Genomic DNA, 111,478 nt, shown 5'->3' with positions numbered 1-111,478 from the left:
CCGATCGTTGTGTCTTCAACTTTCATCGAGCGGCTGAACGCGCTATCGGCCTTGCCCATGACGAACGGGGCCCGGCTCATGCTTTCGACGCCGCCCGCGATGACGAGGCTCGTCTCGCCGGTCTTGATCGCGCGTGCCGCGGTGCCGAGCGCATCGAGCCCCGAGCCGCAGAGCCGGTTCACGGTGCTGCCCGGAACCTCGACCGGCAGGCCGGCGAGCAGCGCGGCCATGCGGGCAACGTTGCGGTTGTCCTCGCCGGCCTGGTTCGCACAGCCGTAGATGACGTCGTCGACCGCCTGCCAGTCCACGCCGGCATTGCGTTCGACGAGTGCCTTGATCGGCAATGCGGCGAGATCGTCGGCGCGAACCGTGGCCAATGCGCCGCCGTAGCGGCCGAATGGGGTGCGCACGGCGTCGCAGATATAAGCGTCGTTCATGGGTGTCTGTCCTTTGGCGTTCGTTCGGATGCTTTCGTCAGGCAGCGCGCGGTGCGTGGATGAGCGGTACGGGCGTCACGTTCTGCAGCGCTTCGAACGAAAGGCCTTCGACGATCTCGATCACTTCGAGGCCGCGAGGCGTGATGTCGATGACGGCCAGATCGGTATAGATGCGATCGACGCAGCCGATGCCGGTCAGGGGATACGTGCAGCGCTCGACGATCTTGCACTCGCCCGTCTTCGTCAGATGATCGGTCATGACGAAGACTTGCTTGGCGCCGATCGCGAGATCCATGGCGCCGCCGACGGCCGGAATCGCGTCCGGTGCGCCGGTATGCCAGTTCGCGAGGTCGCCCGAGGCCGAGACCTGGAACGCGCCGAGCACGCAGACGTCGAGATGCCCGCCGCGCATCATCGCGAACGAGTCGCCGTGATGAAAGAACGCGCCGCCTTCGAGCAACGTGACGGGCTCCTTGCCCGCGTTGATCAGTTCGGGGTCCTCATGACCGGGAGCCGGAGCCGGCCCCATGCCGAGCAGGCCGTTCTCGCTATGAAGAAAGATCTCGCGGTCTTTCGGCAGATAGTTCGCGACCTTCGTAGGCAGACCGATGCCGAGATTGACGTAAGCGCCTTCGGGGATGTCTTGCGCAACGCGCCGGGCGATGTCGTCGCGGGTCCATTTGTTCATGCTGAGCTCCTTACGCGGCGAGCGCCGCGCTGCCGGCCACGGCAACCACGCGCTTGACGAAAATACCCGGGGTGACGATGGCTTCGGGGTCCAGGGCGCCGAGCGGCACGATCTCGCTGACTTGCGCGATCGTCGTCGTCGCGGCCATCGCCATGATCGGGCCGAAATTGCGAGCGCTTTTTCGATAGACGAGGTTGCCCCAGCGATCGCCGCGGTGAGCCTTGATGAGCGCGAAGTCCGCCTTGATCGGATATTCGAGCACGTAGTGGCGGCCGTCGATTTCGCGCGTTTCCTTGCCTTCGGCCAAAAGGGTGCCGTAGCCGGTCGGCGTGAACACGGCGCCAAGACCGGCACCGGCCGCCTGGATGCGGACCGCGAGGTTGCCTTGTGGGACCAGCTCGAGCTCGATCTCGCCGGCGCGGTAGAGCGCATCGAACACTTGCGAATCCGCCTGACGCGGGAACGAGCAGACGATCTTGCGCACGCGCCGCGCTTTGAGCAGCGCGGCCAAGCCCAGTTCTCCGTTGCCGGCGTTGTTGTTGACGATGGTGAGGTCTTTCGCGCCCTGCGCGATGAGCGCGTCGATCAGCTCGGCCGGCTGTCCGGCCGTGCCGAAGCCGCCGATCATCACGGTCGCGCCGTCGAAGATGCCGGCTACGGCCGCTTCGAGCGAAGTAACGGTTTTGTCGATCATGGTTGCCTGCCCGGTGAGTCAGAGCATGTGCTCTGGCGGAGTTGACGGGTGTCAATGTAGGGCGGCAGGTCGCCTGGCGTCAATGGCGATTATCGGAAAATTGTTCGGTGATCGAACAAATGGCGGTTTGGAGCCGTGAAAAACCCTATCTGCGGCGCACCGACGTTCGATTGCCGCACATATAGGCTAGAATTCGGCCATTGAAACAGGGGGTAGCGATGTCTGCGCATTCAGAAACCGGCTCGCGGCCGGCCGATCCGGAAACCGTGGCGAGCGCCGAGCCCGAAGCGGGCGCTGCAGCGGTAGTCGAGTCCGACCCGGATTTCATGACATCGCTGGCACGGGGGCTCTCGGTCATCCAGGCCTTCTCGGCTCAGCGCCGCGTATTGACGACTTCGCAGATCAGTCAGCGCACGGGCATTCCGCGCGCGGCCGTCAGGCGGTGTCTGCATACGCTCGGTAAGCTGGGCTTCGTCAGTGCCGAAGACGGCCGCAACTTTTCCTTGCGGCCGCGCATCCTCGCGCTCGGTCATGCGTATCTGGCGTCGACGCCGCTCGCCAACGCGGCGCAGCCCGTATTGCGGCACATGAGCAATACGCTCAACGAATCGAGCTCGGTCGCCATTCTCGATGGCGATGAAATTCTTTATATCGCGCGAGCTTTTACTTCGCGAATCATGACGATCGACCTGCACGTCGGCAGCCGGTTACCGGCGTACTGCACGTCGATGGGCCGGGTACTGCTTTCGCATCTGGGTGTCGATGCGCTCGACGCGTATTTCGAGCGCGTCAAGCTGATTCAATACACACCGCGCACGATCGTGACGCGCGAGGGCTTGCGCGAGGCGCTCGATTCAGTCCGGCGCAACGGTTATGCGATCAACGATCAGGAGCTCGAAATCGGACTGCGCTCGATCGCCGTGCCGATCCAGGCGCCCGACGGTCGCGTGGTTGCGGCGCTCAATGTCGGCGTTCAGGCCGCGCGCATCTCCGTGGCCGAAATGGAGAGTCGTTTCCTGCCGGTGTTGAGGGAAGGCGCGCGCGAGCTGGGGCTGTTGCTCGTTTGAGGTGGCTGCCGGAGCGGCCCGTCAGCTCCGCGCGCCCACGGTTCACTGTCCTGGCGCGTACAGATCGAGCAGCTTGAGCGTCACGCCATTGGTCCAACCGAAGCCGTCCTGCAGCGGATACTCACCGCCACCTCCGCCCCCTGCGTTCGGCCCCTCGACGACGTATTTCTCGACGAGTTTTTGCTGCGCCGCATAGACCTGTTTGACGTCGGCCAAAAAGCGCGTGCCGACGTCTTTGGCGAGGTCGTCACGCCCGTAGCGGCGAGCGCCTTCGATCGTCAGCCAATGCAAGGGCGCCCAACCGTTCGGCGCATCCCATTGCTGGCCGGTTTCGAATGTCGTCGTCGCGAGACCGCGCTCTTTCAGCAGGTTCTGGTTGACGGCCGACAGCGTGCGCTGCGCACGCTCGGGCCATGCGACACCGGCAAACAGCGGATAAAGCGCGGCGGCGGAAAGGTTGTCGCGCGGCTTGCCGAGCCGCCAATCGTAGTCGCCGTAGTAGCCGTTGCGATTCCACAGATAGTGATTGATGCCTTCGGCCCTCCGCTTGGCCCGGCCGATGAACTCGGCGACACAGCGAAAATCGCGCGCCACGCCGCAGCCTTTGACGATGGTGATCTCGAGCCCGAACATCAGGCTGTTCAAGTCGACCGGAACGATCGACGTCGTGCGAATCGTCGTGAGGTTGCGGTTATCGCCGAACCAGCGCGAGCTGAAATCCCAGCCCGACTCGGCAGCGGCACGCAGATCGCGATAGACCTCGTTGGCGGGACGCGACGTGACCTGCTGCGCGGTCTTCACATCTTCCAGATACGATTCGTCACGCGGCGTATCGCGTTCGTCCCAATAGCGATTGAGCACCGTCCCGTCCTGCATCACCACGACGTTGCGCGTCGCCTGCCCACGCTGCGTCGCGTTTTCGCCGGTCATCCAGTAGGCGTACTCCTTGCGCAACTGCGGCAGATATTTCTGATAGACGCGTGGGCCCTCGTTGTTGGCGGCGAGCGTGACCATCTGCGCGAAGAACGGCGGCTGCGAGCGGCTCAGGTAGTAAGTGCGATTGCCGTTGGGAATATGGCCGAAGCGGTCGATCTCATAGGCGAAATCGTCGAGCATGTCGTCGACGAGCTCTTCGTGCCCCGACTCCTGCAGGCCGAGCATCGTGAAGTAGGTGTCCCAGTAGTACCCCTCTCTAAACCGGCCGCCCGGCACCACATACGGCTTGGGCAGCGCAATGAGCGAGCTGAAGGGCGGGGCGCTCGTCGTCGTGCGCGTCAGTTTCGGCCACAGCCAGTTGATATGCTCGCGCAATGACTGTCCGCTTGGCGGTGTGATGGGCGGTTCGGAAGGCAGTGTGAAATTGGCGAGGACAAAACTTTTTAAATCGAAATTCGGTTGATTCTTTTGCTGTGCGTAAAGCTGCAGGATAGTGGCGGGATCGCTGTTGGGCGTGGCATCGACGAATGTTTTCTGGTCGTCGAAGATTTGCTGCGTCTGCACGGCGACGAATAAATCGCCATAGAGTTCGGACGGGGGCGGCGGCAGCGTAGCCAGCGCATCGGCGCGGGCCAGGCCGGCGCCGGCGAGCCCGGCCAGCAACAGCAGGGCGGCGAGCTTCGAAACGGTACGCTGCGGGAATGGTTTGGCTTGGGAAAAACGCGGACGAGAACAACGGAATTCGGACGATGCGAACATTGCTCCTCCTGATCGATGACGATTGGTCGCGTCTGGTCTCCTCTTTTTCGTAGTCGTGCCCGGAATCGGGGCAACGCGATTTTGCCAGATCGCGCATAAAAGAAAATCGCCGCCTGATTTTTAAAAAACAGGCGGCGATTTCGAATGCGGGAAAACTGCCGGATCGAATCAGGTTGTCTCGATGCCGGTTTCGTCGGAGGAGGCGGATGGGCTCTCCGATTCCAGGCCCTCGCCGAACCACGGGACGTCTTCGCGCAGCGTGCGCAAATAGGCTTCCCAACCGCGGGGATTACCGTCGAAGAGATGGTGGCGCACGGAGAGCGCGAGCGCGTCGCGATCGAGCGGATCGTCGAGCAGCAGTTGGGGCCACAGACAGAAGGCATGCAGCACGTTGGCACCGAATTCACGCACCGTCATGCGTTCGAAGACGTATTCGACGAACGGAACATCGGCGAGCAGTTGTTGCGTTGCGATCAACTCGCCGATCGTTTCGTCGCCGCGCTCGTACTCGAGAATGTGGCTCAACGTCTGCAAAGCCGCGCCGAGATGCAGCAGCAGGGCCCGGCGTTCGAACGCATCGTTCATTCCAGTTTCCTCCCGCGGTAGTGACTCGCCGTGAGCGCACAGGCGAGGCACGGACAGTTCCGTCATTGTAGGCGTATCGGCCATCGACCTGGATCGAATCTTGAATGTCGAAAGCGGGTTCGCCGCGCTCGATGCAACTTGCCTCCCGCCAGCGAGTCCCAAGCAGAGTTTTCGGATATGGGCGGCGGGCACAAGTCATATGAATGGAGCTTTGAGACTGGAGCAGGTCAGCATCGTCGTCGTGGACGATGATCTCGCCAGCAGGGAATCGCTGGCACTCCTGCTCGAATCGGAGGGCGCGCGCGTAGTGACCGCCCACGATGCGGAGGAAGGTGTCGATGCCATCTTGCGCACGCGGCCCGATGCGGTGGTGTGCGACATCGATTTGCCCGGTATGGACGGGTTTTATCTGATCCAGCGCATGCGCGACGACGAAATCCGCAGCGATCGGGCACCCGCCGTCGCGGTGGCGGTCACCGGCCATTCCGGCGACGCCTACCGCTTGCGCAGTATCGGCGAGGGATTTCAATATTTCATGACGAAGCCGATACAGCCCGCGCAATTCGTCGCATGGTTGGCCGATGCGATAGGGGAGCGCACCACGGACTAGCGCCAACCGCCATACGGACGCCGGGCAGACCTTTATGCGTCCGAGGTAGTTTTTGCAAATTTTCCTGTCAAAGTTGCGTTTCGATTGGACGCCGCGCACTGGGCGAGTGCGAACGGCGCGAGGCGAGCGCGCTGCGGCCGTATTTTTTCGAGCAGCAGTTGGCCTGCGGCAGTGCCATCAACTGCGGCGACCGGCGGATATCGCATAGGCATACATCATGCTTGAAGGGTCATCCAATACGCTACCGTGCGCCCGCCCTCAACGAATTCTCATCGTCGTCGCTTATGCATTCGGATCTCCCCGCCTGGGACGCTCGGCCAACGTCGTCGGTGCCGTCTGCGCTCGAAGCGCCCTTCGAGGAGCGTTTCCGGATTCTTATCGAATCGGTCCAGGACTACGCGATTTTCATGCTGGACGCCGACGGATATGTCATCAGCTGGAATCCTGGCGCGCAAAAGATCAAGGGTTATGCGGCCGACGAGATCATTGGCCGGCACTTCTCGACGTTTTATCCCCCTGAGGACGTAGCCTGCGGCAAGCCGGCGGCCGAGCTCGCGGCGGCAGCCGCCGATGGTTCGGTGGAAGACGAAGGCTGGCGCGTGCGAAAAGACGGCTCGATGTTCTGGGCCAATGTCGTCATCACCGCGGTCTACAAGAACGAGGATGGGGTGCGCAAGCTGTGCGGGTACGCGAAAGTCACGCGCGACATGACGGAGCGCAAGCGGCTGCGCGACCTCGAAGCGGCGAGTCAGCACATGAACGAGTTCCTCGCGACGCTCGCTCACGAACTGCGTAACCCGCTTGCGCCCGTGACGAACGCGTTGAGCGTCATGATGCTCGAGCCGCTCATCAGTCCGACACTGAGGCAGTGCCGCGATCTCATCGACCGGCAGATCGCGCATTTGACGCGACTCGTCGACGATCTGCTCGACGCCGGGCGGATCACCACGGGCAAGATCGCGCTGCGGCTCGCACCGGTCGATCTGCGCGAGGTCGTGTCGCGCTCGGTCGAAATGATCCGGCCGCATGTCGCCTTGCGCCAGCAACGCGTGGACGTTCATGTGCCCGAGGAGCGCGTCGTCGTCAACGGCGACATGGCGCGGCTCGTGCAGATTGCGCAGAACGTGCTCAACAATGCGTCGAAATTCTCCGAACACGGCGGCCGCATCGTCGTGTCGGTTACCGAGGAGAGACAGACGTTCGCCGTTCTTCGCGTCTCCGACAACGGATGCGGCATCGAAGCCGGAGCGCTCGAATCGATTTTCGATCTGTTCGTGCAGGCGGACCACCGGCTCGAACGCACGGAAAGCGGGCTCGGCATCGGTCTTACGTTGTGCCGGTGGCTCGTTCAGATGCATGGCGGTGCCATCAGTGCCTCGAGCGATGGCCCCGGTTGCGGCGCGACTTTCACGATTCGCTTGCCGCTTTACGGGGCGCAGTTTGCGGCGAACGACGACGCGCGCATGGGCGCCGCGGCCCCCAAGGACCTCGAGCCGGCGCTGACCATTCTCATCGTCGACGATAACCACGATTCGGCCGACAGCATGGCCATGTTGCTGCGAATGAGGGGCCATAGCGTCGATGTGGCCTACAGCGGTGCCCAAGCGCTCACGTTCGCGCACGAGAACGCCCGCATCGACGTGGCGCTGGTCGATATCGCGATGCCCGGGGCGGACGGCTTCACCGTGATGCGCCGCCTGAAGGAGACGCCGGGGCTGCAGCGCGCGCTATTTGCCGCCATGACGGGGTTCGGCCAAGCCAGCGATATTGCCCGCTCGCTCGACGAAGGCTTCGATGTCCATCTTACGAAGCCGGTGCAGTTGCCGCTCGTCGACGCCTTGCTGCAGCGTGCGATCGAACGGCGTTCCGCGCCCGGGCAAGCCGGTGTGTCGGCTTGATCGCGCCTACCTGGGGCGCTGCGCAGGCTTACGTGAGCGGTCGATCGATATGTTTTTTGAACGGCGCGCGCTGCGCGAGCCTCTGATACCAGCGCTGGAGGCTCGGCATGGGCGGGCGTTCGATGCCTTCGAGGCCGAACCAGCGCTTCGCAAAGGCGCCAAGGACGATATCGGCGATCGTGAATTTGTCGCCTTCGATGTGAAAGCGGCCTTGGAGATGCTCGTCCAGCAGTTTCCATCGCTTCGTGAGCGTTTGCAGATTCGCCGCGAGTGCGGCCATATCGCGGTTTTCCGGCGGCGTGCGCACCAGGGTGGCGAAAACCGGGCGCTCCGCCGGCTGTAGCATCGAGAGCGACCAGTCGAGCCACCGGTCGATGCTGGCGCGCAACTTCGGTTCGCTCGGATAGAGCGAGCTCGACGCGCCGTATTGCATGGCCAGATAACGCAGAATCGAGTTCGATTCCCACAGCGAGAACGTTCCGTCGACGAGTGTCGGAATCTGTCCGTTCGGGTTGAGCGCGAGGTAATCGGCATCGTCGACGTGGCCGAACTGCATGCCGGCATCGATGCGCTCGAACGACAGACCGAGTTCGTCGCAGCACCAGAGCACCTTTTGCACGTTGACCGAGTTCGCACGTCCCCAAATCTTCAGCATCTTCAAAAGCCTCCCAGTGAAAAAATGCGGCGCCCGCAAAGGAGCCGGCGCGCGCGGTTTGTACAATACGCCGAATTCGAACCCTGACGCGAGAACCCGTTCCCCATGGCCCGCCTGATTCCCGACGATTGGAAGAACGTTGCCGCAACCGGCGCGGCCGAGCGCGAGCGCGAGACGCTTGCGCTGCTCGAAGCGATGCTGCCGGCGAGCTACACCGTTTATCACGGCGTGCATTGGACGCGATTGAATCGGAGTTTCTCCGTCTTCGGCGAGGCCGACTTCGCGATCGTGAGTCCGGCCGGCCGCGTGTTGCTCGTCGAGCAAAAGGCCGGTTTTCTGCGCGAGACGCCGAAAGGCCTCGTGAAGGTCTATCTGCAGACGGAACGCAACGTCTCGGTCGAACTGGCTCGCACGCTCGAAACGATGCATCGCCGCTTTACCGCGGCCTTCGGCACCGGTACCTATGGCATCGAGGGCTTGCTTTATTGTCCGGACTATATCGTGAAGGACACCGCGATTGCCGGACTCGCCCCCGAGCGGATCGTCGACGCCCCGCGCAGGGAAAGACTCGTGTCGGTCATCCTCGACGCGTTGCCCGCCGACGAGCCGCGTTTGCCCTGCGCGCCGAAGATCCACCACTATCTTGCCGACGAGCTCTCGCTGACACCCGATGCGAGCGCGCTGGTCGGACAGGCCGGCACGCTCGTCACGCGGCTTTCGGGCGGGTTGGCGACGTGGGCGCGCCGCCTTCAATTCGAGCCGTTCCGGCTGCGCGTAATCGGCACGGCCGGTTCCGGCAAGACGCAGCTCGCGGTGCAAGTGATGCGCGACGCCGCGGCGAGCGGCAAGCGCGCGCTTTACGTCTGTTTCAATCGCCCGCTCGCGGACCATATCGTGCGCGTTGCCCCGGAGGGGGCGAAGGTCGCGAACTACCACCAGCTTTGCGATTGGATCGCGCGCGACGTGGGCCGTGCTCCGGACTTCCAGTCCGCCGACGTCTTCGCGCGTCTGGAAGCCGTTTTCGCGCAAGCGCCGATCGGTGAGCATTGGCGCTTCGACGTGCTGATCGTCGACGAGGGCCAGGACTTCCAGGAGCCGTGGGTCGAGGCGCTCGCCCGTCTCGTGCGGCCCGGCGGTGCATGGTGGTGGCTCGAGGACCCGCTCCAGAACCTCTATATGCGCGAGCCGGTGGCGCTACCCGGCTGGACGGTACTGACGGAAACGACGAACTACCGCAGCCCGCGCGACGTGCTCGATTACGTGCGCGACAAGGTTGGCGACGCGGCCCCGCGCGCGGCGGGGCTCGGTTCGGGCAGCCCCTTCGACGGTTCGCAGATCGTTTTGACGTCTTACGAGGATTCGACCCCGTCGGCCGTCGTCGAAGCGACCAAGCGTGCGATTACGCAGGCGCTCGCGCTGGGCTTCCGGAAGCAGGACATCGCAGTGCTTTCCTACCGGGGCCGCGAAGGCTCGGTATTCACGGCGCTCGATCAGCTCGGGCCCCATCGCCTGAAGAGTTTCACCGGCAAGTACGACCTGTTCGGCAGCCCTGAATACCGCGACGGCGACGTCCTGCTCGAATCCATATACCGCTTCAAAGGGCAGTCCGCCCCCTGCGTGATCCTGACCGAGGTCGATTTTGACGCGCTCGACGAGCGAGCGGCTCGCAAGCTCTTCGTCGGCGCCACACGGGCGACGATGAAATTGATCGTCGTTGCATCGCAGCGTGCCTCGGCATCGCTCGCAGTACCGCAGTGATCGGACCGGGACTTCCCGGTTTCGGACGGAAACGGGTTTCCATTGCTCGCGCGTAAATCGAGCGTTCATCTATGAAACTTGAGGCGATCATTTGATCCGTTCGAAATCAAATGCAACGCATGCTCGATTGATTTAGATCAAACCGGTAACCCCGGCTCCAAAAAACGATTATTGGCTTCCACGTATATTGTCCCTCGTCGTACATGCGATAAGCTGAAAAACGGGCGCGTATAAAATAGTATTGTTTCAGTGGTGCGACCGTCCGCGGCCCGTTCCAAGCCCTACGGACCGGCGCGGCGGGCGGAAGCGAAGCCGCGGCGGATAGGAACTCGAGGGTAATCGCCAGCATCAGGATTACCCTAAATCCGCTTGTAGAATAAAAATTCTATGGGTAACCTTTGTCTACCCCTTGCGTTAATCGATGAGGGGGCAAACAGCAGGTTGTTTCGATAATTCGCTTTTCCGTTCGCCCGCGAACATTCCGGCATTATCGATTCGGATCGATAACTTTTGACGGGGCGCAAATCTATGTATACAGGATCATTCGATCGGCAGGAGCAATTTTGCTCCGGCGATGTCGTGACGCTGAAGGCGGGCGGTGCACGTATGACGGTCACGCATGTCGGCTCCACCGACGATGGCGGCAGTTGGTTGTTGTGTCAATGGTTCGACGAGCACGGCGAACTGCGCCAGGAAAAGTTTCTGCAGGATGCACTGTCGCTCGAACCGCGCTCCATCTCTCCGGGACTCGTTCGGCTTCGCGCACACGCGGGCCCGGCCCGCTCCCAAGCGTAGCCTCAAGTCCGCTTGAACCGCGCGCGCCGCACTGACGGCGTGCCCGGTCCGTACCTCACCGATCCTCAGCTGTTCTGTCGCGAGCCTCTCTGCGCGCCACGCGCGCAGCGAGCGCTTGAGAGAATGCGACCATCGTGTGCATGCGGCGTTTGCGCACCACCTCGTGTTCGACACCGGGAGGGGGATTCGGCAACGTCGCCCAATAGAGCGCGATCAGCCAGCCGAAGCCGGTCCAGCCAAGGCATGCGTTGAAAAGGGCAATCGTCAGAACATCGCGGCGGCGCCGGCGATCGGCGGTGATCGCCGGCAGGAAGTACAGCGCGAGCGCCGCGAAAACTTCGATGCCTTCGATGATCTCATCGAGCATGGTTCGCGCTAATCGACGGTAGTGAGCCGATTGTCGCGCGTTCCCGGCGTTCGTGCACGACGCGGCGGCAGGCACTATCATGTGCGCTTTGACCGATTGCGACGGTGCACTGAGCCATGACAGCAGCCGATGCCACGCAACCGCCGCTCGATCGCGGCGCCCTGAGCACATTCGTCGAGCGCAAGTGGGACGACGAGATCGTTCCCGCCTTGACCGATTACATTGCCATTCCGGCAAAGAGTCCCGCATTCGACGCGAACTGGGCCGAGCACGGCTATCTCGAGCGCGTGGTAGCCGATGCGGCGGCCTGGGCCGAGGCGCAGCGCGTGCACGGATTGACGCTCGAGATCGTGAGGCTGCCGGGGCGCACGCCGGTGATTTTTTTCGAGGCGCCTGCCACGCGTTCGGGTAGCGGCGAGTCGATCGTCCTTTACGGGCATCTCGACAAGCAGCCCGAGTTCGAGGGCTGGCGCAGCGATCTCGGGCCCTGGACGCCGAAATACGAGGACGGCAAGCTCTACGGGCGCGGCGGCGCCGACGACGGTTACGCCATCTATGCGAGTATCTGCGCGCTCGCGGCACTCGATGCGCAGGGCGTGGGTCGCCCGCGTTGCGTCGGCCTCATCGAGACTTGCGAGGAGTCGGGCAGCTACGACCTGTTGCCCTATGTCGATGCGCTGCGCGATCGGCTTGGCGACGTCGGTCTAGTGGTCTGCCTCGATTCCGGTGCCGGCAATTACGATCAACTGTGGCTGACTACATCGCTGCGCGGCCTCGTCGGCGGATCGCTCGAAGTCGAAGTGCTCGACGAAGGCGTGCATTCGGGATCGTACGGCGGTATCGTCCCGTCGAGCTTTCGCGTCATGCGCCAGCTTTTCGAGCGGCTCGAAGATGCCTCGACGGGCAGGTTGCTGCCGCAGGCGTTTCATTGCGCCATCCCCGAGAACCGGCTGCGAGAGGCCGAGGAGACGGCGCGGATCCTGGGCGACGAAGTCTGGAAACCGGCGCCCTGGGCGTGCGGGCAGGACGGCAAGCCTGTCTTGCCGGTCACGACGGACGCGCGCGAAGCGCTGCTCAATGTCACCTGGCGTCCGTCGCTTTCCGTCACCGGAGCGGCCGGGCTCCCGGCGCTCGCCAGTGCCGGCAACGTCCTGCGCCCGCGCACGGCGTTCAAGCTGTCGTTGCGCGTACCGCCGCTCGTCGACGCGGCGCGGGCGGTTGCCGATCTCAAGGCACTGCTCGAACTGGATCCGCCTTACAACGCGCGAGTGACATTCAAGCCCGAGGCCAGTGCCGCAAACGGCTGGGATGCGCCGGAACTCGTTCCCTGGCTGGCCGATGCGCTCCAGCATGCGTCGCAGGCTCACTTCGGCGCGCCGTGCGCGTTCATCGGGCAGGGCGGAACGATCCCGCTCATGAATATCCTGCAGGCGGGATTTCCGCGCTCGCAGTTCGTCGTATGCGGGGTGCTGGGCCCGAAATCCAATGCGCACGGACCGAATGAGTTCCTTCATGTCCCCTTTGCCAAGCGGCTGACCGCGGCGATGGCCGAGATCGTCGCCGCGGCACCCTGATCCCGATCGAGCGCCTTCCCGCGCTACCGTATGCTCGACCCGTTCGTCGGGCGAGCCGAAACACGAACGAAACAATAAATAGTGGAGAGTTCGACGTGGGGACGTTGATTCTTGGCTTGATCGTCTTTCTTGGGATGCACTCGTTACGTCTCGTCGCGGAGCCCTGGCGCAACGCGAACTTCGCCCGGCTGGGCGAGACCCGTTGGAAGGGCCTTTATTCGATCGTTTCGATCGCCGGTTTCGTGCTCATCGTCGTGGGATACGGCATGGCCAGGCGCGCGCCCGTCGTGCTATGGGCGCCGCCTTCCGGTGTCCGTCATCTGACGGCGCTCATCGTCGCCGTGGCGTTCGTGCTCATTGCCGCCGCCTATGTGCCCGGCAGCCGCATCAAGCGCATCGTCGGGCACCCCATGTACGCCGGGATCGCGCTATGGGCGGTCGGCCATTTGCTCGCGAATGGAACGCTTCAGGCACTCGTGCTGTTCGGTGCGTTCTTCGTCTGGGCCACCGCCGGATTGCTGGTGTGGCGCCACCGGGATCGGCTCGCGCACGTGCGCTATGCCGCAGGCTCCGCGGCCGGCGACTTGCGGGCGGGGGCGGTCGGCCTCGTCGCGTGGGCGCTTTTTGCATTCCTTCTGCATGGCTGGCTGATCGGCGTTCGTCCGCTCGCCTAAGCCCGGGCGCTCTCTTTCCTCGTGCGCCCGGCGTTGCGTCGGGCGCTTCGCCCGCTCCGTCCACCGCTTCGCGCCGCGCTCCGGCGCCTCCCTGCCTTCGCTCCCACTCGAATCGGTAAAAATACCCAAATCTGTCGGTAATGTCGGACTAGTCCTACGGCAGTTCGGTATATCCTACGCGACTCTCCGTCCTGCGCCGATTGTTACGTCAGTTACATTAAGTAACAATCACGCTCATAACAAAGGGTGACTGCCCTCTGTTGCAAGGATTACCGGCTCGCGTCCGCTTCACACCCGCACGATCCCCGGATTCAACGCAACGGCAGATCGATAAGAGCGCAAACGTTTGGCACTCCTAACTAAAAACGGGGCGCCATTTCGCGGGGAAGACCATGCAAGAAATGATTCGCGAGGCGCGGCCCTCGCGCGGGGATGCTTTTGTCAAAACAGTGCGGCGCGTCTGCGTTCCACTGGCGATACTTTCGGCGCTCGTGCCGGTGGCCGCCTCGGCGCAGACCGCGCTGAGCTATACCACTTCCTGGATCGGCAACACGTTCGGCTATGGCGATGGCAAATGGGTCCAGCTCGATGTCGAAGCGATGGCGGTCGGCACCGACGGAACCGTTTATACCGATGCGCCGTGGGACGAGAGCGGCAGTGAGATCAGTGCCTACAAGGCCGGTACGAAGGTGGCCTATGCCGGGCAGACGCACGGTTGGGGCAATGGGGGCGGCGACGCCGTCGCCGTCAACGGTACTTATCTTTATGCGGCAGCGTCGATCGGCAACCAGAACGGGACGCTCGTCGGCAGCGGTTATCCGTCGAGCGGGTCGCAATGGTTCGGCATTACGCGCCGCACGCTTTCGAATATCGCGCAGGGCGCACCGTTCGCAAGCGGCGTCGGCAACCTGGCCAATCCCGCCAAGAACAGCTTTCTCATTCTGAATACCGTAGCGAACGGCACCGACGCCGGCATTCGCGGCCTGGCCGCGACCAGCGCCGCGCTCTACGTAGCGAATACCTACAAGAACCAGATTCAGGTGTTCGATGCGAACACGATGGCGCCCGTGCGCTCATGGAGCGTGCCGTCGCCGGGCAATATCCTCATCGATACCGATGGATCGCTCTGGGTCATCCAGGGGCTCGCGACGAATCGCACGGTGAATCACTACTCGTCGACCGGCGGTGCGTTGGGCGCCGTGACGTTGCCGACCGGTACGGTGCCAGTCGGTCTCGCCTTGTCGCCGTCGAACCAGATATTGATTGCCGATGGCGGCGCGTCGCAGCAGATCCTCGTCTATGGCAAGACATCGACGGGCGGCCTGCAGGCGGTGACGGGGATCGGTACGCGCTACGGCATTTTTGCGTCGACGCCGGGTGCGCCGGGCGACTGGCGCCTGAATGGCGTCACGGGCATCGGCTTCGATGCGAACGGCAACCTTTATGTTGCGCAGAACGGATTCGGTCCGCGCACGCTGGGCTCGACGCAAAACGGCGAGGGCACGGTGCTCGAAAGCTACAACTGGTGGACCAAGGCGCTGAACTGGCGTCTGCAGGGTCTGCTTTTCGTCGATGGCGCCGCGATCGATCCGGCTTCGCCGAACGACGTGTTCAGCGGCTCGAAGCATTTCAAGCTCAACTATGCGGCCAGCGCGGGGCAGGAATGGTCTTATGCGGGTTTCACGCTCAACCGGTTCCGTTATCCCGACGACCCCGCGTTTCATACGACGCGCGGTGTGCGCGGCGAGCCGCTCGTGCGCCGCATCAACGGCGTGCGCTATCTGTATACGCAAGATATGTATTCGCATTACCTGAGCGTCTATCGATTCGATGCCGCGACGAGCGGCGAGGTGGCGATTCCTTCGGGATTGTTGTCGCAGAATCCGATTCCGGGTGGTTGGCCGGCAGGCCAGCCGACCTACGGCGAATGGATGTGGCGCGATCAAAACGGCGACGCAACCGTGCAGGCGAGCGAAATCCAGACGAACCCGGCAACGGGCAACAGCGTCTACAACGGCTACTGGTGGGTCGACGATGCGGCCAACGTGTGGCTCGCGACGGGGGGCAGCGGAATTCGCGAGATGCCGCTGCAAGGTGTCGATTCCGTCGGCAATCCGATCTACAGCTACAGCACCGCGAAGACGTTCCCGATGCCGCAGCCGTTCACGAGGATCTCCCGCATCGTCTACGACTCCTCGAGCGATACGATGTACATCTCGGGCTACACGAGCACGGCGCCCTACGACTCGGCGAATTGGAAATCGATCGGCCGGGTGCTGGCCCGCTACAACAACTGGAGTTCGGGTTCGCCGCAACTGCAATATGTGATCGCCCTTGCTTACAGCCCGACGCTGAGCCCGCCTGTGATCCCCGTCAGTCTCGCGCATGCCGGCAACTATGTATTCGTCGCGGAGGATACGACGGCGAAACTCGATGTCTACGATGCACGCACGGGCCAGCAAGTCGGCTCGCTGGCGCCGGGTGCAACGGTGGGCGGCATCAGCGGCTGGATCGACACCGAAATGGGTATCAGCGCCGCCGTGCTTTCGACCGGCGAGTACATCATCCTCGCCGAGGAAGACGCTCGTGCCAAGGTACTCATGTACCGGTGGAAGCCTTGATTGCGGCGCGCAAGCCCGTGGTGGGCCGCGGAAACAGCGTGTAGACCGAAAGGGCGACGATGCCGGCAACGAGCCAGACGATCGTCCATGACGTCCCCGACAGCAGGTGCGCGATGACGAGCGGTGTGACGAACAGGCCCGCATAGACGACCGTGTTCGCCATGCCGAGCGCCGTTCCGGCACGCGTCGCGCCGGCCAGCGTCGCGAGCTCGGTATAGGCCACGCCGTGCCAGGCCGACACGCAGATTCCGGCCGCCACGAGCAGCATCACGAGCATGCCGACCGGGACATCATGGCCTGCGCCGGTGGCGGCCGCGAGGATTGCGAACGATGCAGCCGCCACGAGCGTCGAGCCGCGCAGATAAGCACGCCGATTGCCGTGGCGGTCGGTATGGCGCCCGCTCCAGACGCGCATAACCATTGCGCCGAGCTGAACGGCGGCCATCGTTACACTGATGCCCGCTGTACCCAGTCGACCGAAGTCGTGCAGGAACACGCTGCCGAACGTGATGACCGCGAATTGCGGCGCGCACAGAATGCCGATGGCGAGCGCCACACGCCAGATCTGCCAATCGGCGAGCGGACCTAGCGTCGATGTCGGCGCCGGTGCCGACGAACTGCCCGCATCGTCCATCGGGGGGCGATGCAGCCAGCGCCACGTAAGCACCGCGGCCATCGCGCACATCAGCGCGAGCGTACCGTACACGGCGGCAAAGCCGTACGAGGAAGCCAACCACGGCAGCAGCGATGCGCCGATTCCGCCGCCGAGCGGCACGGCCGTCTGGCGGATGCTCATGGCCAATCCGCGCTCGCGCTCGCCGAACCATCTCATGACGGCCCGACCGCTCGAGCCGTTCACGCTGCCGCCGAAGACGCCCACGATGCACATGCCGACCGCGATCAACGCGAGCGGGGGAACCGAGGTACCGGAAGGCACGCCGGCGAGCAGCAGCATAAAAAGAGCGAGGGCGAATCCGGCCAAGCCGATGAGCAGCACAGGCCGGTCGCCGAAGCGATCGGTTGCGACGCCCCACGGCAACTCCGAAACGGCGAGCCCCAATCCGATCGAGCCCAGTACGAGACCGAGGCCGGCGTTATCGAGGTGATAATCGGTCCGCATCCACACGCCCGTCGTCGGGATGCCGGCCGCTGCCGCGGAGAAGGCTGCGTTGGCCACGACGCCCGCCGCCAGAACTTTCCATCGATGCGAGGCGCCGAAGGTTTTCGGCTTCCGTGCTGCATGGCCCATCCAGTGCAGGTTCATTCCAATGGCTCCCAATCGTTCGACATTCGATGTTTGACGGGCGCAGTGTCGCACTCTATGATCGTCCCGAAAATCGCAAAATTTTGAAGCCGTAGTTCGAAAAACCAGGACGATCGAGCGAGAGCCGCCATGAGTCATATCAACTTCGATGTCGCCATGCTCCGCAGCTTCATCATCGGCATGGACCTCGGCAGTTTCGCCAAGGCAGCCGAGCGCGTGGGGCGATCGACCTCGGCGGTCAGCGCGCAGATTCGCAAGCTCGAGGAGCAGACCGGCACACCGCTCTTTCTCAAAGCGGGGCGCGGCCTTGCGCTGACCGAGGCCGGAGAGGTTTTCCTGCGTTACGCCCGGCGGCTCGTCGAGCTCAACGACGAAGCTCTCGCCGCTACGCGCGGGACCGACTTGCAAGGGTGGGTGCGCTTGGGGCTTCAGGAGGATTTCGGCGAGACTTTGCTGCCGGCCGTGCTCGGCCGTTTCGCGCGCGCGCATCCGAAAGTGCGCATCGAGGCGCGCGTGGCGCGCAATACCGATTTGCTCGCCCGGCTCGACGCCGGAGAGCTCGACCTCGCCCTCGTCTGGGACGACAGCGATCTGTCCGCCCAGGCTCGGCGAGTGACCGGCAGGTGCGTCGAAGTCGCGAAGCCCGCGGTGCAATGGATCGCGTCCGATGCGTTGCAATGGACGGCCGAGCGCGGCGAGCCGCTGCCGCTCGTGCTGTTCGACGGTCCGTGCACGATCTGCGGGATGGCCACCGCGGCACTCGATCGTGCCGGAATCGCATGGCGCGTCGCGCTGACGAGTCCGAGCCTTGCCGGACTATGGGCGGCCACGGCGGCGGGGCTCGGCGTCACGATGCGTACGCACTATGGCTTGCCCCAGGGATTGCGGCCGCTCGACGCCGATGCATGCGGGTTGCCGCGCCTGCCAGCCTTGTCGCTCGTGCTCGTGCGGGCGTCCAAGGCGTCGAGCGCGCCGGTCGAGCAGCTTGCTTCGATCATGTTCGATGCTGTGCGCGGTTACGTCAGCCCGCTCGCCATTGCGGCGTGATGCGGGCCGAACATCGTTGGTAACAGCGGGCTTCGAGGGGGCATCCGAAAGCGGCTCACGCGCGCTGGGGTGCAGTGGCGGGCGGCGTGCCTTCGTGGAAGAGGCTGACGAGTTGCGCCCGCAGCTCAGGGGAGTCGACATGGTGATGGATTGCAACGGCGTGCTGCACGGCGGCTTCGACCAGCTCTTCATCGGAGTCCGCCGCCAATGCGACGGTACAGTTCATCTCGCTTGGAAACTCACGGCAATCGATATATTTACGCGTCATGGCATTGCTCCTTGTGCGAGTGTGCGTGGGGAGGGCGGTGTGCGCCATCGCTGGCGCCCGCCGGTTCGAGCGGCCGGCCTTTCTTCAGTGTTTTGAAGGGAATATGAAAGCTTGCGCTCGGCCTCTATGTGATAGGCCTTGCCGCGGCAAACTGGAAGAACGTAAACCCGGAGCGGCGCTCAGCCGCGCGAGCCGCGCGCGATTTCGTCGCCCGCGTTGGGCTCCAGACGGCGTGTGATCGGAATCGAGCCGAACGAGAAAAGACCGACGACGAGGAATGCCGGCCAGAAGTCCGACCACGTCGCGTGGGGATGGCCGTGCGCCGAGCGTGCAATCTGCACGACGATGCCGCCGATCGTCACGCCGAGACCGAGCGACATTTGCTGGACGACGCTGCCGAGGCTCGTCGCTCGCCCGACGTCGCGGCTCGCAATATCGGCATAAATCATCGAATTGAGGCTCGTGAATTGCAGCGCGGGGAAAAACCCGCCGAACAGCACGATGATCCAGATGAGCCAGACGGGCGTGCCCGGAAAGAACGAGCCATACGCGGCGATCGCAACGCCTGCAAAGACTGCGTTATACATGAGCACGGTGCGAAAGCCGAACGTTCGCAGTACGAACGAAGTCAGCGAGCGCATGAACATGCTGCCGAACGCCGATGCGCAGGTGATGAGGCCCGATTCGAAGGCGGACATGCCGAGCCCTTCTTGCAGCGCGAGCGGCAGCAGAAACGGCACCGCACCGAGCCCGATGCGGAACATCGAACCGCCGAGCACGCTGGCGCGGTAGGTCGGAATCCTCAGGAAGCTCAGATCGAGCACGGGTCGGGCGGCGCGTTGCGCGTACAACACATAAAAGGCGAGCAGCAGCACACCCGTCAGGCACATTTCGTAAGCGGTCCGGTCTTCGATCAGTTCGGCGCCGATGAACGACATGCCGAGCAGCAGCAAGGAAGCGCCAATGGCCGAGAGCAGGAAGCCGAACCAATCGAGCGGGCCCGGATGCGGTTCGTGCGTGTTGGCGATGTGGCGGTTCGTGAGATAGATGCCGAGTATGCCGATCGGCACATTGATGAAGAAAATGAGGCGCCAGTGCAAATACGTGGTGATGAAACCGCCGAGCAGCGGCGCCGCGGCCGGCGCAAACATTGCCGGCAGGCTCAGGTAGTTCATCGCGCGCACGAATTCGCTTTTCGGCACCGAGCGGAAAATGATGATGCGCCCGACCGGCACCATCATCGCGCCACCGATACCCTGTAAAAAGCGTGCAAGCGTGAAGAGGGGCAGCGAACGCGAGGCGGCGCACAGCAGCGAGCCCGCAATGAAAACGCCGATGGCAGTCCGAAACACGGTGCGCGCGCCGAAGCGGTCCGCAAGCCAGCCGCATATCGGGATGAACACGCCCAGACCCACGACGTAGCTCGTGATCGCCACTTTCAGCGCCACTGGGTCGGTTCCGAAATCGCGTGCCATCGAGGGCAGCGCCGTGACGATGATGTTGGCATCCGCGCTTTCCATGAACAGCGCACAGGCAACGATCAAAGGCGAGATGAATGCTTGGATGGCAAGCGGCATGAAAAAGCGGCGTTGCGGCGGCGGGCACAAAGCACGAATTATGCGCCGAGTTTGCCGCATGCGCGCGCAACCGCGCACCCCAACATCAAAATATCGGTTGCGCGCGCAACGAGCTCAATGCCGAGCCATGGGCCCGATGTGGTTGGGCTACCGTGCGAAAGGATGCCGCTCGATGTAGGCGGCAAGGCGGGCCATGTCGAAACTGCCCCAGCCGGTCGGGTAGTCCCAACCGCTGCCTGCGACATAGCCGTTGCCGTTATACCCATTGTTGCCCGCGGTGACATCGTGCACGAGCGATGGCGTCGCGCCGACCGAGGCATAGATGCTCGACGCCGGGAAGCCGAGCCCGTTGTCGCGAGCCGATTGCAGCCGCGCCCAGAATCCGACGAAGAGCGGCGACGAGAGACTCGTTCCCCCGACCTGCATGACCTCGCCGCCGACGCGGATCAACGCTCCCGTGCTTTGCGCGGCATCGAACGCGATGTCCGGCACGGCGCGGTTCGTGGGTCGGGGGCTGACGGCCAGCGAGCGCTGCCACGATGGCGCTGGCAGATAGGCGCTCAAGCCGCCGGTCGATGCCCAGAGCTTGCCGTTCTGATCGAGGCCTTCGTTCCAGACCGTCTCGCTCGCGTAGCCGCCGTTGCCGCCGGTGAAGAGCGTCGTGCCGCCGACGGCGATGACGTGAGGCGACGAGGCCGGCCATGACAGCGAATAGGTGCTGCCGTCCGGGTATCCGCGGTTGTTGCATTCGTAGGCACCTTCGTCGCCCGACGAGACGGAGAAAGTCTGGCCCTGCGCCACGGCGGCCGTGAAGATCTGTTCTTCGGTTGCGAGCGTTCCGTCCGCGTTGGCATCGGCTTCGCACCAACCCAGCGAGACATTGATGACTTTCGCCTGGTTGTCCGTGACGGCCTGGTTGAACGCCTGCGTGAGGCCGGCGTTGCCGGCGTCGAGATCGGCTTCGTAAAAGACGAGCCCGCCGAGCGCACCGCCGGCCGCGCCGACGATGCTCTGGCTGTCGAGGTCCCATTCGACCTGGCCGTCCGGATCGTCCGCGTAATTGCCGTCCGGGTTGCCTGACCGGACGGCCGAGACGTTCACCGGGGGCAGATTGTTGGCGCTCGTGAACTGGCTCAGATCGGATGCGGCTTGATTGGCACCGCCGATCGTGATGATGCCCACGGTGGTGTTTTCAGCGCTTGGCAGCATCGCCGCGTTGTAAATGCCGGGGAATTCGAGCGGATCGTGACCGATCGCCGTGCCGCCGCCGGCATTGGCTGGCGGCGTGCGCGGGCCAATGCGCGCCATCGTGTGTGCGCGTGTGATGTTTTGCAGGCCGAGCACGGCCATGACCGATTCGCCGAGGGCTTGCGGCACCTGCGCCGCCGCGGCATTGGCATACGCCGCCCGCCCGTTTCGGCGAAAGTGCACGAGCGGGGTACGGAATGCGGTTTTCACGGTGCCTGCGGTGCCGTCGGCGGAAATCAGCATGCGGTTTTTCGACACCTGGATGTTGATGAATCCGTTTTGCCGCAAATGGGCGACCACGCGCTCTATTTGCCGGGGCGTCGGAGCGAAGCGCTCGAGGAACGTCTCGGGTGTCAGGAACTTGTGATAGTTGGGATCGGCGGGACGGGTGACCGCGGCGGCCAGGTCGCGCAACTGTCCGAAGTCCCGCGCTTTCATGGCCACGACGATGTGTGCGGCCTCGCCCGCCTTCGCTTCCCGCGTGGGCTCGACGGCGAAAGTGCGCAGTTGGCGCGGGTTGAGAAAGCCGCGTGTGGCGGTGGCAACCCATTGGGGGTTCTCGTGCAAGGCGGCGGTGCGCGCAGCGGGATTCGCATCGGGCGCTGCCTCGACAACGGCCGCCGTCGCCTCGACCGACACTGACGCGGCGGCAAGTGCCGCTCCGAGGCACAACGGCGATATCGACCGCATTAATTTTGCTCTCGATTTCAATTCGACCTCCTAAGGGATTGCGCTTTGCCAGGAAAAAGCCGGCATTCGTTTCAAGCTGCTCGATCGATTCTGATGAGCGCATCCAACGTAAGAGACAAAAGGTTTGCCGTACAGCTGTCAGATGTGTGAGGGAGCGTCCTGCGCGCCGCGCAGAGGGCTATGGGGACTGCGGCGACCGTATCTTATCGATAAACGCGTATGCGAATTTCGTCGTTTTTATCGCCGATATGAACCGTATATCCGATTTGAATCGCCGTTCCAGTGATCGGGAATATCGCTTGATACATGCTAAACCCGTGTTCTGAATATCGAGTGCTTAGCGTTGGCGAGCCGAGGGCGGCCATGCTACCGATATGAGGCCGCATTGCCGATCGCGGGTGCGCTCGTCATTCCCCGCGTTCCAACCTGCTCGCTCGGACTGGCTGGCGACCGTCCCGATTCCAATTCCGCCTTGGCGTGCGTACGCGCCATCAACGTCAACACGTTGACGAACTGATCGCGGGCCTCGCGCAGAAACTCACTGGTCAACCGCATGGTCCTGCGCGACTCGTCGTGCGAGAGCGCGCCGCGCGCTTCCGCGCCATTGAGCACGTTGCGCACGTGCGACTTCGACAGTCCCAGCATGTTGGCCACAGCCGCGCCGCTGATCGCGAGGTCCAACGCCTCGTCAACCGGCGTGCGCGCGGCGAGACACGCCTGATAGTGCGCGCGCAGCAGCGCATAGGCAATGCGTTGCCCGCATTCGTGATCCTCGAACCATTGCCACTGCGTAAAGCGCTTGCCTGCTTCGGCCACGCCGTCGATGACGATGATCGATGCCCTGACGAAGCGCTCGAAGTATGCGTTGTCTTCATCCAGCCGGTTCGCGCATTCGGCCGGCATGATGCCGATGGCATGCGCGAGTTCGAGATGATGCCGCAGCCAAGTCCTCAGTCCCTCGACGACCCGCGGGCCGGGGACGAGGAACTTCTGCCTCCGGTCCGTCGGGTCCGGCTCGACCGACACGAGTCGTGCCACCTTCGCGATGCCGATGAAAGCGGCCAGGGTGCGACCGCTGCCCGTTTGCGCCTGCAAGGTGGCCAGGGTGGGACGCGGCCCCACGCCGGCTTTCCAGTCGAAATGCGCAATGACGAGTCGTCCCATGGCGTGGGACTGGAACACGCGCGCAAAGATCTTGTTGATCAGCCGCTCGCCCACGAACAGTTCGAGCACATGCTCGGTATGGCGCAGCACGGCGCGGGCATAACGATCGTCGTCGATCATGAGGTCCTCAGGTTTTCATGAGCGTAGCGCAATAGATGCAAAGTTTGGACTTGTTGCGCGCTTGCCCGTCGTCCGATCATTGACACGCTTCAACCCACAACGAAATCACTGACGAGGGGCCAGCCATGTCAAGCCATGACGTTACCGACGCACCTGCCGATACCGACGATCTCGGCGCACCGTATAGACCGGTTCGTTTTCGCATTCGCTCTGCACTCGCGGGGGGCCGTCCAGTGGGCACCCGCTTTTTCGACAGCGCTGAACATTGGTCCGTCGTCGACGGCATGTCGCTGCCGATGGCGGATGGCTCATTCGCCGATGCCGCCACCTATGAATTCAAATTGAGCAACGGTGCCAAACTCAAGTTCGGGCAGATTCTCGCATTGGCCGGCGACTTCTACGCCATTCCCACCAAGCCGATTTCGGACCAATCCGACACGGAGCGCGCATTCAAGGATGCGTTCGATACCCTCGACCATGGCGACACCGGCGAGATCGGCCGGATTCTCGCCATCATGCAGGAAGAGTTCCAGGCGTTGACAGAAGCGATTCTGTCGGGCGATCCGGCCCACGTCGCCTACGAAAAGTTCGGCGATAAATGGAATGCCCAATACAACCAGGCGACGGGCGGCTCCGGCAAATCGAACTACTACCAGTCCATCGGCGACTGGGGCCGCTTTATGTGGCTGGTCTCCTACAACTGGGATCATTTCGGCGAGCATGCCCGTGTCGTCTATTCCGCAGGGCTCTCGCTCGCGATGAAGACGGCGGCCGAAGGCCACGGCCAGTCCGGTCCCGCTGCCAACACGGCGCTGTTGCGAGCTTACGTGTACCTCGCTTTCGCGTGCCACTATCTGACCGACAGCTATTCCGCCGGTCATCTGCGTACGCCGCGCCGGCATATGCATGATTTCAACGCGGCGCATACTTCGACCGTTCACTTCGCGCCCGATGCATGCTCGAACCTGATGCACAACGAGGACAGCTATAACGGCCTTTGGGTGCGCAACGAGGCGGGCGACCACTGGATCGCCTTTGGCGACGGCCGGTACTTCGACGAAGCCAACCGGGCGAACCGAAACGTCATGCGCGCGGCCCTGCGTGAAGCGATTCGCGACGTCTACGAGGCATTCAAGCGCGGCGCATTGCCGGCCAGCGCCCGGTCGCACCGCTTGCTCCCAGATTTGCCGCTCAGCGCCGATGACAAGAACAATTACTCGCCGCTCTTCACCGTCGTGAAACCGGGGGAGATGGCTTATCGGCGGGAATTTCCGACCGACCCCAAGGCCTACCGATGGCTGAAAGTGGGCGACGGTTATCGGCGCTGGGTGGGTACATTGCTCGACTTTCACAGCATCTTCAAAATCGCGATGCGAGGCGCGCCGCCGAAAACTGGAGAAAGCAGCGGCCCGAACGTGCACGACCGCGATGACGTGGCCGCCTGGCTCGCGCAGGGAGGCCTGCTGCAATCGCAAGGCGTTCCATTACTGACCGACGCGACGCCGTCGTTGCTGGAACACGGCGGCCGACTGTGGGTCTGCGTGAAGCAGGGCAGCCAGTTGCTCGTCGGGACTCATACCGGTCAGTGGAGCGAGTTCGAGCCGATCGGTGTTGCCGATGCGTCGACGGGCGGTTGTCTCGTCGCTCATCAAGGCGTGCTCAACTGCTTTTATGCCGATACGGGCGGAGCAATTCAATGGTTGCAGCATCGAGATGGCGCATGGTCGTCCCAGGGGCCGGTGACCGCGCAGGGACAGGTTGCGCTGACCGATGCGATGCCGGCCTCGGTTTCGCTCGCGCTCAGCAATCAGTTATGGCTGGTCTGGAAAGCACGCGGCGATAGTTTGCTTCACCGCGCCTGGCGTCAGGGACCGGACTCGCACTGGTCGCCGTTCGACAACATGTACGGTGTGGGGCAACCTCCCTACGCCGCGCGAACCGACGATCAACCGGTTGCGGTGTACACGCCCGGCCAGGCGTACTTCTACTACCGGTCGCACAACGGCTATTCGTTGTACTGGCTGACACTCGTGGACTATACCGACGGCGCGCTGTCGACTTTCGGCAATCAACCCGTCGCAACGGCCGATGGGTGGCAGCCCACGACTACCGGTGCGGTGGCGGCGGCCTCGGCGGGCGCAGCGAACCGCTCGCTGATGGTCTTTCCCGCGCACTCGGACGGGCGCCTTTCTTCCGTGGCCCAGTATCAGGGCAAGCAGTCGAATGTTCCGCAATTCCTGGTCGACAGCGTCGTCACTTCGGACGGCCATCCTCTAAGGAGTCGCTTCACGCCTGCGCTGACGCACTTCGCCGGCAAATATTGGCTGCTCACCGTCGACCCCGATTCGCGGCAAGTCATGCTGGCTTTTGGCTTGCAATAGACAACGCAAGGAAAAATGCCCGCCGGTGCCGGTCATCGGCGGGCATCGCGCCTTGTCGCGGTATCGTAAAAACGCGCCAGGTCTCGTTTGAGCTCGTGCAGCGCCGCATCGTCGAGGTAGATCATGTGGCCGCTCGCATAGTGCGTAATTTCTATGTGCGAGCGCAGCGAGGGCTCCAGGCCCAGATGGGCCAGGTCGTATTCGGTCGAGAAAAAGGGCGTCGCGAGATCGAAGTAGCCGTTGGCGGACAGCACGCGCAAGCCGGGATCCTGTCGCATCGCTTCGGCGAGGTCGCCCGCGGCATAGGGCACTTGGAGCGTTTCGCCCCACCACATGCGATGTTTCGAGTTCCAGGCGCTGAGTACCTTGCTGTTGAAGACCAGGTAGGGGAGCGGCGACTGGTAGTCGAGGTCGCGCGCGAGGTGCTCGTGGAAAGCCGCATCGAACGCGCTCACAATGTATTTTTCCGATGGATCGAAGTCAGGCGAATCCAATGTCGAATCCGCTTCGATTCCCTTGAAACGCCCATCGTAGCGGCCGACGCTGCGCGCCTCGTCGCGCAACAGTACCTGGCGGAACTGAGATGGCCGTACACGCAGGTGGGCGGCGATCACATATTGCACGTCGAGTCCGGTGTAGTGCGCGAGCTGCGCCGCGACGGCATCGCGTTCGCTGTCAGGCAGTGCGTCTCCCTTGGCCAGTGCCGCCGAATAGGGCCCCGCCGCGAATGCGCGCACCTCGTCGAGAAATGCGGGCAGATCGGCGGCGCCCGTATCGCGGATTTTGCCGTGGTACCACGCGACGGCTGCATACGATGGCAGATAGCGCACACTGGCGAGATCGTAACCGGGCGCATGCACGTTCGCATTCAGCACCGACGAAAGCAGTACGACGCCGTTGACTGCGATTTGATGCTGGCCCAGACGGTAGGCGAGCATGGCGGCCCGCGTCGCGCCGTACGATTCGCCCATTAGAAATTTGGGCGAGTTCCACCGCTGGTTGACGGTCAAATACCGGTCGATAAAGCGGACGAACGCGTCGAGATCGCCGTCGACGCCATAAAACTCCTTGCCGCTTCCGTGGCCGATCGGGCGCGAGAAACCCGTCCCCACCGCATCGATGAACACGAGATCGCTCTTGTCGAGCAGGGAATCGGGATTGTCGGCGAGCGGGTAGGGCGCGGCCGGCGTGGGCGCCGGGCTTTGCGTATGCACCCGTTTCGGCCCGAGCGAGCCGATGAGCAGAAAGATGCTGCTCGCGCCCGGGCCGCCGTTGAAGAGAAACGTCACCGGTCGATGTGCGGCGTTGCCGCCGCGCGCCGTGTAGGCGACATAGAACATGCTGGCGTCAGGCTCGCCTTTTGCATCGCGTATCAGCAGCGTGCCCGCGGTTGCGCGATAAGCGATCCGGTGGCCGTCGATGCCGATCGTGTGCTCCGTGACCTTCGATGTTTCGTTCGGCGCCGGCAATGCGGTCGATGCCGCCACGGCGGCGGAGGCCCCGGAAGCGGTCGACACGGCCGCTGCCGGCGCCGCATGCGCACTGACGGGCGTGTCGGGCGGAGCGGCCTCGTCGTCGGCCGCGTGCGCGAGCGGACTAGCGAGGCAAAGCGCCGTCGACAGGCAGGCAAGGATGGCGCTCACCGGGCGCGCATGGCGGCTCGGAAACGCGGTGCGCAGGGCCGGGCGATGCGGTAGGCCAATGCAGCGAGGACGCATGGAGACTCCCGACAAAAAGTGGGTCCCGTCGGGCGTCGCGCTCGTAGGCAAACGCTGACGGAGTCAATGCAGCATAGATCGTGGAATCGATCCTATAACATGTGGTCCCATCGTCCCCCAGATGCGAGCGTTTCCGATGTCATCCAATCATCCTCTCCTTTCCCCGATGCGCGACACCCGCAAGGCGCAGCGGATCGCATGGCTCGTGCTCAACGTAGTGCTCATCGGGCTTGCGCTCTGGGTGATACGCGATTTCATCGGGCCTGTCGTCTGGGCTGCTGTCGTCACCATCGCCCTGTGGCCGCTGCTGTTGCGGATATCCGGTCCGCAGCACGAGCCGCGCAAGGCCAGCGCGATCGCGCTGTTGCTGACGATCGCCGTCGGCTTGTTCGTCGTCGTGCCGGTGGTTGTCGTCTTTGCCCAGACCGTGAGCGAGATGCATGACCTTGCCGCATGGTTCAAGGACGCCATCGCCAACGGCATTCCCGTGCCAGCCCTTCTGTCGAAGCTGCCGTTCGGTAGCCAGGTCGCCGACTGGTGGAGCGCCAATCTCGCTCGCCCGTTGATCGGCTCGCCGGCCATGGAGCAGTTGCACGGCACGGCGACGGTCGTCACGGTCGGCCGGCACGTCGGCTTTCTCGCGCTGCGCGGCATCGTGCACCTGGGCTTCATGCTGCTGGTGTTGTTCGTTCTTTTGAGGACCGGCCCCCAGCTCGCCGATCAGTCGGTCAGGGCGGTGCGGCGTCTTTTCGGCATGGCGGGCGCGCGCCTTGCCGTGCGGATGGCCGCGGCGGTCCGCGGTACGGTGACGGGACTCGTCGTCGTGGGCTTCGGCGAAGGTGCCTTGATCGGCATCGCTTACGTACTCGCCGGTTTGCCGCACGCCGCTGCGCTGAGCCTTTTGACGGCCATCGCCGCGATGTTGCCGTTTTGCGCGCCGATCGTCTTTTGCGTTGCCGCGCTGTGGCTTTTCTCGCATGGTTCGGCGACGGGCGCGTTCGCCGTGCTGGCGACGGGCGCCGTCGTCGTATTCGTGGCCGAGCACTTCGTGCGCCCGGTGATGATCGGCAATACGGCGCGATTACCGTTTTTACTCGTGCTGTTCGGAATTCTCGGTGGCGCGCAGACTTTCGGGCTCGTCGGCCTCTTCATCGGCCCCGCATTGATGACTGCGCTTGCTGTGGTGTGGCGCGATTCGGCGCAATAGGGCGGGGCGTCGCGACGCACACGGCGGGCTCCGGCACGGCCGGCGCGCCCGTGCCTGTCCCAGCGCGCATTTTCTTTTCGGCCGCCCAAAAGAGATCCGCGATCGCTCAGGCGGCACGCCAGAAAACGCGAAGCGTCCGCCCTTCGGTCAGACCGTTTGCGGCACTGGAACGCGCAAGCTCACGTTGAGGCGATTCCATGCGTTGATGGCTGCGATCACGAATCCGAGCTCCGCGATTTCCTCGTCGCTGAAGTGCTCGCGCAACCTCGCGAAGGCTTCGTCGCTTGCATCGCTCGTCGCGATCGTGGTGACGATTTCCGCCCACTCGAACGCGGCACGCTCGCGTGCGTCGAAGAACGGTGCCTCGCGCCAGCCCGCTACGGCGTTCAGGTGACGCGGCTCGACGCCGAGCTCGATCAGATCGCGCCAATGCATGTCGATGCAAAATGCGCAACCGTTGATCTGCGAGACCCGCAGGAATACGAGATCGATGAGCCGTTGGCCCAGCAGGTCGCGCCGCAAGCCGGTCGAGAGCTGATACAGGGTCTGAAATGCCTTCGGTGCAAGTTTGCGGTAGTCGATACGAGGTGAAGCGGTCATGACGTTACCCTTTTCGATGAAAGCGGAGTGCCGCACCGTGCGGCCTCCATACCTTCAAGACGGTAGCGCCCGCGCGTTTGTGACAGTGCGATTCGCCCGCTTGCTCGCCCAACGAGCCGCTCCGGGCGGTCATCGCTGGAGCGGGGGAATGTGGGCAAGCTTGTCGGGGTTGCGCACGAGATACGCCGCGACGATCCGCTCGCCGTCGACGACGAACGTCTGTGCCGATTCGAGCTGGCCGTCGACATAACGTAAAAGGCCTGCCTCGCCGTTGATGCGTGCCATGCGATAGACGATTTGCGGGTAGCGCCGGTAGGTCGCCCAATAAAGATTGGCGATGCGATAGGCACCGCGCAAAATCTTGAGCGTCGACGGCACCTTGCCGCCGCCATCCCCGATGAGCTCGACATCGTCCGCGAGCAGCGCCTGGATGGCATTGCGATCTCCGGTTTCCGCGGCTTTCTTGAACTTCGCCACGACGCGCCGGTGCGCTTCTTCGGAGACATCGAACCTCACACGCTGTTGCCGGACCCGTTCCACCGCACGATGCACCATCTGCCGGCAGGCCGTTTCGCTCTTGCCGAGCAGCGCGGCGATCTCTTCGTAGTCCTGATCGAATGCCTGACGCAACAAGAACGCGGCCCGCTCTTCGGGAGCGAGTCGCTCGAGCACCCAGAGCAGGGCGACAGAAAGCTCGCTTGCGAGCTCCGCAGCCGTTTCCGGCGTGCGCTCGTCGATTTCGACCAGCGGTTCAGGTAGCCAGGATCCCACGTAATGATCGCGTTCAGCCTTGGCGGCTCGCAGCCGGTCGATGGCCAGGCGCGTGACGATCGTGACGAGCCAGGCCTCGGGTGACTGGATTACGGCGCGATCCGTCTGATGCCAGCGCAACCAGGCGTCCTGAAGTACGTCGTCCGCGTCGGCACGTGTACCCAGCATGCGGTAGGCAATGGCGAAAAGACGCGGACGCAACGCGTCGAACGGATCGGGGGCTGAACTGAGATGTGGCGTATCCATGCTGATGAGCGGCGTTGCCGCCGGTGACGACGAGGGGACACTCTCAAGACGAGGGCGGCCCCGGTTTTGTGACAGCTGGGCCGCTCCACCCGTCCGCCGTCCGCGTCATCCGCGCGTTCCGTGTCGTCCGTGCCGCTAACGTGGCGCGATGATCCCGAATTCACTGAGCAAGACGGCATCGCGTTCGTGCGGCGCAACGCTGCGTGACTCCATTTGGCCCCGTGCGATGATCTTGAACGTATTGTCGAGGAGAATTATGCGCCCTTCGTCCGTCTGCCGGACGGCAACCAGGTGCTGGACGAAGATCGAATCGGGATGCTTCGAATTCAGAAAATTGGCCGGCACGAAGTCCACCCATTCCTGGGGAGAAAGATCGAACTCGTATTGATCGGCCCATTTCCCTTCCACGACGGTTCGTAACAGATACCGATCGTCGCCGATTTTCTCGAGCCGATAGGTATCGAAGTCCTGCACGACGTCAGTGTCGGGGCGATCGAGCGATAGGGGCGCACGGATACCGTGGCTGCCGAAGCCGAGGTCGAAAAGCCACCGCTCGCCCTCGAACGTGAGAATGAGCGCCATATGCGTCTTCGGCCGGCGGCTCGCATAGGTGCGCGGACGAGCGCCCACCATACGATAGGGCACGCCAAGCGCCTGCACCGCCATGGCGAACAGCCCGTTGACCTCATAGCAGTAGCCGCCTCGCCCGTTGTCGAGAATCTTCTCGACGATGTCTTCAGGCACGAGCGAGACGACCTTGCCCGCCTGCACGTCGAGGTTTTCGAACGGCACAGCGCGCAGCTGGTGCCGCATGATTGCCGTCAGTGTTTGCCGATCGGTCGCTTCCGGACCCCGGTAGCCGATCCGCTCGAAGTACGCGCGCAAGGAAAAATTCGTGGCTTCCATGATCCGCTGCCTGCTCAATCAGGTCTGCATCGAAAAGAATTCCGTCGCGACGGCGAGCGCATGCTCGACCGCTTCGCGATCCACATCGAGATGGGTCACCCAACGCTGGCGCGTCGCGCCATATGCGGACGTGATGCCGATGCCGTGATCGGCGAGATACGCGGCGAATGCGCTTGCGTACCGCGGCGCGATCTCGACGAATACGATGTTCGTATCGGGCTCGGCAACCGTCACGCCGGGCAGCTTGCCCAGCTCCAGCGCCAGCGTTTTCGCGTTCGCGTGATCGGCGGCCAGCCGGTCGACGTTATGCTCGAGCGCGTAAAGGCCCGCGGCGGCCAGAATGCCGACTTGTCTTAGGCCGCCGCCCAACATCTTGCGCAGGCGGCGCGCCTTCGCGATCAGCGCGGCGGAGCCGACGAGCACCGACCCAACAGGGGCACCGAGCCCTTTCGACAGGCAGACCGAGACGGTATCGAACGGTCGCGCAAGCCTGGCGACCGGTTCGCCGAGCGCGACGGCCGCATTGAACACGCGCGCCCCGTCGAGGTGGCAGGCGAGCCCGTGGCGGCGCGCCAAGGCCGCCGCTTCTTCCATATAGGCGATCGGCAATACCTTACCGCCGATGGTGTTCTCGAGAGCCAGAAGCCGCGAGCGGGCGAAGTGCGGATCGTCGGGCTTGATCGCGGCTTCGATGTCGGCCAGACGCAGCGTGCCGTCGGCCTGATTTTCGATCGGTTGAGGCTGGATGCTGCCCAGCACCGCCGCGCCGCCCGCTTCCCAGCGGTAGCAGTGAGCCTGCTGCCCGACGAGATACTCGTCGCCGCGTTCGCAATGCGCCATCAGCGCGATGAGGTTCGATTGCGTTCCCGACGGAACGAAAAGCGCGGCTTCCTTGCCGAGCCGCCCGGCGAGTTCCGCTTCGAGGCGCTTGACGGTGGGGTCGTCGCCGAATACGTCGTCGCCGACGAGGGCTTCCGCCATCGCGGCGCGCATGCCCGCGTCGGGCCGGGTCACGGTGTCGCTGCGAAAATCGTACTGCGGTACTGCGGTCATCGTTTGTTCTCCGAATACGCTCGCGCTATTTGATCGAGGACCGGACCGCCTGCAAGAACCGGTCGATATCGCCGGCCTCGATCGCGCCCATCGTCGAAATACGAAAGACGCTGTCGTACAGCGCACGCTGACCTGGATAGATCACGAACCCGTGCGCCTTGAGCCCGTCGTGGAACGGCTCGAACGGCACGCCTTGCGGCAGCCGATAGGCGCGCAGCACGACGGACGAACGTTCGGGCGGCAGCACGGCCTCGATTCCGAGCGCGGCCAGCCCGGCGCGGGCTTGCTCGGCGAGGGCCGCGTAACGCGCATGACGCGCCTGCCAGCCGCCTTCGTCGCGGAATTCGCGCAACGCTTCGACGAGCGCATAGTAAGCGTGCACGGCCGGCGTGAACGGCGTGTTGCGCTCGGCTTGCAAGCGCGCCAGGCGGCTCAGATCGAGGTAGTAGGTCCGGCTCACCGCGTGTTCGAGCGCATCGTGCCGGGCAATGACGAATGCCGCTCCGGGCACGCCGTGGAGACACTTGTTGGCGCCGGCCGCAACCGCCGCAATCGCGCCGCTCGCGAAATCGATTGCCTCGGCGCCGAAGCTGCTCACCGCGTCGACGAGCAGACGCACGCCTCGCTCGTTGCAGAGCTGGCCGATTGCGTCGATGTCATTGAGGCGCCCGCTCGTCGTCTCGTGATGGATCACGGCAACGTGCGTGATCGCGCGATCGGCCTCGAGCTGCGCCGCGATGCGGCCGAGATCGGGCGCGGCCGTCCACTCATGGACGAGTGCGTCGTGCGCAATGCCGTACTGCCGCGCGATATCGACGATCCGCTCGCCGTAGACGCCGTTTTGCACGACGAGCAGCTTGCCCTCGCGCGGTACGAGCGAGGCAACCATGCTTTCGACGGCGGCCGTGCCCGACCCGGTCAGCACGGTGGCGGACCAGGTCGCGGCGTCAAGACCGTAGACGTCGAGCAAACGCGCGCGCGCTTCGTCCTGCAAGTCGTAGAACTCGCTTTCGCGATGGCATAGATCGGTTCGGAGCAGGCTTTGGCGGACGCGCTCCGTCAACGTTACGGGGCCAGGGTTGAGCAGCAGCATCGATCACACTCCGGTAGGGGCGCCGAGATGGCGCATGAGCCGCGTCTTGACGTCGACCGGGGAGACGGTGGGCCGCGGTAGTCCCTCGGGCGTACCGCGGCGCACGGTCAGTCGCGCGAAGCGAGGCGCGTCGGGCAAGCTCGGGCCGGCATCGTCGAAGAGCGCATCGATCACGCTCGCATCGTCGCCCTCGATGGCCGACGCGTAACCGCAGGCGGCGGCAATCGCGGCGAAGGAGACGTGCGGCGAGACCGTGGCCTGGCCGCCCGTCGAATCGTGCACGCCGTTATCGACGAGCAGATGCAGCAGATTGCCCCGGCCGTAAGCGCCGAGCGTTGCGAATGCGCTCATGCGCATCAGCGCGGCTCCGTCGCCGTCGAGCGCGACGACGCGCAAATCGGGCCGCGCGAGCGACAAGCCGAGCGCCAACAACGTCACGCAACCCATCGAACCTACCATATAGAGCTGATTCGGGCGGTCGTCGATCGCGTAGAGTTCGCGTCCCGAGAAACCTGTCGATGCGAGAACGACGGTCGAATCGGGCGGCGTGAGCTCGATGACGCGCTGTAACGCCTCGTGCCGCGTAGGCAGCGAATCGACCGGCAGCCCCCGCCACTGTGCGCGAGGTTGGCAATGGGTCGCACGCGCGACGGGCTGCCCGCTCAGCGGATACGGCGCGACGCTGCCTTTTTGCATCACTAGAGCATACGGGCGGCCCGTCTCGTTCATATGGGCGACGGCGCGCCCGAGCGCGGGCTCGATCTCGTGCACTTCGCAAGGAAAGCGTTCCCATGGTATTTCCATCGTCTCGAGCAGTTTCGGCGTGATCGGACCCATCAACGCGTGCTGCGGCTCGTCCGACACGCCGGGCTCTCCGCGCCAGGTGACGATCAGCAGTTGCGGCAGCCGGAACGTCCAGGTCAGCGAAGTCAGCGGACTCACCGCATTGCCGAGCCCGGAGTTCTGCATCATCGTGACGGCCCGCACGCCGTTGCGCGCGCCGAGTGCGATGCCTGCCGCGAATGCCACGGCGTCCCCTTCATTGGCCGCGCTGACATAGTGCAGTCCGGGGTCTTGCAGCACATAGTTGATGAACGGCGTCAGAAACGAACAGGGCACGCCGCCGTACCAGTGGAACCCATGCCGGCGCGCCGCCTCGACGAACTGTTGCGCTTCGATCACCGCGGGCCTCCGTTGGCCCCGCCGTTGCGCGCGGCGCCCAGCGGCGCTTGTGCGTGCGCGAAATCGCCGGCGCGGCGGAAATCTTCGAGATCGTTGACGCCGCACCAATGCCCGTGAACGTACTGCACTTCGATGCGCTCGCCCGCGTCGATCAGCGCATTGATCAGCGCCGGCATATCGAGCGCGTCGAAATCGGGCTGCAGCCGCATTTCGTCCAGCATGGCCGTCAGCCGGGCGCATCCGGCGCCCCGCACGCCCAGCAGACCGATCCATCGGCCATGGGCAGCGGCATCCGCATGCGAGCCGGAGCGGATGCGCTCGAGATAGGTTTTCTGTCCGAACAGTGCGCGGTCGTCGGCCGCCGAGCAGTACGCGAAATCGCGCACACTGCGGTTCGACGGTTGCGTTTGCGACGAGTCGACGACGACCGTGAACGGCGCATCGCTTTCGACGAGATCGCGCAGGATGTAATGGCGAAAGAGCAGATCGCCGTACGAGATAACGGTGTCGCCGGCGAGCGCATCGCGTGCGCAGGCGAGCGATGCGAGTTCGCCCGTTTGAGCGTGCTGCTCGTTGACGACGAGCCGGATGCCGGTCGGCTCGATCGCATCGGCGCGATAGCCTCCGACTACGGTGATCTCGTTGACCCGTTGCTGCTTGAACGCGTCGACGAGCCAGCGCAAAAGCGGTTTGCCTGCGACGGGAAGCATGACTTTCGGTCGGTCTTCCGTGACGGCTTCCAGCCCGCGGCCGCGGCTGGCGGCCAGCACCACGGCGCCGCCGGCGCGCCGTGTGCTGGACAGATAAAGGCGCTCGGCGCTCGAGTATTCGTCGGCGTCTTGCAGGCGGAAGATCTCGTCGACGGTCGCGATGCGTTCTTCCACGTTCACGAGCGTTTCGCTGTCGCGAATCTCTCTTGCTACCGCCTGCATCGACGACGCGGCGGCACGGATCAAATGATTGGCCCAGATGACGAGGCTGATGCCGGCCTTGCGAAACACCTCGGTAGGCGTGCTGTAGTACTTCGTCGGCACGATGACGAGCGGCGCACGGCCCGCCCATTCGCGCGCGAAGGTCAGGATTTCGTCGGGACGCGACAGTTTGCTGTGGATGAGGATCGCATCGGCACCGGCGGCGCGATAAGCTTCGGCACGCTTGAGCGCCTCGTCCATGCCCCACCCGGCGATGAGCGCTTCGACGCGCGCGACGATCGAGAAATCCGCTTCGCACTGCGAATCCTTGCCGGCCTTGATCTTGCCGCAGAATTCGTCGATATCGGCCAGCGGCTGGCGCTCGCCGCCGATGAAGCTGTTCGTCTTCGGAAACTGCTTGTCTTCGATGCACACGCCCGCAATGCCGCGCTGCTCGAGCTTGCGCACCAGCCGGCGCACGTTGTTGAAGTTGCCATAGCCGGTATCGCCGTCGAGCAGGATCGGCAGATCGCTCGCATCGGCCATGAACTCGAGTGTGTCGACCACCTGCGTCCAACTGGCTTCGTTGTTGTCGCGCACGCCGAACTGCGCGGAAATGGCGAGGCCCGAGGCCCAGATGCCTTTGAAGCCAGCCTCGCGCACGATGCGCGCGGACAAGCCGTTATGTGCCTCCATGATGAATTCGAGTTCCTGGCTCGCGATCATCTCGCGCAGCCGCGCAAAACGGGAGCGTGCCGGGGCGGAGTTCATCGGTTCGCGTGCATTCATTGAATGGCTCCTGCAATCGGTGCGAGGCGCGGCAGCACTTCCTGCTCGGCCCGCTTCACATCGTTGGGAAAGTCGATTTCGACCCAAGGCATGCCGGTGACATCGGCCACCTCGAAACGGTTGCCGCTTTCGAGCAGCAGATCGCGTACGGCTTCCTCGTGCGGCATGTTGCTTCGGCCGTCGTCGACGTATTGCGCGACGATCTGCGCGAGTCGCCGCGCCGTGTCTTCGCGAAAGCGAAAAAAGCCTACCGATTCGCCGATCGTGTCGTAGTCGAGCCCTACCGCGAGCTGCTTGCGAAGCTCGATGGGCACGCCGTTCTTGAGACAGAGTTTGACCGGCTCGTCTCCCGCCTCGAAGTCGCGATCGAGCAGCACGCGGTTCGCGCTGGCACCGGCCGTCAGGGCCCGCAGGATCGCTTCGTCGTAGAGGACATCGGCATCCATCAGCAAGACGTCGCCGCCGCGCGTGAGCGCATTCGCAACGGTGTGAACGGTCAGGACGCTGCCGAGCTCATAGCGCGGGTTGAGCACGATTTCGGGCGCCGGCTGCCACTCGATGCGCGCCAGTTCGGCGCGCACCTGTTGCGGCTCGAAACCGAGCGCAAGGACCACTTCGGTGACGCCCGCGCTGCGCAGTGCACGCAGGTGGCGCTCGAGCAACGTGATGCCCTGAAAGCGCAGCAGGCATTTCGGATGCTGCTCGCCGGCCGGCATCTGCAGACGCAGGCCGAGCCCGGCCGCGAGAATGATCGCTCGCATAGCGATTGTCTCCTTGCAAGGGGCCGGCTGAAGTGACCGGCTCGTGAAGTCGAAGCTATAAAATCGATGCCCCGGGCCGCGGCCCGTCGTCATCGACCGGGCCCGTTGCGGCTGCGCGGCGTTGCCGCCATCTGCGTTCGCTCCAATGCAGATAAACGAGGCCGGGCAAGCCCAGCGCGAGCTCGCGCGCCCGTTTGGCCAGCGAGAGCGCCAGCGCGGTTTCGGGCGGCAGCCCCACGAGCGGTGCGAGCAGCAGGTAGCCGCCTTCCTGAGCGCCGAGCGAACCCGGAATAGCAAATGCGGCGCCTCGGATGGCCTGCCCCACGCTTTCGAGCAGCAACGCATCGAGCCAGCCGACCGGATGACCGAGAAAGCGCAGCGCAAGCCAGACTTCGCCCGTGCCGACGACCCAGCCGGCCAGGCTGAAGGCAAACGTGGCCGCCACGCGGCCCCGGCGAAGGTAGAGCGCGCGTACGTGTTCGTCGATGGTATCGGCCCGCGCGGCGAGCGCGCCGCCATCGCGCTTGCCGAACACCTTCGACGCCGCACGCACGAGGCGGCCGAATACGCCGCGCTGCTGGGCGATGAAAAATGCCGCGACGCAGACGCCGAGCGCAACGCCCGCGATCAGCATCGCCATGCGCACGACCGGTGTGGCCAAGCGGGCCGGAACCGCCGCGACGGCCGCGAACGCGGCGAGTCCGAGGCAGGCGAAGACGATTTGCGCCACGGCCTGCATCGTGGTGCTGACCGTGACGGCCGCGGCGGCGCTCGGCATCGGCATGCCGCGTTGCGCCAGATGACGGGCCATCAGCACCGGGCCGCCCAGCTGGCCGGCCGGCAACAAGCTGTTGACCGATTCGCCGGCCCAGCGCGCGAAAACCGTATCGGTCAATGTCGTATGCCGCGTCGCGAGCACGCGAATCGCACCCGCATCGATGACGAGCGGCAGCAAATGAAAGAGCGCGACGAGCGCGAGCCCCCATCCGGCCGCGGCGAGCGTACCGGCCACCGCGCCGAATCCCTGCCATGCAATGAGCGCAACGAAGACAGCGGTGCCCAGCGAGAGCAACGCCAAGGCCGCCCGGGTCATGCGGAGTCCCCCGGTCCGCCGCCCGCGCTCGCGCGCAGCGATGGCTTGCTGAACACCTGCCGAAAGCCGAAGTAGGCAACGGCGTCTTTCATGTTCGAAATGAAGCGCCGCCAGGGGCGCATGCGCGCATCGGTGACGTATTCGAACGTGAGCGAAACACGCATCTCGTTGGCACCCGCGGGCGTGATCCGGTGTCGCAGCTTGTCGCCGTCGAACAGGACGAGCGCTCCTGGGGGATATTGAATCGAGCCGGCGACGGGTGAGACGTTCGGCGTGCGAGTATGCAGCTCGTAGTCGAGCCGGCACGACGAATCGTCGACGACGCCGAGCAACACCGTATAGCGCGTGCCTTCGTAGTAGGAGGTGTCGTAGTGCCAACCGATGTGATCGCCGGCGCGCGTGTAGTAATAGAGGGCGTAAGCGTGGGGGTCGTCCCCGGGCGATGGCAGCAGGCGGGCGCCGGTGATCGATTCGAGCCATGCCATCAGTTCGCGCGAGCGGTAGAGCTCGGCGATGAACGGCGCGAGCCGGTCGATCGTATGACGGCTGACGCTGCCGCCTTGCTTGTGTCCGGGCAGATAGTTGCGATTGACGGCCGGCAACAGCGCGTGTGCGAGCGCGGCCAGTCTTGCGGTCACCTCGGCCGGCAAGAAATCCTCGAGATAGAGGAATGCGCCCTGTCGCGCGAACTCGCGCTGCAATCCAGCGGGAGCAAGCCGATCGAGTCGCGCGGCCAACTGCCGATCGAGCGAGCCGGCATCGGCGTGATTTTGCGGCATCGCGGGCGCTTCGCGCGTGGCCAGCGCGTTATCTTCGGAGGCGGGCCCGCTCATCGCGACATCCGCAGCTCGGCCGCTTGCCGCGCAGGGCGCCCCCGCCGCACGACTCGCCAATAATCGAACGTGACCCAGACGGCGAAGAGCGGCGCGCCGATCGCGGCCGCATCGATGAACGGTTCGATCCCATGCGCGAGCGTGACGAGCGGCAGCAGGTACAGCACGTCTTCGGTCTCGAAGCCGACGGCGAATGCCTGGCGCGTCCCCGCCTTGCCCGCGATCGATTCGATGCGCATGCGCAGATAGAAAATCAGCGCGACGGCAACGCCCGCGATCGCCCCCAGCGCAATGGGCAACGCGAATGCCGATTCGCCCGGTTTCGCGATCCCGACGCCCATCGACACGAACAGCGCGACGGTGACGAGCGCATCGCTCGCGAGATCGTAGAGATGCCCGAACCGGCTCGACTTGCCGCTGATGCGCGCGAGCTCGCCGTCGGTGTGATCGATGAAATTGGACAGCACGATCAGCAACGCGCCCGCATTGGTCCACGCAAAATCGCCCATGGCGAGACCGGCCGCCCCGGCCAGGCCTGTGACGAGCCGCAGCGTCGTGAGGTGGTTGGGCACGATGCGCGTGTCCTTGAGCGGCGTGACGAGCCAGCGTGCGAGTCGAGCGTCCCAGGTACGCGGCGGCGGGACTTGCGGGGCGGCTTGAGCGTTCGTATCGGCGCAATTATCCATCCGTGCAAATATATACGGTTTTCACTTTTAGTGCGTTCATCCTTGCATCGCGCGATTACGGACTGTTGCAGCGAGAGATCGATAAAAACGGTAAAGTGCGTGCCTTCAGGCGCCTTCGAGTGCGTCAATGTCGGCTTCGTCGCGTTGCCGGGAACGGCGGATCGCTCGTTGTCCATCTGCGCAATCCGCCTCATCGCGCGTTTCGCCGGACGGTTCGATCGACTCCATCCACTTGCATGAACAAGTACCTCGTCACTGCCACCGCCGTCGCTATTGCCGCAGCGCTGCCCCAGGCGGGCGCATGCGCGCCGCTCGACGACGCGCTCCATTGCAATGTGTCCGCCCATACGTTTATCCACAGCCTGATCGACGCCGGACAGATCGACGGCGAGCCGACGCGCGTGGAATCGAATTCCATCAACGCTTTCAACCTCGTCAAAGGGGTGGACTTGCGCGCGTTCGGCTACCCGGTGTTCGCGATAGTCGGCTACGAGGAGGGCGATCCGATTTTTCGCAAGGGCAGCGGCACGCGTCTTTCGCGTTCCGCGTACGGCGCCGTGGTATGGGGCTCGACGCCCAAGGTCAAGGCCTCGGTCGACGCGGCGCACAGCAATGCGATCGTGCACCACGTCGCGCCGTTCATCACCGCCATTTTTTGCGATCGGGATTGAGGCCCGCGTTTACCGCGCACGCAGCGTCGTGTCAAACGGTCGTTTGATGGGCGAGTGGCGATTGGGCAACGACTGCGCGAGCGGGGCTCGTCTCCCGATAGACGCAACGGATCAGTCATGCCACCATCGCTCCATGAGTGACTGACGGCGTCATGCCGGCCAAACAACAAAAACGCAACAAAAATGACCCAAGCGGACGGTTGGGAGGCTTCATGAAAAAGCATATCGTGGCGCTGGCGGTGCTGACGGCATTCGCCGGGCCTGCGGTCGCGCAGAACAGCGTGACGCTTTACGGTCTGATCGACGAAGGCTTCGACTTCACGAACAACGTGCTCGGTCATCACGACTACGAGTTGCAAAGCGGGTTTGTGCAGGGCAGCCGATGGGGGCTCAAGGGCACCGAGTCGCTGGGTAACGGTCTCAAAGCGGTGTTTCAGCTCGAAAACGGTTTCAATCTGAGCAATGGACGTCTGGGCCAGGGCGGCCTGATGTTCGGCCGGCAGGCTTATGTGGGGCTGGCCAGCGATTCATACGGCACGCTGACGGTAGGCCGCCAATACGACTCGGTGGTGGACTTCCTCGCGCCGACGACGGCCAACGGCAGTTGGGGCGGTCTGCTGTTCTCGCATCCTTTCGATAACGACAACACCGACAACACCTTCCGCGTCAACAATACCGTCAAGTATTTGAGCCCTGATTTCGCGGGCGCGCAATTCGGCGGTACTTATAGCTTCAGCAATAGTACGAACTTCGCCAATAATCGCCAATACAGCATTGGCGGGCAATACGCGAATGCCGGATTGCTCTTTGCCGCGGCTTACTTGCAGGCGAACAATCCGTCCGCCAATGCAACGGGCGCGATCGGCAATGGCGGCGATACCAATTTCGTGGCAAGCCGGCTGCGTATTTTCGGCGCGGGCGTCAACTATACATTTGGCCCGGCGACCGCGGGCTTCGCCTATACGAATGCGGACGTGCGCGATCCGACTGCCAATGGCTATCTCAATCAGATGACGACGGGCGAGACGCTGGCGCCGGTCACCGGGCCGCTGGCCGGTGCGGCCGTGACCTCGATCCGGTTCCAGAACTTCGAGATCAACGGCAAGTATCAGCTCACGCCCACGCTCTATGTTGGCGCGCAATATGTTTACACGCTGGAGACGTACAACACCGCGCTCGGCAGCGCAAGGCCGAAGATTCATTCGTTCGGTTTGATGGCCGATTACAACCTTTCCAGCCGGACCGATGTCTACATCCAGGGCGCGTTCCAAAAAGTCGGAGGCGACGCGACCGGCTCGAGCCTCGATAATGCCTACGTGCCGGGTGCGGCCGACTTGTCGGGCAGTTCCCGGCAGGTGGTCGGCCGTGTCGGCCTTCGCCATAAGTTCTGATCCTCCGACGCAGTTCGGGGCGGGTGGCCCGTTGTTTGCGAGCGCGCTGACGAGACGCTGGTCCGATGCCATCGCAGGCCATTCGAATTGAGGAGACGCGAATCATGACCCCGACACAAACGCTTGCCGCTCAACTGATCGAGGCGCACCGCACGCATCGGTTGATCGATGCGGGATCGATCGCTGCGTTGACGCCCGCGGATGCCGAGGAAGCCTACGTCGTCCAGCAATCGGTGCTCGCCGAGTTGGGCGGATGCGCCGGTTACAAGATCGGAGCGGCCTCGCCCACCGCCGAGCCGTCCTATGCGCCATTGCCGGCGCGCCGCGTTTTCGGCGCGGCGAAGGGCGTGCGCCTGGCCGACTACACGCGGCTCGGGCTCGAACTCGAGATCGCGTTCAGCTTTGCCGAGGATATCGACCGGACGTTCGCCGAGCGGGCCGAAGACACGCTGGACGCGATCGATACGATGTCGGTGGTCGTCGAGGTGGTCGATAGCCGCTATGAGGGGTGGCCCAAGATCGATCCGCTGCTGCAATTGGCGGATTTGCAGAACAACGGTGCGCTCGTGATCGGGGATTCGCGGCCCTACGACAAGAATTTCGATTTCGCTTCGCCGCAGGTCTCGTTTCGCTGCGGGGAGCACGAGATTTTCAGCGGCCGCGCGAAGCATCCCGCGGGCGATCCGCGCCGCCTCGTCGCATGGCTCGTCGCGCAGACGCTGCGAAACGGTCATTCGATTCCCGCGCGTACCGTGCTGACAACGGGCTCGTACACGCCGCTTTATATGGCGAAAGAGCCCGCTCGCGTGCACGGCACGATCGAAGGGTTCGGGAAAATCGAGTTCGAGATCGCATAGCACGCCAGCGTGCAGCGGTTCGGGAAGCCGCGCCGGCCGCTTCCCGACATCAAAAACGCTGCGGCTGCGCGCCTCTCAGTTCGCCGTGGCGGCCTCGCCCGGCAGCACCTTGTTGCGGCCTGCGGCCTTCGCGTGATAGAGCGCCTCGTCGGCGGCCTTGATCACTTTGGCCGCATCGGTTTGCTCGTCGGCATCCCGTTCCGGGTCCCAGGTCGCAAAACCGATGCTCGCCGTCACGCGGCCGAACTCGCTACTCGCATGGACGATGTCGAGGTTCGCAATTGCGTTGCGAATCCGCTCGGCGATTTGAGCCGCCTCGGTCGCCGGCGTGTCGGGCAGCACGATCAGGAACTCCTCGCCGCCGTAGCGTGCCGCACTGTCGTTCGGCAAACGGATGTTCGCGCTGATGCAGCGCGCGACCTCGAGCAGCGCATTGTCGCCGGCCTGATGCCCGTAGGTATCGTTGTAGGCTTTGAAGTGATCGATATCGACGAAGAGCAGCGAAAGGGCGCGCCGTGCGCGGCGCGTCTCACGCCATTCGTGCTCGAGGATTTCACCGAGCATGAGGCGATTGTTCAACCCGGTAAGGCCGTCCACGCGGGCGAGCAGCTGCAATTCGGATTCGGCGAGCAGGCGCCGCCGCAGCTGTACGCTCAGCATGATGGCGAGTGCGACGAACGCGAGCGCGAGCACCACCATCAGTCCGAGGACCGGCAGCGCCCGATGCTGCCAGCTCGCGTAGATATCGTCCTCGCCCTGGGCCGTCATGATGATGAGCGGCAATCCTTTCAGGTGCTTGAAGTAGTAGAGCCGGCGCACGCCGTCGATCGAAGCGACGTCCGTAAAGGTGCCTTCGGACGCCGACATGAAGCGGCGAAACGTGCTGGCAGACCGGATACTGCGACCGATGATCTTGGGATCGAACGGTTGGCGCATCACCATGACGCCGTCTTCGCCGATCAGCGACATCGAGCCGTGCGGCCCGAGAGCCAGCCCGGCGAACAGGTCGTGAAAGTACTCGAGATTGATCGCCATGAGCGCGATGCCGGCGAACGAGCCATCGGGGCGCGAAATCCTGCGGCTCAACGCAATGCTCGGCGAGCCGGCTCGCAACTGGGACTGGAACGGGTCGCTGATGTAAAGACCGGCATCCGGGCGATCCCGGTGGACCTGAAAATACTCACGGTGGTAAAAATTGCCATGCCGGGGCACGGGACCGACCGCATCGAGGACGATATTACCTTTCTCGTCGAGCACCAGCACCGACCCGAGGTATTGGGCCGTCGTCGCGCGATCGAAAAGCACGTCCTGGCGCACCTTCGGCGGCAATGCCATCGTCACCGGACTGCTTACACCGTCGACGACGGCTTGCAGCGAGAGCGCGTAAATCTCGAAATTGCGCGTAATGTCTCGCTCGGCAATCAGCGCGAGGCTTTTGGAAATATCTTCGGCGCGCTCGAATGCGCTGAGCCGCCCCTGATAGAGCGAGACCACGGACAGTGCAACCATGATCGCGGCGATGACGATTGCGCCGAGTACAACCCCGCTCGGCCCGCCCCAGCGCGAAAAGACGCTTCTTATTCGTCTGATTCGCGCGCGCATCGTTTTACCGCCATGTGTCTCCACCATTCGGGTGCATTCTCGGACTTCGCTGAGATTCGATCGGATTGACCCTACGATATGGATATATGCGCTCTTGCGTCAAGCGGTCCGTTCGATCCAAACGCGTAGGGCCGCGCATTTTCGCACACTCGAGAATGCGCATCGCCGATGCGTCTATCTGGTTTCCTGGGTGATGCGTTTGCGCAACACCGGAATGAGCCGCTCGTCGGGCATCGCGCACGCCGAGAACGCGGGGACCTCCGGAAAAGCGATCTGTGCGATGGATGTCAACACCTGGCCCGGGGGCGCTTCGACGAGCACCGATGCCCCCAGTTCGACGATCGATGTCAGGGCGTCGAACCAGCGCACGGTATAGCGCATATTGGTAGCCAGATCTTCGCGGATCGCGTCCGGGGCGCGCAGCGGCCGCGCCCGACGATTGCCGATGTAGAGCGCGCGAGGCGCATGAAACGGAATCTGGGCCGCATACGACGACAATTCGTCCGATTGAGCCGCAAGCAGCTCGCAATGCGACGGGACGCTGACCGCGAGTCGCTTGGCACGATGCGCACCCGCTTCGAGCGCACGCGCATTGAATGCTTCAAGTGCCTCATCGGAGCCCGCGACGACGACCTGCCGGGGAGCGTTGACGTTGCCGACGTAGACGCGCACTGCATGCTCCCGTGCCACCTGATCGGCCAGTGCCTCGACTTCGTGCTCGGTCAGCCCATCGATGGCGGCAAGGCCGTAGCCGCCCGGGTAGGCGGCTTCCATCAGTTCGGCGCGCCGCTTCACGAGCGCGAGCGCGTCTTCGAACCCGAGCGCGCCGCAGGTCACCGCCGCTGCGTAGGCGCCGACGGACAAGCCGGCGCACATTGCGATGTCGAACCCCTCATCGGCGAGACGGCGCGCCGATGCCACACCGGCCACGACGAGGCCGATCTGCACCGCCACGCTCGAGCGCAGCGCATCTGACGTATCGAGCGAGAGGACATCGATCGAAAGCGCCGCCGATGCCTGATCGACGGTCTCCCGGATGACCCGATGTTCGGGCAGCCGGTGGAGGAAGCCGGGGCTTTGCGCGCCCTGGCCCGGAAAAAGACAGGCGAGCATCATGCGCCTCGCACGGGCGATGGGTCGACCGGCTGTGCCGACCAGGGATTGTCGACCAGGCACGGGCCGTTCGGAGTCCTGAGCATCGTGCGCGGCTTGGCCGCGGCCCACTCCGAAAGCGCGATGGCGCCCGCCGGCGTTTCGAGTTGAACGTCGATCCGTGCGCCGGCCATGGCCCCTGCCGCCTGGATGTCCGCGAGGAGGGCGGCCGCCTCGCCCGGCGCCACTTCGTCCGGTGCGCGCACGAGTAAATCGAGGTCGCTCGATGCGCTGACGGTCGGTAGGCGCGTGGCGAGCTCGAAACCCGCGCTGCCCGTCGGCCCCCACTGATAGCGCGCGAGGCGGCGCACTGCGCGCAGCCCGGCGAGCGCGACGAACGCGCCGAGGCCGCGGCGGTCGGCGGACGGGGCGGCGGCCAACAACTGCTCAGGGCCGACGATTGCTTCGATCTCCTCACGCCTCGCGTAAGCCGCATAGCGTTGCGTGCGCACGTCGCCGCGGATGCCGATGGGAATCGCGGCGTTGGCGTAGACCGCCCGGCGCACCACGGCAAAAGGTATGCGGCTCAGCGCCGCGTGCGCCCAAGCGGGCGCGTCGCTCGCCAGTGGTGAGCGATTCAGTTTCAGCAGGTCGTGAGGGCGTCCCATCGTGAATGCGGCTCCCGTGCTCAGGCCGCGTCCCATTGCGCTGCGAGCCGTCGTCGTACCTCGATGGAAGCCGCGCGCGTCGATCGGGCCGCTTCGTTGTCGAGCCGGCGGGACAGGTCGCGCTCGCTGCCGTCTATGCCGGCGATGGCTTCCACGAGCGCGTCGCGCACGCGTTCGATCTGTGCGGCGGTGGGCGCATCCGCATCGACATCCGTGATGAGTCGATCGAGCAGGCCGAGTTTGGCGAAGGCCGATAACGCGTACGACATCGGCGTGACGGTCTCGCCGAGCGCGTCGAGCGCTTCGACCGAGCGGCGCGTGACGCGCGCCGCCGCATCCTTGCCCATCGCGTGGACCATCGTGCCGGGCGCGTCGAGCGCGAGAATCCGGTTGGCTTGATACCCGTGCGCGAGGAACGCGCCCGACATCGCCGGGCCCACGATCAGCGCGACGACACGATGCCCTGCGAGCCGCGCGCTGGCATAGGCATCCACGGCTGCTGCGCAGGCGAGATGAATGCCGAGCATTTCCTCGCGATAGCCGTAGGCTTGGCTCTTGACGTCGACGATCGCGACGATCGGACGCGGCCGTGCGCTCGCGGCATCTTCGTCGATGGCCTGCCGCACTGCGCGTGCGAGCAGCCATCCCTGCTCCAGTCCGACCACGTTCTCGCGCGCGCGCACGAAGCGGTTCCGTTCGTCAGGCACGACGGCGATGAAGCGCGTGCGCGTGCCGCCAAGCGGTGCATCGGCACACCAGACGGGGGCCGGTGTCGCCGGCTCGCCCGCGAGTGCCCGCATCCAGCGCTCGCCGCGGGTCAGGGGGGCTTCGTTCATTGGGACTCCTCACGATTCGCTTGCGGCGCGGCGTGCTGCTCGCAAGCCGGGTCATCGCATGCGTCTTGCTGGCCGCAGGGGCGGAACACGGCGCGCATCGCCTCGGGTGCGACCGTCGCCGGATCGATGCGCGCGAGGCTGTTCAGATAGCGCTGGACCGCCTCGCTGCGGTGCGGACTCGCCACCCCTTGCGAAAAGGCGACGTGCACGGCCGTTGCGATCGCGCTGGCGTCGTCCTCGACGAGCATGTCCGCAAAACCCGAAGCGACCCGTTGGGCACCGCCGATCAATTGCCAAATGCGCAGACGATCGGTGGCGTCGAGTTCGTCGATGCCCGCTTCCTGTTCGATGACCTCCGGGCCATTCATGCCGAGGCGCCCCTGCCGCGTCATGACGAGCCGCGTGCAGAGCGCGGCGGCGAGCGACATGCCGCCGAAGCACCCCACCATGCCGGCGATCACGCCGACGACAGGGACGTGGCGGCGCAACGAGACGATGGCCGACTGGATCTCCGCGATGACGGCCAAGCCGAGGTTGGCTTCCTGCAGACGCACGCCGCCTGTTTCGAAGACGATGACGGGGCGCACGGGCCGCCCGTTTTCGCAATCGCGCAGCGCCAGCTCGAGGGCCCCGGCGATCTTGCTGCCCGCCACCTCCCCGATGCTGCCGCCCTGAAACGCCGATTCGATCGCCGCCACGACGGCCGGTGCGCCGTCGATGGTGCCGCGCGCGATGACGACGCCGTCATCGGCCTGGCAGACGATGCCTTGCAACGGCAGCCAGGGGGAAGTGAGCCGATCGAACGGTCCCAGGAGTTCGCGGAAGGTGCCCGGATCGAGCAAGGCACGAGCGCGTTCGCGCGCACCCAGTTCGATGAAGCTCTCGCGCGCGATGAAGGGCGCGGCCGTGATTGCCTGATCGGTCATCGCGGGGCTCCCGGGTCAGGCGCGCCGCCAGCGTCCCGCGCGGCTTGCACGGCCTCTACCGCTTCGGCCAGGCGCAGCGAAACGACACCCGGCGTCGCGCCGAAATCGTTGATTTCGACGCGCACGGCGCCATCGAAGCGCGAGAAGAAGCGATCGAGCACGCTCTTCCAGATATGGCCGTAACCGTCGACGCTCGTTTGAACGGCGACCTGCGTGCGCATTGCGTCGTTCGGCCACAACAGCACTTCGAGATCGCCCGAACCGACCACGCCAACATGCGCGCGCGATGTCACGACATGTTGCGCGGGATACTCGAACGTTAAATGCTCCATTCGTCTGGGCTCCTGCCGGTGCCGTACCGCACCAGCTTGTCGATGAAGAGGGTGGCTGCGAGAAGATCGGCCGCACCGCCCGGCGATGCGTTCATCGCGACGAGGCGGCGGTCCAGCCGGTAAAGCGCCGCCCGGCCCGCCAGGCTCGCGCTGCCGCCGCAGGCGAGCACTTCGCGTGCGCCGCGTTGAGCGGCCTCGAGTGCCGGCGGGCCTGCGCGATGCAGCAGACAGGTGTCGTCGAGCGAGACCATGATGGCGAGCAGGGTGTCGATGCGCGCGGCGTTTTCGCCGTGACCGCGTCGCCGCGCCGCCTCGAGCGCGGGCAGTCCATGCTCGATGACGTGCGGAAAGCCGTCTTGTGCCTCGCGGCGCGCGCCGCCCACGCCATACCGTTGGCGAACGCGTGCACCGTTGCTGTCGGCCGGCAGCAGCGGCGCCGCGTAATCGGGGAAGCAGGCGATTCGCGCACCGTAGGCGCAGATGCTGCGAGGCTGCCAGGCGCGTTCGGTGTCGTGCGCGATCGTTGCGCCCGCAACGAGCAGCCCGATGATCCAGATTGCACCGCGATGTGCATTGCTGCCGTTGGTGGCCGCCATCATCGCTATTTCGCCCGCGCGGCCCAGTGCGGCGAGCTCGCTGCGCAGCGTGGCCGACGGCCGCTGCCCTCGGCTTGCGCGCGCCAGTGCGGCGAACGTGGGTTCGAGCGCGTGCGCCGAGCGCAACATGCGCGCGAGATCGAGATCGCGATGAGCGCCGCTGCCGCGCCGGTCGACGAGCGCGGGTTTCGGCGTCAACTGCGCTTCCTCGATCAGCGCCTGCACCGCCAACGCGGCGAGCAGCGACGTCGGATCGGACGCGCTGTCGCTAAGCTCGCGGGCGGTGTGCGCCGGGACGCGCATCGGGGCGGGGGACACGGGTTACCAGCTCCTGAAGCGGGCAGGGGGCGCATACAGACCGCCCGACCATGCCACGAGATCGTCGATGCTGCGTGCCGCGAGCAGCGAGCGTTTCGCTTGCGCGCGGCGGATGCCGAGGTCTTCCGGATAGGCGACGATACCGCGCCGCCGCAACTCGGCCGTGCGCTCGGGCTTCGCGCGCAGGCCGATCGGCGTCACGCCGGCTACGGCCGCGAGCGCGGCGCGCCGCTCCTCGATACCTTGGGCCTTGTGCAGATAGGCGATGCCTTCCTCCGTGACCACGTGGCTGACGTCGTCACCGTAAATCATGACGGGCGCGATCGCCATGCCGCTCTTGGCCCCCACGGCCACCGCGTCGAGTTCGTCGACGAAAGTCGGCTCCCCGCCTTTTTTGTACGTCTCGGCCAGCTGGACGACGAGCTTGTGGCCACGCGCGATCTCCGCGCGTTCGGCGCCCGCCGCTGGCGCCTGCGCCGTCAGGAGCTTGAGCCACGGCTCCGTCGCATGACGGCGCCCGCGCGGATCGTGGCCCATGTTCGGCGCGCCGCCGAACCCCGCCAGCCGCCCGCGCGTGACCGTCGACGAATTGGCATCGGCGTCGATCTGCAGCGTCGAGCCGATGAAAAGATCGACGCCGTATTGCCCCGCCAGTTGGCACAGCACGCGGTTCGAGCGCAAGCTGCCGTCGCTGCCGGTGAAGAATACGTCGGGCCGCGCGGCGATATAGGCTTCCATGCCGACTTCGCTGCCGAAGCAATGAATGCTCTCGACCCAGCCCGATTCGATCGCCGGTATCAACGTGGGATGGGGGTTCAGCGTCCAGTTGCGGCAGATCTTGCCCTTCAGGCCCAGCTCGGCGCCATAGGTCGGCAAGATCAATTCGATCGCGGCCGTGTCGAACCCGATGCCATGATTCAGCGACGTGACGCCGTAGGCTTCGTAGATGCCGCGTATCGTCATCATCGCGGTGAGCACCTGCAGATCGCCGATATGACGCGGATCGCGCGTGAAAAGCGGTTCGACGGCAAACGGCCGGTCCGCGACGACTACGACATCGACCCACGATCCGGGAATGTCGACGCGCGGCAAGACGTCGACTATTTCGTTGACCTGAACGATCACGATGCCGTGCCGGAATGCGGCCGCTTCGGCAATCGTCGGCGTGTCCTCGGTGTTCGGTCCCGTATAGAGGTTGCCGTGACGGTCGGCCTTTTCGGCGCACAGCAGCGCTACATGCGGCGTCAAATCGACGAACATGCGCGCGTAGAGCTCGACATAAGTATTGATGGCGCCGATTTCGAGCTGACCGTCTTCGAGCAGTTGCGCGACGCGCAGGCTCTGCGGCCCTGCGAACGAGAAGTCGACCTTGTGCGCGATGCCGCGCTCGAACAGCGTCAGATGCTCGGGGCGGCTGATGCTCGAAATGAGCAGGTGCACCCCGCTGACCGTCGCCGGATCCACTTGCGCGAACGAGCGCGAGAGAAAGTCCGCCTGCTTCTGGTTGTCCCCTTCGAGGGCCACGCGGTCGCCGGGGCGAATCAGCGCTTCGAGCGCATCGACGATGCGCTCGCGAGGTAGCACCCCGTCGGCGAGCCACGGCGAGACGACGGCCATGCGCCGCGCCTTTTCGTCCCGCAAGGTGGTCCATGAGCGTTTGGCGGTCGTGTCGGCAACGGAATTCATCGGCAAGTCGGCTCGGGTTGGCTCGAAATGGGTGGCTCGGTGAGGGAGCGCACGGCGATCAGTCTTTCAGCAATTTTGGCGCTGCCGCGCGGCGCTTATGTGCCGCGTTGGCATTCGTTGCTGAGCCGGACGCATTCATGTTCTCGTTCCCGCTTTCGCGCAGGAGGCGGTAGAGCAATTCTCCGGTACCAAGCAAATGCGCGCTCAACAATTTCTGCGCCGTGGGGATGTCGCGCTTGCGAATCGCCCGCATCAACGCCGCATGCTCGCGATCGGACACGCTTTTGTGATCGGGCAGGCCGAACTTCACGCGCAGGTAGCGCTCGCCGCGGCGATGCAGGGTGGTGATCAGTTCGATGAGCTGGGGGCGCCGTGACGGCGCATAGAGGCTCATATGAAACGCCTCGTTGCGCGCGACGTAAAGCGCCGGATCGGGCTCCAGGCGTGCCGCCTCGCAAAGCGCTTGAGCGTCGTGCAGTGTCGCGTCGGTGTGCGCCGGAATCGCGCACGCGATGGCGAGGCTTTCCAGCGAGGCCCGGATCTCGTAGATCTCGCGTGCTTCGTCCGCGCTCAACGGAGCCACCGTCGCGCCCTTGTTCATTTCGACTTTTGCCCAGCCCTCGGTTTCGAGCTGGCGCAGCGCCTCGCGAACCGGAATCGCGCTGACGGAGAAGTGACGCGCGAGCGCGTCTTGCCGGAGCGGCGCACCGGGTGCGAGCGTGCCGTCGACGATGGCCGCGCGCAACGCGTCGGCCACCATTTTCGCCGCACTCGTGCGCGGCGCGATCGAGAGGGTGCCCCGCGGCAGCGCGTCGCCGGTGCCCAAGGGTAAACGATCCGTTGCTTCGTTCATCATGGTCGATATTATATACAAAATATTCGATATAGAAATGGGACAAACCCTGGGCGGCATGCACGGGGAGTTCCGCGGGGCTGAACCGTCGAACGGTACCTTAGGAGGAGTCTGATGAATTCGATAACCGATAGCGCGCGCGCCGCGCGACGTCGCACGCCGCTCAATCGTTCGCAGATTGCGGGCTTCTGGGGCGCGTGGGCCGGATGGACGTTGGACGGGATGGATTCGTTCATCTATGCGTTGGTGCTGACGCCCGCGCTGACGGAATTGCTGCCGCGTTCCGGCTACGCGGCAACGCCGGCCAACATCGGGCTCGCGGGCTCGATTCTTTTTGCTCTGTTCCTCGTGGGCTGGGGGTTGTCCTTCATCTGGGGGCCGCTCGCCGACCGCTTCGGGCGTACCAAGGTGCTGGCCGGGACGATCTTCACGTTCGCAATTTTCACGGGTCTTTCCGCCACCGCCCACGATGTCTGGCAACTGGGCTTCTTTCGATTCCTGGCGGGGGTCGGGATCGGCGGCGAATGGGCGCTTGCGGGCACGTACGTCGCCGAAGCATGGCCGGAGGACCGCCGCAAGATGGGCGCGGGCTACCTGCAGACCGGATACTACGCGGGCTTTTTCCTCGCGGCCGCACTCAACTACACCATTGGCGTGCATTTCGGCTGGCGCGCGATGTTTTTGACGGGCGCCGTCCCCGTCGTCGTCGCCATCCTCATTCTGCTGCGCGTGAAAGAGCCGGAGAAGTGGCAGAAGGTCGAAGCGCGCGTCGTGCATTCGCACCCGCTGCGTGAGATTCTGGGCGCCGGCTATCGGCGCCGAACCTGGGTAGCGTGCGCATTGCTGACCATTGCCATCGTCGGGCTCTGGGCCGGTGCCGTTTATGAGCCGTCGGCCGTCATCCAGCTCGCCGTGAAGGCCGGGATGGGCAAGGCCGATGCGATGAAGACGGCATCGCTCGCAACGGGTCTGCTGTCGATCGGCACGATTCTCGGCTGCCTCGCGTTGCCGCCGCTCGCCGAGCGCATCGGCCGCAAAAAGACGCTCGCCTTCTACTTTGCCGGCATGGCGGTTTCGATCGTCGGAAGCTTCGGCTGGGCCTTCTACTTGCCGAACGGCCTTGCGCCGTTCATTGCATGGCTTTTCGCGCTGGGCTTTTTTGGCGGAAATTTCGCGCTGTTCAGCCTGTGGTTGCCCGAGCAGTTCGAAACGCGCGTCCGGGCAACGGCGTTCGCCTTTTGTACTTCGTTCGGCCGTTTCGTCGGCGCCGGGGTCAATTTTCTGCTCGGCGCCGCCGTCGTGCAGACACATACGCTGGGCGTGCCCGTCGCGTTGACGGCGATCGCGTTCGTCGTCGGCCTTTTCATCATTCCCTTCGCACCGGAGACGCGCGGCGAGACGTTGCCCCAATAGGGGCGGGGGCGGGCCCGTCAGCCCGCCGCGTTGTCCTCGTCCGGGGCGGGTGTCGCGCCTCTCGGCTCGCCGAGGATGCTGATTTGGAACACCGGGGTGGCGGCAAGCGATTGCAAAAGGGGGTCTTCCGGAATGCTCAGTAAAAGCGGAAAAATCACCGAGCCGCCGATCACGGCGCGCCGGCTGTTATCGGCCGGCCGCAGGCCCCAGATGTCCTGATAGACGAGCGGGACGGTCTGGCCGTCCCGAACCGTATTGCCCAGGTAGAGCATGACGTGGCCGCCGATATAGACGAGTGTGCGCATCGGCGCGCCATGCTCGACGAGGTATGCGATGCGCTCGGCGGGTTTGGCGCCGGATAGATCGGTCATGCGGCCCGCGCCCATCTGGGTCGATGAGTGACGCGGCAACCATACGCCGAACGCAGCAAAGATGCTCTGCAGTTCGGACGAACAATCGTTATAAAGCCCCAAGTTGCCCCAACCGTACGGGCGCCCGATCAGCGCTTTCATCAGCAGCGCCAAATGTCTCGGCGTCGCGGCGAACGGCATCGGCGCGATCTCGGAAGCGCGCAGCGTGGCGCGATGGATGACGGCATGGCCGTCGATGTCGCGCACGGGGACCCATACCGGATAAGCGCCGGTTCGGGGCGCGTCGGCACCCGGTAAGCTCGGCGTCGCCAAGGGCAGCACGGTGCCGGCGGGGGCGTAAAAGCGGAACGCGCCGGTGTCGTCGCTGACCGGGACCGACGCGGCGATGACCGCACCCCATGCCGCGCGCGCGGTCGCACGCCATCGCGAGACGAAGGCTTCGTCGACGCTCGCGACACCCGGCGCCTGCACCCATCCCTGCACATCGGGTGTTTGCACGTAAGCCCAAGCACGATCCGCGCTGCGGCCGATCACATAGAGCGGCGTGCCGGGCCTGACGGCCGTCACCTGCAGGTTATCGAACGGATAGCCCTCGCCGGCGAGTTGGTGCGAGTAGTACGACGGGTCGGTCGTCGGGAGTTCGCGCACGAATAGATTGTCGGTGGCGATCGCGCGCGCCGCTTCCTTATAGCGAGGGGTTCGTGTGAACTGTGCGATATCCATGTTCGTTTCGATGGAATCGATCCACGCGTCGGTATGCGGCCGATAGTTCTGTCCATAGCCGATGCGCCGTTCGCTCTTGCCCGTATTGTCGTAAAGAGCGATGTGTCTGCGCTGGAGATCGGCGATATCCGTTCCCCCCTGACCGTAGAGCCGCGCCGCGATGAACGCGCCGTTCCAGGGCGAAGGATCGTTCGCCTGCGTGCCGAAGTAGCGCGCGTAGAACGCGTCGAGATGGGCGCGCTGCTCGGGCGGGCTCAGAAACGGCTGATCGGAGTTGGGGCTCGACGGGTCGATCCAGCGGTCGACATTCTGGTCGTAAGCCGCGAGCGGGAACAGCGCAATGGGATCGCGATGGAGCGCCTCGCGCGAGCTCGGCGATAGGGACGCACATGCCGCGAGCGCGATACACAGCGACGCGATCGCCATGCGAGCCGCGCCGCGGAAAAAAGAGGTTTTCGACATCGTCGAGCAGTCTGGAGAATCGACACGTACGTTCATTCCGACGACACACCGGAGCCAGGTTCGCGCGCGACGCGGCGCAGCACTTCGAACGGGCCGAGCTGCCGGATCGTCTCCATTTGTGCGGCATCGCGTACCACGAGCGACCCGGCAAAGCCCAGCGCATTGATCGAAATGCCTTCGACGCATTCCGTCGTCCGCGGCACGAGCAGCATCCAGCGCGGGGTGAACAGCAGGCTGTAGGGCGCGCGCTGTGGCGGACAAGCCGATGCGTCGTGGCGCTCGACACCGAGGTCGAGCGCGTCCAGCAGTGCTTCGTAGCGCTCGAACGCCACCCGTGCGGCGCGCTCGGGCGCCGAGGGCGTAAGCCAGGTGAATGCATGCTCGAAGGGCAACTGCGGCAGCGTACTGGCCTGCTCGCCCTGCTGCGCATCGGGAAAAAGCGTTTCGATCGGGACGCCCGTGCCGTCCAGGCCGAGCGGCAACGGCAGGATCTGCATATGCTTGTGCCGCTGACTTGCTCCGGCTGCGTCCCCGCCGTTATAGAAGCCGAGGCCGTCGAATTCGGCGAGGCAGGCACACCACGCTTCGAAATCGGCCAAGCCGAGCAGGTTCTCCTGCTCCTCGAAGGCACGCGTGGGAATCACGAGGTGGTGCTCGACGATATTGAATTTGTTCAGCAGCGCGACATGGGTTGGCGACACATCGGCCACAAATAGATCCGGATCGTAGGGGAGGAACGGATCGGCCGAAGGGGTCTCACGTTCGCCTCGCTCGTCTTGCTTGCCTTGGCGACGGCGTTCGCTCGCCTTACGCGCTAGGCTCGACACTTGCCGTATCACGAAGCGCACGCCGCGAGCTTCGATGGTCGTCGCGACGGTATCGATCGAATGCAGCGCGCCCGACTCGATGGCATGTTTCGATCGGCGCACTATGGAACGCCAAAGGGTGCCAGGCGTAAACGGTATGAACGCGGAGAGCGGCATGGCGGAAAAGGGACAAAAGGCATTGTGCCGGTCTCGTCATTGTGGCGCAAATTGCCCCGAGGCCGCGATTCGAACGATGAAACGCGGATATCGGCGTGAAAGCGTTCGATGGCTCACATCGTTGGGCGCACGCTGACGCCAACATGGCGAAAACGGCAAGGTTATAGTGAGGATAATCGTGAGACCAACCAAAGAGAGCCCGCATTGCCACCGGAGCCGGATCGACGAATCCGGGACGGGGCCGCGCCGCTCGACGCACATGTACCGCCGCTGGCGGGCACGGGGATTGCGTTGGGGGTCGTGATTCAGGGCGGCGGATACCGCAAATGACGAGACGACACATCTCTGATCCTTGGCGCTTGGCGGATTTGCAGCGCACAGCATCCCGGCAGATCATGCCGTGCTCGCTCGTCTATCTCGACAGCGGGGCAGCCGCAAGCCCGAACTGGCGGGGCAAGGATCCCACTTCGTATGTGCGGCAGGCCGTGTGCCTGAACAGGTCGCTGCTGCGCGCCGGCATGCCCCGGCTCAATATCTTTACGAACGCCGTCGATACGGTTCACAGCGTTCTTGCCGCGGTGCCCGAGAACGCTCGACCAGTCGTGCACGAGCTCGAGACGACACATACGGCTTTGCCCAAGACCACGCCGTTTTATGCGGCGCATTTCAAACTCGATTTGATGGCGCAGGTGGCGAAGCGCATGCCGCGCGACGCGCTGTTTTTATTGCTCGATACCGACATGGTGGCGTTGCGCCCGCTGGGGCGCGGGATCGTCGATCGTGCGGCGACGCTCGGCGCGGGGGTCTTCGATATTTCGGATCAGGTGTTTCCAGCGTACGGCAGTCCGCGCGTCATTGCCGATCTGGAAATTGCGGCGGGGCGGTCCCTGGTCAATCCGCGCTGGTACGGCGGCGAGTTTTTACTGTGTACCGCGACATTCCTCCAGCGCCTCGTCGATCAGGCGAGGCCTTGTTTCCGCCGTTATATCGACGAAATCGGCCACCTCAATCATCACGGCGACGAAGCGTTCATTTCGGCGGCGCTTTGCCTGCTCGTGGAGCAGGGGCAATCGGTCGTGGAAGTCGGAGCCTATCAGGCGGTGGGCCGCCATTGGCCGGGCAATACACACCGTAATCTCAATTGGTTCAGCCGGTGCGAATTCCTGCACCTGCCCGGCAGTAAGGCGCTCATCGAACGCGAGGCGCGCTATGCCGAATTCGATCCGGCCCGCTTATGGCGTGCGCTTTCGTATCGGCACCGCCTCGGGCAGATCCGCGCCGCGGCGAAGCTGCTTGTGCAGGCGTTCATGCGGACGCCGGCTCCCGATATTGGCGAACAGCCGCGCCAGGTGCGCGACGCGCGCGACGCGGCCGCAATCATCCCCGGCGAAGGCGATGCTTCGAGAACGCGCAACCTGCAAGCGGAGTCCGGTCGGGCAAGCGGCCGTTAGATCGCCGGCCGGCGCGGGCTAACCGCCGAAAGGATCGCGGACGTCTTTCGCCTCGCTGTCGTCGGAGAGGTTGTATTCGGCGCGGACTGCTTTCAGCACCTCGGCGACGAACCGTTCGTAACCCACCGCATTGCCGAAATGCTTCATCGTCCAATTGCAGCCTGAAGCATCGGGCTCTTGTTTCTGCGGCCGGGGCACGCTTATCTTGACGCCGTCCTCCACCAGTTCGTGGATGCGGTGGATCCGACGGGATACCTCATCCCGCAAGCGGGAAGCATTGAGGGTTTTACGGATCACGGCTGGCTCCTTCGGTGCACGCATGGGTCGAATGTTTATTTACCATGTCGTGCGGCGAAGGGCCAAGTCGTTTCGAGGGGGGGGCGCTTTGGCGGCTCGGCGTCAGCGCTTGCGGTTTCAGGGTTGCTGTTCGTGCTTTCGGTTCAACCGCCCGAGCCCGTCATGGTCGGCAGGAGAACCCGATAGACGTGAATGAACGCGGGTCCCAGCAATACAGTCAGCAACGCCGGGAAGATGCAGAACGCGAGCGGGAGCAGGAGCTTCAGTGCGATTTTGGCAGCTTGCTCTTCGGCGCGCATGCGCCTGCGCGTGCGCAGCGTGTCCGAGAGTACGCGCAGCGAATCCGCGATGCTCGTGCCGAAACGTTCGGCCTGGATCAGCATCGTCGCGAATGAATCGATATCGTCGACACCGGTGCGCAGTGCCAGATTACGCAACGCCTTTTCGCGCGTGAATCCGGAGCGCATTTCGAGCAGCATCAGTTCGAGTTCGCTCGCGACGACGACACTGCGTATCTTGATTTCCTCGCAGACCTTCATGAGCCCCGCATCGAGACTGAGACCGGCTTCGATGCAGACTGTCAGCAGATCGAGCGCATCGGGAAAGTCCTCGAAGATCGTGCGCTTGCGCAATTTCACGCGCCGCCTGAGGATCGTATTCGGCAAATAGTTGCCGCAGGCGCCCAGTACGACGAGCACGCCTGCCATTTCCATCGGCGTAGCCGCGAGCGACGTGCGGGCGAGCCACGGCAGCGCGGTTAGCGGCAGCAGTAGCGCAAGCGCTGTTTTCGCCGCGAAGTAAATGGCCGAGGCATTGGGCGAGCGCCAGCCTGCATTCATCAGGAGCACGCGCAGGGCGGAATTTTCCCACCCTTCCTTGGGAGTCGAGAGCCTGGCGATCGGCTGAGAGATATCGGCGATCTTTTGCAACCAGACACCGGTGGTCGTCTCCCCGGGAGCCGACAGGCCCGACGGCGCGAGGCCCCCAGCCTGCTCGATGCGCTTTTTCATGTCGCGCGGCGACATAATCAGCATGGCGCCTAGCACGCCCGCGGACACGAACGCAAAGAGGCCGATAAAAAGCAGTATGTTGATGGAGTTGGGCGATTGCACGATGGATCCTCCTTGCTGTCATCGACCGCGCCCCACGGGCGCGGATGTCATACGCGGATGCGAATGATGCGGCGCATCGAATAGATGCCGGCCACCATCAAAAAGGCCATCACGCCGAGCACTTTGAACCCAGCGGGATCGGTCCATAAGACCTCGAGAAACGCACGATTGAGGACCGACATCGCGCCGGCTGTGATGAACGGCAGCAAGCCGAGCACCCATGCCGATAGCTTGCCTTCGGCGGCCAGCACACGGACCTTGTCGAAGAGCTTGAACCGCTCGCGGATCAGAAACGCGATGCCGTCGAGCACCTCGGCGAGATTGCCGCCCGTTTCGCGCTGGATCAGCACGGCGATCACGAAGTAGCGCAGGTCCCGTATGGGAACCCGGTTGGCGAGGTTCAGCAAGGCATCGTTGAGCGGAACCCCGTAGTTGATTTCATCGAACATAAGGCGGAATTCTCCGGCGGCGGGTTCGGCGAATTCCGTGGCCACCATGTCGATTGCGCTTGGAAACGAGTGGCCGGCGCGCAGCGCGCGGCTGATCGCATCGGCAGCATCAGGCAACTGCTTCTCGATCTTCGCGAGCCGCTTCGCCCGGCGGCGGCGCACCTGGAGGTAGGGCAGTGCGCCCGTTGCCAGCGCAACCAGCGGAACCAGGAGAACGGGCACTGGCAGAACCAAGCCGACGACCAACACGACGACCGGCAAGGCCGCACTGGTTGCGATGAGCCGTGAGGACGACCAACTCATGCCCGATTGATGGATGAATAGATCGAGCGTCTGCATGCGAGGCAACTGCGCGAGAAGCTTTTCGAGCGCGTTCGATTCGCGCAGCATCCGGTCCTTGAGGATCGTCAGGCGTTCTTTTTGAACCTGTCCGCCGGCCGAGAGCGAGCGGATGCGAGCTTCAATGCGTAGCGCAGCAGCTCCATGGCGGCTGTTCCACCATAGGTAACCGCCTTCGAGCGCGAGCACGACGGCTACGAAGAGCAAGACGATAAACGCATAGAAAATCGAGTCCATATCGGCCTCCTTGGGCGCGGGTCAGGTCGTCTCGTAGCGGCGGGACGGATCGTAGAGCTCGTCTGGCAAGTGGATGCCGAACGCCTGCAGCCGCTCGGCAAACTTGGGCCGCACACCGGTCGCGCAGAAGCAGCCACGCACCGAACCGTTCTTGTCGACCCCGGAGCGCTTGAACGCGAAAATCTCCTGCATATTGATGATTTCGCCCTCCATCCCCGTCAGTTCCTGAATGCTGACGATCTTGCGCCGGCCATCGGTCAGCCGCGTGGCCTGAATGACGACGGAAATCGCGGAGGCGACCTGCTGGCGCATCGTTTTCGGCGGCAATCCCATGCCGGCCATGCTGATCATGTTTTCGAGCCGGGTCAGCGCGTCGCGAGGCGTATTTGCGTGGATCGTCGCAAGAGAACCCTCGTGACCGGTGTTCATTGCGGCGAGCATATCGAGCGCTTCCGCGCCGCGCACCTCGCCGAGGATGATGCGATCGGGACGCATGCGCAGTGCATTGCGCACCAGTGTGCGTTGCGTGATTTCGCCTCGTCCCTCGATGTTCGGCGGCCGCGTTTCGAGCCGCAGCACATGCGGTTGCCGCAACTGCAATTCGGCGGCGTCTTCGATCGTGACGATGCGCTCGTCTTCGGGAATGAATCCGGACAGGATGTTGAGCAGCGTTGTTTTACCGCTGCCGGTGCCGCCGGAGACGAGGATGTTGACCTTTGCGCGTGCGAGTGCGTCGAGCAGCTCGGCCATTGGCGGCGTGAGCGTTTGCAGGTCGACCAAGTCCGAGATTTTAAGCGGATTGACCGAAAAGCGGCGGATCGAGACCAGAGGGCCGTCGATAGCCGAGGGGGGGATGATCGCGTTGACGCGCGAGCCGTCCGGCAGCCGGGCATCGACCATCGGGCTCGATTCGTCGATACGCCGGCCGACGCGAGAAACGATCTTTTCGATCACCTTCATCAGGTGAGCGTCGTCATAGAACGTCACGTCGGTCAGCTCGAGCTTCCCCTTGCGCTCGATGTAGGTCTGTCGGGACGTATTGACGAGAATGTCGGAGATGGTCGGATCGCGCAGCAATGCTTCCAGAGGGCCGAAGCCGAACATCTCGTCGTAGACGTCGACGATGAGCTGCTTGCGCTCCTGGTCGTTCGCCGGCACGCGTTCCTCGTCCAGTATCCGAGCGATCAGTGCGCCGATCTCGTCGCGCACCTGTTCGGTCGGCATGCGCGAGAGCCGCTCCAGTTCGACGCGATCGAGCACCGCGTGGTGCACGTCGCGTTTGAGAGTCTGATAGGCGGACCGGGCCATACTGTTTCCCGGCGCACCGTTGCGTTCGCCGAACGATTTTACGAATTGCCCGGATATCTGCTCACGTAACGACATGATCCTCTCCCCATCCTTGCTTACATGGTCTTGAGCTTCGGCGCGACGCTACGCCCGAAAAGGCGCAGCGGACGTGCTTCGGTGCGCGCACGCCCGCGCGCGGCTGCAGGTACGCGATCGACGATGTTGTCGGCCAGTTGCTGCAGGGCGCGCGCGATGCCGCTCGAACGCTTGACGCTTGAAACGGGTACGCCTTCTTCGAGCGCTGCGCGAACGACGTCGGCGTCCTCGGGCAGCACCTGATAGGGCGACATGTCGAGTACCTCTTCGAGCGTTGCGCGTGCGCGCTCTGCATCGCGCGTGTGGCGGTTCAGCAGCAGGCGCAGGCTGTCGGACCCATAGCCGAGCGAGCCCAGGATTTCGCGCAGACGTCTGCCGGCGCGTACGTGGGGCATTCCAGGTTGGAGCACCATGTGGATTTCGTCGCTTTTGTCGAGCGCGAGCATCGACAGGGGGTTCACCAATTGCCCCAGATCGAAGATGACGAAGTCGTAGCGCGGGACCGCGATGCCGAGAAGCCATTCGAGCTGTTCATGGTGCAGCTCGCCCGCTTTCACGGGGTCGCCCGCACCGGCCAGCACGTGAAACGTCTCGCTCACGCGCAACAGGCTCGCATCGAGAAACGCCGAGTCCATCCGCTCGATCTGGTCGCACATCTGCGGCAACGTGGACGGTGGTGTTTCGCTCGTCACGAGAAATGCCGCATCGCCGTAAAGCTGGTCGAGATCGATCAAGAGAACACGTTTTTGCCGGCTCGTGGAGATTGCATGGGCCACGTTGCTCGCGATCAGCGTCGTGCCGTTGCCTCCCTTGGAGGCGATGAACGACACGATGCGCGTTTCACGGCCTCCGCTGAGCGAGCGCTTGCTCTCGGCGCGCAGCAGAGCCTCGCTGAGCGAGTGCTGATCGAGCGGCCAGCCGAGCACATCGCGGAATCCGGCCCGCATGGCGGCGATCAGCGTCTGCGGCGATGCGTCGGGGGTCAGCAGCACGCAGGTGAGCCGGTCGTGGCGTTGGTTGAGCTCGGCGATGACGGCAAGCTCCGCGTCATCGAGGGAGATGGCATCGACGATGAGGACATCGAACGCGTCGAGGCCATCGCCTCGCTGTGCCAGCTGAGAAGGGCTGCCGACGGTCCGCGTGGTGCGATAGTTGCCACATGTGCCGATCAACCTCACGATCTCTGTGAGGCGCGAGGCGTCTTTCGAAATGCTGAGTATGTCGATCATGATCGTGTGAAAAGCTGTCAGGGGTTATTGGCAAACCGTGCCGCCCGTCGAGGTGGCGAGGCTTTCGCGTGGCAACGTGGTGGTGAGCGGTGGCATGGTGAGCGTGAGCGGAATGAATGGAATCATGGTTTGCACGCTGACATTGGTGACGCTGACCGTGACGAAAGTGCAACTGTTGCGCGCGGTGTCCGCGTCGGAGTCGCAGCCTGACGGGGTATACGCGAGATCGACGTTCGCGGCGGCAAGCAGCGGCAGCAGCTTCTTGATGCGCTGCTTGACGACGGTCGCGTCGGCATCGCAGACGACTGCGGTCCTCGCACCGAGGCGTACCGCCTCGCTGGCCGTGTTCCAGTAATAGAGCACGCGGGCGAACTCGAAGATGCCGATGAGCAGTGTGCAGAACACCGCCGCGACGATGCCGAATTCGACGATCGCGGCACCGCGCTGCCGGCGGCGCGACGCAGCAAGGGGATAAGCGCGCGCGTTCATGACACCTGCCTCATGACGGTGAATATGTTGTCGAAGTTGAAGGTCCCGAGCTTGAAGTACGGCTCGATCGGGGTGTACGGGAAGCCCGCGATCTTCACCTCGACCAGGCTGATGCTGCCCGATTGCACGCCGCCCGCCGCGCCGTTGTTCGTGTCGTAGGTGGGCACGTTCGAAAACGATGTGGGGTCGGTCGAATCGGTGCATCCCGCCGAGCTGCTGGCATCGCAAATGGTGACCATCGCGGTTGTGAGGCCACTGACGAGCGGTGTCCCTCCGCATGTCGTACTGCCATAGACGACGAGGCACTTCGCCTCCGAGATCGGGTAGCTGGGATCGGTTGGCAGATAGGTCGACAGATAGCGCGCCGCGTCTCGGGTACCCTTGGTCAGTGCATCGTATTGCCAGATTGCGTGGCCGAACTCCGCCACGCCCATCGCCAATACGATGAGTGGAATCAGGACGATGGCGAACTCGACCATGGCCGCGCCGCGGGTACGCTTGCGGGATCTCTGTTTGAACTGGCGTGCTTTCATGGCTGCCTCGCTCATTGCACGAGCACGGGAACGAGAGGCCCGACGGAATTGCTGTTGCCGGGGACGCCATGGGTCGCGCATGGCACGCTCGCGTCTGTCGATTTACCCTCGTATTCGAGGTGAACGGGCCCTGCGCCGCCGCCGCTTTCCATCGGATCGAGCATCAGGACGCAGTCCCACCAGAGAATCGGAGCCTTGTGGCTGCTCAGCAATTGCGTGCAGTCCACCTCGGGTGCGAGGGCCAGCCGTCGATCCGCGCCCGCCGTATAGGCGGTTGTCGACGACGAACCCGCTGTTTTGAGCCCCGTGGTGCCATCGCCTTGATAGGCCGAGAACTTTGCGCGCTGCTTGACGAAGTCGGGATATGCGTAGAATTTCGTTGGCCAGGTCGTGGCCGTGTAGGCGAAGCCCGTGAAGTCCGGCGTTGCACTCGCCTGCTTGTAGGGGTTCTGGTAGATGCCGAAGCGGCTGTTCCACGCCCCGTCGTCGGTCAGCTTGTTACCGGGCGAGCCGACGGACGACCCGGTGGCGGGCAGGCTGCAGTAGTTCGAGGTCAACTCGTTTCGGATCGAAACCGCGTTGGTGCTACCGTCGAGTGCTGCCCACCCGAAGTTGCCTGCGCCATAGCCGGGGGGCGAGCCGATCTTGGATTCGATCCATTGTCCAACCGAGTAGCTCTGTCCGGCAAGGGGCGGGTTCACTTGCGTGCCTGCCTTGCAAACGAACACCGGGATCGCGCAGGTCGTCTGGGCGGGGCTGATCGTCGCGACCGCGAACGCCGACACGTCTGCATTCGCGATCGACACACCAGGCAGCACATCGAGCACTTCGATGAACCAGTTCGATATATTCGTGAGCTCGGTCGTGCACTTGACGAACTTCACCGTGCCCGGATTGGAAACGGAGCTCTTCGTCAAGAACGGGTTGCTCAGCGAATCGCTGAACGTCACGTTGCTGTCGACCGACAACTGAACGGGATTTTTCTGGAAAAAGGCGTAGTTATAGTGGCCAGCGGAGATGCCGGCCGCTTCCGGCACGGACAGGTCGATCGTTGCGCCGGTCAGTTCGCGAGCAGCTGCGAGTGCACACGAATCCGCACTGTTTTGCAGCTCGCTTTTGACGACGTAAAGCTTGCCGAGATCGAGCGCGAGCCCGACGAACCCGATGAGCGCGACGAGCGCGAGGGCGACCATGATTGCGACGGCACCGCGCTCCTTTCGTCTCGCCGCGCCGCGCATCCCCGTTTGGCCATTGCAATTCATGATCGTCTCCCGCGCAGGTGCTGTGTCATTGATTGCTTCCGCCGCCGGCGCCTATGCCGATGACGAACGGGTTCCCCGACTGCTGCTGGGCGGGGCTGAACGATTTGTCGTAGCGGCGCATTGCGGACACCGCGGCGCTGCCGTCGACACCCTGTGCCGACGGGTTATGCTCGGCCGCTTGCGGATCGATGATCTGCGCCTGGACGACGGAGCGGGCCGCTTCGCCGAAATGCGCATCCCAGATTGGCGTGCTCGTCATGCACCCGCCGAGCGCCGCGAAGACCGGCGCGATGGCAAGCACACGGCGCAACGAAGTAACGTAATCGCGTTTCATGAGATTTTCCCCTTCGTACTTTCGTACGTTGATATCGCATCAGTGCCGCACCGGGCTTTTCGACGTGCTCGACATCGCGAGCGCCTGCTTGTCATGAGCCGCGATGCGCGCCGCCGCGGCTTCGATTCGAGCTACGCGTGCCGCCCGCTCGCGCTCTGCCGGTGCGTGCGTCGGCTCCGCGGCTATCTGCTCCGTGGCGATCTCCGTTGCGGCGACCGGCATCGTGGAGACAGGCGCAGGGGCATCGTGCGGCACTGAAGTCGTCTCGACCGGGGCGGCCTGCGGGGCGGGCTTGCGCGGCGCAGGCGCGGTAGCCGGCTCGCTCGTCTGCGACGCGGGCGGGGCTGCGGGCAGGCTCGGCTGCGCGGGCGTATTCGCAGCGGACGGTGTCGCCGTCGCCGGCTGCGTGGCCTTCGCTGCGCCGCGGCCTTCCATGTTGCCGGTGGCGTAGACGTCGATGTCCTTCGGTTGAGTGAAGCTATCGGTCGGCAACGGATATCGGCCGGCCGGCAGCGGTTTCACGAGGTGTGGTGTGATGATGAACACGAGTTCGGTCCGGTCTTGCTGGAAATCCGTGCTGCGCATCAGCGCGCCGATGACGGGCACCTCGCCGAGGCCCGGGAACGCTTTTAGCGCACCCGTGACGTTGTTGCTGATGAGGCCGCCGATCGCGAACGATTCACCATCGTTCATCTGGACCGTTGTCGATGCGCGCCGTGTCGTGATCAGCGGCAGAATCGCCGATGTGCTGACGCCGGTGGCGCTGACGGCGACGCCCGTGGGAGAGAGCTCCGAAACCTCGGGCGCGACCTTCAGATTGATGCGGCCGTTGCCGAGCACGGTTGGCGTAAACTTGAGCCCGACGCCAAACTCTTCTTCCTGTAGCGTGACGGTGGTCACGTTTCCGACATTGGTTTGGGGCACCGGGATGAAGACTTTGCCGCCGGCGAGGAATGAAGCTTCCTGACCGCTGATGGTCACGAGATTCGGTTCGGCAAGAATCTTCGTGAGCTGGTCGCTCTTTTGCGCGTCCACGGCGACCTTGAACGGCAATCTGTTCGATTTGCTGGCCGCTACGATGGTGTTCACGCCTTGAAGCAGGCTCGTCACCAACGCCCCCGTCCACGACCCGAAACCGCCTTGGAGGTTCAGCGCCGAGCCGAGCTGATCCATGACGGTCTTCGATACTTCCGCGACCTTCACCTCGAGCATGACCTGCTGCGGCGAATCGAGCGTCATCATATTGATGATGCCGGACGAGTTGCCGGAGCTGGAAACCTGGGAGTTCCCGCCCGACATACCGTTGCCAACTGCGTTCGAGGTGGACTGGGTTTGCTCGGACGGCTGCGCGTTGGCATAGGCGCGCGCGATTTCCGTCGCCTGCTGCGCGGCCGTGGCGCTCGAGACATTGCCCGCAAGAACGAGGTTGCCCGCTGCCGTCGACACGCGAATGCCGCGCTCGCCCGGCAGCAACTGCGCGAGCGATTGCTGCAGGCCCGCCGCATCCACGCCGACTGACACGTCGATCATCTGGCAGGCGCCGCTCGCGCCTTGGACGATCATGTTCGTCGTGCCGACGGACATGCCGACGAGATAGAGCGTGCGCGGCGAGACGAGCGTTGCCATGACGACGCCCGGGTTGCCGAGAGAGCGGTTGCGGGCGGGCTCGGCGAGGGGAACGAGCGTGGATTTGCCGACCGCCACCGAGACATTCGTCTGGTTGGCGATATCGCCCTTGCAGTTCGGGCCGCGCAAGGGTTGCGCGGCAGCTGCCGCAGTGCCGGCGGCGCCGGCGGCCGGCACCGGCGCCATGCTGATGGTCATCTGCATCGGCGCACCAGGCACTGCCTGCTGTCTGTTCGAATTCGGCTGTGCCGCCGCGGCTTGCGCAGCGGCAATGCCAAGGCCTGCACCCAGCAGTGCCGCCAGGATCGCGCTGCTCATCTTGCAGCGCCGCGGCAGGTGGGCTGCCGAGTGTTTCAGTTTCGTGTTCATTTGGTGATGCCCCCCGGTTGTGATGCCTGTACCTCGTGAGTTCCGCTTTTTACGTGTCGTTTTGGGTCCCGGGCGGTGCGTGCCGATCCTCACGCGCGCCCCTCGACACTAGAAGCATTCGACGCCGCCCGAAATGCCCGACAGCACGCCGACACAGTCGCGCTTGACCGGCGCGGCCGCTGTCTTGTAGTGCACGCGAGCGGGTTTGGCCGGTGCGGGCGCCGATGCTGCGACCGTCGCAGCCGGTGTGCCGAGCAACGTGCTCTTCGTCGCGCCTTTCGTCAGCAGCGTGTCGCTGTCGATCTGGCTGCGCAGCACGAGCGAAAGCGTGCCGACGCTGCGAGCGAGGTCGAGTTTTTCCGCCTGCTCGGGCGTCACTTCGAGCGTCACCGCGTTGACGACTTTCGGCTGCGTGTCATCGCGGCTCACCTGTTGCGCGACCGCGAGCACCAGAATCTTTTCGAGCACGATCTTCGAAATGCTGCGTTGATCGTTGGTGCCGCCGGGCTCTTGCGTGTTCACGATCACGTCGACGTAGTTGCCGGGCAATGCAAATCCCGCAACGCCGATCACGTCGTTGACGCGCACGGTGATCGCGCGGTCGCCCTTGTTGATGACGGCGGAGAGACCGCCCTTCGTGCCGACGGGCGAGAGCTTCGACTCCAGCACAGGCTCGCCGCGCGTGAGGCTCGAGCGGACGACGCGTCCCTCGAGTGATTTGACGTCCTGGAACGTGCCAGGCGGCACACTGCTGCTTGGCCAGTTGACGATACGAATCAGATTGGTGTTCAGTGGCTGACCGAGGTTGATATCGTCGATGGCGACTGCCACGGGCCTCACCGAGCTCGACGAGGTATGGATGAGCCAACGGGAGGCGAACACGACGGCGGCCAAGCCAGCCAGCATGGCTATCGCCAACATGATGAGAGCGCGCGAGTTTTTCATGAAAGGACTCCTAACGATTCGTCAAATGTCGGCCGCTTGGCCGGCGGCATGCCGTTTGCCCGTGGCCGGAGTCGCGGGTAGGGGCGGATGGCTGCGATCGATTCCGGCGTTCGAGCCGAAATAGCTGTGCCATGCTTCGAGCAATCCTTCGGGGGTCGCCTCGAGCGGTGCGTCGCAATACCGGGCCGACGCGCTGACGAGGCTCAGCAAATCCCGCGGGTAGCAGGCGAGAAGCGGCTTGCCGCTCGTTTCGTGCAAAGTGCAGATCAGATAGTCGAAGGCGGCATGCGAGCTCGAGAGACCGTAGGTGAGGCAGCATCCTTCGAACACGGCTCGATAGTTCTCGAGCGACATCGGTCCCATATGGAGCTTCGAGCCGAGCCGGCGCAGGAACGCTTCGTCGCCGATGTCGGCCGGATCGAGGTTGGTCGAGAACACGGGCCAGACCTCGAACGGCGCCGAAAAGCGCATTCCCGAATGCAGCGTGAAGAGGTCGACTCCGCGATCGAGCGGCATGATCCAGCGGTTGAGCAGATCCTGCGCGGCGACGCGCTGGCGGCCGAGATCGTCGACGATGTAAAGGCCCATGTTCGCCTTCAGGTGCGGTGGCGCCTGATAGAAGCCGGCAGAGGCGTCGAAGCGCAGATCGAGGCCGTCGAGCGTCAATTCGCCGCCCGAAATGACAACGGGGCGCTCACAGAGGCGCCAGCGCTTGTCCCCAGCTAGCCCGTACGACTGCAAAGGAGCGTCGTGATGCAGCAGCGGGTCGTAGAGCTGAATGATTTCGCCACTGACATAGATTGCATAGGGAATCGGCACGTCACCTTGCAGCAACTTGCCCAGACGCTCGGCGATGTACGTCTTGCCGCTGCCGGCCGGGCCGTAGAGCATGAGCGGGCGGCCTGCATTGAGCGAGGCGCCGGCGGCATCGAGCAGCGAGGGCTCGACGCTGACGTCGGCGAACGCTGCGCGTACGTAGTCGCGGCTGACATGCTGGTTGCGAATCGCGTGCGCACGTACCGCTTCGACATACTGCTCGTAGGCGACAGGGGCTGGGCCGCAGTACGAGCATCGCGCGAGCTCGTCGGCGGCGACGCTCCGACCGGCGTCGGTGAGACGAAACTGGACATCGATGTCGGTCGCGCCTCGATGCGTGATCTCGGCGAGGTGTTCCCGAACCAGAAACGCGAGAATGTCCTCCAGAACGGGGACGGGAAGGCAATGACGCCGGGAGAGATCCGCAAAACTCGAATTGCCGTTCAGCATCGTCGACTTGAGAACGAGCCTGCCGACGAAAATCGGGGGCAACCCGGTGTCGGCAATCGAGCGTGGAGCCCGCGGCAGCGCATGTGCGGTGTCGTCTGCTTTCCGCGCCGAGAGTGCACGCAACGCGTTGGTCACCTGCACCTCGTCTTGCTCTTCGACATTGAAGTCGCTCATGTTTCGTCTCCTGCCTGCCTCGACGCCTGTGTCGCCGTATGCAGGGCGATCGATTCGATCGCTTGATTTCGAAGTTCCCAAGAACCCGTTGATCCGCCAAAAGCCCATGGTTTGCACCTGTGCGTCATGCCGTAGCGATGAACAGCATCCCCAATGTCCCGGCCGCGATTGCGACGCCGTAAGGTAGCGAGCCGATCGAGGCCAACTGTCCGGGCGCGAGAGCGGCACCGGCTCGCGCGACTCGCGCAGGAGCGAAGCCCCCTCCAAGAATGGCCGCGAGGTTCAGATACAACTGCAGCGTCCGGCGACGCAGCACCGCCAGGCCGATCGACCAGACGCCGCCGATCACGAAGGTGGCGAGCGTGATCGCGACGATCATCTCGGGGCCCACCCAGGTGCCGACCATCAGCATGAGCTTCACGTCCCCCGCAGACGTACCGCGAACGAGATAGAGCGGGATCAGCAATCCGAATCCCGTGAGGCCGCCCGCGAGCCAGTTGCCGGTGCCGGCGGCGATTCCGTCGAGGCATCCGTGTACGACGAGCGACGCAAACAGTCCCAGCAGAATCAGCGGGTTTGGGATTCGGCGCGCGACGATGTCCGTACTCGCGGCTGCCACGACGACGACGGCGACGAGAAGCGGAATCGGTTGATGCGGAAGAGTCGGGAGCATCATGCTGGCCTCGCTGTGTTCGATGACCCGCGCTGACTTAGAGCGCGGCAGTAATTTCGTTGCTGATGTTGTCGTACAGCGCTTGCAATTGCGTGCCGAAGTAGACGACCGAGGCAAACGCCGCAAGCGCGATCAGCGATACCATGAGGCCGTATTCGACCATCGTCGCGCCTTCGTCCTCACGGACGAAGCCCGCGGTCGAGCCGGCGACACGTGTCAGAAGCGAATCAATCCGTGGAGTCATGGCGGGCTCCCATCCCTTTATGTTTCAAACTCATCAAATCGGGATAGACGCGGACCAATCGAAGGATCGAACCGCCCGCGTCTGCGCACCGCTCGTCAGAGAGAAGACCCGATATCGGTGAACACGAGGTCGAGGTTCGTGCCGATGGTGGTGACTGCACCGATACAAACGATCGCAATCAGCGCAACCATGAGGCCGTACTCGACCATCGTTGCACCCTCGTCGTCGCGTGCAAAGCGCTTGGCTTGATCGATGATGAATTTCATTTGAACATCTCCTTTAGGATGACTAAACAAATTCCCTTGGCCGTGTGGTTTCGGGACTGGACTGCGGGTACTGCCGGTACTGCGGGTACTGCCGGTACTGCACGGAAACAAAAAATGGCAAAAGGCGTCCTTGCAACCGGTACGTTGCGTTTCTGCCGAAGCGACTAGATGTGCAAGAGGCGTACGCCCGAGAGCCCGGAGGCTCTCGGATGTACCCGCGCAAAACGCGATGCCGGTTTCAATGTCGGGGCTTGACGGAAGGGAGCCAGGCGAGACCGCGATGCACGTCCCGTAGCGGGTCGTGACGCGGTGGCCGGTCCTGTGTTGTGGCACGCGAGATGCCGCATCCAAGTATCGTTTTTCATGCTTAAGCCCCCCGGCTTATCGTTGCCTTGCAGGCGTCGTCACGAATGACGACGCCACGGTTCATCGACTGCATTCTTGTTCCCTTGCATGTGCCGATGCGGCGATTCGCGGCGGCACACACTCAGGTTCCCCCCTGCGCTATGCCCGTTTCCCGTTTCCAGCGATCCTCGTAGGGAACTCCGATCGTTTGCCGGGCATGCGACGTCGATTTCCGTGCGGCTCATTTCGCAAGCGCTATGCCAATGGGCGTCATCGCCTTATCCGTCAAGCGATGGACGATTCCTGCGAACGAGAGAACAGGCCGGCGGCGCCCCAGATGTCTCATGCGTGAGACGCCCGACAGCGCGCTCCGCGATGTGTGCGATTCGACCAAACGCGCGCCGCATATCGCTCGAGCCGGGATTGGTGTGCCCTGCGGGACGCGTCGTGTTTGTCGCACATCTCGTAGCCCGGGCCGGGTAAGCGGCCTCAATTCACGGGTGCATTCGATCCGAAGCGTTTCATCCTTGATACGCGTGTTGAGCGGACCTCGAAACGGCGACAGGACGATATGTGGGGTGGCGTACGCTTGCGCATATCGAGGCTCGCTATAGAGGTCAAGCACGGCTTGCAAGTCGCATCGATTTATCTCAACAATGGCCCTATGCGATGTGCGACGGTGGCAGTACGACCGAACGTGCAGATAACGATGATCGACGACAAGGCCGTAGGACGGGATTGCGAAACGGCCGACCCAGGGTGGTGCGATGTACTTATCGAGTCGGGGGGCGGGCGGCGCTGCGAGCCGCCCGGTGAATTGGCTCACGCCGCAGCGGCTTCTCGGATGCAGCGGTGTGATCGTCTGCGTCTACGTGGGCTTCCTCGCCACGTGGGGGTGGGTGAGCCACGGCTTTGCGAGCGGGAACGCGGGGCGGCCCGGCATCGATTTTTCGATTTTTTGGGCCGCGTCGCATTTGGTACTGCAGGGTCATTCCGCGCAGGTCTACGAACACATTGCATTCATCGACGCGCAAAAGGATCTGTTCGGCGATTTTGCCGACGTCCATTCCCTTGGATGGGTTTACCCGCCCGCGTTTTTACTCTTCGTTTCTCCGCTTGGGCTACTACCGTTCTCGACTGCCTATTTGTTGTTTGTCGCAGTCAGTGCGGGCTGCTACGTGTGGGCGACAACGAGCGTATCGAACGTCCACCGAGGCCTGGGCGGCAAGCGTGTCGCCGTGCTCCTGGTGGCAGCGTTGCCCGGCGCGTTCGTTGCCGCCATCGTTGGGCAGAATTCGCTGATCACGGCGGCGCTCGCAGCCTTGGCAGTATGCTGGGTCGCGGAAAAGCCGGTCGCGGCGGGACTGTGCATCGGTCTATTGGCGATCAAGCCGCAAGTGGCTCTCGTATTTCCGTTCGTACTGATCGCGTCGCGCGCCTGGAAAGCATTCGTTGCGGCCGCACTGACCGCTGTCGTCACGACGGCCGCCGGCATCCTCATATACGGCATCCATTCATTGACCGCATTTTTCACCAATGCGGGTGTCCTGCGTGACGCATTGCTGGACCACGGAGGCCAGCATTTCTGGTTTGCTTCGCCGACGACGCTGTCCACCCTGCGTCTTGCCGGTGTGCCGCTCGGTGCGGCCTACGCCGGCCAGGCATGCGTCACTGCGGTGGCACTGGTTGCCGCTTGCGATGTCTGGCAACGCTGCGCCGATACACGTCTGCGCGCGGCCGCGGTCGCGCTGGCCGGATTGCTCGCGAGTCCTTATGTGTGGCACTACGAGCTCGTGTGGCTAGGCGTCGCACTCGTTTGCCTGGCGGCGCTGGCACTCGAAGGGGGCTGGCTGCGCGGCGAGCAACCGGCCTGGCTCGCCGGCTGGCTGCTGCCGATCTACGAACACTTCAATCGCATCGCGATGCTGCCGCAAGTCGGGCCGTTGGTCCTGCTTGTCTTGCTGTGGGCGGTGCTGCGGCGTGCGCGCTTGGGCGCGGCGAGCGAGCGGTAAGTATCGGTTCGGGGACATGACTATGACAGCGAAAACCATGGCATCGACGTTTTGGCAACGATTGGGCGGCGAGCGTGGGGCGCATTGGCTCACCACGGACCGCCTCAACTTTTATTCGGTCGGTGCGCTGATCTGCTATCTGTGCTTCTACGCGATTTATATCGCGAGGACGATGCTTGAGCCTCCGGGCAATATGAGTCCGCTGGCGATCGATTTCGTTCCATTCTGGAGCGCGGCGCATCTCGCGCTCGCAGGGCATGCCGTCGACGCATACAACTTCGCCGTACTCGAGCAGGTCGAGCGCGCCGCGCTATCGCACGAGCCGGGTGTGCTGCCGTGGCTTTACCCACCGAGCTTTTTGCTTTTCGTGTCTCCGTTCGCCTTGCTGCCCTGGAAAATCTCCGCAGCGCTTTTTCTCGGCGGCACCTATGCGACTTTCGTCAAGGCCATGCATCTCATCGTAGGGCGCAAGGAAGTCTGGATCGTGGCTGTGGCGTTTCCCGGCGCCGCGCTTGCCGTGCTGACGGGGCAAAACGGACTCCTGACCGCGTCGCTCGTGGCGTTCGGGCTCGTCTTGCTGCCGCGCCGCCCCGTGCTCGCCGGCATGTGCTTCGGCGTCCTATGCATGAAGCCTCAACTGGCGGTGCTGGTGCCGTTTGCACTGCTGTGCGCGAGGTCGTGGCGTGCGTTGGGCGCGCTGGTCGTGACGGCGCTTGCCATGCTCGCGCTCTCGGTTGCCTTCTTCGGTATCGATACGCTTTACGCTTTTCTCCCCAACATGGGAACGGCAGCCGGATACGTGGAGTCGGGGCGTGCATCGCTGCATCGCGTTCCATCCGCCTATTCGCTCGTGAAGCTGGCGCATGGGCCGACGATGCTGGCCAATGCGGCACAGGCGGTTTCTGCGCTGTCGGCGATCGCGGCCGTATGGTACGCATGGTCGCGCGATGCGTCGCAGTCTCTGCGGGCGGCGACGCTCGTTTGCGCGTCGCTGATGGTGAGCCCGTATCTTTACGACTACGACCTGGCGTGGCTCGGCGTTCTTGTCGCGTGGTATGCGAAGTACGCGATGGAGCGTGGATGGCGGCCGCTCGAACGCGAGTGGCTGATCGTGCTTTGGTTGACGCCGATATTCGGGATCTCGCTCGTCAAGATTCTGCACATTCAGTTCATGCCGTTGATCCTTGCGGCGACGCTCTTCATGCTGATTCGCAGTATCGCGGCGCAGCGGCATGCGGCTCGCGCTGCGCGCGGGGCGTGCTGGGCGAATGTGCGCGAAGAAGGGCCGGCGGGTGCACACGGTTGAACCAAATGAAATGTTGCGCGCCGACAGCACGCGCATGACGGGGGGAATCATGTCTTTTCGAACTTTCAAGCCGCTGGTTTCGATCGTTGTGCCGTTTTACAACGAAGAGCCGGCCGTCGATACGTTTTTTTCCACCCTCGTTGCCGTGCTCGAAACGATCGAAACGATACGCTTCGAGCTCGTCTGCATCAACGACGGTAGCAGCGACGGTACGCTCGACAAGCTCGTTCAGGCGAGCGCGCGCGACGCTCGCGTGCGTGTGATCGATCTCACGCGAAATTTCGGCAAGGAAGCCGCGTTGACTGCGGGACTCGACGAAGCAGCCGGCGATGCCGTGATTCCGATCGACGCGGACTTGCAGGACCCGCCGGGACTCATTCCCGTCATGATCGAGCATTGGCTCGGCGGCGCCGAGGTCGTGGCGGCCAAGCGGAGCTCGCGCGCCACCGATACGTTCGCGAAACGCGTGACGGCTGGCCTTTACTACCGCGTCCACAACCTGCTCTCCGAAGTCAAACTGCCCGAGAACGTTGGTGATTTCCGCTTGATGGATCGGGCAGTCGTCAACGCGCTGCGCAGCTTGCCCGAGCGCCGCCGGTTCATGAAGGGCCTGTTCGCCTGGGTCGGATTCAAGACGGTGATCGTCGAGTACCAGCGGGAAGCGCGTAGCGCTGGACATTCGAAGTTTTCGGGGTGGCGGCTCTGGAACTTTGCCTTGGAGGGCATCACCAGCTTCAGTACGGTACCGCTGCGCAGCTGGACTTACATCGGTGGCGCGATCGCATTGCTCGCATTCTTCTATGGCGGCTTCGTCATCGGGCGGACGCTCATCTTCGGCAATCCGGTGCCCGGCTATGCGTCGCTGCTCTCGGTAGTCCTCTTCCTGGGCGGCATTGAACTGATCGGCGTGGGTGTGGTGGGCGAATATGTCGGGCGCATCTATCACGAAACGAAGGAGCGCCCGATCTACCTCGTACGGCGACGTTATCAAGCGCGCAAGAAGATCAGCACCTTGCCCGTCGTGCGCAACACGACGCGCGCCGATCACGCGCGCAGGCCCCTCTCGCTGCGAACCCGCACTGCTGCGCGTTGAGCGTCAGGCAGTGCGAGCATCCGTGAGCGCGTGCCGCCGGACGATCATTGCGAGCATGGCGATCATGACGGCCGGTGCGATCTGGACGGGTGTCTTGAGCGCGACGGCGAGCATGCCCTGCGCGGGCGCGAGCCACGCCGCGACGAGAACGGCCCACTCCAAGCGGTTCAGTGCAACGATTCTCCCGTCGCGGATCAGGAAAACGATTGGCAGCACGAGCCAACAGAGCTCGTAATACATGAAATACGGCTGGACCAGCATGGTCGCGACGACGAACGCCGCGGCGCGCAGGTCATGCCGTGCCGGCCGAACCCAGAGAAACCCAACGACGGCGATCGCCGGTATCGCCACGACTGCTTGGGCGAGATATGCCGCATGGGTGGACAGGCCGGCGATACGGCTCATGGCGAAAACCGTTGGCATACCGTTCCAAAGCCGGCCGCCCAGTTCGACGACGGAGCGGTTGAATTCCGGAAGAAACGCTGCGAACGACGTCCATGCTTCGAGGCCCAGCGCCGCGGCGCTGATTGCTGCGAAAGCGAGACTGAAAGCGCCGGCCGCGATCAGGGTTTTCCACTGTCTCGAGCAGAGCAGCACGACCGGAAAGAGCACGCCCAGTTGCGGCTTGATGGCGAACGCGGCGATGCAGCCGGCGGCGAGCAGACGATGTGCCGGCAATAACGCGAGCGCGCAGCCGGCTGCCGCCACGGTAAACAAAGAGTTTTGTCCGGCAAGCAGCGTAACCGCAACTCCCGGAAAAGCGGCCAGAAAGACGAGCTGCGTTCGACCAACGCCCCGGGCCAGATATCTGATCGCGAGGGTGTAGCAGATGATGCCGGCACTCGCGAAAAGGACATACGCTGCGGCGAATGGCAGCAGACCGAGCGGGATGACGGCAAGCAGGAACGTAGGGGGGTAGGGCCACAATCCCACACCGCCCAAGTTGGTCACGTGCGACTCCATCGCGGCCATGAGATCGCGCGAAAACACCATTGGCGCGCCGTGTTCCAGCGCAACGCGAGCGGCCGACCAAAAAACCGCAAAGTCCCAGCCGACCATCGGAGTATGCAATGGATCAAGGACGAAATAGCGCGCCATCCAGATCGTGAGCAGCGCCAATTGCGCGACCAGCGCGGTTGTCGTGTAAAGCGATATTCGGCTTATGCCGCGATGAGTATTCGATGCGATCGCCACGCTATCCCCCGTGTGTTTCGTTATGCGTTGGTTTTGCCAATTGCAATTGATTATTATTCGCCTATCCTTCGTCTGCCGCAAAGCCTCGTCCCGCCGCGGTTGCTCGGCGATATTATTACAAGCGTTTTAATCCACAAGCGAGCTTCTGAAAAATAATACTTCTGCAAACGCTGAAAAGCATGGTCGTGCTTTCCTATTTAACGCCTCTCGCCACCTGCATGCTGGCTGGGGCTGGTGCGCCGCAGGAACGTCGCTGTCCAGATTAAAAAGTCTGGCTTATTCGGTATGTCCGCTACCTAACACGTAGAAATTCCCGTCCGTGTTTGACCTACCGGTAATTTTCCTATGGAAATTCCGTTCGCTCTCGTATATGTTGCAGTGCATGAGGGTTTGAAACGTGCGGTGTGCGGTGCGTCTCGAGACGTGACGGCGGCATTCCAAAGCACGAACGAGAGAAAGAACTCCGAGGATAAAAGGGTAGGCACAGGCATGAGTTCGGTCCCAATGGATCTGGGGGCCGCCTTTTGCTTCTGTGAAATCGGACGTCCCGACCAATCGAGGCGGGACGAAACAGGCAGGGTCGCTCAGACGACTCGCCGCAGCGATGACGAACGAATTCGGATATAGCGCAAGAGCGGCTGGTTACCGAAGTTGACCGTCGTCAATATTGCATCGATGCGAACCATTTAGATTTGGGCTTGCAAGGCGCATCGATATCGGGGAGCAGCACCATGCCTGACGTTTTGAATCCGCTGAAGGCGGAACGTACGGTTCTTTTCGTCTCGCTGAAGTCAGATCCGCTCAGCGTCGACGGCCTCGTGATGGCCGGCTGGCACGTCGTACATGCCAAGGCGGCACCTCAGGTCGAGCGGCTGCTCGAACGGGGTGCGGTCCGGGTGGGGGTGGTCTCGTTACCGCCCGATGTCACCGACGACCAACTGGCCGAGCTCGAAAGCTGCGTCTGTCATACCGAAGCGACGTGGGTTGCGCTCGTACGACGGGGGCAGGCCGATCTACCGTCGGTCAGACGGTTCATCGTCGATTACTGCTTCGACTTCGTGACGATGCCGTGCGGCGATGAGCGGCTCGCCATCGTGCTGGGCCATGCGCATGGGTTGTCCACGCTGCGCCTCAAAGCGACGGAGGCTCCGCCCGCGGCCGGTTGCTGCACGATGGTCGGGAGCAGCGCACCGATGCAGCAGCTTTATCGCGGCGTCGAAAAGTGCGCGCGCAACGATGCCCCGGTGTTCATCGCCGGCGAGTCCGGTACGGGCAAGGAGTTGACGGCCCACGCTATTCACGAGCGCTCGGCCCGTGCGGGTAAACCGTTCGTGGCAATCAATTGCGCGGCGATTCCTCCGTCGCTGCTGCAATCCGAACTGTTCGGCCATGAGCGTGGCGCGTTCACGGGCGCATTGCAACGGAAAATCGGCCGCATCGAAGCGGCTGACGGCGGCACGCTTTTCCTCGATGAAATCGGCGATATGCCGCACGAGTGCCAGGCCGTGCTGCTGCGCTTTCTCCAGGAAGGGACGATCGAGCGGCTCGGGGGCAATGGCTCTGTCCATGTCGATGCGCGGATCATCTCGGCGACGCACGTCGATCTCAATCAGGCCATGGAGGAGGGCCGGTTCCGCACGGACCTCTTTCACCGGTTGTGCGTGTTGCGGCTCGACGAGCCACCGTTGCGCGAGCGCGGGCACGACATCAAACTGCTCGCCTACCATGCGCTCGCGCTGCACAAGCGCGACGGCGCGCGCAAGATTCGCGGTTTTTCGAGCGATGCCGTGGCCGCGATGTTCAATTATGCATGGCCCGGAAACGTGCGTGAGTTGATCAATTGCGTGCGGCGGGCAGTGGTCATGGCCGAGGGACGGTTCATCACCGCTGCGGATCTCGGGCTCCCGGACGCCGGGCCGAGGGCAGGGCGTACGCTTGCCGAAGTGCGCTGCGAAGCGGAGCGCGCAGCGATACGCGAAGCGCTCGCGCGCCACGCCTACAGCCTATCCAGTGCGGCGGCCGAGTTGGGTGTTTCACGCGCCACGCTGTACCGCTTGCTCAACGCGATGGGGCTGCGCTCGGAAGGCCCTCTCATTCGTCCTCTGAGCGTATTCGGCGCGGTTCACACCGAGGAAAGCGACGCCGGGCACAGCCAGCAGGTCGCCTAACACGCGGGGCTTTTTCACGGCCCCGCCTTTTACATTTTCTTTCGGTCTTTACCGGTTCAGGAACGCGCGGCGCTTGGAAAACTCCGGCGCACCGCATATCCTGTCCAACGACGCGGGCAGCGACGCCCGCTTTTTCATTTGCTCGATCGAAGAAGGAGAAGGTATTCATGACGCGTCCCGTCGATTCCGGCGTCATTTTCATCGCTCGTCTAGCACTTGCCGTGCTGTTCCTGTGGGGCGGGGTGATGAAATTGCTCGGCTATGCCGGCTTCGTGGGCTACCTGCACACCAAAGGCGTTCCTTTCGTCCAGATCGCGGCGCCGATCGCGACGGCGGTCGAAGCGCTCGGTGGGCTGATGCTCGTGCTCGGACTCTGGACGCGGCCCCTCGCGCTCGGTATGGCTGTGTACACGATTTTGACGGCCGTGCTGGGACACGATTTCTGGAACGTCGTCGATCCGACGATTCAGCACGATATGGTCATCCACTTCTGGAAAAACGTCTGCATCGCGGGCGGCTTCCTCTTGCTGTTCGTGACCGGGGCGGGCGGCATCAGCGTCGATGCGGCGCGCGCGCCCAAACGGCATTTGCTCTGACGTCCGGGCGTCGGCCCTCCGGTGCCGCCATTGGCGTACGGTGTTCGCGCACGGAAATTGCTGCGTAGAACATAACGTCCGCTGTGGCGCGATGAGGAGGGCATTGCGATGATCGAAAACTTCGAGCAGATGATCGACGGCCAGCCGATGCGGTTCTGCGCGAGCCTCGGCGAGGACGATGGGGCTCACCACCGAGTAATCATCAGCCGCGACGATTCCGCCGAAACGCTGGTCATATTCGATGCCGAGGGCATGCTGGGCGCGCTGAAGGCCGATATCGCTCCGCCTGACAAGTTGATCGCCCATGCTATTCGCAAGGCGCTCGACGAAGGTCTCATCGAGCGAGCACTCGACACCGGCACGATCCAGAACGCTTCACTTTGATGCAGCCCCGGCCGCAGGGATCAGCGGCCGCCCTGAACGCCGGCCTCGTCCGTTGCGCGAGCAGCCGAACGTTCGCGCGCATGTGCGTCGGGGTGGATGAAGCGGCTGAGCATCACCCCGACGACAAGCAAGCCTGTCGCGATCGCAGCCGATACCTGCAAACCGTGCATGACACCGTCTGATCCCGCCCCTCCGGCAAGCGCACCGAATGCCGCCACCCCGAGTGCGCCGCCCGCCTGGCGCGCGGTATTGAGCAGCGCCGATGCGGTTGCGGCCCGTTTCGGATCGACGGACGCGAGAATGGCCGTCGTCATGGCCGGAACGGCCAAGCCCATTCCGCCGGGAATCAGCAAGAACGGTACAAGAAGCAGCGGAAACGGCGTATTGGCCTGCGTGGCATGGAGCAGTGCATAGCCCAGCGCGCCCAGCGCGCCCCCGAGCATCATCGGAAAGCGGGGGCCACGCTTGGCGACGATCCAGCCGCTCGCGACGTTCGAGAACAGAAACCCACCGGTCAATGGCAAAAACGCCAGCCCCGCCTCGAGCGGCGTATCGCCTCGCACGCGCTGCAGATAGAGGCTGAGCACGAACACCATGCCGTAGTACGCCATATTGACGCAAATGCCGAAAACGACTGCGGCGCTGAACGTCGCATCGCGAAACAGGAAAAGCGGCAGCATCGGTGCGGCGGTCCGCGCTTCCACGAAGATCAGTGCCAGGGCGGCGAGTACTGCAGTCGCGAAGCCGGCGATGACGAGCGGATGCGCGAGGCCCAACGGACGCAACTCGATCACCGCGGCGGTGAAAGCCGTCAGCGCGACAACCGAGAGCAGTTGCCCCGGCAGATCGATGCCGATTTTCTCGCCTTTATGCCGACGCGCGGAGGCATCGAAGCTGAGCGGTATCCAGAAACGGATGGCCAGCAAGCCCGCGGCGCAGACGGGCAGATTCACGAGAAAGATGCTGCGCCATCCCCATGCCGCGATCAACATACCGCCGAGTACCGGCCCGGCTGCGATCGAAATCGCGCCCGATGCGGTCCAAAGGCCGACCGCCCGTGCGCGCAGGTCGGGGTCGTGACTGCAAGCCCGATTGAGCAATGCCAGCGAATTGGGCAGCATCGCCGCCGCACTGACGCCTTGCACCGCGCGCGCCGCAATCAGCGCTCCCGCGCCGGGGGCGAGCCCACAGGCGGCCGACGAAAGCGCGAAAAGCGCCAGTCCCCAGGCGAACAGCCGCCGCGGACCGAAGCGGTCGCCGAACACGCCGGCCGAAAGCATCAGTACGGCGAAGGCCAGCGTATAGGCATCGACGATCCATTGCAGTTCCGAAACGGGCGCATGCAGTCGGCTGCCGATGTTCGGCAAGGCGACGTTGACGATCGTCACGTCGAGTTGCGTGACGACGAAGGCGACGCTGACCGTGGCCAAAACGAGCGCGATCGTCTTCGTGAAGGAAGGGGAAGGTGTGGTCGTGTTCATGAGGCCGATGTTAGCGAAGCGATCCGGGCGACGTTTCGGTGTTGCCTGAAACGTCGGATGCGCGCCACCCGCCTCGATGCCGCACTTCGCGCCGGCGGCCGGCGCCGGGCGAAGTACGCGACAGCCGGCTATCGCCGGTTCCCGTCGATCAGAAGGCGGGCAGTTGCGGCCGCGTTTCGAGCGACTTGCGGATCAGAGCTTCGACACTGGCCCGCTCGTCGCCGGCGAGCGGCAACCGCGGCGCGCGCACGGGCTCGGTCCCGAGCCCGACGATCGTTTCGGCCAATTTGATGTTCTGCACGAGCTTGACCGAGACGTCGAGCGCGAGCAACGGGGCGAACCAGCGATAAATCTTGATGGCTTCTTCGATACGCCCTTGCTGAACGAGGCGATAAATCGCCACCGTTTCATGCGGAAAGGCACAGACGAGTCCGGCTACCCAGCCATGCGCGCCCATCAGCATCGCTTCGACAGCCAGATTGTCGACGCCGCACAGAATCGAGTAGCGCTGGCCCACTTCGTTGATGAGATCTGTCACGCGCCGCACGTCGCCGCACGATTCCTTGATCGCCACGATCTTCGGCTCGTCGGCGATTTCGGCGAACATTTCGGGAGTCATGTCGACGCCGTAGGCGAGCGGGTTGTTGTAGATCATCAGGGGCAAAGGGCTCGCCTTAGCGATGCTGCGGAAATGATGCAGCGTCTCCCGCCGGTCGGACAGATAACGCAGGCCGGGCAAGACCATATAGCCGGCTGCGCCGTGCGCGGCGGCCCGCTCGACCTGACGGCAGCCGTCGAGCGTGCTGTTTTCGGCGATCGTCAGCAAGACGGGCACGCGGCCGCGTGCGGCCTGAACCGCGATATCGAGCACTTCGAGCTTCTCGTCCAGTGAGAGCGTCGAGGCTTCGCCGAGCGAGCCGCAGACGATGATGCCGTCGACACCGGCGTCGATCTGCGCTTCGATATTCTTCGCCGTCCACGCGCGGTCTATGCTGAAATCCTCGTGAAACTTGGTCGTCACCGCGGGTAATACACCCTTCCATCCTTGTGCCATCTTTTCTCTCCAGAGCGAGGCCGATACAGGGAAACCATTTCGGCAGTGTAAGCAGCGCTCGCCGCCGAGTCTTGCGCGGATCGCGCATTCGCGATGCCGATTTCGGCACAAGGTCCCCCGAGCGCAGGGTATGCCGAAATCGGCATCCGGCACGCGCAACGGTACCAAGACGGACTGCCGCGCAGGTTCCTACCATTTGCCACATGAAGACACTACATATCATCGATTCGCATACCGGTGGCGAGCCCACGCGCCTCGTCGTATCGGACGGCCCGGATCTCGGAAACGGCCCGCTTCACGAGCGGCTCGAGCGGCTGCGCACCCACCACGACGGCTGGCGCGCGAGCATCGTGACGGAACCGCGCGGGTCCGACGTCGTCGTCGGCGCACTGCTATGCGAGCCCCACGACCCGAGTTGTACGGCTGGCGTCATCTTTTTCAACAACGTCGGCTATCTCGGCATGTGCGGCCACGGCACGATCGGTCTCGTTGCATCGCTCGCCTATATGAAGCGGATCGCACCGGGCGCGCATCGCATCGAGACGCCGGTCGGAATCGTGGAGGCGACGCTCAACACCGATCGCAGCGTCTCGGTGCGCAATGTGCCCGCGTACCGGTACCGCCATGCGGTAAGTGTGGAGGTGCCCGGCTACGGCCGGTTGACCGGGGATATCGCGTGGGGCGGCAATTGGTTTTTCCTCGTGTCCGATCACGGCCATGAACTCGAACCGGCACGTATCGCGGAGCTGACGGCATTCACGCACGAGGTTCGCGAGGCGCTCGCCGCCGCGGGCATCACCGGCGCGAACGGCGCGTATATCGACCACATCGAGCTTTTCGGACCGGGCTCGCGCGAAGGTATCGACAGCCGGAACTTCGTGCTCTGTCCCGGCGACGCCTATGACCGTTCGCCCTGCGGCACGGGTACGAGTGCCAAACTCGCGTGCCTTGCGGCGGACGGCAAGCTCGCGCCCGGTGCGCGCTGGCGACAGGAAAGCATTATCGGCAGCGTGTTCGAGGGGTCCTATGCGCTCGGCGCGAATAACGAAAGTCAGGGCGAAAGCGGCAGCCGCGAGGCGCCCGGCTCGATCGTGCCGACGATCACCGGACGCGCACACATCATGGCGGACGGCAAGCTCTGGTTCGAAGACGACGATCCCTTCGCGGCCGGCATTGCGTTGACTCGGGGCGTATGAGCGCCGACGCGATCGTCGTCGGCGCGGGGATCGTCGGCGCCGCGTGCGCCGCGGAGCTGGCGGCGCGAGGAATGACCGTGCAGGTGCTCGACGCGGCCGGCATCGGTGGCGGCGCGACCGCAGCCGGCATGGGGCATATCGTCGTCATGAACGATTCCGCGGAGGAGCTTGTGCTTTCGCGCTATTCGCGGGATTTGTGGCTCGAGCTCGCACCGCAGCTGCGCGAGCTCGACGCGTTTCGCCGCTGCGGCACCCTCTGGGTCGCGGCCGACGAGCACGAGTGGCAAGCCGCATGCGCGCTGCAGGCGACTTTCGAGCAGCGCGGCGTGAGCGCCGAACTGCTCGATCGCCATGCGTTGCGCAACTGCGAGCCCGCCTTATCGCCGGCAATGGCAGGCGGCTTGCTCGTCGAGGACGACAGCATCGTCTATGCGCCACGGGCGGCTCAGTGGTTGCTGACGCAATCGTCAGGAGCACGAACTATCGGCGTGCGCACGGGCGCGGAAGCGATCGGCGTCAGCGCCCAAACGGTCACGCTCGCGAATGGCGAGCGCTTGAGCGCGGCCTGCGTTGTCGTGGCCAATGGCATACAGGCGCGGCGCCTCGTCCCGTCGTTGCCGATCGAACCGAAGAAAGGCCACTTGCTTGTCACGGATCGTTATCCGGGATTCATCACGCATCAGTTACTCGAGCTCGGCTATATCGACAGTGCGCATCAGGCGAGCGGTACCTCGGTCGCATTCAACGCGCAGCCTCGGCCCACGGGGCAACTACTGCTGGGCTCGTCGCGTCAGTTTTCGACAACGAGTCCCGAGGTCGAGTTGGACGTGCTCGCGCAGATGCTTGCCCGATGCGCGCGCTATCTGCCCGGGCTGGCGCAATTGAACGGGTTGCGCGCGTGGACCGGTTTTCGGGCAGCCACGCCCGACGGACTGCCGCTCATTGGAAACGCGGGCCCGGGTGCACCCGGTGTGTGGATCGCGGCGGGGCACGAAGGGTTGGGTGTGACGACTTCGCTTGCCACGGCCAAGCTCCTGGCTGCGCAAATACTCGGTACGGAGCCCGCGATCGATTCGCACCCGTACCGGCCCGAACGCTTTGGGGAGAGTGCACATGTTCATGCGTGACAAGCTATCCCGTGCCGCGCATGCGCGCGACGACGCGATGGCCGAGCTGAACGTCACGATCGATGGCGTGAAGGTCGGCGTCGCGCGCTACACGACGGTCGCGGCCGCGCTCGCCATGGCCCAAGGCATTGGAGCCACGCGTGTGTCGGTCGGGGGGATGGTGCGTGCACCGTTTTGCGGAATGGGCGTGTGCCAGGAGTGCCGCGTCACGGTCGATGGGCGCGCCTACGTGCTGGCATGCCAGACGGTTTGCCGCGACGGCATGCGGGTCGAGACGGAGCACGCGCCTCGATGAAATTGGACTTCGATATCGTCGTGGTCGGCGCGGGACCCGCGGGGCTCGCGGCGGCCTGCGAAGCGCTCCGGCTGGGCAAGCGGGTGGCCATCGTCGACGACAACCCCCGCCCGGGCGGCCAGATTTGGCGTCAGGGACCGCACACGCAAGCTTCGCCGCCCATGCGTCGAATGTCGGGCGCGTTGGATACGGCCGAGAACGCGACGATACTCTCGGCGACGCGTGTCGTTGCGGCGCCGGTACCGCAGGCGCTGCTATTGGAGTCCGACGACGGTAGCGCGCGGTATGTTTCCTACTCTGAGCTGATCTTGGCCACGGGCGCACGCGAGCGGTTGCTGCCTTGCGCGGGCTGGACGTTGCCGGGCGTCACGGGGGCGGGTGGCCTGCAGGCGCTCGTCAAAGGTGGGATGCCGGTGCGGGGAGAGCGCGTCGTGATCGCCGGCACGGGCCCGCTTCTCATGGCTGCCCTCGCAACGGCACGCGCGGCCGGTGCGAACGTCGTCGCCGTGGTCGAACAGGCGACGCTCGCTTCGGTTCTACGCTTTGGGCTGTCGCTTGCCGCAACGCCCTCCAAACTTTGGCAGGCCATGCGATTGACGCGCGGCTTTGCTGGCCTCGCCTATTGGACGGACAGTGTGGTCCGCGAAGTACGCGGAGAAGGCCGCGTCGAAAGCGTCGTCGTGCGCCGGGGCATGCGCGACGTCGTGCTCGAGTGCGATCGGCTTGCTTATGGCTATGGGCTCGTGCCGAATCTGACTTTGGCATTGGCGCTCGAGTGCGATATTCGAGCCGGCGCGATCGCCGTCGACGGGCGTCAGCGCACCAGCATGGCGCACATCTGGGCTGCCGGCGAATGCACGGGTATCGGCGGCGCCGAACTTGCCTGCGTGGAAGGGCGCATCGCGGGCCTGGCCGCGAGCGGCGTGCCCATACCGCCCGCACTCGTTCGGACGCGCGAGCGATGGCGCCGCTTCGCGGCACGTCTCGACGAAGCATTCGCACTCGGCGAAGCGGCGCGCGAGCAGCCCGCGAACGATACGCTCTTGTGCCGTTGCGAGGATGTGTCGATCGGCGCCGTTGCCGGATACGCGAATTGGCGCGATGCCAAGTTGCATACCCGGTGCGGGATGGGGCCATGCCAAGGACGCATTTGCGGCACGGCCGCTCAAGTCTATTTCGGCTGGGACAGCGCGCCGCCGAGACCGCCGTTCACTCCGGCGCGCATCGGCACGCTGCTCCAGGCCGCGCCGGCGGATCGCTCGCGCACCCTATAATCGGGCGATCTTCGATTGCCGCACGCGACGCGTAAGCGATTCGCCCGAAATGGACGTTGCCGCCGATGCTTTCCCTTCCCGAGATGCCCGCCGCCGCGACGCTAGAGGACATGTTGCCGTTCTTTGCGCAATTGGAGCCTGTCTTCGATGCCCTTCCCGATGTCGTATTCTTCGTCAAGGACGAGCGAACCCGGTATGCGCTCGTGAATCGGACGCTGGCCTCCCGTTGCGGCTGCAAGGAAAAGGGCTCGCTGATCGGAAAGACGACGGAAGAGGTGTTCCCGAGCCGCTTCGCCAGCACGTATATGGCCCAGGATCGTGCGGTCCTCGAAGGCGGTCCGCCGATGATGGATCAGCTCGAACTGCATCTCTATCCGGGCCGTCAACCGGGTTGGTGTCTGAGTTCGAAGGTTCCATTGCGCAACAGCGCCGGCGCGATCGTCGGCCTGGCCGGCATATCGCGGGACCTGAAGGCAAACGAGAAAACGCATCCGGCTTATTCGCGCCTGGCGGCGGTCGTTCAACATATTCAGGAGAACTACGTTCGGCCGCTGAACCTGACGTATCTTGCCGAAATGGCCGGCATGTCGGTGGCGCAACTGGAGCGCTACTTTCACAAGGTGTTTCATCTCACGCCGCGGCAGGTGCTGCTGCAGACCCGGCTCGACGCGGCTACCGCGCTGCTGGTATCCAACGACAAAGTGACCGACGTGGCCGCGCTGTGCGGCTATACGGACCACAGTGCGTTCACTCGGCAGTTCAAGGCTACCGTGGGCGTGACGCCCAGCGAATATCGGACGTTGCTCATGAGCAGTGGCGAACGTTGACCGTTAGAGCCGGCGCGGCTGCCCTTTCATGCAATATTTGCACCGTAATGTGGAAAAACAAAAGGAGTCGGATCCGTATTGCGGCGAGCCGCTAACTTCTGACGGATTCGCGCTGATGCTATTCGGCACCGTCTCTTGACGCTGGCCCGGCCGCTGCCCGATAGTGGGCTATCCCCAGCTTCACGAACTCGGAAAAGATGCCCCTGGTCGCCACCTCGAATTGTTGTCCGGCGCTGATTCAAGAGCGCGTCTTTAAGCCTGAACGTTCGTTGCTCGTTGTAAGGAGTAGGAGTTGACGATGTTGATGAGCGAGACTGCCGCTGAGATTCAATTTCCCGCGACCTGCGCGCGGTGCGGAGTCCGCGTCGCGGAGCGCGTATCGTTCTGCCCGCATTGCGGAACGCACGCTCGACTCGCGTTCGGCAAGAGCGCACGTGAGACGCAAAGCTCGCGTGCCCCAGCCCAAGGCGCCCCAGCCCAAGGCGCGCCAGCCCAAGGCGCCCCAGCCCAAGGCGCGCCCGCCCAAGGCGCGCCCTCGCAAGAACGGAAGGAGCCCACGGCGGCGCGCGAAGGCGGCGTTCCACCGTGGACCGCGCGGCCGCAACCGCTGTTCGCAGCAGCCGGGGAGGCCGAGCCGTTTGCAGGCATCGCGGCACCCATTCGTGACTTCGGCGCCGCGGGGGGCCGTCAATGGGGCGTGAAAGCGAGCACGGCAGTCACGCTGGCCGCGTTTGTCGCGCTTTTCGGTTCCATCGTGTTGCTGCATCGTCACGACGATGCTTCGCCACACGACGAGCAAGCGCCTGTGCGGACGGTCGAAGGCAGCGTGCAGCCCGGCGCATCGGTGGGCGGCAAACCTTCTGGTCATGCCAATGACGCGCCGGCCGCGGCGGCGACGCCGCCCGCGGTAGCCGCCGCGCGCGTGCCGCCCAAGCCGGTGCCCGCTGCGCCGCCGCCTGCCCCTGCGCGGGCGCCTGCGCAGGAGCAATCCGTGGCGGCCGTGAACGTTCGTCCCGATCCGGCTCAAGTCCCCGTCGCCCCCGCGCCGCCCGCCAAGGGCAATGCGCAGAGCGCTTCGTCGAAAGTCGATGCGGCACCCGAGCGCGGACAATCGAAAGAGGCGCCTGCCGTTGCGCGACGCCAGGAGCGCAACCGCTATGCGTCGAGTGCGCCGAAGGAGGAGGCGGCGCGCCGCAGCGCGAACGCGTATACCGATGCTGCGATACCTCCGCAGCCCGCGGTACCGATGCTGCCCGGTACCGCCCCGCCCAGCGATACGCCTCGGCCCAGCATAGGCAGCTCGTCGTATTCCCTCAACGACACCCCCGCCATCCGAAGCGCAAACGCACAGCGCGAGCCGCACCAGGCCTCGGTCGAGCGCTCGATCGCGCTCGCACAGGCGAGTCTTGCAAAGGCCAATCTCGCGGCGGCGCGCCGCGCGCTCGACGCGGCACGGGCTGCCCAGCCGGGCAACAGCGAGGCGTTCATCCTTCAGCAAGACCTCGTTTCACGCGAAAGGGCACGCGACTCCGCTTTGAATTCGGCGCGCGTCTGCGCTGTGCAGCAGCAATGGAACTGCGCGTGGCACCAAGCCGGCAGCGCGTTGTCGATCGATGCGGGCAGTGTCGAAGCGAAGGCGCTCGTGCAACGCGCAATGATCGAATCGGGTGCGGCGTTCCGCCCGCCGGGTCCGGGGGCCGATGGCCCCGACGTTCCGCTACTGGCGCAATGACGACGAGCCCCGCGCGCTCGACGGCGCGGACTCAGCGTGCGTGCCTGCCCATGCGCAAGCGGGCGATGTGCTCGGCCGCTACGTCGATGCCGATCTTCGCGAGATAGTGGAGTTCCGCGGCGGCCAGGCCGAGCCGGCCATACGTCGGAACGAGTCCGAACCGCGCGAATGCCGGTGCAATGGCCTCGCGGTTGGCGATGGCGGCCGCGAGTAGTTCGCCGGCGACCGTAGTCGGCGCGACACCGTGGCCGCCGAACCCTATCGCATGCCAGATTCCGTCGGGCGTCCGCCCGATCTGGGGCATCTTGTGCCGCGCATAACTCATCAAGCCGCTCCAGGCGTATTCGATCTCGACTCCACTCAATTGCGGATAGACGCGCAGCATATCGCGTTGCAGTAGCTGCGCGATCCTTCTGGGCGACCGCTCAAAGACGGAGATGCGGCCTCCCCAGAGGAGCCTCGTGTCGGGCAGCGGGCGGTAATAGTCGAAAGCGAAACGCGTGTCATAGACCGCAGACGCACATTCGATCGCTGTTTTGAGTCGTTCGCCGAGCGGCTCCGTGGCAACGACATAGGTGGCGATCGGTAAAATGGCGCGCTCGATCGCGCGGGAGATGCCGCTCGAATAGCCGCCTGCCGCGATGACGACCTCGCGTGCCTCGATCGACCCGGCGGGCGTGTCAACGCGCAGGCCGTCTTTTCGATGCTGGATCGAGACGGCGGGGCTGCCTTCATAAATCCGGACACCGGCGGCGGTGAGCGCGCGAACGAGACCCAGCAAATACTTGAGCGGATGAAAATGAAATCCGTGCGGTTCGAGCAGCCCTCCGTGATAGCGCTCCGACTTGAGCCGCTGCCGCAGTTCGATTGCACCGATCGGTAGCCAGTCGACCCCGAAATGCTCGCGCATCGTTTCGCGCGACGCAGCAAGCCGCGCGGGCCGGCCGAACCAGTCGGCCAGGATGACGCCCGCATGCACGGCGTCGCAATCGATGTCGTATCGGGTAATGCGTCTTCGAATCAGATCGACGGCGGCCGTCGTCAGTGCGTAGAGCGCATTCGCATCGCGCTCGCCGAGGAGCCGCAACAGCTCGGCGTTCTCGAGGCTGTAGCCGCCGAAGACGAAACCACCGTTGCGGCCCGACGCGCCGAAACCGACTCGTTCGGCTTCGAGGACGACGATATCGCGAAGGCCTCTTTCGACGAGGCCGAGCGCCGTGGCAAGGCCGGCAAAGCCGCCGCCGACGATACATACCTCGGCCTGCTCGGTTCGCGCACCGAGCCGCGGCAACGCGGGGCGCGTGACCGTCGCTTCGTAATAGCTCGATGGGAGCGGGTGTGCGGTGTCGGTCCGTTGCATCAGGGTCTGTTTTCAGCGGTCATCCATACGGCCGCGGTCCTTATCCGACGATCGACGCCGCGAGCCGGCCTACCTCGGCGAGCGCCGCGTTGCGTTGTGCCGCCGCGGCCGTCGTCGCCGTCAAATAAGCAGTCACGATGATCGGTCCGCGCCCGGGCGGCCAGACGATGGCGATATCGTTCGCCGTACCGCGCTCGCCCGTACCGGTTTTATCGCCCACGCGCCAACCTTTCGGCAATCCCGCGCGAATGCGCTCGCCGCCCGTTTGGTTCGCTTCCAGCCACGCGAGCCATCGATCGCGCGAGCTCGGCGAAAGGCGGTTGCCGAGCGACAAAGTCCGCAATGTCGCCCGCATGGCCGCAGGCGAGGTCGTATCGCGAGGATCTCCAGGTAGCGCTTCATTGAGCGTCGGTTCGTTGCGATCGAGACGCGTGACAGTATCGCCCAGGCGCCGCGCGAATGCAGTGAGCCCGGCAGGTCCCCCGATGCTGGCCAGCAGCAAATTGCCGGCGGTATTGTCGCTGAGCGTGACGGCCGCTTCGCAAAGCTCGGATAGCGACATGCCTTTGCCGCCCGCGTGCTTGCCCGTTTCGGGCGAATAAGGTACGAGGTCCTCGCGGCTGAACACGATGCGCCGCGACAGATCGTCGAGCTGCTGGTCGACGCGTGCCAGCACCGCTGCCGCAGCCAGCGCCTTGAAGGTGCTGCACATGGGGAAGCGCTCGTTTTCGCGATGGCCTGCCGCGAATCCGGAATCCGTATCGAGGATCGATACGCCGAGCCGGCCGGCCACGCGCGTCTCGATTGCCGCGAGCTGCGCTTCGATCGATCGCGCGAGTTCGTTCGACGAATGCTCGCCGCCGCGAGCCGTCGATTTCGCGTCTGACGCGCGCGCCCCTCCGGGTACAGTCACAAGCCCAGCTATCAGGCCGCTCGCCACCGTGCCGATAAACTGTCGTCTTTGCATTGCCTTGCCTCCTTGGGTTGGAGACGAGAATATCGCCGATGAGGCAGGCGGCCACAATCGACGTTATTTTTTTTCAGACGATAGAAATACTTGTGGGTCGATCCAAATGGGACGTCATTTGCCGTTGAATGCGCTGCGTGCTTTCGAGTCGTCGGCGCGTCATCTGAGCTTCACGCGCGCGGCGCGCGAACTCAATGTCACGCAGGCTGCCGTGAGTCAGCAAGTCCGTATGCTGGAGGCGCGGCTCGGCACCGCATTGTTCAAGCGGCTGCCGCGCGGCCTCGGGATGACCGATGAGGGCCTGGCGCTGCTGCCGGTGCTCAGCGATGCATTCGATCGCATCGATGCCGTGCTCAGGCAGTTCGAGGGGGGCCATTTCCACGAGGTGCTGACCGTCGGGGTGGTCGGCACATTCGCGGTGGGTTGGCTCATGCCGCGTCTGACGCACTTTCGCGCGGCGCATCCGTTCGTCGAGTTGCGGTTATTGACGCACAACAATCTGGTCGACGTGGCCGCGGAGGGCTTCGATTGCGCGATTCGTTTCGGCGACGGCACCTGGCCGGGGATGCAGACCACCGAGCTGGTGCCGGCACCGCTGGGTGTGCTTTGCACGCCGGAACTCGCGGCCCGGCTGCGCTCGCCGGAAGACCTCGCCAACGAGACGTTGCTGCGCTCGTACCGGGCCGACGAGTGGGCACGGTGGTTCGAAGCAGCGGGTATGGAGACGCGGGCGCTCCGCGGTCCGGTATTCGACTCCTCGCGGCTGATGGTCGAAGCCGCGATGCAGGGTGCGGGCGTCGCGCTCGCACCGGTGCGGATGTTCGAGCACGAGTTGCACTCCGGCCGCCTCGTGCTCGCGTTCGATATCGAGGTCGACACCGGCAGCTATTGGCTCACCTGGCTGAAATCGAAACGCGTCACGCCGGCCATGCAGGCCTTCACGAATTGGATCGTCGAACGATCGGCGTCTTGATGGTGAGCGCAATGGGGGCGTGGGCAGCCCTGAAGCACCCTTAGTCGCGGCCGAGCCGCTTCGACAAATCGGCGACGAGAATGGCCAGCCGAGCGGGCTTTTCGTAGCAGGCTACGTCGAAACGGCGAATGACCTCGCTGATCTCGCTTTCGCTGGCTTTCCCCGTCAGCAAGTCCCCGGTAAGCAGGAAGATGGGCACGTCGGGTTTTGGCGAGCGGCGGATCGCTTCGATCGTCAGCGCGGCCGACTGATGCCCGAAGCGCCAATCGGTGATGACGGCGTCAAACGTTTGCGCGCGTAGGGCGATTTCCAGCATTTCCAGCCGATCGAGCACAGCCACTGCGAAGCCGTTCTGCTCGAGATAGCCGCGCAGCGCTTCGGCCGCCGCATTATCGCTATCGACAACGGCGACGGTGGGTCGGATGAGCTCGGCACGCTGCGGGCGAATCTCGATCTTGACGACTTCGCAAGCGTGCGGCTCCGGGGTGCCCTCGCAGTGCACTACGCGCCAGCGGTTGCCTTCGGGATACGCGACGAATTCGCTGCGCCGGTGAGCATTGAGCGGGCCGGCGATCCAGGCGGTGCAAGGCCATTGGGCCGCACCGACACTGAAGACCGCTTCGCGCGGGTGGGCGTCGCCCAGCCCGCTGCCGTCCGCCGATGCCGCGCCGACGAGCTGGGCGGCCGGCTCGTCGAACGCATCGGCGACCTTGCGAATCTGCGCAAGCGTCCAGGGGCTGCTGCCGCGCAACTTGCGGTGCCCTTGGGAAAAGCTCAGCGCAAGGATGCGGCACAGCTCCGTCGTCTGCTGCCGTTTCGCGATGCCGTGCCGGCTCATCAATGCGCGTACGCGCTCAGCGACGGCCAGGGAGTCCGTTGAGGTTGCGTCGTTCGTCATGCTGCTGGGGCGCTGGGTCGTCCGATGGCGATAACGGGGCCAATGGGCCAATGGGTGCCACCGCAGACGAAGGCTGCGGGGCGGCGAAGATGCACTAGGCGGGCCGTATTTTAACGGGCAACGCGCCCCGTTTTTTCGTCAAATGTGTTTCTACAGGTTACGTCTGCAACCATCGGCTGCAAAGCACTTATGTAGTAATCCGAAGTTTTTCCGTTCGACCCGCGGCAGTCGCGTTCCCAGCTTGCCCTGCGGGCTGCAACGCGGCGGGCCGCACCGGTCCTCGCACTGCAATTCGATACATTTGCGGGATTTTTCTTGCGCAATGCGGCGTGACTTTGTGCGCCGCATCGCGGTAGGCGCGCGGGCGCGAGGTCAGTGCGTGACCGAGAGGAACAGATATGCGGCGAACAGCACGAGATGGACCGCGCCCTGAAGGATCGTCGTTCGCCCGGTCGCGAGCGTCAACGTACTCACCAGGAGTGTGAGGCTCAACAGCACCGTCTCCATACCGCCGATGCCAAGCGCCAGCGGCATGCCGTTCAAGACGAACACCGCGGCCACGGTCGGAATGGTCAGGCCAATGCTCGCCAGCGCCGAGCCCAGGGCGAGGTTGAGACTCGTTTGCAATCTATTGGCGTGCGCCGCTCGCGTGGCAGCCACGCCCTCCGGCAGCAGTACGAGGGCGGCGATCACGATCCCGACCACGGCTTCCGGCGCGCCTGCCGCCTCGACGGCACGTTCCACAGCGGGAGACAGCCGCTTCGCGAGCAGCACCACGGCGACGAGACAGACGACGAGGGCGATCGCGCTCGTGAGCGTCGTGCGCGTGCCGGGCACCTCCGCATGGACCGATTCGTCTTGCGGCGCCTGGCCGCTCAGAAAGTAATCACGATGCCGGACGGTCTGTATAAAGACGAACACCCCATAGAGCACCAGCGACGCGACCCCTGCAAAGGCGAGTTGCGATGTCGACAGGACAGGCCCCGGCGCGGCGCTGAGGTAGTTCGGCATGACGAGCGTGAGAATGGCGAGAGCGGCGAGTACCGTCAGCGCGGTATTCGCACCGCTTACGCGGAAATCCTGCTCCCCATGGCGCAGGCCGCCAACGAGCAGACAGGTTCCGACGATACCGTTGCAGACGATCATGACGGCCGCGAAGACCGTGTCGCGGGCGAGCCCCGATTTTTCGGCGCCGGCTGAAAGCATGACCGAAACGATCAGGGCGACCTCGATGATCGTGACGGCGATGGCCAGCACGAGCGTGCCGAACGGCTCGCCGATCCGGTGAGCGACCACCTCGGCGTGATGCACCGCGGCGAACACGGCACCGGCGAGCGCCAGCCCGACGATGGCGAGCACGAGCGGATGCCCGTCTGCGAAGACCGAGACGCCGAGTACGAGCCATGCGAGCGGCGGCAGAATCAAGGTCCAATACGGCAAGGCGTTGGGCGAACGCGACATCGTCATTCCTTTCTTGTCGAGGGTTGGGCACGGTGCACGTCCGTTTATACATGAACTAACATGCCTCATCCGCAGATATCCCCCAACATGCCTACGAACGATCGTTTCCTGGACGCCCCACAGCGCCCACATGATGTATGCGGCCCGTCAGCGGCGATCGCAGCGCCCACACGGCTCGCGCGCGAGGAACTGCCCGTCGATACGGTGACGCTGGCCCGCTTCATGGTCGGCAAGTATCTCGTGCACGATTCGCCGCAGGGGCGCGTGAGCGGCAGGATCGTCGAAACCGAGGCCTATCCCGTCGGCGACTCCACGAGCCACGCCTACCGGGGGCTGCGGCCCTACAACGGCGCGCTCTTTTGCGCGCCTGGGCACGCGTATGTGCGGCTCGTCTATGGTGCGTCGTACATGATCAATATGTCGAGTGAAGTCGAGGGGGTGGGCGCAGCGGTGCTCCTTCGCGCGGTCGAACCCATCGAGGGCATCGCGCTCATGCAGGCGCGTCGCGCCGGTGCCCGGCATGTGGACCTTGCACGCGGGCCGGGGCGGCTTACCGCTGCGTTCGCGATCGGGCCGGAATGGGATGGAGCCGATCTTTGCGGCGGCGCCGCGCTATGGATTGGCCGCGATGCGGGCGCGGCGGTTGACGACGCCGGCTGCGCGCGCGTCGCCGCGACGAAACGAATCGGACTTTCTCGGGAGATGCACGCGCTGCTGCGTTTTTACGCGTGCGGCAGTCCGTTCGTCAGCGGACCGAAACGATTGCTGGCAACGTGAAGCGATTCCAGCGTTGCCAGCAATCTTTCAGGCGGCTTCGGCGCAGTGCTCGAAGAGCGCATGATGCGTTTGCTCTCCGAGCTCGATCGTGAGTCCGACTGCGTTTTCGACACCGATTCTCATCGGCGGTCCGAAGCGGCGCGTCTCGACACCGGTTTTCCGCAGCAACCGTTCGATCGCCGTCGTCGTGACCGTCACATAGCTGGAAATACCCATCCGATCTGCGAACTTCACGACTTCGCGCATGGCATCCAGGGCGAGGCCCGCGAAGCCGAACCCGGGTGTTTCCGGTGCGACGATCGCAAAGCGGCTCAACTCCCAGACGTCATGCGAGGACGGTGCGGGCTGACCGTGAAGCAACTGCCCGAACGTGTCGCGCAGCATGTAAGGTCCGACGGTCGGCATGATTCGCCAGCAACCGCATAACGTATCGTTCTCGTCCTGCACGAACATGTAGTGCGGCGAGAGCGCATCGTAGCCGTCGATCTCCATGCCCGAGAGGATGGCGACTTCCCATCCCATTCGTTCGCCGAACACCTTGGCGCGTAGGCGGTACATCTGCGCGAGTGCATCGAGACCAAAGCTCTGTTGCGACCCAATCGTGATTTTTGCGTTCATGTCGTCTCCATGGGTTGGCCCTACCTAATGCGCATAGACGATATGCACTTTGCGTGCAGTGCGTAACTGTCAAGCAAGATAGGTACAAATGCGCGCCGATAATTGGGATGATTCGCGCACCACGTACGGACCCAGGTGAAACCCATGACGACGATTGGCAGCTATCCAATGGAATCGGACGAATTTGCGCGACCCGTTCGCACCGAAATCGACAGCAACTTTATTCAGGCGTATCGACGAAAAATCCGCGAGAGCCAGAAGGTTTTCTGGTCTCGTTTCGGTGTAACGCAATCGAGAGGCAGTCGCTTCGAGCTCGGTGCGAATATTCCGAAGCCCGTCATGATGTTATTGAGGCTTTACTTCGAGGGGCGGATCACGGACGACGATATCGCGAGCGTCAACCTTCGTCGCCCAGCGGCGCATCGTCCGCCGATGTTCAATCGGGATCTATCAAACCCATTCGGGTCGCTTTGACTGCGGCTGCGCTTCGCGAACTCACACCGAACTTCGTTCGGATGTTCGCCATGTGGAAGTTGACGGTGGCTTCCGAGCAGCCGAAGATCTTCGCGATCTCCCAGGTCGATTTGCCTTGCGCGGTCCATTGCAGGCATTCGTATTCACGCGGCGTCAGTTTCGGTATCAAGGACGCCGTGTGGCTTGCGACGAACCGTTGAGCGGTATCGAACGCCACATCGCGCAGCAACGTGAGCGTCGGCAGATACCGCCGCACCTGATTGTCGAGCTCGCGGGCCGACTGGTCGCCGCATACGAAGCACAGCATGCCGACTTCCTGCTTGGGCCCGTGAATCGGCAACGAGATGCCGGTGCACAGCCCGTGGCGTCGCGCTTCTTCGTACATTTCCTGTTGCCCGCGGTCAGTGAAGAGCGACGACGACCAGATCAGCGGCGCCGTCTGAGTCATGCAGTGCGAAACCGTGGGATCGATCCGCACGAAGGCTCGTTCGTCGTAGGTGTCACGCCAGGCGGAGGCGTAATCGCTGCGTAGGTAAACATCGCTGAAGCGCATGCCGGGCCGCGGTATGACGGCGAACAACGTCTGGTCGAAGCCGCATCGCTTGCCCAGGACCGCGAGCGCATCAAACCAGGATTGCTCGTTGGTTGCCCGCCATAACGGCGCCATGGGCTCGATAAATTGACGCGGCATATGTCCTCGATGACGAAAATGTTACTGCTGTTTCACCCGCATAGGTCGGCATTTTATTCTCCGCCCGTCAAGTATTTTCGCTTGCCGGGAAATCAGGATGGCTATCGCCTTATTGATGAGATGCAAGGGTATATCAAAAATAGCGTGTTTGAGTAGGGGCTCGACGCAGGGATACGCGGTATCGATTTCAAATTGAATCACTTCATTTCCGGTGTCTCGTAGTAATTAATTTTATGTAGTCTGTGAATTAGATTTTCGACTAAAGAGCGAATCCCAAATGCGGCAATTGGAATTGCGGCCGGAAGAGCACGGGCGCGGGGTCGCAAAGCGGGTTGGAATCGTTCATGGATGGCCGGCGACGGCGAGCGGAAAGAGTCGCGCTGCGCTGTCCGCATTGGCGTAGCGCAGCCGTCGGCGCGACCTGCCGGTCGGGTTTGCCGCGGTTCGCGAGCGCGTGAAGGCGCGTCGCGTTCGGCGCTCAGGTACGGACGCCGGTGATGTAGTGTTCGAGTTGCTGAATGGTGAATTGCTGATCCGTGATAATTGTTTTCACGAGGTCTCCGATCGAAATCATGCCGATCAGTTGCTCGTTGTCGAGCACTGGCAGGTGACGCATGCGATGCGTCGTCATCAGCGCCATGCACTGCTCCGCGGAGTCGGCTGGCGTGACGTAGCGGACCTGGCGGGTCATGATGTCGCGCACCGGCGTGGTCTTCGACGAGCGGTCCATCAGGACGATTTTCCGGGCGTAATCGCGTTCGGTGACGATGCCTGCGATCTCGGTGCCGTCGAGGACGACGAGCGCGCCGATGTGATGCGCGGCCATCATCTTGACCGCTTCGTAGACGGAAGCATCGGCGGTGATGGTGACGACGGGCCGATTTTCGCCGGGTTGGGGCTCGGTTTTCGATTTGAGGATTTGCGCAACGCTCGTCATGGCCGGGGTCTCCGCTCTCGTTCAATGGCAGCCGGGCTCCGTTGGCGGATCGAGCGCCCACGGACGCGGCTGACAGAGTGCAGTATAGGCGGTGGAGGCGGCGACCGCCCGAATCGGCCGCCCGCCGGGCCGCGGCGGGCGAATAGCGGTACACTCGCGTTTTGTGCGCGCCATCGTCGGCGCCGGACGTTTTGTCGCATTCCACCCGATTCGAAAGTCATGCCCACGCATTCTGAGCCGCTGCCCGAGGGCGACGGCAGTGAACAACGATGTGTCACGCTCGCCGCCACGGCGACGCTTCCGACCCGCTATGGGACCTTCACGTCATACGCATTCCGTGCGGACGCGGAAAATGCCGAACACCTGGCCCTGGTCATGGGCGATGTGGCGAACCGGCAATCCGTGCTGACGCGGCTTCATTCCGAGTGCCTGACGGGCGACGTGCTCGGCTCCTACCGCTGCGATTGCGGCGAGCAGCTCGACCTGGCGCTACGCTACATCGCGGCGGAGGGGCATGGTGTCCTGCTTTATCTCCGAGGGCACGAAGGGCGGGGTATTGGCTTGTCGAACAAGATTCGGGCGTATGCGCTGCAGGAGCAGGGCCTCGATACCGTCGAAGCCAACCTGGAGCTCGGACTGCCCGACGATGCTCGCGAGTACGATTCAGCCGCTGCGATTTTGCGGATGCTCAAAGTCACGTCCGTGAGGCTCATGAGCAACAACCCGAAGAAGTTCGATACGCTCGCGAAGCACGGCATTCCGGTTTGCGAGCGCGTCGCGCTCGCAATCCCGGCGCGCGACGAAAACGAGCGCTATATCCGGACGAAGCAGGTCAAGTTCGGGCATTACTTCGAAGAGAACGAGTAGGTTGGGGTTGGGGCATGTAGAACGTACCCTGAAGGTAGTTCGTCTTACTGTGTTGACTCTTCACGCTCGCCGGAACCGTATATAACCGTACGACCGAAGAGGGATGGGAAGTCAGTCAAGTTTTCGATCATGCCTGCGCTGATCTCGTCAAAGTCAGTATCGCCGCAGAGGGCGACCCGAAGCGAGCCGGATTCTCGCAAGCTTGGGTGGGACAACATCGCGGTGCGGTATGTCGGTCAACACGAAAGACAGCGAACGGGCGCAGCGCTCAGGCTTCCATCGGATGTCGACAAGCTGCCAACCCGAAGTGTCGGCAGGTTTGTTGAGCGGCTCGCGCAAGCCTACGGCATTCAATACCGGCGCTCGGGCCTCGACGATTTCGCGGAAGCAGTGACACGAGCCGCGGGTGACGATGTCGAACTCGATTTCACGGGGAAGCTGCTGGTTGCACTCAAGAAGCAGAATCGGATTAACGGCCGGCAGTTTGCCCGATTGATGGCGACGATACCCTGTAATGCGGCTGTCCCGGCAAACCAGGCCGTCAAACAGGAGGGAGCGGAAGAGCAGCCTATTTAAACTGCCAAACGAAGCGATCGTCGTGCTTTTGAACCGTGCCCGCCGAGGTGCCGGCGAAGTGCGGCGTAAATACGGTGGCGCCGGATTGCGCCGCACGTTCAAGCAACCATTTACGTGATCGGGTTGCGCCATCCCGGTCTGCGCAGAACGTCGAACTCCAGTTCGGGCGGTACGCCTGAATCGGGTGGTGCCAGATGTCGCCGGTAAACAGCGCGCGCTCGCCTGCCGACTCGATTTCGATCGACATGTGCCCAACGCAGTGGCCAGGTGTCGGATGGAATTTGATGCCCGGCAGATATTCTCCGCCGTTGGCCCCGATTTCGTCCGACAGGCCTGCTTCTATCACAGGCAGCACACTGTCTTCGAATACCATTCGGCGCTTTTGTCCGGCATCCGTCGCAAAAAACTCTCGTTCCGGGGTGGCCAGCACATAGCGCGCATTGGGGAAAGTCGGCACCCATTTGCCGTCCCGCAGAACGGTGTTCCAACCCACGTGATCGACATGCAGGTGAGTCAGTAGCACCAGGTCGACATCCTCGGGATTGACTCCTGCGAGCGCGAGACGCTCGAGATACGGCGTATTTAATTGGTGGAAAATGGCGCTAAATGGTCGATCTTTGTGGTTTCCGCTGGCGGTATCGACAAGGATAACTTGCCCACCACGGCGCACGACCCACGTGTGGACGCTCAACATGAAATTCTCTTCCGCCGCATCGAGATGGTTGCCTGAGAGCCAGGTGCGATGCTCATCGATCACGGTCGATTCGAAGTCGGGAAACAGCGCGCTCGTCTTGAGCGAGAACAGTTGTTCCGTAACTTTCGTGATAGTCGCATCGCCGACGCGATAGATAGGGTGGGTATCGTTCATATCGGCCTCGAAAGAGAAAATGGCGGGCGCGCGGAACCACTCTTCGTCCCGCATAGCACACGCGCTGGTTGGCAACCATGGAGGTTCGGCCGCGGGCTATCGGGTTGGATGACGCCGCCGTCGTACCTCTACATCTCCACTATTGCGGAAAGCGCCGGAATATGCCAATGCCGTTTGGCCACGCAAGTGATGCCCATGAGGCATCACCCAACGATGAGGATGCGCGCTGCCTGCATCTGCCGCTTGCAATCGCGATGGCCAGGGTTGTCGAATGCGAGGGAACCGGCGGGACGTAACTGAATCAGCCCGTCATTTGCGCGTGCACGGCGGTCAGCATGGCAATGAAACGCGCTAATGCGGGGTTTTGGTTCTGCGTTGGGTAGGCGAACGCAAGCGGGATGGCTAAAGGCAGATCGGCCAACTCCAGAAACTGGACACGTGCCGGTTGTCGGCCGATATTGCCCGCGTTCACGATCGCTGCGCCGATGCCAGCCGACACAAGAGACAGAATGGCTGTTTCGGTGGTGACTTCCTGAACCACGTTAAGAGTCAGTCCTGCCTTGAGGCAGGCGTGAATCAGATAGTCGTGGTATGCGGGGTATGTGTACCGTGGAAACGCAATAATTGGCTTTCCGTTCAATTCGTTGGCACGAACGGCTTGATCGCCCGGCCAGCCCCATTGCTTTGGCACGGCAAGGCGGACACTCTTATGCATGAGTGGGATGGTGCTGATCTCGGCAGGGAGTTCCTCGAACGTGTAGATAAAGCCGCCATCGATGCGATCCGCGATGAGCGATTCAACCTGTTCGGGCGAATTCAAGGGCAGTAACTCGAGGTGCACTCCGGGCGCCCGTTCCTGATAGTGTGCGAATAGCTCAGGCACGAGTCCTTCCCAACTACTGTTCTCGACAAAACCAATCCGTAGGCTGCCTTCAAGGCCTTCGGAAACACGCCTGGCGGCGCGAGTCGCGGCCGCGAGCGTCGCGAGCACCACTCGGACCTCCCGGAGAAACAGTTCTCCGGCCGGCGTCAGCGTCACACCACTCGTTGTGCGCTGAAAAAGTGCGACCCCGACTTCGGCCTCGAGGTCCTGGATCTGGCGCGTGATAGCCGGTTGCGTCACGTGAATCCGTTCCGCGGCCACGCGGAAACTGTGCCCCTCGGCGACAGCGACGAAATAGCGCAGGTGACGCAGTTCCATTTTGCATCCGCTGATGAAGTGAGTGGAATGACGTTACATACTACCGCTGCGCCCTGGTCGCCCTCGCACTTCGCCCGCTCGGGCAAGGTCATCCTGCAATCGGGCAATGCCCGTTCGCACGTCGCCATTGCCATCGAACAGCAGCCGTTCGAGATGGCTGCCGAGCACCTCGATCAGATGGTGATAGCGCGGACCCCGCGAGGAGGGAAACGACGCAACCTGTCTTGTCCTTGCGAGTTCATCCATCACTGCGATTACGCGGTTGCGCTGCAGAACGTAACGGTCTTCGGCAACGGAATGGCGCGCGTTTCCGGCTGCGCCGTGCAGCACGAAGTACTTCATCAGTTCGGGAGAGGTCAGCGTCTCGATCGCCCGCCAGGCACGCGTGGTAGCGCGCGCTCCGTTGCGCGACGGGATCGCGAGCAGCGCTCCGCCAAGCGGCGATATCGGCGTCATGTTCGGCGTTATCGTCGGATGGAATTGCAGTCCGATACGGCCGCCTTTGTGCAACAGCATGTGACTGTCGAGCAGGCCGTAGCGATTCGACCAGTGATAGCACATCGCTGCCTTTCCCCCTCCGAACATCTGCGCATTGCGCGTCCAGTCCATGCTGCGCAGATTGGGCGGTGACCAGGGAATCAGCGCGCGCAGATACTCGATTACATTTCGCCCGCTTTCATTGTCGACGAGCAGCACGCCTCGTTCGTCGTAAGTCATCTGTCCTTGCGCGCCGAGAATCTGCAGGAACGATTCGGCGAGCGGTAGGCCCGGCGCTGCATTCCATGTGATGCCCGCGCGTTCGAGGCGGGGGCGTTGCAGACGGCTCGCGCAACGGATTACGTCGTCGAAAGTCCTCGGCGGGTCGAGGCCTTCCGCTTCAAAAAGATCGCGGCGATACCAGAGAAAGTCGAGCGTTGGCTGCAGCGGGATCGCGTACAGCTGCCCGCCGACCCATCCTGCCTGCCAGACGGCATCGTAGAAATCGGCACCTGAGAAGCTTCCTTCTGCCTGTAACGCCTGCAGCTCGCACAGACGGTCGTCTCTGCAAAGCTCCGCTAGCCACGGAAACGGAACCGCGACCAGCATCGGCGCGTTGGCGTCCAACCGGCTAGGGTCGTCGAGCGTGAGATCGAGTGTCCTGCGATAGGCGTGCTGCGGCCAGGTGAGCACCCGAAGGCGATGGCCGAGAAAACGCTCGATATCAGGCCGGTTGCGCTTGATGATCTCGAACACCGGGTCTTCATAAGCGACGAGCGTCAGATCGATCTCGTCGTTAAAACCCTCCGCGGCGGCACGCGGCCATGCGATCTCCGATGCAGGGGCGAGTGTCGCGGCATCGAAGCGATCGAACGATGAAGAGTCGCTGGCGTCGATGATGAGCCGCACAGTCTGCTCGGTGATTCTATCGAGACATTCGAGAAGCATCGCCGACGGTGTGATGCAGGCGCGATTGCCGCTTCCCGGTAGCGCGCGGAAGTGCAGCCAGCCTTTGGCCTTCAGCGCGAATACGATCCGGCGCGCGCTCGTGCGCGGCAACCCCGACCGATCGGCGAGCGCCGTGATCGCCGTGTCCTTGCCGTCCAGGTGGTTCTGAAGCAGCGTCGCAAGCACCGGCCACAGCGTTGGGGCGTCCGTCCCGAACTCGGCGCGCAGGATGTCAGCCAGCGTGTTCACGACTGCAAGAGTCGCACGACGGTCACGTGCATGCATGGGAGCCTCTTTCCTATCGGCGTCAGTGTAGCAGCGGCGGCCGCCGACACGCGCGTCAATTCAGATTCAAGTAATTGATTGAATTGAAAATAACCAGAATGGACATTGAGCGCTGCGGGCGTTTTCCCGGTGCCGGCATACGATGCAGGCACGCTATGCCGTGACGGCGGGCGACGACACCAAAGACAGGAGACATCAATGAAACGACTGTTTCGCCTGATGGCCGCGGCGGCATGGCTGCTGTGCAGTTTCCACGCGCTGGCCGCCGGCCCAAGGTTTGTGGTGGTGACCCATGCCCCCGACGCCGATCCGTTCTGGAACGTCGTGAAGAATGGCATCGCCGACGCGCAGCAGGATTTCGGCGTGACGGTCGACTACCGCAACCCGTCCAACGGCGATCTCGCCGACATGACACGTTTGCTCGAGCAGGCCGGAGCACGTCACTATGACGGCGTCGCGACGACGATCGCCGACTTCGACGTCATCCAGCGGCCAGTAAAGACGATCGTGGAGAAAGGCGATCCCGTCATCACGTTCAACTCCGGAACAGGCGAGCAGAGCCGCCGGCTCGGTGCGCTGCTGCATGTCGGGCAGCCCGAATATGAAGCCGGCAAGGAGGCTGGCGAGCGCGCCAAGGCCGCGGGTGTGAAGAGCTTCCTTTGCGTCAACAACAACGCGACCAATCCGGTTTCCTTCGAACGGTGTCGCGGCTTTGCCGACGCAATCGGTGTGGACTTCAAAAAAGCCACGCTCGATTCCGGCAACGATCCGACCGAGGTCGAAAACAAGGTGTTCGCGGCGCTTCATGCGCACCCCGAAACGCAGGCCGTGCTCGCGCTCGGCCCGACGTCGGCGGTGCCTTCGCTGCGCGCGATCCGCAAGCTCGGCCTCGCGGGCAAGGTCTACTTCGCGACGTTCGACCTGACGCCCGAAGTCGATAAAGCGATCGAAGCGGGCACCGCCGCCTTCGCGATCGACCAGCAGCCCTATCTGCAGGGCTATATCCCGGTAGCGCTTCTCGCAATCATGACGCGCGAGCACACGCGCGATGTCGCCAAAGCATGCGCCGCTCTCAAGGCCGACCCGAAATTCGTGCAACGCGTGCATATGTATGGACTCGCGCCGCATTTTGTCAGCAACGGCGTGGACACGGGCCCGGGATTCGTGACCCGCACGAACGTTGCGCTCGTTGAAAAATACGCCGGCAAGTACCGCTGATCGAATCGCCACTGCGGCCCTCAGCAGGGGAGCCGCGCAGCCCGCGCCCTCCATACCGTTTTTCCAAAGGACGTTTTATGTTCCAACTAGCCGTATGCGCCGAAATGGTGTTTCGCGACCTCCCATTTGTCGAGCGCGTTCGCGCAATTGCCGGCCTGGGTTTTCACGTCGAGATTTGGGACTGGACGAAGCACGACATCGACGCGCTCGTCGCGACGGGCGCTGCGTTCTCGTCGATGACAGGCTATGTCAGCGGCGACCTGGTCACGAAGCAGGGCGCGGCAGCATTGCTCGAGACCGCGCGGCAGTCGATCGAGGTCGCGAAGCGCTTGCGCTGCCCGCGCCTGAATCTGCACGGCACCGGCCTCGGGCCGCAAGGATTGCCCGTTACGCCGGCCGCGGCGACAACTGGCGAAATGTGGATGGCGGCATACCGCACACTGACTGACGTTGCGCAGCTCGGCCGGCATGCTGGCGTCACGTTTTGTCTTGAGAACCTGAATACGGACGTCGATCATCCGGGGGTGCCGTTCGCCCGCGCCGCGGATACGCTCGCGCTCGTCACAGCGGTGAACGACCCGCATTTGCGCCTCAACCTCGATCTGTATCACGCGCAGATCGGGGAGGGCAATCTGATCGAACTGGTACGGCGCGCGTTGCCGTATGTCGGCGAAATCCAAGTCGCGGACGTGCCCGGACGCTGCGAGCCCGGGACGGGCGAAATCCACTATCCGGCGATCGCGCGCGCGCTCGCCGAAGCCGGCTATCGAGGCACCGTCGCGCTCGAGGCATGGGCAAGCGGTAGCGACGAGGTTGCGCTACAGCGGTTCAGGGATGCGTTCGCCGTGTGAGGCGCAACGCGCTGCGCGCGCATGTCGTTCGATGCTGGCATTTAGCGCTACTAATCAATCATTCCGGGGCATCGTGGCGCCGGTATTTCACAATCACCGAGGTTACTCATATGCTGAACACTGCGCTGTTGGGCGCGGGCCGGATCGGCCAGGTTCACGCCCGATCGATCGCTGCCCATCGGGACAGCCAACTCGTTGCCGTAGCCGATGTCGTCGCCGACGCGGCGCGAAAACTTGCCGCCGAATACGGCGCTCAGGCTCGCTCGGTCGACGATATCCTTGCGGATCCCACGATCGACGCCGTGCTGATCGCAACGTCGACGGACACGCATGCCGGTCTGATCGAGCGCGCGTCGGCAGCCGGAAAGGCCGTGCTGTGCGAGAAACCCGTCGACTTGTCGCTCGAGCGCGCGCGCGCGTGCGAGGCGAGCGTGAACCGCACCGGCGCAACGGTCATGATCGGGTTCAATCGACGTTTCGATTCGAACTTCAGTGCGTTGAAAGCCGCGCTCGATGCCGGGGAGATAGGCAAGGCCGAGCTGTTGACGATTACGTCGTTCGATCCGGCGCCGCCGCCGCTGTCGTACATCGAGGTATCGGGGGGCCTGTATCGGGACATGATGATCCACGATTTCGACACTGCCTGTTGGCTGATGGGCGGTGCACCCGCGCGAATTTTTGCCAGCGGGGCATCGCTCGTCGATCCGCGGATCGGTTCGGCGGGTGATGTAGATACCGCGGTTGCGACGTTATTCTGGGCGGACGGGCGGCTCGCCGTGATCAAGAATTCGCGCCGAGCGGGCTACGGCTATGACCAGCGCGTCGAACTGCTCGGCTCGGGCGGGTTACTCGCAGCGCAGAACGTGCTTGAAAATACCGTCGAAAGGATCAGCGACGCGGGGACGTTCTCGGCCAAGCCGGTCTACTTCTTTCTCGAACGTTATCGGCGTGCATACGAGGCGGAGTGGAATGCTTTCGTCGACGCGGTGCGGGAGGGATCGCACGCCGCCGTGACTCTGGCGGATGGTGTATTGGCTCTCGCTTGCGCGGAAGCTGCCGCGCGCTCGGCGCGGAGCGGCAAAACTGAGCCGATTGCACCGGACTTGCGTGACGGGTGACATCGCGCGCGTCATTGCCCTCGACCGAACTACGACGCAAGCGTCGTGCGCCGCTGACGGTAGCTCATGGCACCGGCCTGCTGGCGCGTATCCGCGACTTCATAGCGAATGGCGAGGCCGAACAGGCGCTCGACTTCGGCCGCGACCCATGCGCACGTCTCGCGCGTGGCCGCGTGTGCGGCTTTTCCGTTGAAACGATATTCGAAGCAGACGATCACGTCGGCATTCTCGGTTCGACATGCCATATCGCGGAGTTCCGCGGGCGTCGATGCTGCCCGGGTGCGCGCGACGGCTTCGGCGAAGTGATATTCGAGCCACGCCGCAAAAAAAGCCGCGTCACCAGCATCGGATAGCACGAATATAGCCTCTCCATCGGTCAACGCCCGACTCGAGGCAGCCTGCAGCGCGTCGTAGCGCTCATTGCCGAGCGAGTCTCGGCGGGCAATCGGGTGCCCGCCCCCGGCGCTGCGCTGCCGCAGTCGATGAGCATAAAGCGCTTGCCAGAATGCAACATCGTCATCGCTTCGCGAAGGTTGCAGGACCGTTTCGCGCACGGGGGTTTGCCCCTGCACGGGACAGCGCGCCACGAGACGCGCCTCGCAAAGGGTCTCGCCGCCATACGTGACGCGGGCCTGGCGGGGCAGTCCCTGCGGCGGCAATTGCGCGTCGTCCGTCACGCCGACAGTGAAGCCCCGCCGGTCGATTGCGGCGAGCCGCATACGCTCGTCGGAACCCGCGAATTCGATGGACAACCCGGCTCTCGCGACGAAGGCCTGTATGGACGATGAACTGGGCGAGGTGCACTGGGGTTGCAAGATGACTCTCCTTCAGGCGGCATGGCTGTGAGAGGCGCGACTCAAACCGCGGCCTGCTGCGGCAGCAACGCCGGATCGAGACCGAGGGCCGCGAGCGTTTGCGAATCGATGTCGATCCAGCACGCCACGACCATGCGACCGTCGATGCGTTGAGCGGGCCCGGCCCGGTGGGCATGTACGCCGATGCGCCGGAAAAGCCGCTCCATACTCAGGAATGTGACGCCGATCAGTTGGCGGGCCCCCAGCTTGGCGGCGCACTCGACGACGGAAGCCAGCATCGGCCGCACGGCCCACGACGTGTTTTCGTCACCCAGCGCGGCGGGATCGACATTTGCCGCACTGGCCGCGAAACGGGATAATTCCCAGACGTCGTCGGATACGGGCGCGGGCATGTCCGTGGCCAGCAGGAATGGGAAGAGATCGCGAAGCAGGTAGGGGCGCGTGGTGGGCAAAAGCCGCGCACAGCCGCAAATCGATCCGGATTCGTCGTGCGCGACGATATAGATGGTGTCCTGCCGGTCGTACTGGTCGCGCTCGAAGCGGTCTTCAACGCACGGCAGCTTCCAGCCGAGCTGCTCGACGAAGACCTGGTGGCGATACTGCGCGAGTGCGTTGTCGAGGTCTTCGGGGAGGCGCCCTTCGCCGTGAACGGAAGTCCGCATGGAGTCCTCGCATATGCTTTTTTGATGGACGCATTACAGCGCGCACCCCGAGGACCGGTAACTGTCAACGTTGACAGGGTTTTTCAGGCAATACGTCTCCCGCGCGGGGGTGGCGGATTCCCCACGCTGGCTGGTGAAAATTCATATCGAGATTGAAAAGAGGGCGTAATTTCCTTATAAATGAGTCCTGTAGAGGAATGATGAGATGATTGCGGGCGGGCTCACGGGCCGCTCGCGTTCCTTTTGTCGCTTATTGCAGTGCGGGCCCGGGTGCATCGACACCGGGAGGCGGTGACAGCGCGATGCGTGCAACGGCGTTCGGCCAATTGAGCTGGGCCAGGCGGCGCATCAGCAGTTGCGCGGTTCGCGCCATACCGATATCGGTGCCGCGGGTGTCGACGCACATCACGTTGCTGCGCACATCGCCCCAGGCGATGACGAGCGCGCCGGAAGCGCGGTCGACATACCAGTCCCAGCCGACCGTCACATGGGCGCGCCCGGGGGCGCGCGCACGCTGCCATTCGGTGTAGCCGGCGCTCACGGCATCGACGGCGTCGGCACGCAATTCCTCCAACAGGCCTTCGTCGAGGCCGGAGTCGACATGGACGAGCTGCAGGTGATCCAACGCCTGTTCGGGAAGGCGCACGTAGCCGTCACGGGATGGGCCGGCGAGCAGGGTATTAGTTTGTCTCATGGGCCGGACTGTAGCAGTCCGACCCGGCCATGAGACCTGCTAACTATGACAGCGTCGGGTGGGTATCGTAGGAACCGCGAGGTACAGGATGGAGTTGCTGCGCTGGCATGATGGCTACGAGAAGCTGAACGAAGCCAAGGACGAACGTCAGCTGTTCGAGCGGATGTCCGCGGTCGCCAAGGAACTGGGGTTCGAGTACTGCTGTTATGGCATTCGGGTCCCGTTGCCGGTATCGAACCCATCGGTCGCGATTTTCGACACCTACCCCGCGGGCTGGATGAAGCACTATCAGGAAAACAACTTCATCGCGATCGATCCCACCGTGCGCGAGGGCACGACGAAGAGCAGCCTGATCGTCTGGCCCGAGGCCACGGTCAGTGCCCCGCGCCTTTGGCAAGACGCGCACGATTTCGGCATGAAGGTCGGCGTGGCGCATTCGAGCTGGGCGGCGCACGGCGTCTATGGGCTGTTGACGATGGCGCGGCCCGCCGAGATGCTCACCCCTGCCGAAACCGATCGGCTGACGCTGCAGGCGAGCTGGTTCGCCAATCTTTCGCATGCGTTGATGAGCGAGTTTCTCGTGCCGAAGCTCGCACCCGAGGCGAGCGTCGAGCTGACTCCGCGCGAATGCGAGGTGCTCTGCTGGACAGGCGAAGGCAAGACGGCGAACGAGATCGGACAAATCCTCAATATCTCCGAGCGCACGGTCAATTTCCACGTCAATAACGTGCTGTTGAAATTGAACGCGACGAACAAGATTCAGGCGGTTGTCAAGGCAATCGCAATCGGTTTGATCTCGACCGGATAACCGCCCGCGCACCTCGGGCTCGCGGCGGCCGAGCGATGCGGTTGCCGCATGCGCTCAGCTCAGCTCAGCTCGGGGAAATCCTCTTCCCGATACTCGTTAGGCAGTCGATCGGCCGCGTCGCCTCGCGCCTCTTCCCGGCGGCGCAATTCGACGCGGCGGATCTTGCCCGAAATCGTCTTCGGCAGCTCGAAGAGCTCGAGGCGGCGAATGCGCTTGTAGGGCGACAGCCGCTCGCGCGAGAAGCGAAAGACGCTTTGCGCCAGTTCCGGGCCATACGTGAAGCCGTGGCGCAGCGTGACGTAGGCCTTCGGCACGGACAGGCGCAAAGGATCGGGGCTCGGCACGACGGCGGCTTCGGCGATGGCTTCGTGCTCGATCAGCGCGCTCTCGAGTTCGAACGGGCTCAGGCGGTAATCGGCCGATTTGAAGACATCGTCGGCGCGTCCAATATAGATGTAATAGCCATCGGGCCGACGCAGCGCGATGTCGGACGTGTGGTAGAGCCCCTCGCGCATCACGTGGCGCGTGGCATCGGGGTTGTTCGCATAGCCGGTCATGAGCCCGAGCGGGCCGGCAGGTGCGCGGGCGCCGCCTGCGTTCGCCGCGGCGCCAAGTTCGAGCGCGACCTCGCCTTCGTCGCAAACGATGCCGTCGGCATCGACGAGCGTGATCCGGTAGCCCGGCATCGGCCGGCCCATCGATCCGGGAATCACGGACTGGCCCGGCGAGTTGCCGATCACGCAGGTGGTCTCGGTCTGACCGTAGCCGTCGCGTATCGTTATGCCCCAGGCCTGTTTTACCCGTTCGATGATCTCGGGGTTCAGCGGCTCGCCGGCGCCGACGATCTCTCGCAGCGAAACGGCGTAGGAGGTCAGCGGTTCTTGAACGAGCATGCGCCAGACCGTCGGCGGTGCGCATAAGGTCGTTACGCGATGCTCAACCACTGCTTCGAGCACCGCGCGGGGATCGAAGCGGGTGTACTGCATTGCGAAGACGCACGCGCCTGCATTCCACGGCGCAAACAAACAGCTCCACGCATGTTTGGCCCAGCCGGGCGAGCTGATGTTCCAGTGCATATCGCCGGGTTGTAGGCCGATCCAGTACATCGTCGACAGGCTGCCGACGGGATAGCTCTCGTGGGTGTGCTCGACGAGCTTCGGTTTCGACGTCGTGCCGGACGTGAAGTAGAGCAGCAGCGGATCGGCGGCCCGCGTCACACCGTCGGCCGTGAACTCGGCGCTGGAGGTATAGCCTTGCGAGAAATCGAGCCACCCCTCCCCAGCGCTCGTATCAGAAGCCGGCCCGACTGAGATCTTCACGAGCGGCCTGCCGCCGTTTTCGAGCCCGTCGAATTTCGCGCGCTCGGCGGCGTCGACGATGGCGAACGTCGGCTGCGCGATCTGTATGCGCTCGCGCACGTCGGCCGGTGAGAGTTGTGTCGTCGCCGGCAGCAGTACGGCGCCGAGCTTCATGACCGCCAGCATGGCGTCCCAGAGCTCGACGCAATTGGGGAGCATCAGCAGCACGCGATCGCCGCGCGCTACCCCGGCGGCCCGCAGGAAGTTGGCGATGCGCGAGGATCGCTCCGACATTTCGGCGAACGAGAGCCGGATGTCGAGTTGGGCGCCGTCGACGATCCGCAACGCTGAGGCGCTGTTGCCGCGTGCCATGACGTCGAAGTAATCGAGCGCCCAGTTGAATTCATCGAGCACGGGCCACGCAAACTCATCGTAGGCGCGCTGATAGTCGGTTCGATGGCGCAGCAGAAAATCGCGCGCGGCCAAAAAGCGTTGCGATGCTGTCATTGCTGTCTCCTGCGGCGCACGGGCTGCGATCCGTGCAAAGCGACGTCTGTTTTTCGCGCATCTTCATCGAGTGGCATGAAGTGCGTTTGGTCTAGTTATAGCTGCAGCAAGGCCGCAACCGCAACCGCAACCGCGGCGGGGGCTCGGTCACCGGCCCACCGAGGAGCCGTCAGGAGACGCCGAGCCCCCGCAGGACAGCGTTCCCATCCTCCGTCAATTGAAAGCGCGTGTCGCCTTGCTCGGTATTGACTTGCTCGATCAGCCCAGCTTCCCTGAGTAACGGGATCTCCGGCTTTGCCGCGAGGTCGACCGGCGCATGCAGCAACAGCAGGAGCGTTGCGATCTCATGGTGGCTCAGGATGCGCCGCAGCATGGTGCGTGGCTTTGGCATGGCGCGCTCGGTCGTGTCGTGCATGGCAGGGCCCTTATCCCAAAATTCAGCCGAATCGATGGTGCTCAATTCGGCTTAAGTGACGCTTAAGATCGCGGCCCTGGTTTTGCAACGAGGCGTTACGTCGTAATAATCGCGGGTGGCCCGACGAACCGTTCCATTACTCTTGCATCCACGCGTTGAATGAATCGACCAGCACGTTCGCTCCGCAGAGGACCACGGCCACCCGTTTACCCCGATATCGCGAGGGGTCTTCGAGGATTGCCGCGATGCCGAGAGCGGCAGAGGGTTCGACAACGAGGCGAGCGTGCCGGTAGAGCATGCGCATAGCCGTTACGATGCTCGTCTCTTCGACCAGCGGGACGTGGTCGGCAACGGCCAGCAGGTCATGGAGAACCGCTGGAAGGGGAAACCTGCCCGCGACACCGTCTGCGATGGTATCGGTGCGCTCGGTGGTGACGATCGATCCT

106 protein-coding genes and 1 pseudogene (1 of these 107 cut by a window edge) are annotated in these 111,478 nt (G+C 63.8%); 38 read left to right on the top strand and 69 right to left on the bottom strand.

Annotated features, from left to right (window positions below; genetic code table 11):
* The 3 genes in view from pcaF to VGL01_RS01470 are tightly spaced (at most 37 nt apart) and all read right to left on the bottom strand, a layout consistent with a single transcriptional unit that may run on beyond the window.
* Nucleotides 1-437 carry the start of a 3-oxoadipyl-CoA thiolase gene (pcaF, locus tag VGL01_RS01480; RefSeq protein ID WP_331566347.1) on the bottom strand. The gene continues 766 nt to the left of window position 1, outside the view, so 437 of the gene's 1,203 nt are visible here — the first part of the coding sequence; the start codon lies at nucleotides 435-437; the stop codon falls past the left edge of the window.
* Between the two features lie 37 nt (nucleotides 438-474).
* Nucleotides 475-1,125, bottom strand: coding sequence for a 3-oxoacid CoA-transferase subunit B (locus tag VGL01_RS01475; protein ID WP_331566345.1), 651 nt, complete (start codon nucleotides 1,123-1,125; stop codon nucleotides 475-477).
* A gap of 10 nt (nucleotides 1,126-1,135) precedes the next feature.
* Nucleotides 1,136-1,819 (bottom strand): 3-oxoacid CoA-transferase subunit A, encoded by a 684-nt coding sequence (locus tag VGL01_RS01470; RefSeq protein ID WP_331566343.1) that lies wholly within the window; start codon nucleotides 1,817-1,819, stop codon nucleotides 1,136-1,138.
* A gap of 218 nt (nucleotides 1,820-2,037) precedes the next feature.
* Between VGL01_RS01470 and VGL01_RS01465 the strand changes: the two genes are divergently transcribed.
* Complete coding sequence (locus VGL01_RS01465) at nucleotides 2,038-2,886, top strand: IclR family transcriptional regulator domain-containing protein (protein WP_414720143.1); 849 nt, start codon at nucleotides 2,038-2,040, stop codon at nucleotides 2,884-2,886.
* A 42-nt stretch (nucleotides 2,887-2,928) separates the two neighbouring features.
* Here the strand turns inward: VGL01_RS01465 and treA are convergent, their stop codons facing one another.
* Together treA and VGL01_RS01455 are read right to left on the bottom strand one after the other, a co-directional pair.
* Nucleotides 2,929-4,581: an alpha,alpha-trehalase TreA gene (treA, locus tag VGL01_RS01460; protein ID WP_331566341.1), complete on the bottom strand. Its 1,653-nt coding sequence runs from the start codon at nucleotides 4,579-4,581 to the stop codon at nucleotides 2,929-2,931.
* 234 nt (nucleotides 4,582-4,815) lie between these two features.
* Nucleotides 4,816-5,166, bottom strand: a pseudogene (locus VGL01_RS01455) (hypothetical protein); the annotation flags it as partial.
* 199 nt (nucleotides 5,167-5,365) lie between these two features.
* Here VGL01_RS01455 and VGL01_RS01450 point away from each other — a divergent pair.
* A complete protein-coding gene (locus VGL01_RS01450) occupies nucleotides 5,366-5,776 on the top strand; it encodes a response regulator (RefSeq protein ID WP_331566339.1) in 411 nt (136 codons plus the stop codon).
* A 284-nt stretch (nucleotides 5,777-6,060) separates the two neighbouring features.
* Entirely contained in the window at nucleotides 6,061-7,674 is a 1,614-nt protein-coding gene (locus VGL01_RS01445) for a PAS domain-containing hybrid sensor histidine kinase/response regulator (protein ID WP_331566337.1), read from the top strand.
* A 28-nt stretch (nucleotides 7,675-7,702) separates the two neighbouring features.
* Here the strand turns inward: VGL01_RS01445 and VGL01_RS01440 are convergent, their stop codons facing one another.
* On the bottom strand, nucleotides 7,703-8,329 hold the full coding sequence (locus VGL01_RS01440) for a glutathione S-transferase family protein (RefSeq protein WP_331566335.1): 627 nt from the start codon (nucleotides 8,327-8,329) through the stop codon (nucleotides 7,703-7,705).
* A gap of 105 nt (nucleotides 8,330-8,434) precedes the next feature.
* Here VGL01_RS01440 and VGL01_RS01435 point away from each other — a divergent pair, with 105 nt between their 5' ends.
* Nucleotides 8,435-10,087 (top strand): ATP-binding domain-containing protein, encoded by a 1,653-nt coding sequence (locus VGL01_RS01435; protein ID WP_331566333.1) that lies wholly within the window; start codon nucleotides 8,435-8,437, stop codon nucleotides 10,085-10,087.
* A gap of 528 nt (nucleotides 10,088-10,615) precedes the next feature.
* On the top strand, nucleotides 10,616-10,882 hold the full coding sequence (locus VGL01_RS01430; RefSeq protein WP_331566331.1) for a YodC family protein: 267 nt from the start codon (nucleotides 10,616-10,618) through the stop codon (nucleotides 10,880-10,882).
* A gap of 55 nt (nucleotides 10,883-10,937) precedes the next feature.
* Here the strand turns inward: VGL01_RS01430 and VGL01_RS01425 are convergent, their stop codons facing one another.
* Nucleotides 10,938-11,249, bottom strand: coding sequence for a superinfection immunity protein (locus VGL01_RS01425; RefSeq protein ID WP_331566329.1), 312 nt, complete (start codon nucleotides 11,247-11,249; stop codon nucleotides 10,938-10,940).
* A gap of 116 nt (nucleotides 11,250-11,365) precedes the next feature.
* Here VGL01_RS01425 and VGL01_RS01420 point away from each other — a divergent pair, with 116 nt between their 5' ends.
* The 3 genes from VGL01_RS01420 (at nucleotide 11,366) to VGL01_RS01410 (ending at nucleotide 16,118) form a co-directional block, all read left to right on the top strand.
* Nucleotides 11,366-12,823, top strand: coding sequence for a M20/M25/M40 family metallo-hydrolase (locus VGL01_RS01420; protein ID WP_331566327.1), 1,458 nt, complete (start codon nucleotides 11,366-11,368; stop codon nucleotides 12,821-12,823).
* A 95-nt stretch (nucleotides 12,824-12,918) separates the two neighbouring features.
* Nucleotides 12,919-13,497 carry an NnrU family protein gene (locus VGL01_RS01415; protein ID WP_331566325.1) on the top strand — a complete coding sequence of 193 codons (579 nt, stop codon included), beginning with the start codon at nucleotides 12,919-12,921 and terminating at the stop codon, nucleotides 13,495-13,497.
* A gap of 401 nt (nucleotides 13,498-13,898) precedes the next feature.
* The gene (locus tag VGL01_RS01410) at nucleotides 13,899-16,118 is read left to right on the top strand and encodes a hypothetical protein (protein WP_331566581.1); all 2,220 of its coding nucleotides are present in this window, start codon (nucleotides 13,899-13,901) and stop codon (nucleotides 16,116-16,118) included.
* On the opposite strand, the gene VGL01_RS01405 is transcribed toward VGL01_RS01410, so the two are convergent.
* On the bottom strand, nucleotides 16,096-17,382 hold the full coding sequence (locus VGL01_RS01405) for an MFS transporter (RefSeq protein WP_331566323.1): 1,287 nt from the start codon (nucleotides 17,380-17,382) through the stop codon (nucleotides 16,096-16,098). The two genes, VGL01_RS01410 and VGL01_RS01405, sit on opposite strands and share 23 nt — an antisense overlap.
* A 129-nt stretch (nucleotides 17,383-17,511) precedes the next feature.
* On the opposite strand from VGL01_RS01405, the gene VGL01_RS01400 reads away from it, so the two are divergent.
* Complete coding sequence (locus tag VGL01_RS01400; RefSeq protein WP_331566321.1) at nucleotides 17,512-18,429, top strand: LysR substrate-binding domain-containing protein; 918 nt, start codon at nucleotides 17,512-17,514, stop codon at nucleotides 18,427-18,429.
* Between the two features lie 55 nt (nucleotides 18,430-18,484).
* On the opposite strand, the gene VGL01_RS01395 is transcribed toward VGL01_RS01400, so the two are convergent.
* From VGL01_RS01395 to VGL01_RS01380, 4 genes are all read right to left on the bottom strand, one after another.
* Nucleotides 18,485-18,697, bottom strand: coding sequence for a DUF1059 domain-containing protein (locus VGL01_RS01395; RefSeq protein ID WP_331566319.1), 213 nt, complete (start codon nucleotides 18,695-18,697; stop codon nucleotides 18,485-18,487).
* 179 nt (nucleotides 18,698-18,876) lie between these two features.
* Nucleotides 18,877-20,274, bottom strand: a complete 1,398-nt coding sequence (locus VGL01_RS01390; RefSeq protein ID WP_331566317.1) for an MFS transporter — start codon at nucleotides 20,272-20,274, stop codon at nucleotides 18,877-18,879.
* 147 nt (nucleotides 20,275-20,421) lie between these two features.
* Entirely contained in the window at nucleotides 20,422-22,212 is a 1,791-nt protein-coding gene (locus tag VGL01_RS01385; protein WP_331566315.1) for a S53 family peptidase, read from the bottom strand.
* A 366-nt stretch (nucleotides 22,213-22,578) separates the two neighbouring features.
* Nucleotides 22,579-23,496, bottom strand: a complete 918-nt coding sequence (locus VGL01_RS01380) for a hypothetical protein (protein WP_331566313.1) — start codon at nucleotides 23,494-23,496, stop codon at nucleotides 22,579-22,581.
* A gap of 125 nt (nucleotides 23,497-23,621) precedes the next feature.
* On the opposite strand from VGL01_RS01380, the gene VGL01_RS01375 reads away from it, so the two are divergent.
* Nucleotides 23,622-25,877 (top strand): hypothetical protein, encoded by a 2,256-nt coding sequence (locus VGL01_RS01375; RefSeq protein WP_331566311.1) that lies wholly within the window; start codon nucleotides 23,622-23,624, stop codon nucleotides 25,875-25,877.
* Nucleotides 25,878-25,909: 32 nt separating this feature from the next.
* Here the strand turns inward: VGL01_RS01375 and VGL01_RS01370 are convergent, their stop codons facing one another.
* Nucleotides 25,910-27,595, bottom strand: coding sequence for a S10 family peptidase (locus tag VGL01_RS01370; protein ID WP_331566309.1), 1,686 nt, complete (start codon nucleotides 27,593-27,595; stop codon nucleotides 25,910-25,912).
* Between the two features lie 136 nt (nucleotides 27,596-27,731).
* On the opposite strand from VGL01_RS01370, the gene VGL01_RS01365 reads away from it, so the two are divergent.
* Nucleotides 27,732-28,802: an AI-2E family transporter gene (locus VGL01_RS01365; RefSeq protein ID WP_331566307.1), complete on the top strand. Its 1,071-nt coding sequence runs from the start codon at nucleotides 27,732-27,734 to the stop codon at nucleotides 28,800-28,802.
* Between the two features lie 147 nt (nucleotides 28,803-28,949).
* Here the strand turns inward: VGL01_RS01365 and VGL01_RS01360 are convergent, their stop codons facing one another.
* The 11 genes from VGL01_RS01360 to VGL01_RS01310 form a co-directional block, all read right to left on the bottom strand.
* The gene (locus VGL01_RS01360; RefSeq protein ID WP_331566305.1) at nucleotides 28,950-29,402 is read right to left on the bottom strand and encodes a carboxymuconolactone decarboxylase family protein; all 453 of its coding nucleotides are present in this window, start codon (nucleotides 29,400-29,402) and stop codon (nucleotides 28,950-28,952) included.
* A gap of 129 nt (nucleotides 29,403-29,531) precedes the next feature.
* A complete protein-coding gene (locus VGL01_RS01355; RefSeq protein ID WP_331566303.1) occupies nucleotides 29,532-30,419 on the bottom strand; it encodes an RNA polymerase sigma-70 factor in 888 nt (295 codons plus the stop codon).
* Nucleotides 30,420-30,554: 135 nt separating this feature from the next.
* The gene (locus tag VGL01_RS01350; RefSeq protein ID WP_331566301.1) at nucleotides 30,555-31,325 is read right to left on the bottom strand and encodes an arylamine N-acetyltransferase family protein; all 771 of its coding nucleotides are present in this window, start codon (nucleotides 31,323-31,325) and stop codon (nucleotides 30,555-30,557) included.
* An 18-nt stretch (nucleotides 31,326-31,343) separates the two neighbouring features.
* Nucleotides 31,344-32,378, bottom strand: a complete 1,035-nt coding sequence (gene ltaE, locus VGL01_RS01345) for a low-specificity L-threonine aldolase (protein ID WP_331566299.1) — start codon at nucleotides 32,376-32,378, stop codon at nucleotides 31,344-31,346.
* Nucleotides 32,379-32,403: 25 nt separating this feature from the next.
* The gene (locus VGL01_RS01340; protein WP_331566297.1) at nucleotides 32,404-33,471 is read right to left on the bottom strand and encodes a 2-aminoethylphosphonate aminotransferase; all 1,068 of its coding nucleotides are present in this window, start codon (nucleotides 33,469-33,471) and stop codon (nucleotides 32,404-32,406) included.
* Between the two features lie 3 nt (nucleotides 33,472-33,474).
* The gene (aepY, locus tag VGL01_RS01335) at nucleotides 33,475-34,653 is read right to left on the bottom strand and encodes a phosphonopyruvate decarboxylase (protein WP_331566295.1); all 1,179 of its coding nucleotides are present in this window, start codon (nucleotides 34,651-34,653) and stop codon (nucleotides 33,475-33,477) included.
* Nucleotides 34,650-36,353 (bottom strand): phosphoenolpyruvate mutase, encoded by a 1,704-nt coding sequence (gene aepX, locus VGL01_RS01330; protein WP_331566293.1) that lies wholly within the window; start codon nucleotides 36,351-36,353, stop codon nucleotides 34,650-34,652. Before aepX ends, aepY begins: the two co-directional genes overlap by 4 nt.
* A complete protein-coding gene (locus VGL01_RS01325) occupies nucleotides 36,350-37,114 on the bottom strand; it encodes a phosphocholine cytidylyltransferase family protein (protein ID WP_331566291.1) in 765 nt (254 codons plus the stop codon). The genes aepX and VGL01_RS01325 overlap by 4 nt, the downstream gene beginning before the upstream one ends.
* Before the next feature lie 55 nt (nucleotides 37,115-37,169).
* Entirely contained in the window at nucleotides 37,170-38,207 is a 1,038-nt protein-coding gene (locus tag VGL01_RS01320; protein ID WP_331566289.1) for a lysylphosphatidylglycerol synthase domain-containing protein, read from the bottom strand.
* A complete protein-coding gene (locus VGL01_RS01315; protein ID WP_331566287.1) occupies nucleotides 38,204-39,040 on the bottom strand; it encodes a HalD/BesD family halogenase in 837 nt (278 codons plus the stop codon). The genes VGL01_RS01320 and VGL01_RS01315 overlap by 4 nt, the downstream gene beginning before the upstream one ends.
* The gene (locus tag VGL01_RS01310) at nucleotides 39,037-39,726 is read right to left on the bottom strand and encodes a CDP-alcohol phosphatidyltransferase family protein (protein ID WP_331566286.1); all 690 of its coding nucleotides are present in this window, start codon (nucleotides 39,724-39,726) and stop codon (nucleotides 39,037-39,039) included. The genes VGL01_RS01315 and VGL01_RS01310 overlap by 4 nt, the downstream gene beginning before the upstream one ends.
* A 236-nt stretch (nucleotides 39,727-39,962) precedes the next feature.
* On the opposite strand from VGL01_RS01310, the gene VGL01_RS01305 reads away from it, so the two are divergent.
* From VGL01_RS01305 to VGL01_RS01295, 3 genes are all read left to right on the top strand, one after another.
* The gene (locus VGL01_RS01305) at nucleotides 39,963-40,397 is read left to right on the top strand and encodes a hypothetical protein (protein WP_331566284.1); all 435 of its coding nucleotides are present in this window, start codon (nucleotides 39,963-39,965) and stop codon (nucleotides 40,395-40,397) included.
* Nucleotides 40,398-40,609: 212 nt separating this feature from the next.
* Nucleotides 40,610-41,788, top strand: a complete 1,179-nt coding sequence (locus VGL01_RS01300; RefSeq protein WP_331566282.1) for a porin — start codon at nucleotides 40,610-40,612, stop codon at nucleotides 41,786-41,788.
* A gap of 104 nt (nucleotides 41,789-41,892) precedes the next feature.
* The gene (locus VGL01_RS01295) at nucleotides 41,893-42,645 is read left to right on the top strand and encodes a 2-keto-4-pentenoate hydratase (protein ID WP_331566280.1); all 753 of its coding nucleotides are present in this window, start codon (nucleotides 41,893-41,895) and stop codon (nucleotides 42,643-42,645) included.
* A 75-nt stretch (nucleotides 42,646-42,720) separates the two neighbouring features.
* Here the strand turns inward: VGL01_RS01295 and VGL01_RS01290 are convergent, their stop codons facing one another.
* The 9 genes from VGL01_RS01290 to VGL01_RS01250 form a co-directional block, all read right to left on the bottom strand.
* Nucleotides 42,721-44,247: a sensor domain-containing diguanylate cyclase gene (locus tag VGL01_RS01290; RefSeq protein ID WP_331566579.1), complete on the bottom strand. Its 1,527-nt coding sequence runs from the start codon at nucleotides 44,245-44,247 to the stop codon at nucleotides 42,721-42,723.
* 174 nt (nucleotides 44,248-44,421) lie between these two features.
* Nucleotides 44,422-45,360, bottom strand: coding sequence for a malonate decarboxylase subunit epsilon (gene mdcH, locus VGL01_RS01285; RefSeq protein ID WP_331566577.1), 939 nt, complete (start codon nucleotides 45,358-45,360; stop codon nucleotides 44,422-44,424).
* Nucleotides 45,360-46,007, bottom strand: coding sequence for a malonate decarboxylase holo-ACP synthase (locus tag VGL01_RS01280; protein WP_331566278.1), 648 nt, complete (start codon nucleotides 46,005-46,007; stop codon nucleotides 45,360-45,362). Before VGL01_RS01280 ends, mdcH begins: the two co-directional genes overlap by 1 nt.
* A 20-nt stretch (nucleotides 46,008-46,027) precedes the next feature.
* Nucleotides 46,028-46,843 carry a biotin-independent malonate decarboxylase subunit gamma gene (gene mdcE / locus VGL01_RS01275; protein ID WP_331566276.1) on the bottom strand — a complete coding sequence of 272 codons (816 nt, stop codon included), beginning with the start codon at nucleotides 46,841-46,843 and terminating at the stop codon, nucleotides 46,028-46,030.
* Nucleotides 46,840-47,769 carry a biotin-independent malonate decarboxylase subunit beta gene (locus VGL01_RS01270; protein ID WP_331566274.1) on the bottom strand — a complete coding sequence of 310 codons (930 nt, stop codon included), beginning with the start codon at nucleotides 47,767-47,769 and terminating at the stop codon, nucleotides 46,840-46,842. The genes mdcE and VGL01_RS01270 overlap by 4 nt, the downstream gene beginning before the upstream one ends.
* Nucleotides 47,766-48,101: a malonate decarboxylase subunit delta gene (locus VGL01_RS01265; protein WP_331566272.1), complete on the bottom strand. Its 336-nt coding sequence runs from the start codon at nucleotides 48,099-48,101 to the stop codon at nucleotides 47,766-47,768. The genes VGL01_RS01270 and VGL01_RS01265 overlap by 4 nt, the downstream gene beginning before the upstream one ends.
* Nucleotides 48,089-49,000 carry a triphosphoribosyl-dephospho-CoA synthase gene (locus VGL01_RS01260; protein WP_414720150.1) on the bottom strand — a complete coding sequence of 304 codons (912 nt, stop codon included), beginning with the start codon at nucleotides 48,998-49,000 and terminating at the stop codon, nucleotides 48,089-48,091. Before VGL01_RS01260 ends, VGL01_RS01265 begins: the two co-directional genes overlap by 13 nt.
* A gap of 18 nt (nucleotides 49,001-49,018) precedes the next feature.
* Nucleotides 49,019-50,701: a malonate decarboxylase subunit alpha gene (gene mdcA / locus VGL01_RS01255; RefSeq protein WP_331566268.1), complete on the bottom strand. Its 1,683-nt coding sequence runs from the start codon at nucleotides 50,699-50,701 to the stop codon at nucleotides 49,019-49,021.
* A gap of 58 nt (nucleotides 50,702-50,759) precedes the next feature.
* Entirely contained in the window at nucleotides 50,760-51,554 is a 795-nt protein-coding gene (locus tag VGL01_RS01250) for a GntR family transcriptional regulator (protein WP_331566575.1), read from the bottom strand.
* 114 nt (nucleotides 51,555-51,668) lie between these two features.
* Here VGL01_RS01250 and VGL01_RS01245 point away from each other — a divergent pair, with 114 nt between their 5' ends.
* On the top strand, nucleotides 51,669-52,967 hold the full coding sequence (locus tag VGL01_RS01245; RefSeq protein ID WP_331566266.1) for an MFS transporter: 1,299 nt from the start codon (nucleotides 51,669-51,671) through the stop codon (nucleotides 52,965-52,967).
* A 17-nt stretch (nucleotides 52,968-52,984) separates the two neighbouring features.
* On the opposite strand, the gene VGL01_RS01240 is transcribed toward VGL01_RS01245, so the two are convergent.
* Nucleotides 52,985-54,487 (bottom strand): SH3 domain-containing protein, encoded by a 1,503-nt coding sequence (locus VGL01_RS01240; RefSeq protein WP_331566264.1) that lies wholly within the window; start codon nucleotides 54,485-54,487, stop codon nucleotides 52,985-52,987.
* 68 nt (nucleotides 54,488-54,555) lie between these two features.
* Nucleotides 54,556-55,506, bottom strand: a complete 951-nt coding sequence (locus VGL01_RS01235; protein WP_331566262.1) for a phosphorylase — start codon at nucleotides 55,504-55,506, stop codon at nucleotides 54,556-54,558.
* Nucleotides 55,507-55,832: 326 nt separating this feature from the next.
* Here VGL01_RS01235 and VGL01_RS01230 point away from each other — a divergent pair, with 326 nt between their 5' ends.
* The gene (locus tag VGL01_RS01230) at nucleotides 55,833-56,957 is read left to right on the top strand and encodes a hypothetical protein (protein ID WP_331566260.1); all 1,125 of its coding nucleotides are present in this window, start codon (nucleotides 55,833-55,835) and stop codon (nucleotides 56,955-56,957) included.
* Between the two features lie 18 nt (nucleotides 56,958-56,975).
* Here the strand turns inward: VGL01_RS01230 and VGL01_RS01225 are convergent, their stop codons facing one another.
* From VGL01_RS01225 to VGL01_RS01155, 15 genes are all read right to left on the bottom strand, one after another.
* Nucleotides 56,976-57,254, bottom strand: a complete 279-nt coding sequence (locus tag VGL01_RS01225) for a hypothetical protein (RefSeq protein ID WP_331566258.1) — start codon at nucleotides 57,252-57,254, stop codon at nucleotides 56,976-56,978.
* 143 nt (nucleotides 57,255-57,397) lie between these two features.
* Complete coding sequence (locus VGL01_RS01220) at nucleotides 57,398-58,366, bottom strand: type II secretion system F family protein (RefSeq protein ID WP_331566256.1); 969 nt, start codon at nucleotides 58,364-58,366, stop codon at nucleotides 57,398-57,400.
* A 47-nt stretch (nucleotides 58,367-58,413) separates the two neighbouring features.
* Nucleotides 58,414-59,391: a type II secretion system F family protein gene (locus VGL01_RS01215; RefSeq protein WP_331566255.1), complete on the bottom strand. Its 978-nt coding sequence runs from the start codon at nucleotides 59,389-59,391 to the stop codon at nucleotides 58,414-58,416.
* 21 nt (nucleotides 59,392-59,412) lie between these two features.
* Entirely contained in the window at nucleotides 59,413-60,774 is a 1,362-nt protein-coding gene (locus VGL01_RS01210) for a CpaF family protein (protein WP_331566253.1), read from the bottom strand.
* Between the two features lie 20 nt (nucleotides 60,775-60,794).
* Nucleotides 60,795-62,003, bottom strand: coding sequence for an AAA family ATPase (locus tag VGL01_RS01205; protein WP_331566251.1), 1,209 nt, complete (start codon nucleotides 62,001-62,003; stop codon nucleotides 60,795-60,797).
* 24 nt (nucleotides 62,004-62,027) lie between these two features.
* Entirely contained in the window at nucleotides 62,028-62,492 is a 465-nt protein-coding gene (locus VGL01_RS01200; protein ID WP_331566249.1) for a TadE/TadG family type IV pilus assembly protein, read from the bottom strand.
* Entirely contained in the window at nucleotides 62,489-63,025 is a 537-nt protein-coding gene (locus tag VGL01_RS01195) for a TadE family protein (protein WP_331566247.1), read from the bottom strand. The genes VGL01_RS01200 and VGL01_RS01195 overlap by 4 nt, the downstream gene beginning before the upstream one ends.
* Before the next feature lie 11 nt (nucleotides 63,026-63,036).
* The gene (locus tag VGL01_RS01190) at nucleotides 63,037-64,287 is read right to left on the bottom strand and encodes a TadE/TadG family type IV pilus assembly protein (protein WP_331566245.1); all 1,251 of its coding nucleotides are present in this window, start codon (nucleotides 64,285-64,287) and stop codon (nucleotides 63,037-63,039) included.
* A gap of 25 nt (nucleotides 64,288-64,312) precedes the next feature.
* Nucleotides 64,313-64,621, bottom strand: a complete 309-nt coding sequence (locus VGL01_RS01185; protein WP_331566243.1) for a hypothetical protein — start codon at nucleotides 64,619-64,621, stop codon at nucleotides 64,313-64,315.
* A gap of 39 nt (nucleotides 64,622-64,660) precedes the next feature.
* Nucleotides 64,661-66,616 (bottom strand): type II and III secretion system protein family protein, encoded by a 1,956-nt coding sequence (locus tag VGL01_RS01180; RefSeq protein ID WP_331566241.1) that lies wholly within the window; start codon nucleotides 66,614-66,616, stop codon nucleotides 64,661-64,663.
* 108 nt (nucleotides 66,617-66,724) lie between these two features.
* Nucleotides 66,725-67,561 (bottom strand): Flp pilus assembly protein CpaB, encoded by an 837-nt coding sequence (gene cpaB, locus VGL01_RS01175; protein ID WP_331566239.1) that lies wholly within the window; start codon nucleotides 67,559-67,561, stop codon nucleotides 66,725-66,727.
* Nucleotides 67,562-67,582: 21 nt separating this feature from the next.
* Complete coding sequence (locus VGL01_RS01170) at nucleotides 67,583-69,001, bottom strand: ATP-binding protein (RefSeq protein ID WP_331566237.1); 1,419 nt, start codon at nucleotides 68,999-69,001, stop codon at nucleotides 67,583-67,585.
* 124 nt (nucleotides 69,002-69,125) lie between these two features.
* Nucleotides 69,126-69,674, bottom strand: a complete 549-nt coding sequence (locus tag VGL01_RS01165) for an A24 family peptidase (protein WP_331566573.1) — start codon at nucleotides 69,672-69,674, stop codon at nucleotides 69,126-69,128.
* 37 nt (nucleotides 69,675-69,711) lie between these two features.
* Nucleotides 69,712-69,918 carry a Flp family type IVb pilin gene (locus VGL01_RS01160; protein ID WP_331566235.1) on the bottom strand — a complete coding sequence of 69 codons (207 nt, stop codon included), beginning with the start codon at nucleotides 69,916-69,918 and terminating at the stop codon, nucleotides 69,712-69,714.
* A gap of 95 nt (nucleotides 69,919-70,013) precedes the next feature.
* Nucleotides 70,014-70,184: a Flp family type IVb pilin gene (locus VGL01_RS01155; RefSeq protein ID WP_331566233.1), complete on the bottom strand. Its 171-nt coding sequence runs from the start codon at nucleotides 70,182-70,184 to the stop codon at nucleotides 70,014-70,016.
* A gap of 1,157 nt (nucleotides 70,185-71,341) precedes the next feature.
* Here VGL01_RS01155 and VGL01_RS01150 point away from each other — a divergent pair.
* From VGL01_RS01150 to VGL01_RS01140, 3 genes are read left to right on the top strand one after another with little or no spacing between them, the layout of a single operon-like run.
* The gene (locus VGL01_RS01150) at nucleotides 71,342-72,541 is read left to right on the top strand and encodes a glycosyltransferase family 87 protein (RefSeq protein WP_331566231.1); all 1,200 of its coding nucleotides are present in this window, start codon (nucleotides 71,342-71,344) and stop codon (nucleotides 72,539-72,541) included.
* A gap of 22 nt (nucleotides 72,542-72,563) precedes the next feature.
* Nucleotides 72,564-73,847 (top strand): glycosyltransferase family 87 protein, encoded by a 1,284-nt coding sequence (locus VGL01_RS01145; protein WP_331566229.1) that lies wholly within the window; start codon nucleotides 72,564-72,566, stop codon nucleotides 73,845-73,847.
* Nucleotides 73,848-73,896: 49 nt separating this feature from the next.
* Nucleotides 73,897-74,940, top strand: a complete 1,044-nt coding sequence (locus tag VGL01_RS01140; RefSeq protein WP_331566227.1) for a glycosyltransferase family 2 protein — start codon at nucleotides 73,897-73,899, stop codon at nucleotides 74,938-74,940.
* Nucleotides 74,941-74,943: 3 nt separating this feature from the next.
* Here the strand turns inward: VGL01_RS01140 and VGL01_RS01135 are convergent, their stop codons facing one another.
* Nucleotides 74,944-75,891: a glycosyltransferase family 87 protein gene (locus VGL01_RS01135; protein WP_331566225.1), complete on the bottom strand. Its 948-nt coding sequence runs from the start codon at nucleotides 75,889-75,891 to the stop codon at nucleotides 74,944-74,946.
* Between the two features lie 114 nt (nucleotides 75,892-76,005).
* Here VGL01_RS01135 and VGL01_RS01130 point away from each other — a divergent pair, with 114 nt between their 5' ends.
* The 4 genes from VGL01_RS01130 to VGL01_RS01115 all read left to right on the top strand — a co-directional run bounded on the left by VGL01_RS01130 (nucleotide 76,006) and on the right by VGL01_RS01115 (nucleotide 79,282).
* Nucleotides 76,006-76,290, top strand: a complete 285-nt coding sequence (locus VGL01_RS01130; protein WP_331566223.1) for a hypothetical protein — start codon at nucleotides 76,006-76,008, stop codon at nucleotides 76,288-76,290.
* A gap of 575 nt (nucleotides 76,291-76,865) precedes the next feature.
* Entirely contained in the window at nucleotides 76,866-78,302 is a 1,437-nt protein-coding gene (locus tag VGL01_RS01125) for a sigma-54 dependent transcriptional regulator (RefSeq protein ID WP_331566221.1), read from the top strand.
* A 167-nt stretch (nucleotides 78,303-78,469) separates the two neighbouring features.
* Entirely contained in the window at nucleotides 78,470-78,898 is a 429-nt protein-coding gene (locus VGL01_RS01120; protein ID WP_331566219.1) for a DoxX family protein, read from the top strand.
* A 108-nt stretch (nucleotides 78,899-79,006) separates the two neighbouring features.
* Entirely contained in the window at nucleotides 79,007-79,282 is a 276-nt protein-coding gene (locus VGL01_RS01115) for a hypothetical protein (protein WP_331566217.1), read from the top strand.
* 20 nt (nucleotides 79,283-79,302) lie between these two features.
* Here the strand turns inward: VGL01_RS01115 and VGL01_RS01110 are convergent, their stop codons facing one another.
* On the bottom strand, nucleotides 79,303-80,763 hold the full coding sequence (locus tag VGL01_RS01110) for an MFS transporter (RefSeq protein ID WP_331566215.1): 1,461 nt from the start codon (nucleotides 80,761-80,763) through the stop codon (nucleotides 79,303-79,305).
* Nucleotides 80,764-80,911: 148 nt separating this feature from the next.
* Nucleotides 80,912-81,817, bottom strand: coding sequence for a dihydrodipicolinate synthase family protein (locus tag VGL01_RS01105; RefSeq protein WP_331566213.1), 906 nt, complete (start codon nucleotides 81,815-81,817; stop codon nucleotides 80,912-80,914).
* A gap of 203 nt (nucleotides 81,818-82,020) precedes the next feature.
* Between VGL01_RS01105 and VGL01_RS01100 the strand changes: the two genes are divergently transcribed.
* The 6 genes from VGL01_RS01100 to VGL01_RS01075 all read left to right on the top strand — a co-directional run bounded on the left by VGL01_RS01100 (nucleotide 82,021) and on the right by VGL01_RS01075 (nucleotide 88,268).
* Complete coding sequence (locus VGL01_RS01100; RefSeq protein ID WP_414720142.1) at nucleotides 82,021-83,013, top strand: 4-hydroxyproline epimerase; 993 nt, start codon at nucleotides 82,021-82,023, stop codon at nucleotides 83,011-83,013.
* On the top strand, nucleotides 83,010-84,140 hold the full coding sequence (locus VGL01_RS01095) for an FAD-dependent oxidoreductase (protein ID WP_331566211.1): 1,131 nt from the start codon (nucleotides 83,010-83,012) through the stop codon (nucleotides 84,138-84,140). The genes VGL01_RS01100 and VGL01_RS01095 overlap by 4 nt, the downstream gene beginning before the upstream one ends.
* On the top strand, nucleotides 84,133-84,435 hold the full coding sequence (locus VGL01_RS01090; RefSeq protein ID WP_414720149.1) for a (2Fe-2S)-binding protein: 303 nt from the start codon (nucleotides 84,133-84,135) through the stop codon (nucleotides 84,433-84,435). Before VGL01_RS01095 ends, VGL01_RS01090 begins: the two co-directional genes overlap by 8 nt.
* Nucleotides 84,432-85,709 carry an FAD/NAD(P)-binding oxidoreductase gene (locus tag VGL01_RS01085; protein ID WP_331566209.1) on the top strand — a complete coding sequence of 426 codons (1,278 nt, stop codon included), beginning with the start codon at nucleotides 84,432-84,434 and terminating at the stop codon, nucleotides 85,707-85,709. The genes VGL01_RS01090 and VGL01_RS01085 overlap by 4 nt, the downstream gene beginning before the upstream one ends.
* Nucleotides 85,710-85,774: 65 nt before the next feature.
* A complete protein-coding gene (locus VGL01_RS01080; protein WP_414720141.1) occupies nucleotides 85,775-86,536 on the top strand; it encodes an AraC family transcriptional regulator in 762 nt (253 codons plus the stop codon).
* Between the two features lie 304 nt (nucleotides 86,537-86,840).
* Nucleotides 86,841-88,268: a hypothetical protein gene (locus VGL01_RS01075; protein ID WP_331566207.1), complete on the top strand. Its 1,428-nt coding sequence runs from the start codon at nucleotides 86,841-86,843 to the stop codon at nucleotides 88,266-88,268.
* A 31-nt stretch (nucleotides 88,269-88,299) separates the two neighbouring features.
* On the opposite strand, the gene VGL01_RS01070 is transcribed toward VGL01_RS01075, so the two are convergent.
* Both VGL01_RS01070 and bla read right to left on the bottom strand, forming a co-directional pair.
* Nucleotides 88,300-89,628, bottom strand: a complete 1,329-nt coding sequence (locus VGL01_RS01070; RefSeq protein ID WP_331566205.1) for an FAD-binding oxidoreductase — start codon at nucleotides 89,626-89,628, stop codon at nucleotides 88,300-88,302.
* Nucleotides 89,629-89,668: 40 nt separating this feature from the next.
* Nucleotides 89,669-90,595, bottom strand: a complete 927-nt coding sequence (gene bla, locus VGL01_RS01065; RefSeq protein ID WP_331566203.1) for a class A beta-lactamase — start codon at nucleotides 90,593-90,595, stop codon at nucleotides 89,669-89,671.
* Nucleotides 90,596-90,701: 106 nt separating this feature from the next.
* Here bla and VGL01_RS01060 point away from each other — a divergent pair, with 106 nt between their 5' ends.
* Complete coding sequence (locus VGL01_RS01060) at nucleotides 90,702-91,568, top strand: LysR family transcriptional regulator (protein WP_331566201.1); 867 nt, start codon at nucleotides 90,702-90,704, stop codon at nucleotides 91,566-91,568.
* A 40-nt stretch (nucleotides 91,569-91,608) separates the two neighbouring features.
* On the opposite strand, the gene VGL01_RS01055 is transcribed toward VGL01_RS01060, so the two are convergent.
* On the bottom strand, nucleotides 91,609-92,466 hold the full coding sequence (locus tag VGL01_RS01055; RefSeq protein ID WP_331566199.1) for a helix-turn-helix domain-containing protein: 858 nt from the start codon (nucleotides 92,464-92,466) through the stop codon (nucleotides 91,609-91,611).
* A gap of 372 nt (nucleotides 92,467-92,838) precedes the next feature.
* On the bottom strand, nucleotides 92,839-93,927 hold the full coding sequence (locus tag VGL01_RS01050; protein ID WP_331566197.1) for an ionic transporter y4hA: 1,089 nt from the start codon (nucleotides 93,925-93,927) through the stop codon (nucleotides 92,839-92,841).
* Between the two features lie 87 nt (nucleotides 93,928-94,014).
* On the opposite strand from VGL01_RS01050, the gene VGL01_RS01045 reads away from it, so the two are divergent.
* A complete protein-coding gene (locus tag VGL01_RS01045; RefSeq protein ID WP_331566193.1) occupies nucleotides 94,015-94,704 on the top strand; it encodes a DNA-3-methyladenine glycosylase in 690 nt (229 codons plus the stop codon).
* A 27-nt stretch (nucleotides 94,705-94,731) separates the two neighbouring features.
* Here the strand turns inward: VGL01_RS01045 and VGL01_RS01040 are convergent, their stop codons facing one another.
* Nucleotides 94,732-95,322, bottom strand: a complete 591-nt coding sequence (locus VGL01_RS01040) for an acyl-homoserine-lactone synthase (protein ID WP_331566191.1) — start codon at nucleotides 95,320-95,322, stop codon at nucleotides 94,732-94,734.
* Nucleotides 95,323-95,466: 144 nt separating this feature from the next.
* On the opposite strand from VGL01_RS01040, the gene VGL01_RS01035 reads away from it, so the two are divergent.
* Nucleotides 95,467-95,796 carry a helix-turn-helix domain-containing protein gene (locus tag VGL01_RS01035; RefSeq protein ID WP_414720140.1) on the top strand — a complete coding sequence of 110 codons (330 nt, stop codon included), beginning with the start codon at nucleotides 95,467-95,469 and terminating at the stop codon, nucleotides 95,794-95,796.
* On the opposite strand, the gene VGL01_RS01030 is transcribed toward VGL01_RS01035, so the two are convergent.
* Nucleotides 95,759-96,463 (bottom strand): autoinducer binding domain-containing protein, encoded by a 705-nt coding sequence (locus VGL01_RS01030; protein WP_331566563.1) that lies wholly within the window; start codon nucleotides 96,461-96,463, stop codon nucleotides 95,759-95,761. The genes VGL01_RS01035 and VGL01_RS01030 overlap by 38 nt on opposite strands.
* A 502-nt stretch (nucleotides 96,464-96,965) precedes the next feature.
* On the bottom strand, nucleotides 96,966-97,424 hold the full coding sequence (locus VGL01_RS01025; protein WP_331566189.1) for a CBS domain-containing protein: 459 nt from the start codon (nucleotides 97,422-97,424) through the stop codon (nucleotides 96,966-96,968).
* A gap of 219 nt (nucleotides 97,425-97,643) precedes the next feature.
* On the opposite strand from VGL01_RS01025, the gene ribA reads away from it, so the two are divergent.
* Complete coding sequence (gene ribA, locus VGL01_RS01020) at nucleotides 97,644-98,291, top strand: GTP cyclohydrolase II (protein ID WP_331566187.1); 648 nt, start codon at nucleotides 97,644-97,646, stop codon at nucleotides 98,289-98,291.
* A gap of 129 nt (nucleotides 98,292-98,420) precedes the next feature.
* Nucleotides 98,421-98,867, top strand: a complete 447-nt coding sequence (locus VGL01_RS01015) for a hypothetical protein (RefSeq protein WP_331566185.1) — start codon at nucleotides 98,421-98,423, stop codon at nucleotides 98,865-98,867.
* On the opposite strand, the gene VGL01_RS01010 is transcribed toward VGL01_RS01015, so the two are convergent.
* From VGL01_RS01010 to VGL01_RS01000, 3 genes are all read right to left on the bottom strand, one after another.
* The gene (locus VGL01_RS01010; protein ID WP_331566183.1) at nucleotides 98,860-99,735 is read right to left on the bottom strand and encodes an MBL fold metallo-hydrolase; all 876 of its coding nucleotides are present in this window, start codon (nucleotides 99,733-99,735) and stop codon (nucleotides 98,860-98,862) included. The genes VGL01_RS01015 and VGL01_RS01010 overlap by 8 nt on opposite strands.
* Nucleotides 99,736-100,036: 301 nt before the next feature.
* Entirely contained in the window at nucleotides 100,037-100,936 is a 900-nt protein-coding gene (locus VGL01_RS01005) for a LysR family transcriptional regulator (RefSeq protein WP_331566181.1), read from the bottom strand.
* 33 nt (nucleotides 100,937-100,969) lie between these two features.
* Entirely contained in the window at nucleotides 100,970-102,646 is a 1,677-nt protein-coding gene (locus tag VGL01_RS01000) for an ABC transporter substrate-binding protein (protein WP_331566179.1), read from the bottom strand.
* Nucleotides 102,647-102,844: 198 nt separating this feature from the next.
* Between VGL01_RS01000 and VGL01_RS00995 the strand changes: the two genes are divergently transcribed.
* The 3 genes from VGL01_RS00995 (at nucleotide 102,845) to iolG (ending at nucleotide 105,833) form a co-directional block, all read left to right on the top strand.
* Nucleotides 102,845-103,864 (top strand): sugar ABC transporter substrate-binding protein, encoded by a 1,020-nt coding sequence (locus tag VGL01_RS00995; RefSeq protein ID WP_414720139.1) that lies wholly within the window; start codon nucleotides 102,845-102,847, stop codon nucleotides 103,862-103,864.
* Between the two features lie 77 nt (nucleotides 103,865-103,941).
* The gene (locus VGL01_RS00990; protein WP_331566177.1) at nucleotides 103,942-104,715 is read left to right on the top strand and encodes a TIM barrel protein; all 774 of its coding nucleotides are present in this window, start codon (nucleotides 103,942-103,944) and stop codon (nucleotides 104,713-104,715) included.
* 110 nt (nucleotides 104,716-104,825) lie between these two features.
* Nucleotides 104,826-105,833, top strand: a complete 1,008-nt coding sequence (iolG, locus tag VGL01_RS00985; protein ID WP_331566175.1) for an inositol 2-dehydrogenase — start codon at nucleotides 104,826-104,828, stop codon at nucleotides 105,831-105,833.
* 29 nt (nucleotides 105,834-105,862) lie between these two features.
* Here the strand turns inward: iolG and VGL01_RS00980 are convergent, their stop codons facing one another.
* The 3 genes from VGL01_RS00980 to VGL01_RS00970 form a co-directional block, all read right to left on the bottom strand.
* Nucleotides 105,863-106,585 carry a hypothetical protein gene (locus VGL01_RS00980; protein WP_331566173.1) on the bottom strand — a complete coding sequence of 241 codons (723 nt, stop codon included), beginning with the start codon at nucleotides 106,583-106,585 and terminating at the stop codon, nucleotides 105,863-105,865.
* A 104-nt stretch (nucleotides 106,586-106,689) separates the two neighbouring features.
* Nucleotides 106,690-107,310, bottom strand: coding sequence for an acyl-homoserine-lactone synthase (locus tag VGL01_RS00975; protein WP_331566171.1), 621 nt, complete (start codon nucleotides 107,308-107,310; stop codon nucleotides 106,690-106,692).
* A gap of 250 nt (nucleotides 107,311-107,560) precedes the next feature.
* Nucleotides 107,561-108,004, bottom strand: a complete 444-nt coding sequence (locus VGL01_RS00970) for a DUF4902 domain-containing protein (RefSeq protein WP_331566169.1) — start codon at nucleotides 108,002-108,004, stop codon at nucleotides 107,561-107,563.
* Nucleotides 108,005-108,092: 88 nt separating this feature from the next.
* On the opposite strand from VGL01_RS00970, the gene VGL01_RS00965 reads away from it, so the two are divergent.
* Nucleotides 108,093-108,812, top strand: coding sequence for an autoinducer binding domain-containing protein (locus tag VGL01_RS00965; RefSeq protein ID WP_331566167.1), 720 nt, complete (start codon nucleotides 108,093-108,095; stop codon nucleotides 108,810-108,812).
* Nucleotides 108,813-108,871: 59 nt separating this feature from the next.
* Here VGL01_RS00965 and VGL01_RS00960 read toward each other — a convergent pair whose 3' ends face one another.
* The 3 genes from VGL01_RS00960 to VGL01_RS00950 all read right to left on the bottom strand — a co-directional run.
* Entirely contained in the window at nucleotides 108,872-110,617 is a 1,746-nt protein-coding gene (locus tag VGL01_RS00960) for an AMP-binding protein (RefSeq protein ID WP_331566165.1), read from the bottom strand.
* A gap of 169 nt (nucleotides 110,618-110,786) precedes the next feature.
* Nucleotides 110,787-111,032 carry a hypothetical protein gene (locus tag VGL01_RS00955; RefSeq protein WP_331566559.1) on the bottom strand — a complete coding sequence of 82 codons (246 nt, stop codon included), beginning with the start codon at nucleotides 111,030-111,032 and terminating at the stop codon, nucleotides 110,787-110,789.
* A 136-nt stretch (nucleotides 111,033-111,168) separates the two neighbouring features.
* Nucleotides 111,169-111,478: pyridoxal-phosphate dependent enzyme (locus VGL01_RS00950; RefSeq protein WP_331566163.1), on the bottom strand; the 310-nt coding region annotated here is incomplete at its 5' end.

The sequence above is a fragment of the Trinickia sp. genome (assembly GCF_036503415.1).
In the GTDB taxonomy this organism is placed as follows: domain Bacteria; phylum Pseudomonadota; class Gammaproteobacteria; order Burkholderiales; family Burkholderiaceae; genus Trinickia.
The sequence above is the reverse complement of the archived record's forward strand: the minus strand, read 5'-3'. Positions and strand labels throughout refer to the sequence as shown.

Excerpts from the sequence above, each read along its gene's own strand:
- VGL01_RS01475 (WP_331566345.1), bottom strand. The coding sequence starts at position 1,125 with ATGAACAAATGGACCCGCGACGACATCGCCCGGCGCGTTGCGCAAGAC.
- VGL01_RS01470 (WP_331566343.1), bottom strand. The coding sequence starts at position 1,819 with ATGATCGACAAAACCGTTACTTCGCTCGAAGCGGCCGTAGCCGGCATC.
- VGL01_RS01465 (WP_414720143.1), top strand. The coding sequence starts at position 2,038 with ATGTCTGCGCATTCAGAAACCGGCTCGCGGCCGGCCGATCCGGAAACC.
- treA (WP_331566341.1), bottom strand. The coding sequence starts at position 4,581 with ATGTTCGCATCGTCCGAATTCCGTTGTTCTCGTCCGCGTTTTTCCCAA.
- VGL01_RS01450 (WP_331566339.1), top strand. The coding sequence starts at position 5,366 with ATGAATGGAGCTTTGAGACTGGAGCAGGTCAGCATCGTCGTCGTGGAC.
- VGL01_RS01445 (WP_331566337.1), top strand. The coding sequence starts at position 6,061 with ATGCATTCGGATCTCCCCGCCTGGGACGCTCGGCCAACGTCGTCGGTG.
- VGL01_RS01440 (WP_331566335.1), bottom strand. The coding sequence starts at position 8,329 with ATGCTGAAGATTTGGGGACGTGCGAACTCGGTCAACGTGCAAAAGGTG.
- VGL01_RS01435 (WP_331566333.1), top strand. The coding sequence starts at position 8,435 with ATGGCCCGCCTGATTCCCGACGATTGGAAGAACGTTGCCGCAACCGGC.
- VGL01_RS01430 (WP_331566331.1), top strand. The coding sequence starts at position 10,616 with ATGTATACAGGATCATTCGATCGGCAGGAGCAATTTTGCTCCGGCGAT.
- VGL01_RS01425 (WP_331566329.1), bottom strand. The coding sequence starts at position 11,249 with ATGCTCGATGAGATCATCGAAGGCATCGAAGTTTTCGCGGCGCTCGCG.
- VGL01_RS01420 (WP_331566327.1), top strand. The coding sequence starts at position 11,366 with ATGACAGCAGCCGATGCCACGCAACCGCCGCTCGATCGCGGCGCCCTG.
- VGL01_RS01410 (WP_331566581.1), top strand. The coding sequence starts at position 13,899 with ATGATTCGCGAGGCGCGGCCCTCGCGCGGGGATGCTTTTGTCAAAACA.
- VGL01_RS01405 (WP_331566323.1), bottom strand. The coding sequence starts at position 17,382 with ATGAACCTGCACTGGATGGGCCATGCAGCACGGAAGCCGAAAACCTTC.
- VGL01_RS01400 (WP_331566321.1), top strand. The coding sequence starts at position 17,512 with ATGAGTCATATCAACTTCGATGTCGCCATGCTCCGCAGCTTCATCATC.
- VGL01_RS01395 (WP_331566319.1), bottom strand. The coding sequence starts at position 18,697 with ATGACGCGTAAATATATCGATTGCCGTGAGTTTCCAAGCGAGATGAAC.
- VGL01_RS01390 (WP_331566317.1), bottom strand. The coding sequence starts at position 20,274 with ATGCCGCTTGCCATCCAAGCATTCATCTCGCCTTTGATCGTTGCCTGT.
- VGL01_RS01385 (WP_331566315.1), bottom strand. The coding sequence starts at position 22,212 with ATGCGGTCGATATCGCCGTTGTGCCTCGGAGCGGCACTTGCCGCCGCG.
- VGL01_RS01380 (WP_331566313.1), bottom strand. The coding sequence starts at position 23,496 with ATGATCGACGACGATCGTTATGCCCGCGCCGTGCTGCGCCATACCGAG.
- VGL01_RS01375 (WP_331566311.1), top strand. The coding sequence starts at position 23,622 with ATGTCAAGCCATGACGTTACCGACGCACCTGCCGATACCGACGATCTC.
- VGL01_RS01370 (WP_331566309.1), bottom strand. The coding sequence starts at position 27,595 with ATGCGTCCTCGCTGCATTGGCCTACCGCATCGCCCGGCCCTGCGCACC.
- VGL01_RS01365 (WP_331566307.1), top strand. The coding sequence starts at position 27,732 with ATGTCATCCAATCATCCTCTCCTTTCCCCGATGCGCGACACCCGCAAG.
- VGL01_RS01360 (WP_331566305.1), bottom strand. The coding sequence starts at position 29,402 with ATGACCGCTTCACCTCGTATCGACTACCGCAAACTTGCACCGAAGGCA.
- VGL01_RS01355 (WP_331566303.1), bottom strand. The coding sequence starts at position 30,419 with ATGGATACGCCACATCTCAGTTCAGCCCCCGATCCGTTCGACGCGTTG.
- VGL01_RS01350 (WP_331566301.1), bottom strand. The coding sequence starts at position 31,325 with ATGGAAGCCACGAATTTTTCCTTGCGCGCGTACTTCGAGCGGATCGGC.
- ltaE (WP_331566299.1), bottom strand. The coding sequence starts at position 32,378 with ATGACCGCAGTACCGCAGTACGATTTTCGCAGCGACACCGTGACCCGG.
- VGL01_RS01340 (WP_331566297.1), bottom strand. The coding sequence starts at position 33,471 with ATGCTGCTGCTCAACCCTGGCCCCGTAACGTTGACGGAGCGCGTCCGC.
- aepX (WP_331566293.1), bottom strand. The coding sequence starts at position 36,353 with ATGAATGCACGCGAACCGATGAACTCCGCCCCGGCACGCTCCCGTTTT.
- VGL01_RS01325 (WP_331566291.1), bottom strand. The coding sequence starts at position 37,114 with ATGCGAGCGATCATTCTCGCGGCCGGGCTCGGCCTGCGTCTGCAGATG.
- VGL01_RS01320 (WP_331566289.1), bottom strand. The coding sequence starts at position 38,207 with ATGACCCGGGCGGCCTTGGCGTTGCTCTCGCTGGGCACCGCTGTCTTC.
- VGL01_RS01315 (WP_331566287.1), bottom strand. The coding sequence starts at position 39,040 with ATGAGCGGGCCCGCCTCCGAAGATAACGCGCTGGCCACGCGCGAAGCG.
- VGL01_RS01310 (WP_331566286.1), bottom strand. The coding sequence starts at position 39,726 with ATGGATAATTGCGCCGATACGAACGCTCAAGCCGCCCCGCAAGTCCCG.
- VGL01_RS01305 (WP_331566284.1), top strand. The coding sequence starts at position 39,963 with ATGAACAAGTACCTCGTCACTGCCACCGCCGTCGCTATTGCCGCAGCG.
- VGL01_RS01300 (WP_331566282.1), top strand. The coding sequence starts at position 40,610 with ATGAAAAAGCATATCGTGGCGCTGGCGGTGCTGACGGCATTCGCCGGG.
- VGL01_RS01295 (WP_331566280.1), top strand. The coding sequence starts at position 41,893 with ATGACCCCGACACAAACGCTTGCCGCTCAACTGATCGAGGCGCACCGC.
- VGL01_RS01290 (WP_331566579.1), bottom strand. The coding sequence starts at position 44,247 with ATGCGCGCGCGAATCAGACGAATAAGAAGCGTCTTTTCGCGCTGGGGC.
- mdcH (WP_331566577.1), bottom strand. The coding sequence starts at position 45,360 with ATGCTCGCCTGTCTTTTTCCGGGCCAGGGCGCGCAAAGCCCCGGCTTC.
- VGL01_RS01280 (WP_331566278.1), bottom strand. The coding sequence starts at position 46,007 with ATGGGACGCCCTCACGACCTGCTGAAACTGAATCGCTCACCACTGGCG.
- mdcE (WP_331566276.1), bottom strand. The coding sequence starts at position 46,843 with ATGAACGAAGCCCCCCTGACCCGCGGCGAGCGCTGGATGCGGGCACTC.
- VGL01_RS01270 (WP_331566274.1), bottom strand. The coding sequence starts at position 47,769 with ATGACCGATCAGGCAATCACGGCCGCGCCCTTCATCGCGCGCGAGAGC.
- VGL01_RS01265 (WP_331566272.1), bottom strand. The coding sequence starts at position 48,101 with ATGGAGCATTTAACGTTCGAGTATCCCGCGCAACATGTCGTGACATCG.
- VGL01_RS01260 (WP_414720150.1), bottom strand. The coding sequence starts at position 49,000 with ATGCGCGTCCCGGCGCACACCGCCCGCGAGCTTAGCGACAGCGCGTCC.
- mdcA (WP_331566268.1), bottom strand. The coding sequence starts at position 50,701 with ATGAATTCCGTTGCCGACACGACCGCCAAACGCTCATGGACCACCTTG.
- VGL01_RS01250 (WP_331566575.1), bottom strand. The coding sequence starts at position 51,554 with ATGAACGAAGCAACGGATCGTTTACCCTTGGGCACCGGCGACGCGCTG.
- VGL01_RS01245 (WP_331566266.1), top strand. The coding sequence starts at position 51,669 with ATGAATTCGATAACCGATAGCGCGCGCGCCGCGCGACGTCGCACGCCG.
- VGL01_RS01240 (WP_331566264.1), bottom strand. The coding sequence starts at position 54,487 with ATGGCGATCGCGTCGCTGTGTATCGCGCTCGCGGCATGTGCGTCCCTA.
- VGL01_RS01235 (WP_331566262.1), bottom strand. The coding sequence starts at position 55,506 with ATGCCGCTCTCCGCGTTCATACCGTTTACGCCTGGCACCCTTTGGCGT.
- VGL01_RS01230 (WP_331566260.1), top strand. The coding sequence starts at position 55,833 with ATGACGAGACGACACATCTCTGATCCTTGGCGCTTGGCGGATTTGCAG.
- VGL01_RS01215 (WP_331566255.1), bottom strand. The coding sequence starts at position 59,391 with ATGGACTCGATTTTCTATGCGTTTATCGTCTTGCTCTTCGTAGCCGTC.
- VGL01_RS01210 (WP_331566253.1), bottom strand. The coding sequence starts at position 60,774 with ATGTCGTTACGTGAGCAGATATCCGGGCAATTCGTAAAATCGTTCGGC.
- VGL01_RS01205 (WP_331566251.1), bottom strand. The coding sequence starts at position 62,003 with ATGATCGACATACTCAGCATTTCGAAAGACGCCTCGCGCCTCACAGAG.
- VGL01_RS01200 (WP_331566249.1), bottom strand. The coding sequence starts at position 62,492 with ATGAACGCGCGCGCTTATCCCCTTGCTGCGTCGCGCCGCCGGCAGCGC.
- VGL01_RS01195 (WP_331566247.1), bottom strand. The coding sequence starts at position 63,025 with ATGAAAGCACGCCAGTTCAAACAGAGATCCCGCAAGCGTACCCGCGGC.
- VGL01_RS01190 (WP_331566245.1), bottom strand. The coding sequence starts at position 64,287 with ATGAATTGCAATGGCCAAACGGGGATGCGCGGCGCGGCGAGACGAAAG.
- VGL01_RS01185 (WP_331566243.1), bottom strand. The coding sequence starts at position 64,621 with ATGAAACGCGATTACGTTACTTCGTTGCGCCGTGTGCTTGCCATCGCG.
- VGL01_RS01180 (WP_331566241.1), bottom strand. The coding sequence starts at position 66,616 with ATGAACACGAAACTGAAACACTCGGCAGCCCACCTGCCGCGGCGCTGC.
- cpaB (WP_331566239.1), bottom strand. The coding sequence starts at position 67,561 with ATGAAAAACTCGCGCGCTCTCATCATGTTGGCGATAGCCATGCTGGCT.
- VGL01_RS01170 (WP_331566237.1), bottom strand. The coding sequence starts at position 69,001 with ATGAGCGACTTCAATGTCGAAGAGCAAGACGAGGTGCAGGTGACCAAC.
- VGL01_RS01165 (WP_331566573.1), bottom strand. The coding sequence starts at position 69,674 with ATGCTCCCGACTCTTCCGCATCAACCGATTCCGCTTCTCGTCGCCGTC.
- VGL01_RS01160 (WP_331566235.1), bottom strand. The coding sequence starts at position 69,918 with ATGACTCCACGGATTGATTCGCTTCTGACACGTGTCGCCGGCTCGACC.
- VGL01_RS01155 (WP_331566233.1), bottom strand. The coding sequence starts at position 70,184 with ATGAAATTCATCATCGATCAAGCCAAGCGCTTTGCACGCGACGACGAG.
- VGL01_RS01145 (WP_331566229.1), top strand. The coding sequence starts at position 72,564 with ATGACAGCGAAAACCATGGCATCGACGTTTTGGCAACGATTGGGCGGC.
- VGL01_RS01140 (WP_331566227.1), top strand. The coding sequence starts at position 73,897 with ATGTCTTTTCGAACTTTCAAGCCGCTGGTTTCGATCGTTGTGCCGTTT.
- VGL01_RS01130 (WP_331566223.1), top strand. The coding sequence starts at position 76,006 with ATGCAATGGATCAAGGACGAAATAGCGCGCCATCCAGATCGTGAGCAG.
- VGL01_RS01125 (WP_331566221.1), top strand. The coding sequence starts at position 76,866 with ATGCCTGACGTTTTGAATCCGCTGAAGGCGGAACGTACGGTTCTTTTC.
- VGL01_RS01120 (WP_331566219.1), top strand. The coding sequence starts at position 78,470 with ATGACGCGTCCCGTCGATTCCGGCGTCATTTTCATCGCTCGTCTAGCA.
- VGL01_RS01115 (WP_331566217.1), top strand. The coding sequence starts at position 79,007 with ATGATCGAAAACTTCGAGCAGATGATCGACGGCCAGCCGATGCGGTTC.
- VGL01_RS01110 (WP_331566215.1), bottom strand. The coding sequence starts at position 80,763 with ATGAACACGACCACACCTTCCCCTTCCTTCACGAAGACGATCGCGCTC.
- VGL01_RS01105 (WP_331566213.1), bottom strand. The coding sequence starts at position 81,817 with ATGGCACAAGGATGGAAGGGTGTATTACCCGCGGTGACGACCAAGTTT.
- VGL01_RS01100 (WP_414720142.1), top strand. The coding sequence starts at position 82,021 with ATGAAGACACTACATATCATCGATTCGCATACCGGTGGCGAGCCCACG.
- VGL01_RS01095 (WP_331566211.1), top strand. The coding sequence starts at position 83,010 with ATGAGCGCCGACGCGATCGTCGTCGGCGCGGGGATCGTCGGCGCCGCG.
- VGL01_RS01090 (WP_414720149.1), top strand. The coding sequence starts at position 84,133 with ATGCGTGACAAGCTATCCCGTGCCGCGCATGCGCGCGACGACGCGATG.
- VGL01_RS01085 (WP_331566209.1), top strand. The coding sequence starts at position 84,432 with ATGAAATTGGACTTCGATATCGTCGTGGTCGGCGCGGGACCCGCGGGG.
- VGL01_RS01080 (WP_414720141.1), top strand. The coding sequence starts at position 85,775 with ATGCTTTCCCTTCCCGAGATGCCCGCCGCCGCGACGCTAGAGGACATG.
- VGL01_RS01075 (WP_331566207.1), top strand. The coding sequence starts at position 86,841 with ATGAGCGAGACTGCCGCTGAGATTCAATTTCCCGCGACCTGCGCGCGG.
- VGL01_RS01070 (WP_331566205.1), bottom strand. The coding sequence starts at position 89,628 with ATGCAACGGACCGACACCGCACACCCGCTCCCATCGAGCTATTACGAA.
- bla (WP_331566203.1), bottom strand. The coding sequence starts at position 90,595 with ATGCAAAGACGACAGTTTATCGGCACGGTGGCGAGCGGCCTGATAGCT.
- VGL01_RS01060 (WP_331566201.1), top strand. The coding sequence starts at position 90,702 with ATGGGACGTCATTTGCCGTTGAATGCGCTGCGTGCTTTCGAGTCGTCG.
- VGL01_RS01055 (WP_331566199.1), bottom strand. The coding sequence starts at position 92,466 with ATGACGAACGACGCAACCTCAACGGACTCCCTGGCCGTCGCTGAGCGC.
- VGL01_RS01050 (WP_331566197.1), bottom strand. The coding sequence starts at position 93,927 with ATGTCGCGTTCGCCCAACGCCTTGCCGTATTGGACCTTGATTCTGCCG.
- VGL01_RS01045 (WP_331566193.1), top strand. The coding sequence starts at position 94,015 with ATGCCTACGAACGATCGTTTCCTGGACGCCCCACAGCGCCCACATGAT.
- VGL01_RS01040 (WP_331566191.1), bottom strand. The coding sequence starts at position 95,322 with ATGAACGCAAAAATCACGATTGGGTCGCAACAGAGCTTTGGTCTCGAT.
- VGL01_RS01035 (WP_414720140.1), top strand. The coding sequence starts at position 95,467 with ATGACGACGATTGGCAGCTATCCAATGGAATCGGACGAATTTGCGCGA.
- VGL01_RS01030 (WP_331566563.1), bottom strand. The coding sequence starts at position 96,463 with ATGGCGCCGTTATGGCGGGCAACCAACGAGCAATCCTGGTTTGATGCG.
- VGL01_RS01025 (WP_331566189.1), bottom strand. The coding sequence starts at position 97,424 with ATGACGAGCGTTGCGCAAATCCTCAAATCGAAAACCGAGCCCCAACCC.
- ribA (WP_331566187.1), top strand. The coding sequence starts at position 97,644 with ATGCCCACGCATTCTGAGCCGCTGCCCGAGGGCGACGGCAGTGAACAA.
- VGL01_RS01015 (WP_331566185.1), top strand. The coding sequence starts at position 98,421 with ATGCCTGCGCTGATCTCGTCAAAGTCAGTATCGCCGCAGAGGGCGACC.
- VGL01_RS01010 (WP_331566183.1), bottom strand. The coding sequence starts at position 99,735 with ATGAACGATACCCACCCTATCTATCGCGTCGGCGATGCGACTATCACG.
- VGL01_RS01005 (WP_331566181.1), bottom strand. The coding sequence starts at position 100,936 with ATGGAACTGCGTCACCTGCGCTATTTCGTCGCTGTCGCCGAGGGGCAC.
- VGL01_RS01000 (WP_331566179.1), bottom strand. The coding sequence starts at position 102,646 with ATGCATGCACGTGACCGTCGTGCGACTCTTGCAGTCGTGAACACGCTG.
- VGL01_RS00995 (WP_414720139.1), top strand. The coding sequence starts at position 102,845 with ATGAAACGACTGTTTCGCCTGATGGCCGCGGCGGCATGGCTGCTGTGC.
- VGL01_RS00990 (WP_331566177.1), top strand. The coding sequence starts at position 103,942 with ATGTTCCAACTAGCCGTATGCGCCGAAATGGTGTTTCGCGACCTCCCA.
- iolG (WP_331566175.1), top strand. The coding sequence starts at position 104,826 with ATGCTGAACACTGCGCTGTTGGGCGCGGGCCGGATCGGCCAGGTTCAC.
- VGL01_RS00975 (WP_331566171.1), bottom strand. The coding sequence starts at position 107,310 with ATGCGGACTTCCGTTCACGGCGAAGGGCGCCTCCCCGAAGACCTCGAC.
- VGL01_RS00970 (WP_331566169.1), bottom strand. The coding sequence starts at position 108,004 with ATGAGACAAACTAATACCCTGCTCGCCGGCCCATCCCGTGACGGCTAC.
- VGL01_RS00965 (WP_331566167.1), top strand. The coding sequence starts at position 108,093 with ATGGAGTTGCTGCGCTGGCATGATGGCTACGAGAAGCTGAACGAAGCC.
- VGL01_RS00960 (WP_331566165.1), bottom strand. The coding sequence starts at position 110,617 with ATGACAGCATCGCAACGCTTTTTGGCCGCGCGCGATTTTCTGCTGCGC.
- VGL01_RS00955 (WP_331566559.1), bottom strand. The coding sequence starts at position 111,032 with ATGCACGACACGACCGAGCGCGCCATGCCAAAGCCACGCACCATGCTG.